General features: G+C 53.0%; 98 protein-coding genes, 3 tRNA genes and 1 riboswitch (2 of these 102 only partly in view). Of the genes, 66 read left to right on the forward strand and 35 right to left on the reverse strand.

Going from position 1 to position 115,343, the window contains the following annotated elements:
* Positions 1–317: the 5' portion of a hypothetical protein gene (locus NST26_RS09640; protein WP_036721608.1), read on the reverse strand. 187 nt of this gene lie to the left of the window's left edge; 317 of the gene's 504 nt are visible here — the first part of the coding sequence; its start codon is at positions 315–317; its stop codon lies beyond the left edge, outside the window.
* A 51-nt stretch (positions 318–368) separates the two neighbouring features.
* Positions 369–689 (reverse strand): YtrH family sporulation protein, encoded by a 321-nt coding sequence (locus tag NST26_RS09645; RefSeq protein ID WP_209993411.1) that lies wholly within the window; start codon positions 687–689, stop codon positions 369–371.
* A gap of 145 nt (positions 690–834) precedes the next feature.
* Between NST26_RS09645 and NST26_RS09650 the strand changes: the two genes are divergently transcribed.
* The 6 genes from NST26_RS09650 to pyk all read left to right on the forward strand — a co-directional run bounded on the left by NST26_RS09650 (position 835) and on the right by pyk (position 10,307).
* Positions 835–4,563: a DNA polymerase III subunit alpha gene (locus NST26_RS09650; protein ID WP_340979069.1), complete on the forward strand. Its 3,729-nt coding sequence runs from the start codon at positions 835–837 to the stop codon at positions 4,561–4,563.
* Between the two features lie 1,127 nt (positions 4,564–5,690).
* Positions 5,691–6,191 carry a phosphatidylglycerophosphatase A family protein gene (locus NST26_RS09655; RefSeq protein ID WP_209872538.1) on the forward strand — a complete coding sequence of 167 codons (501 nt, stop codon included), beginning with the start codon at positions 5,691–5,693 and terminating at the stop codon, positions 6,189–6,191.
* Between the two features lie 147 nt (positions 6,192–6,338).
* The gene (locus NST26_RS09660) at positions 6,339–6,527 is read left to right on the forward strand and encodes a hypothetical protein (protein ID WP_036725605.1); all 189 of its coding nucleotides are present in this window, start codon (positions 6,339–6,341) and stop codon (positions 6,525–6,527) included.
* Positions 6,528–6,611: 84 nt separating this feature from the next.
* Positions 6,612–7,505 (forward strand): acetyl-CoA carboxylase, carboxyltransferase subunit beta, encoded by an 894-nt coding sequence (accD, locus tag NST26_RS09665; protein ID WP_076082930.1) that lies wholly within the window; start codon positions 6,612–6,614, stop codon positions 7,503–7,505.
* Between the two features lies 1 nt (position 7,506).
* On the forward strand, positions 7,507–8,508 hold the full coding sequence (locus NST26_RS09670) for an acetyl-CoA carboxylase carboxyltransferase subunit alpha (protein ID WP_076082927.1): 1,002 nt from the start codon (positions 7,507–7,509) through the stop codon (positions 8,506–8,508).
* Between the two features lie 374 nt (positions 8,509–8,882).
* Positions 8,883–10,307 (forward strand): pyruvate kinase, encoded by a 1,425-nt coding sequence (pyk, locus tag NST26_RS09675; RefSeq protein ID WP_036725599.1) that lies wholly within the window; start codon positions 8,883–8,885, stop codon positions 10,305–10,307.
* Positions 10,308–10,448: 141 nt separating this feature from the next.
* Here the strand turns inward: pyk and NST26_RS09680 are convergent, their stop codons facing one another.
* Complete coding sequence (locus NST26_RS09680; protein WP_340979070.1) at positions 10,449–11,192, reverse strand: G1 family glutamic endopeptidase; 744 nt, start codon at positions 11,190–11,192, stop codon at positions 10,449–10,451.
* 102 nt (positions 11,193–11,294) lie between these two features.
* Between NST26_RS09680 and NST26_RS09685 the strand changes: the two genes are divergently transcribed.
* Genes NST26_RS09685 through NST26_RS09695 form a run of 3 tightly spaced genes read left to right on the forward strand, consistent with a single transcriptional unit; the run spans position 11,295 to position 13,432 of the window.
* Positions 11,295–12,476, forward strand: coding sequence for an MFS transporter (locus NST26_RS09685; RefSeq protein ID WP_340979071.1), 1,182 nt, complete (start codon positions 11,295–11,297; stop codon positions 12,474–12,476).
* A gap of 48 nt (positions 12,477–12,524) precedes the next feature.
* Positions 12,525–13,004, forward strand: coding sequence for an acyl-CoA thioesterase (locus NST26_RS09690; RefSeq protein WP_339255124.1), 480 nt, complete (start codon positions 12,525–12,527; stop codon positions 13,002–13,004).
* Positions 13,005–13,033: 29 nt separating this feature from the next.
* On the forward strand, positions 13,034–13,432 hold the full coding sequence (locus tag NST26_RS09695) for an FxsA family protein (RefSeq protein WP_036695825.1): 399 nt from the start codon (positions 13,034–13,036) through the stop codon (positions 13,430–13,432).
* A 114-nt stretch (positions 13,433–13,546) separates the two neighbouring features.
* Here the strand turns inward: NST26_RS09695 and ytvI are convergent, their stop codons facing one another.
* Positions 13,547–14,662, reverse strand: a complete 1,116-nt coding sequence (gene ytvI / locus NST26_RS09700; protein ID WP_340980829.1) for a sporulation integral membrane protein YtvI — start codon at positions 14,660–14,662, stop codon at positions 13,547–13,549.
* A gap of 391 nt (positions 14,663–15,053) precedes the next feature.
* On the opposite strand from ytvI, the gene citZ reads away from it, so the two are divergent.
* The 5 genes from citZ to NST26_RS09725 all read left to right on the forward strand — a co-directional run bounded on the left by citZ (position 15,054) and on the right by NST26_RS09725 (position 20,508).
* Positions 15,054–16,166 carry a citrate synthase gene (gene citZ, locus NST26_RS09705; protein ID WP_036725592.1) on the forward strand — a complete coding sequence of 371 codons (1,113 nt, stop codon included), beginning with the start codon at positions 15,054–15,056 and terminating at the stop codon, positions 16,164–16,166.
* 102 nt (positions 16,167–16,268) lie between these two features.
* Complete coding sequence (icd, locus tag NST26_RS09710) at positions 16,269–17,564, forward strand: NADP-dependent isocitrate dehydrogenase (protein WP_036725590.1); 1,296 nt, start codon at positions 16,269–16,271, stop codon at positions 17,562–17,564.
* A gap of 100 nt (positions 17,565–17,664) precedes the next feature.
* Positions 17,665–18,606 (forward strand): malate dehydrogenase, encoded by a 942-nt coding sequence (mdh, locus tag NST26_RS09715; protein WP_036725589.1) that lies wholly within the window; start codon positions 17,665–17,667, stop codon positions 18,604–18,606.
* Positions 18,607–18,655: 49 nt separating this feature from the next.
* A complete protein-coding gene (locus tag NST26_RS09720; RefSeq protein WP_076082918.1) occupies positions 18,656–19,081 on the forward strand; it encodes a hypothetical protein in 426 nt (141 codons plus the stop codon).
* 176 nt (positions 19,082–19,257) lie between these two features.
* Positions 19,258–20,508, forward strand: a complete 1,251-nt coding sequence (locus tag NST26_RS09725; RefSeq protein ID WP_340979072.1) for an S-layer homology domain-containing protein — start codon at positions 19,258–19,260, stop codon at positions 20,506–20,508.
* Between the two features lie 172 nt (positions 20,509–20,680).
* Here the strand turns inward: NST26_RS09725 and NST26_RS09730 are convergent, their stop codons facing one another.
* Complete coding sequence (locus NST26_RS09730) at positions 20,681–21,208, reverse strand: GNAT family N-acetyltransferase (protein ID WP_340954522.1); 528 nt, start codon at positions 21,206–21,208, stop codon at positions 20,681–20,683.
* Positions 21,209–21,224: 16 nt separating this feature from the next.
* Positions 21,225–22,388, reverse strand: coding sequence for an amidohydrolase family protein (locus tag NST26_RS09735; protein ID WP_340954520.1), 1,164 nt, complete (start codon positions 22,386–22,388; stop codon positions 21,225–21,227).
* A gap of 289 nt (positions 22,389–22,677) precedes the next feature.
* On the opposite strand from NST26_RS09735, the gene NST26_RS09740 reads away from it, so the two are divergent.
* The 6 genes from NST26_RS09740 to thiH all read left to right on the forward strand — a co-directional run bounded on the left by NST26_RS09740 (position 22,678) and on the right by thiH (position 27,349).
* Positions 22,678–23,550, forward strand: a complete 873-nt coding sequence (locus tag NST26_RS09740; RefSeq protein WP_209872520.1) for an SDR family oxidoreductase — start codon at positions 22,678–22,680, stop codon at positions 23,548–23,550.
* A 158-nt stretch (positions 23,551–23,708) separates the two neighbouring features.
* Complete coding sequence (locus tag NST26_RS09745) at positions 23,709–24,245, forward strand: hypothetical protein (protein WP_340954518.1); 537 nt, start codon at positions 23,709–23,711, stop codon at positions 24,243–24,245.
* Between the two features lie 55 nt (positions 24,246–24,300).
* Positions 24,301–24,403: riboswitch (TPP riboswitch) on the forward strand.
* A gap of 129 nt (positions 24,404–24,532) precedes the next feature.
* Complete coding sequence (locus NST26_RS09750; RefSeq protein ID WP_340954515.1) at positions 24,533–25,204, forward strand: thiamine phosphate synthase; 672 nt, start codon at positions 24,533–24,535, stop codon at positions 25,202–25,204.
* Positions 25,201–25,404 carry a sulfur carrier protein ThiS gene (thiS, locus tag NST26_RS09755; RefSeq protein ID WP_036725578.1) on the forward strand — a complete coding sequence of 68 codons (204 nt, stop codon included), beginning with the start codon at positions 25,201–25,203 and terminating at the stop codon, positions 25,402–25,404. The genes NST26_RS09750 and thiS overlap by 4 nt, the downstream gene beginning before the upstream one ends.
* 30 nt (positions 25,405–25,434) lie before the next feature.
* Positions 25,435–26,199: a thiazole synthase gene (locus NST26_RS09760; protein WP_209872516.1), complete on the forward strand. Its 765-nt coding sequence runs from the start codon at positions 25,435–25,437 to the stop codon at positions 26,197–26,199.
* 28 nt (positions 26,200–26,227) lie between these two features.
* Complete coding sequence (gene thiH / locus NST26_RS09765; protein WP_340954513.1) at positions 26,228–27,349, forward strand: 2-iminoacetate synthase ThiH; 1,122 nt, start codon at positions 26,228–26,230, stop codon at positions 27,347–27,349.
* 484 nt (positions 27,350–27,833) lie between these two features.
* Here thiH and yfbR read toward each other — a convergent pair whose 3' ends face one another.
* Complete coding sequence (gene yfbR, locus NST26_RS09770) at positions 27,834–28,478, reverse strand: 5'-deoxynucleotidase (protein ID WP_340954511.1); 645 nt, start codon at positions 28,476–28,478, stop codon at positions 27,834–27,836.
* Between the two features lie 104 nt (positions 28,479–28,582).
* Here yfbR and NST26_RS09775 point away from each other — a divergent pair, with 104 nt between their 5' ends.
* Positions 28,583–30,286, forward strand: a complete 1,704-nt coding sequence (locus NST26_RS09775) for a fumarate hydratase (RefSeq protein ID WP_340958106.1) — start codon at positions 28,583–28,585, stop codon at positions 30,284–30,286.
* A gap of 66 nt (positions 30,287–30,352) precedes the next feature.
* Here NST26_RS09775 and NST26_RS09780 read toward each other — a convergent pair whose 3' ends face one another.
* Positions 30,353–31,303, reverse strand: coding sequence for a hypothetical protein (locus NST26_RS09780; RefSeq protein WP_340958105.1), 951 nt, complete (start codon positions 31,301–31,303; stop codon positions 30,353–30,355).
* Between the two features lie 322 nt (positions 31,304–31,625).
* Here NST26_RS09780 and NST26_RS09785 point away from each other — a divergent pair, with 322 nt between their 5' ends.
* The 11 genes from NST26_RS09785 (at position 31,626) to NST26_RS09835 (ending at position 49,717) form a co-directional block, all read left to right on the forward strand.
* Positions 31,626–34,637: a carbohydrate binding domain-containing protein gene (locus NST26_RS09785; protein ID WP_340954508.1), complete on the forward strand. Its 3,012-nt coding sequence runs from the start codon at positions 31,626–31,628 to the stop codon at positions 34,635–34,637.
* A gap of 82 nt (positions 34,638–34,719) precedes the next feature.
* Positions 34,720–39,045 carry a carbohydrate binding domain-containing protein gene (locus tag NST26_RS09790; RefSeq protein ID WP_340954505.1) on the forward strand — a complete coding sequence of 1,442 codons (4,326 nt, stop codon included), beginning with the start codon at positions 34,720–34,722 and terminating at the stop codon, positions 39,043–39,045.
* A gap of 601 nt (positions 39,046–39,646) precedes the next feature.
* Positions 39,647–41,440 carry a two-component system histidine kinase PnpS gene (gene pnpS, locus NST26_RS09795; protein WP_340954502.1) on the forward strand — a complete coding sequence of 598 codons (1,794 nt, stop codon included), beginning with the start codon at positions 39,647–39,649 and terminating at the stop codon, positions 41,438–41,440.
* 128 nt (positions 41,441–41,568) lie between these two features.
* Positions 41,569–42,297, forward strand: a complete 729-nt coding sequence (locus NST26_RS09800; RefSeq protein WP_076082862.1) for a response regulator transcription factor — start codon at positions 41,569–41,571, stop codon at positions 42,295–42,297.
* 160 nt (positions 42,298–42,457) lie between these two features.
* Positions 42,458–43,213 carry a phosphate ABC transporter ATP-binding protein PstB gene (pstB, locus tag NST26_RS09805; RefSeq protein WP_036725565.1) on the forward strand — a complete coding sequence of 252 codons (756 nt, stop codon included), beginning with the start codon at positions 42,458–42,460 and terminating at the stop codon, positions 43,211–43,213.
* An 80-nt stretch (positions 43,214–43,293) separates the two neighbouring features.
* Entirely contained in the window at positions 43,294–43,953 is a 660-nt protein-coding gene (phoU, locus tag NST26_RS09810) for a phosphate signaling complex protein PhoU (RefSeq protein ID WP_340954500.1), read from the forward strand.
* Positions 43,954–44,102: 149 nt separating this feature from the next.
* Positions 44,103–46,775, forward strand: coding sequence for a DNA polymerase I (gene polA / locus NST26_RS09815; protein ID WP_340954496.1), 2,673 nt, complete (start codon positions 44,103–44,105; stop codon positions 46,773–46,775).
* Between the two features lie 51 nt (positions 46,776–46,826).
* Entirely contained in the window at positions 46,827–47,669 is an 843-nt protein-coding gene (gene mutM / locus NST26_RS09820) for a DNA-formamidopyrimidine glycosylase (protein ID WP_340958104.1), read from the forward strand.
* 178 nt (positions 47,670–47,847) lie between these two features.
* Positions 47,848–48,549, forward strand: coding sequence for a sporulation membrane protein YtaF (gene ytaF / locus NST26_RS09825; RefSeq protein ID WP_036725560.1), 702 nt, complete (start codon positions 47,848–47,850; stop codon positions 48,547–48,549).
* Positions 48,550–48,558: 9 nt separating this feature from the next.
* Positions 48,559–49,155 (forward strand): dephospho-CoA kinase, encoded by a 597-nt coding sequence (gene coaE / locus NST26_RS09830; protein ID WP_036725559.1) that lies wholly within the window; start codon positions 48,559–48,561, stop codon positions 49,153–49,155.
* 4 nt (positions 49,156–49,159) lie between these two features.
* A complete protein-coding gene (locus NST26_RS09835) occupies positions 49,160–49,717 on the forward strand; it encodes a lytic transglycosylase domain-containing protein (protein ID WP_340979073.1) in 558 nt (185 codons plus the stop codon).
* Positions 49,718–49,815: 98 nt separating this feature from the next.
* Here the strand turns inward: NST26_RS09835 and NST26_RS09840 are convergent, their stop codons facing one another.
* Positions 49,816–50,034, reverse strand: a complete 219-nt coding sequence (locus tag NST26_RS09840; protein WP_036695868.1) for an alpha/beta-type small acid-soluble spore protein — start codon at positions 50,032–50,034, stop codon at positions 49,816–49,818.
* Between the two features lie 165 nt (positions 50,035–50,199).
* Between NST26_RS09840 and nrdR the strand changes: the two genes are divergently transcribed.
* The 3 genes from nrdR to NST26_RS09855 all read left to right on the forward strand — a co-directional run bounded on the left by nrdR (position 50,200) and on the right by NST26_RS09855 (position 51,083).
* On the forward strand, positions 50,200–50,673 hold the full coding sequence (gene nrdR, locus NST26_RS09845; protein ID WP_036725557.1) for a transcriptional regulator NrdR: 474 nt from the start codon (positions 50,200–50,202) through the stop codon (positions 50,671–50,673).
* A gap of 252 nt (positions 50,674–50,925) precedes the next feature.
* Positions 50,926–51,001: transfer RNA gene (locus NST26_RS09850), tRNA-Ala, on the forward strand.
* 9 nt (positions 51,002–51,010) lie between these two features.
* Positions 51,011–51,083, forward strand: a tRNA-Lys gene (locus NST26_RS09855).
* Between the two features lie 355 nt (positions 51,084–51,438).
* Here the strand turns inward: NST26_RS09855 and NST26_RS09860 are convergent.
* The 3 genes from NST26_RS09860 to NST26_RS09870 form a co-directional block, all read right to left on the reverse strand.
* Positions 51,439–52,302, reverse strand: coding sequence for an IS3 family transposase (locus tag NST26_RS09860; protein ID WP_340979074.1), 864 nt, complete (start codon positions 52,300–52,302; stop codon positions 51,439–51,441).
* Between the two features lie 11 nt (positions 52,303–52,313).
* On the reverse strand, positions 52,314–52,631 hold the full coding sequence (locus NST26_RS09865) for a transposase (protein ID WP_036725045.1): 318 nt from the start codon (positions 52,629–52,631) through the stop codon (positions 52,314–52,316).
* 228 nt (positions 52,632–52,859) lie between these two features.
* Positions 52,860–53,507, reverse strand: coding sequence for a transcriptional regulator (locus tag NST26_RS09870; RefSeq protein WP_340954492.1), 648 nt, complete (start codon positions 53,505–53,507; stop codon positions 52,860–52,862).
* A 289-nt stretch (positions 53,508–53,796) separates the two neighbouring features.
* Between NST26_RS09870 and NST26_RS09875 the strand changes: the two genes are divergently transcribed.
* The 4 genes from NST26_RS09875 to NST26_RS09890 all read left to right on the forward strand — a co-directional run bounded on the left by NST26_RS09875 (position 53,797) and on the right by NST26_RS09890 (position 55,755).
* Complete coding sequence (locus NST26_RS09875) at positions 53,797–53,952, forward strand: hypothetical protein (RefSeq protein ID WP_209874683.1); 156 nt, start codon at positions 53,797–53,799, stop codon at positions 53,950–53,952.
* Positions 53,953–53,974: 22 nt separating this feature from the next.
* Positions 53,975–54,454 (forward strand): IS1096 element passenger TnpR family protein, encoded by a 480-nt coding sequence (locus NST26_RS09880; protein WP_340954488.1) that lies wholly within the window; start codon positions 53,975–53,977, stop codon positions 54,452–54,454.
* 215 nt (positions 54,455–54,669) lie between these two features.
* The gene (locus NST26_RS09885) at positions 54,670–55,263 is read left to right on the forward strand and encodes a TetR/AcrR family transcriptional regulator (RefSeq protein ID WP_340954486.1); all 594 of its coding nucleotides are present in this window, start codon (positions 54,670–54,672) and stop codon (positions 55,261–55,263) included.
* 39 nt (positions 55,264–55,302) lie between these two features.
* Positions 55,303–55,755, forward strand: a complete 453-nt coding sequence (locus tag NST26_RS09890) for a DoxX family protein (RefSeq protein WP_340954484.1) — start codon at positions 55,303–55,305, stop codon at positions 55,753–55,755.
* On the opposite strand, the gene NST26_RS09895 is transcribed toward NST26_RS09890, so the two are convergent.
* The gene (locus NST26_RS09895) at positions 55,752–56,633 is read right to left on the reverse strand and encodes a LysR family transcriptional regulator (protein WP_340954482.1); all 882 of its coding nucleotides are present in this window, start codon (positions 56,631–56,633) and stop codon (positions 55,752–55,754) included. The two genes, NST26_RS09890 and NST26_RS09895, sit on opposite strands and share 4 nt — an antisense overlap.
* Before the next feature lie 110 nt (positions 56,634–56,743).
* Between NST26_RS09895 and NST26_RS09900 the strand changes: the two genes are divergently transcribed.
* From NST26_RS09900 to NST26_RS09910, 3 genes are all read left to right on the forward strand, one after another.
* Positions 56,744–57,130 carry a tautomerase family protein gene (locus NST26_RS09900; protein ID WP_340954480.1) on the forward strand — a complete coding sequence of 129 codons (387 nt, stop codon included), beginning with the start codon at positions 56,744–56,746 and terminating at the stop codon, positions 57,128–57,130.
* A gap of 29 nt (positions 57,131–57,159) precedes the next feature.
* On the forward strand, positions 57,160–57,486 hold the full coding sequence (locus NST26_RS09905; RefSeq protein WP_036725472.1) for a carboxymuconolactone decarboxylase family protein: 327 nt from the start codon (positions 57,160–57,162) through the stop codon (positions 57,484–57,486).
* Between the two features lie 280 nt (positions 57,487–57,766).
* The gene (locus tag NST26_RS09910; RefSeq protein ID WP_340954478.1) at positions 57,767–62,530 is read left to right on the forward strand and encodes an Ig-like domain-containing protein; all 4,764 of its coding nucleotides are present in this window, start codon (positions 57,767–57,769) and stop codon (positions 62,528–62,530) included.
* A gap of 418 nt (positions 62,531–62,948) precedes the next feature.
* Here NST26_RS09910 and NST26_RS09915 read toward each other — a convergent pair whose 3' ends face one another.
* The 4 genes from NST26_RS09915 to NST26_RS09930 form a co-directional block, all read right to left on the reverse strand.
* On the reverse strand, positions 62,949–64,256 hold the full coding sequence (locus NST26_RS09915; RefSeq protein WP_340954475.1) for a TerD family protein: 1,308 nt from the start codon (positions 64,254–64,256) through the stop codon (positions 62,949–62,951).
* Between the two features lie 55 nt (positions 64,257–64,311).
* A complete protein-coding gene (locus tag NST26_RS09920) occupies positions 64,312–64,875 on the reverse strand; it encodes a hypothetical protein (RefSeq protein WP_209874654.1) in 564 nt (187 codons plus the stop codon).
* Between the two features lie 139 nt (positions 64,876–65,014).
* Complete coding sequence (locus tag NST26_RS09925) at positions 65,015–66,397, reverse strand: sensor histidine kinase (RefSeq protein ID WP_340954472.1); 1,383 nt, start codon at positions 66,395–66,397, stop codon at positions 65,015–65,017.
* A complete protein-coding gene (locus NST26_RS09930) occupies positions 66,397–67,110 on the reverse strand; it encodes a response regulator transcription factor (protein ID WP_340954470.1) in 714 nt (237 codons plus the stop codon). Before NST26_RS09930 ends, NST26_RS09925 begins: the two co-directional genes overlap by 1 nt.
* Positions 67,111–67,273: 163 nt before the next feature.
* Here NST26_RS09930 and NST26_RS09935 point away from each other — a divergent pair, with 163 nt between their 5' ends.
* The 3 genes from NST26_RS09935 to NST26_RS09945 are packed head-to-tail and all read left to right on the forward strand — an operon-like array spanning position 67,274 to position 69,678.
* The gene (locus tag NST26_RS09935) at positions 67,274–68,191 is read left to right on the forward strand and encodes an ABC transporter ATP-binding protein (protein WP_340979075.1); all 918 of its coding nucleotides are present in this window, start codon (positions 67,274–67,276) and stop codon (positions 68,189–68,191) included.
* A complete protein-coding gene (locus NST26_RS09940) occupies positions 68,188–68,940 on the forward strand; it encodes an ABC transporter permease (protein ID WP_340979076.1) in 753 nt (250 codons plus the stop codon). The genes NST26_RS09935 and NST26_RS09940 overlap by 4 nt, the downstream gene beginning before the upstream one ends.
* A 12-nt stretch (positions 68,941–68,952) precedes the next feature.
* Positions 68,953–69,678: an ABC transporter permease gene (locus tag NST26_RS09945; protein WP_340979077.1), complete on the forward strand. Its 726-nt coding sequence runs from the start codon at positions 68,953–68,955 to the stop codon at positions 69,676–69,678.
* A gap of 34 nt (positions 69,679–69,712) precedes the next feature.
* On the opposite strand, the gene NST26_RS09950 is transcribed toward NST26_RS09945, so the two are convergent.
* Positions 69,713–71,311, reverse strand: coding sequence for a response regulator (locus NST26_RS09950; RefSeq protein WP_036725458.1), 1,599 nt, complete (start codon positions 71,309–71,311; stop codon positions 69,713–69,715).
* Between the two features lie 14 nt (positions 71,312–71,325).
* Complete coding sequence (locus tag NST26_RS09955; protein WP_051478031.1) at positions 71,326–72,993, reverse strand: sensor histidine kinase; 1,668 nt, start codon at positions 72,991–72,993, stop codon at positions 71,326–71,328.
* 229 nt (positions 72,994–73,222) lie between these two features.
* Between NST26_RS09955 and NST26_RS09960 the strand changes: the two genes are divergently transcribed.
* Positions 73,223–74,122, forward strand: coding sequence for an ABC transporter permease (locus tag NST26_RS09960; protein ID WP_036725541.1), 900 nt, complete (start codon positions 73,223–73,225; stop codon positions 74,120–74,122).
* Between the two features lie 44 nt (positions 74,123–74,166).
* Here the strand turns inward: NST26_RS09960 and NST26_RS09965 are convergent, their stop codons facing one another.
* Positions 74,167–74,493 carry a hypothetical protein gene (locus NST26_RS09965; RefSeq protein ID WP_162174692.1) on the reverse strand — a complete coding sequence of 109 codons (327 nt, stop codon included), beginning with the start codon at positions 74,491–74,493 and terminating at the stop codon, positions 74,167–74,169.
* 22 nt (positions 74,494–74,515) lie between these two features.
* On the opposite strand from NST26_RS09965, the gene NST26_RS09970 reads away from it, so the two are divergent.
* The 5 genes from NST26_RS09970 (at position 74,516) to NST26_RS09990 (ending at position 84,442) form a co-directional block, all read left to right on the forward strand.
* On the forward strand, positions 74,516–75,010 hold the full coding sequence (locus NST26_RS09970; protein WP_162174691.1) for a carbohydrate ABC transporter permease: 495 nt from the start codon (positions 74,516–74,518) through the stop codon (positions 75,008–75,010).
* A gap of 34 nt (positions 75,011–75,044) precedes the next feature.
* The gene (locus tag NST26_RS09975; protein WP_051478038.1) at positions 75,045–77,555 is read left to right on the forward strand and encodes a glycoside hydrolase family 3 N-terminal domain-containing protein; all 2,511 of its coding nucleotides are present in this window, start codon (positions 75,045–75,047) and stop codon (positions 77,553–77,555) included.
* Between the two features lie 114 nt (positions 77,556–77,669).
* Positions 77,670–79,379 (forward strand): hypothetical protein, encoded by a 1,710-nt coding sequence (locus NST26_RS09980; RefSeq protein WP_340979078.1) that lies wholly within the window; start codon positions 77,670–77,672, stop codon positions 79,377–79,379.
* A gap of 120 nt (positions 79,380–79,499) precedes the next feature.
* On the forward strand, positions 79,500–82,121 hold the full coding sequence (locus NST26_RS09985) for a glycoside hydrolase family 3 protein (protein WP_340979079.1): 2,622 nt from the start codon (positions 79,500–79,502) through the stop codon (positions 82,119–82,121).
* Between the two features lie 38 nt (positions 82,122–82,159).
* On the forward strand, positions 82,160–84,442 hold the full coding sequence (locus NST26_RS09990) for a beta-glucosidase family protein (RefSeq protein WP_340979080.1): 2,283 nt from the start codon (positions 82,160–82,162) through the stop codon (positions 84,440–84,442).
* Between the two features lie 181 nt (positions 84,443–84,623).
* Here the strand turns inward: NST26_RS09990 and NST26_RS09995 are convergent, their stop codons facing one another.
* The 5 genes from NST26_RS09995 to NST26_RS10015 form a co-directional block, all read right to left on the reverse strand.
* Positions 84,624–85,766, reverse strand: coding sequence for an asparaginase (locus NST26_RS09995; protein ID WP_036725449.1), 1,143 nt, complete (start codon positions 85,764–85,766; stop codon positions 84,624–84,626).
* Between the two features lie 343 nt (positions 85,767–86,109).
* Positions 86,110–86,961, reverse strand: a complete 852-nt coding sequence (locus NST26_RS10000) for a hypothetical protein (protein WP_340979081.1) — start codon at positions 86,959–86,961, stop codon at positions 86,110–86,112.
* Positions 86,958–87,476 (reverse strand): sigma-70 family RNA polymerase sigma factor, encoded by a 519-nt coding sequence (locus NST26_RS10005; RefSeq protein ID WP_076085161.1) that lies wholly within the window; start codon positions 87,474–87,476, stop codon positions 86,958–86,960. The genes NST26_RS10000 and NST26_RS10005 overlap by 4 nt, the downstream gene beginning before the upstream one ends.
* Before the next feature lie 181 nt (positions 87,477–87,657).
* Positions 87,658–88,425, reverse strand: coding sequence for an ABC transporter ATP-binding protein (locus NST26_RS10010; protein ID WP_340954443.1), 768 nt, complete (start codon positions 88,423–88,425; stop codon positions 87,658–87,660).
* On the reverse strand, positions 88,425–89,531 hold the full coding sequence (locus NST26_RS10015) for a FecCD family ABC transporter permease (protein WP_340954441.1): 1,107 nt from the start codon (positions 89,529–89,531) through the stop codon (positions 88,425–88,427). Before NST26_RS10015 ends, NST26_RS10010 begins: the two co-directional genes overlap by 1 nt.
* 248 nt (positions 89,532–89,779) lie before the next feature.
* On the opposite strand from NST26_RS10015, the gene NST26_RS10020 reads away from it, so the two are divergent.
* Positions 89,780–90,847 (forward strand): ABC transporter substrate-binding protein, encoded by a 1,068-nt coding sequence (locus NST26_RS10020; protein ID WP_339313464.1) that lies wholly within the window; start codon positions 89,780–89,782, stop codon positions 90,845–90,847.
* A 109-nt stretch (positions 90,848–90,956) separates the two neighbouring features.
* Here the strand turns inward: NST26_RS10020 and NST26_RS10025 are convergent, their stop codons facing one another.
* The 4 genes from NST26_RS10025 to NST26_RS10040 are packed head-to-tail and all read right to left on the reverse strand — an operon-like array spanning position 90,957 to position 94,775.
* A complete protein-coding gene (locus NST26_RS10025) occupies positions 90,957–91,949 on the reverse strand; it encodes an ABC transporter ATP-binding protein (protein WP_036725441.1) in 993 nt (330 codons plus the stop codon).
* Positions 91,949–92,731 carry an ABC transporter permease gene (locus NST26_RS10030; protein WP_340954437.1) on the reverse strand — a complete coding sequence of 261 codons (783 nt, stop codon included), beginning with the start codon at positions 92,729–92,731 and terminating at the stop codon, positions 91,949–91,951. Before NST26_RS10030 ends, NST26_RS10025 begins: the two co-directional genes overlap by 1 nt.
* Before the next feature lie 32 nt (positions 92,732–92,763).
* The gene (locus tag NST26_RS10035) at positions 92,764–93,582 is read right to left on the reverse strand and encodes an ABC transporter permease (protein ID WP_340954434.1); all 819 of its coding nucleotides are present in this window, start codon (positions 93,580–93,582) and stop codon (positions 92,764–92,766) included.
* Positions 93,582–94,775, reverse strand: coding sequence for a serine hydrolase domain-containing protein (locus NST26_RS10040; RefSeq protein ID WP_340954431.1), 1,194 nt, complete (start codon positions 94,773–94,775; stop codon positions 93,582–93,584). The genes NST26_RS10035 and NST26_RS10040 overlap by 1 nt, the downstream gene beginning before the upstream one ends.
* A 219-nt stretch (positions 94,776–94,994) precedes the next feature.
* On the opposite strand from NST26_RS10040, the gene NST26_RS10045 reads away from it, so the two are divergent.
* Together NST26_RS10045 and NST26_RS10050 are read left to right on the forward strand one after the other, a co-directional pair.
* The gene (locus NST26_RS10045; protein ID WP_036725536.1) at positions 94,995–96,305 is read left to right on the forward strand and encodes an APC family permease; all 1,311 of its coding nucleotides are present in this window, start codon (positions 94,995–94,997) and stop codon (positions 96,303–96,305) included.
* A gap of 145 nt (positions 96,306–96,450) precedes the next feature.
* Positions 96,451–96,523 (forward strand) — tRNA-Lys (locus NST26_RS10050).
* Positions 96,524–96,926: 403 nt separating this feature from the next.
* Here the strand turns inward: NST26_RS10050 and NST26_RS10055 are convergent.
* Positions 96,927–97,316: a VOC family protein gene (locus NST26_RS10055; RefSeq protein WP_235191882.1), complete on the reverse strand. Its 390-nt coding sequence runs from the start codon at positions 97,314–97,316 to the stop codon at positions 96,927–96,929.
* A 63-nt stretch (positions 97,317–97,379) separates the two neighbouring features.
* Here NST26_RS10055 and NST26_RS10060 point away from each other — a divergent pair, with 63 nt between their 5' ends.
* From NST26_RS10060 to NST26_RS10070, 3 genes are all read left to right on the forward strand, one after another.
* Positions 97,380–97,745, forward strand: a complete 366-nt coding sequence (locus tag NST26_RS10060) for a DUF4180 domain-containing protein (RefSeq protein ID WP_340954425.1) — start codon at positions 97,380–97,382, stop codon at positions 97,743–97,745.
* Between the two features lie 132 nt (positions 97,746–97,877).
* Positions 97,878–100,808 carry an insulinase family protein gene (locus NST26_RS10065; protein ID WP_340954422.1) on the forward strand — a complete coding sequence of 977 codons (2,931 nt, stop codon included), beginning with the start codon at positions 97,878–97,880 and terminating at the stop codon, positions 100,806–100,808.
* A gap of 160 nt (positions 100,809–100,968) precedes the next feature.
* Positions 100,969–102,018: an Atu2307/SP_0267 family LLM class monooxygenase gene (locus NST26_RS10070; RefSeq protein WP_340954420.1), complete on the forward strand. Its 1,050-nt coding sequence runs from the start codon at positions 100,969–100,971 to the stop codon at positions 102,016–102,018.
* 373 nt (positions 102,019–102,391) lie between these two features.
* On the opposite strand, the gene NST26_RS10075 is transcribed toward NST26_RS10070, so the two are convergent.
* On the reverse strand, positions 102,392–103,279 hold the full coding sequence (locus NST26_RS10075; protein ID WP_339255160.1) for a fructose bisphosphate aldolase: 888 nt from the start codon (positions 103,277–103,279) through the stop codon (positions 102,392–102,394).
* A gap of 174 nt (positions 103,280–103,453) precedes the next feature.
* On the opposite strand from NST26_RS10075, the gene NST26_RS10080 reads away from it, so the two are divergent.
* Entirely contained in the window at positions 103,454–104,101 is a 648-nt protein-coding gene (locus NST26_RS10080) for a hypothetical protein (protein WP_339255161.1), read from the forward strand.
* A 306-nt stretch (positions 104,102–104,407) separates the two neighbouring features.
* Positions 104,408–105,649: an RICIN domain-containing protein gene (locus NST26_RS10085; RefSeq protein ID WP_340954418.1), complete on the forward strand. Its 1,242-nt coding sequence runs from the start codon at positions 104,408–104,410 to the stop codon at positions 105,647–105,649.
* A gap of 89 nt (positions 105,650–105,738) precedes the next feature.
* On the opposite strand, the gene NST26_RS10090 is transcribed toward NST26_RS10085, so the two are convergent.
* Complete coding sequence (locus NST26_RS10090; RefSeq protein WP_340954415.1) at positions 105,739–107,259, reverse strand: DUF4179 domain-containing protein; 1,521 nt, start codon at positions 107,257–107,259, stop codon at positions 105,739–105,741.
* A gap of 20 nt (positions 107,260–107,279) precedes the next feature.
* Positions 107,280–107,774 carry a sigma-70 family RNA polymerase sigma factor gene (locus NST26_RS10095; protein WP_340954412.1) on the reverse strand — a complete coding sequence of 165 codons (495 nt, stop codon included), beginning with the start codon at positions 107,772–107,774 and terminating at the stop codon, positions 107,280–107,282.
* A 259-nt stretch (positions 107,775–108,033) separates the two neighbouring features.
* On the opposite strand from NST26_RS10095, the gene NST26_RS10100 reads away from it, so the two are divergent.
* Genes NST26_RS10100 through NST26_RS10110 form a run of 3 tightly spaced genes read left to right on the forward strand, consistent with a single transcriptional unit; the run spans position 108,034 to position 109,662 of the window.
* Positions 108,034–108,966 carry an alpha/beta hydrolase gene (locus tag NST26_RS10100; protein ID WP_340979082.1) on the forward strand — a complete coding sequence of 311 codons (933 nt, stop codon included), beginning with the start codon at positions 108,034–108,036 and terminating at the stop codon, positions 108,964–108,966.
* Positions 108,963–109,268 (forward strand): hypothetical protein, encoded by a 306-nt coding sequence (locus tag NST26_RS10105; RefSeq protein ID WP_340979083.1) that lies wholly within the window; start codon positions 108,963–108,965, stop codon positions 109,266–109,268. Before NST26_RS10100 ends, NST26_RS10105 begins: the two co-directional genes overlap by 4 nt.
* A 7-nt stretch (positions 109,269–109,275) precedes the next feature.
* Entirely contained in the window at positions 109,276–109,662 is a 387-nt protein-coding gene (locus NST26_RS10110; protein ID WP_339257410.1) for an iron chaperone, read from the forward strand.
* Between the two features lie 143 nt (positions 109,663–109,805).
* Here the strand turns inward: NST26_RS10110 and NST26_RS10115 are convergent, their stop codons facing one another.
* Positions 109,806–111,497, reverse strand: a complete 1,692-nt coding sequence (locus tag NST26_RS10115; protein WP_076086342.1) for a M3 family oligoendopeptidase — start codon at positions 111,495–111,497, stop codon at positions 109,806–109,808.
* Positions 111,498–111,872: 375 nt separating this feature from the next.
* Here NST26_RS10115 and NST26_RS10120 point away from each other — a divergent pair, with 375 nt between their 5' ends.
* From NST26_RS10120 to NST26_RS10135, 4 genes are all read left to right on the forward strand, one after another.
* Positions 111,873–112,148: a CD3324 family protein gene (locus NST26_RS10120; RefSeq protein ID WP_076086345.1), complete on the forward strand. Its 276-nt coding sequence runs from the start codon at positions 111,873–111,875 to the stop codon at positions 112,146–112,148.
* Between the two features lie 223 nt (positions 112,149–112,371).
* The gene (locus NST26_RS10125) at positions 112,372–112,809 is read left to right on the forward strand and encodes a LytTR family DNA-binding domain-containing protein (protein ID WP_036725417.1); all 438 of its coding nucleotides are present in this window, start codon (positions 112,372–112,374) and stop codon (positions 112,807–112,809) included.
* A gap of 34 nt (positions 112,810–112,843) precedes the next feature.
* The gene (locus tag NST26_RS10130; protein WP_340954405.1) at positions 112,844–113,299 is read left to right on the forward strand and encodes a hypothetical protein; all 456 of its coding nucleotides are present in this window, start codon (positions 112,844–112,846) and stop codon (positions 113,297–113,299) included.
* Positions 113,300–113,456: 157 nt separating this feature from the next.
* On the forward strand, positions 113,457–114,782 hold the full coding sequence (locus NST26_RS10135; RefSeq protein WP_340954403.1) for an amidase: 1,326 nt from the start codon (positions 113,457–113,459) through the stop codon (positions 114,780–114,782).
* Between the two features lie 77 nt (positions 114,783–114,859).
* Here the strand turns inward: NST26_RS10135 and NST26_RS10140 are convergent, their stop codons facing one another.
* Positions 114,860–115,343, reverse strand: the 3' portion of a protein-coding gene (locus tag NST26_RS10140; protein ID WP_340954401.1) for a S8 family peptidase. 806 nt of this gene lie beyond the right edge of the window; the window shows 484 of its 1,290 coding nt (coding positions 807–1,290); its start codon lies beyond the right edge, outside the window; the stop codon is at positions 114,860–114,862.

A 115,343-nucleotide genomic window follows, 5' to 3' on the forward strand; every position in this document is an offset into this window, starting at 1 on the left:
TCGCCTGCCAGCTTGCTGAGGACCTCCTTGGCTATCACCGGGTCCAGTGCCGCCGTATTATCCTTGACCTTGCTGCCCTCGGTACGCACCTTAATCTCACGGATGACGGTGGAGGTGTTGTTGTATTTTTTGAGCGTCAGAATGTCTTTCCGGTTCTGTTCAATCTCCAGCCGTAGAGCCTGGTTATTGACCCAGAGTATGTTATAGCCCATATGATAAATGGCGTTGTACAGGGCGGCTCCCACAATCATCCCCAGCACAAACACAGCAGCAATCTGCGAGAAACGGCGGTAGCGGTCAAACGGCGGAAGTCGCATGTAACTTTTCACCCCTTGGTCTATAGGCATTTGGTTGGAGGCGTGATGGTTCTACTTGCCGCAGACCCACTTGACCAGCTCACTGCCCATATGAGCACCCAGGAAGGCGAACACCAGATAGAGAATCTGCTTGATCGCCGGGGAGAGATTGCCTCCCAGCATATTGCTCTCAATGACCCGCATCGGGTCGATCGTTCCGCCTACGGCGGCAGCCAGTGCCCATATCTTAATCCGGTCTGCGATTTCCAGCATGGTATCGGTTGGCGGCTGAAGAGAGACGACGGCGCCGATTCCGCCCAACATCGCTCCGCCCAGCACTATGCCGAACGCGATGAAGAAGTCGAGGACGGCCTTGCTTAAGAAAATATCCATGAAAAGCTCCCTCCTTAGATCAGGCGGCTGCCTGGCTTTTGCCTGTCCATATGCTCTTAATCCATTCTATGGGCGGCTCCCCCTCTAATATGATAAAATAGTTTCATCTTATGTTTTGATTTGGAGCTGAAGGGAAGTGGGGAATATGAGCCCATTCGTGCATTTGCATGTGCACAGCGAATACAGTTTACTGGACGGGGCGGCGCGCATTACAGATCTCGTGCGCCGGGCCGGCGAATACGGCATGACATCGCTGGCGCTGACGGATCATGGTGTGATGTACGGGGCCATCCCTTTTTATAAAGCCTGCCGGGCGCAGGGAATCAAGCCGATTATCGGCTGTGAGGCTTATCTGACCGCAGGCTCGCGCCGTGAGCGGGGGAGCCGTAAGGATCAGCCGATCTATCATCTGATTCTGCTGGCGAAGAATATGACCGGCTACCAGAATTTGATGAAGCTGATCTCCATCGGCCATCTGGAGGGCCAGCATTACAAGCCGCGCATTGATATGGAGGCGCTGGCAGCACATTCCGAAGGCATTATCTGCCTCAGTGCCTGCCTGGGCGGTGAAGTACCGCAGCATCTGCTGCACGGCCGGGAGGATGAGGCGCGTAAGGCGGCGCTGCGGTATAAGGAGATTTTTGGAAGCGACTTCTATCTGGAGCTGCAGGATCACGGGATTGCCGAGCAGAAGCGGGTGAATCCGCAGCTGATAGCACTTGCTGAAGAGCTCGACATTCCGCTGGTAGTGACCAATGATGTCCACTATATGGACAAGGAGGATGCCGAGGTCCAGGATGTGCTGATCTGCATCGGCACGGGCAAATCCGTAGACGATGAGGACCGGCTGAAGATCGGAACGGACCAGCTGTTCTTCAAAAGCGGGGAGCAGATGGCTGCGCTGTTTCCGCATGTGCCGCAGGCGATAGAGAACACGCAGCGGATCGCTGAAGCGTGCAATCTGGAGCTGACGTTCGGCAATCATATTCTTCCAGAATTCTCGCCTCTGCCGGAAGGGCTGGATGCCGCTGCTTATCTGCGCGAGCTGTGCCGCAGCGGACTTGCGCAGCGCTACGCGGATACTCCGCTCTGGGAGTCGCCGGAGCAGAAGGAGACGGCCGAGAAGCGGCTCGACTATGAGCTGGGAGTCATTGAGAGCATGGGGTTCAGCGATTACTTCCTGATCGTGTGGGATTTTATCGCTTTTTGTCACCGCAGCGGTATTGTTACAGGTCCGGGCCGCGGTTCCTCCGCAGGAAGTCTCACCGCATACACGCTGAAGATTACCGATGTGGACCCGCTGAAATATAATCTGCTGTTCGAGCGCTTCTTGAATCCTGAGCGGATCACGATGCCCGATATTGATATCGACTTCAGCGACGAACGCCGCGATGAGGTTATTGCCTATGTGGTGGACAAGTACGGTAAGGAGCATGTGGCGCAGATCATCACCTTCGGTACGATGGCGGCCAGGGCTGCTGTCCGTGATGTGGGCCGGGCGCTGAATCTGCCATATAACGAGGTGGACAAGGCGGCGAAGCTGATTCCGGGCCAGCTCGGCATCAGCATCACCCGGGCGCTGGAGAGTACACCTGAGCTGAAGGCGCTGTATGAGACGAATCCGAAGACCAGAGCGCTGCTGGATACGGCGATGAAGGTGGAGGGCATGCCGCGCCATGCTTCGACGCATGCGGCTGGCGTGGTCATCTCCAAGGGGCCGCTAACCGATGCTGTTCCGCTCCAGGCAGGCAATGAGAGCACGGCGCTCACCCAGTACTCCATGGAGCATCTGGAGAGCGTTGGGCTGCTCAAGATGGACTTCCTCGGGCTGCGGACCTTATCGATTATTGAACGCTGCATGAAATGGGTGAAGGAGATGACCGGGAGCGTGCCGGATTTCCGCATTATTCCGGATCATGATCCGCTAACCTATGAGATGCTTGGAGCAGGCGAGACTACCGGCGTATTCCAGCTGGAATCGGCAGGCGTACGGCGGGTGCTGAAGGACCTGAAGCCGAGCGGGTTCGAGGATATTGTCTCGGTGGTAGCGCTATACCGTCCGGGTCCGATGGAATTCATCCCGAAATTCATCGGGGGCAAGCACGGGGAGTTCGAGGTTGTCTATCCGCATGCGGATTTGCAGCCGATTCTGGCCGATACGTACGGCATTATCGTCTACCAGGAGCAGATCATGCAGATTGCCTCCCTGATGGCCGGCTTCTCGCTTGGCGAAGCAGATCTGCTGCGCCGTGCAGTATCCAAGAAGAAGCGGGAGACACTCGATCAGGAGCGCAGCCACTTCGTGGAGGGCAGTCTGAAGCAGGGCTACAGCGAAGCGGATGCCCATGCGGTCTATGATATGATCGTGCGGTTCGCCAACTACGGCTTCCCGCGCGCCCATGCGGCTGCTTACGGGGTGCTGGCCTTCCAGACCGCTTATCTTAAGGCGCATTATCCGGTGCAGTTCATGGCCGCGATGCTGACTGCTGTGATGGGGAGCCACCGCAAGGTGGCGGAATATGTCCTGGAATGCCGCCGGTCCGGGATTGGCGTACTGCCGCCGGATGTCAACGAGAGCGGGGTGCTGTTCACTCCGGTGCCCGGCGAAGGCCGCGGGCATATCCGCTTCGGGCTGGCTGCGGTGAAGAATGTCGGCACGCAGGCTGTAGAGAACATCATGGTAGTCCGCAAGGAGCGGCCGTTCGACAGCCTGCTCGATTTCTGCCGCCGGGTCGATCTGCGGGTCTGCAACAAGCGCGTGATCGAATCGCTGCTGCAGACCGGGGCGTTCGATGCGCTGCCCGGACACCGGGCGCAGCTGCTCGCGATGCTGGATGAGACAGTGGACGCGGCGGCCAAATGGCGCAAGGAGCGCGATGAGCTGCAGATCCAGCTGTTCGATGACCTGATCGAGACGCCGAACTGGGAGATCCGCTACCCGGATATTCCGAGGTTCAGCGGAACCCAGCAGCTGGAGCTGGAGCGTGAGCTGCTCGGGCTCTATCTCTCCGGCCATCCGCTGGATGATCATGCGGGGCTGCTGGAGGAGCCGGGGGTGCAGAAGCTGATGGATCTTGGCGAAGCAGCGGATGAGAGTATGACCGTGACGGCCGGTATGGTCGTGTCGCTGAAGGAGATCACGACCAAAGCCGGTAAGGCGATGGCTTTTGTGGAGTGGGAAGACCAGATCGAGCGCTGCGAGGTTGTACTCTTCCCTGAGGTGTGGAAACGCAGCCGCGCCCTGATTGAGAAGGGCGCACTGCTGGCCCTGCGCGCCAAGGTGCAGCAGGAGGACGAGGGCTTCAAGCTGCTGGCCGAGGAGGTAGCTCCGCTCACCTCGGACAGCGTGCGCGGCCTGCTGCAGCGCCGCAGCGCCGGGTCCCGGCCCGCCTACGGCGCGGGCCGCAGTGCCCCTGCAGGAGCGCCTGCGGCCGCTCCTGCAGCCCGCACGGGCGCCGGTGGCCCCGGCGCCCGGCCCGTCGGTGCAGCTGGCGCCGCCGCTGCACCGGGCACGCGCACACCGGCGGCACAGCCGCCCGGTGCGCGCGCTTCTGCGGCCGCTGCGCAGGCCACGCCTAAGGTCCCGGCCGCGTCAGACGCGCAGCCGGACGGCTCTGCCCCGCTGCGCACGGGGCAGGAGCCAGGCGCCCAGCGTGTCTTCATCAAGATCACGCCGGGCGCTGAGCTGAAGGGTCTGCTGCCGCGCCTCCAAGCGCTGCTGCAGACCCATCCGGGACCCGCAGCGACGCTGCTGTTCTATGAGCGCAACCAGAAGGTGCTTGCGCTGAGCGACAGCTACCGGATCGAGCCCTCGGAGGGGCTGTTCGCAGCCATTGAGGAGATGCTGGGTGCCGGAACCGTCCGCCTCAGATAGGAGCAGCCAAGCTATCCTTGTGTAGCGTCAGAATTAAATTTATGGATTGAATCAGTACAACGATACCACCTACAATTGTGTTCGGTTTTTCGATTACATTTGGCTTACGTAGCGCTCCCAGTCCGATTGTGTTCGGTTTTTCGATTACATTTGGCCTACGTAGCGCTCCCAGTCCAATTGTGTTCGGTTTTTCGATTACATTTGGCTTACGTAGCGCTCCCAGTCCGATTGTGTTCGGTTTTTCGGTTACATTCGGCCTACGCGGCGTACCCAGTCCAATTGTGTTCGGTTTTTCGATTACATTTGGCCTGCGCGGCGCTCCCAGTCCAATTGTGTTCGGTTTTTCGATTACATTTGTCCTACGTGGCGCTCCCAGTCCAATTGTGTTCGGTTTTTCGATTACATTTGGCTTACGTAGCGCTCCCAGTCCAATTGTGTTCGGTTTTTCGATTACATTTGGCTTACGTAGCGCTCCCAGTCCAATTGTATTTGGTTTTTCGGTTACATTTGGCCTACGCTAGTCACCCGGTCCAATTGTGTTCGGTTTTATGTTGAAATTTGTTAATTATATACAAACAGACGATGTTCTGGTTTTTAGCCACGCTGCTCATTTTCATGCTGGAGTTGTGCCTTGAAAGACATGATTGTTTTCGCATACATTTGTCCCAAACACTTTACTTTTTTAGTGGTTCAGGCCTCATCATGCAGACCCGCTTTTTTAATCTGATGCGCTACTAGGAGCATGTTCAAAGCGAACATTCACATAGGTGTATTATGTGCAATTAAAAACCGTAAAAAGGACGGCTTTCCTCTCCTAACTGTAGTCTGTACAACTAAATCTGCCCGAATAGGTGAGAACCCGCATATAGAGGCAGTTTTGTTGTATCGATTACAGCTAAATGGATAGCCGGCAGTAAATCAGACGATTTAGTTGTACAGAATGCACTTGAGCATACGCGCTGCACCATAACCCGGCCATAGATACACTGATCTTTTTAGCACATTTGTCCCCTCTTCCGCATACATTAGGGAACCAATAGAGTGAACTTATGAATCTGTCAGGCTTCACTCTCAAGTTCAGCTAAATCATAGCGGGGCATTGTCCCGTGCGGAAGGGGAATGACATCATGTCCTATCAAATGGCGGAGGATCTGCTGGGGCGCCGGGGAGTATCACTGGATTCGATCGCAGAGATCGTCTATATCCTGCAATCAGTCTATTATCCCAGCTTAACGCAGGAGGAGTGCCTGAGCAGCGTCAAGTCGGTCTTGAACAAAAGAGAGGTCCAGTATACGCTCATGACGGGGATTGCGCTGGATGAGCTGGCCGAGAAGAAGCTGCTGCCCCAGCCGTTTCAGGCGGTAATGGAAGCGGATGAGTCGCTCTATGGGGCGGACGAGACTCTGGCGCTGGGCATCACGAGCGTGTATGGAATGATCGGTCTGACCAGCTTCGGCTACCTCGATAAAATAAAGCTTGGAATTATCGGCAAATTGAATGATGATAAGGGGAGCATTCATGTATTTCTGGATGATCTTGTGGCCGGAATTGCGGCTGCAGCTTCAGCCCGGATCGCCCACGGGCATGAGGGTGCGAAGGTCTATCCCCATGTGACCGGGACCGAATAACGGCTGCTCCTGATGCGCTGCGACCGGCCTCCCGGGCCTAAGTCCTTCCTGCCGGGCTTGCTTGCGGGAAAAAAGAAAACTGTGTTATCATAATTTCATTATATTCAGGATACGGCTGGATTCGAGATTAGGGAGGCCTTGCAGGGCATGTGGACGGTAATCTATATAGCGCCGACCGCCAAAGTGGCGGAGATGATTGAGAGGAAGCTTACGGAAGAAGGATTTCTGATTAAATGCCGTCCCATCAATATGTCCAAGCAGCAGTTTGAGATTCTGGTTCCTTCGGGAGAGCTTGAAGAAGTGCAGGAGGTCCTCAATCTGATCCTGCATCCCTGAAGAGTATGGCGTAGAGATTCAAGAACATTCATGACAGCGGCAAGCTGCTATTTACGCAAATAAACGGCTGAAGAGGTGCGACCCTTGTTCAAAGATTTATTTCAGAAAAAACGGAAGTACGCGACTATTCCTTCAGAGCGTCTGGAGCGAAGCGGCGGACCGGCAGAAGGCGAGCGCCCTAAGCGGGAGATTCCCGAAGGTCTAATGAGCAAGTGTGCCAAATGCGGAACAATCCAGTACAGCAAGGAACTGGAGAAGAATTTGAAAGTATGCCCGTCCTGCGGCTATCATATGCGCCTGAATGCGACCGAACGGATTGCGATGATACTTGATCCGGAAGGGTTCATTGAGTTCGACAGCGAGATGGCGTCCATCGATCCGCTGAAGTTTCCCGGCTATGCCTCGAAGCTGGAGCAGCAACAGTCCAAAACCGGACAAGTTGAAGCTGTAATCACCGGCCAGGGCAGCATCGGCGGACATCCGGTTATTGTAGCCGTGATGAACTTTGAGTTCTTCACCGGCAGCATGGGGTCCGTGGTTGGCGAGAAAATTACAAGAGCGGTGGAAGAAGCGACAGAGCGGGGACTGCCGATGCTGATCTTCTCCACCTCCGGCGGAGCCAGGATGCAGGAGAGCATTCTCAGTCTTATGCAGATGGCGAAGACAAGTGCCGCGCTGGCCCGGTTCAGTGAAGCGGGCGGCCTGTATATCTCCGTCATTACTGATCCGACCACCGGCGGGGTATCGGCGAGCTTTGCCAGCCTGGGCGATATTATTATTGCCGAGCCCGGAGCGGTCTTCGGCTTTGCCGGACGGATTGTCATCGAGCAGACGATCCGCCAGAAGCTGCCGGAGGATTTCCAGACGGCCGAATTCAATCTGCAGCACGGACAGCTGGATCTGGTCGTGCACCGTAAGGAAATGCGCTCCACACTCACGAAGCTGCTGGAGCTGCATGATGTGAAAGGGGGATTTTAGGTTGGCAGGAGAGATGCCTTTTGAAATGCCTCTGGTAGAAATGCGCAAAAAAATCGCCGAGCTCAAGCAGTTCGGCGAAGAGAAGGGCATTGATTTCAGCGATGAGGTAGCCCGGCTTGAGGAGCGCTACAGCGAGCTGGAGAATGAGATCTATTCCAATATATCCCCGGCCCAGAAGATGCATCTGGCCCGGCATCACGTACGCCCGACCTCGCTGGATCTGATCGGGCTTATCTTCACGGACTTTATCGAGCTGCATGGTGACCGCCTGTACGGTGACGATCTTGCTGTAGTCGGCGGAATCGCCAAGCTGAACGGCCGGCCTGTAACTGTCATCGGTCAACAGCGCGGCAAGGATACGAAGGAGAATATTCTGCGCTTCTTCGGCAGCGCCCATCCGGAAGGCTTCCGCAAGTCACTGCGACTGATGAAGCAGGCGGAGAAGTTCGGCCGTCCGATCATCACCTTTGTGGACACCAAGGGGGCTTACCCGGGCAATACCGCAGAGGAACGCGGACAATCGGAAGCGATTGCCCGCAATTTGTTCGAGATGTCCCAGCTGGCCGTGCCGGTCATCTGCGTGATTATCGGCGAGGGCGGCAGCGGCGGAGCCTTAGCGATGGCTGTCGGCAACCGTGTGCTGATGCTGGAGAATGCGATCTATTCGGCGATCTCCCCTAACGGTGCAGCGTCGATTCTGTGGAAGGATGCCACCAAGGCGGAGCAGGCCGCAGAGGCCATGAAGATTACGGCCACCGATCTGCTGGAGATGGAAGTGATCGAGGAGATTATTCCGGAGCCCAGAGGCGGTGCACACAGGGATTACGAAGCTGCGGCGGAGGCGGTTAAGGACACAGTCTGGCGTCACCTGCAGGAGCTGTCCGGTATGGATGCGGCGGCGCTGAAGGAAGACCGTTACCTGAAATTCCGCAAAATCGGCGAGTTTTCCGAGGCGGTGCTGGAGCAGGATGCCGATCAGGATGAAGCGCAAATTGTAGAGTAAGCAGGAGCTTCTCTCCGGGGAATTAGCGGCAATGCCGGTACCGCCGGTTTGCACTTTTTAACACATTCCAGCTTATTCCAGGCCGCGGACGGGACAAGACCAGTTATACATTTATTCCCATTCTAATCATCCTGCGCTTCTTGCGGGATGGTTTTTCTTTTATCGGCCATCCTATATTATTCGACTTTAATTTACAGCAAAAACAGGCACTAACATTGATTTTGTGTTCAACATGCAGTAATATTCATAAGGGCGCAATAAAACGTGCATGTCTTTACATGTGATAAAGTTCCTATACAAAGAGCAAGCCTTATAGTAGATTTTGTAGTTGGAAAAGATGAGACAGAGAGAACGAAAAAACGGAGGAAAACCTAATGCGGAAAAGTAAAATTGTATGTACGATCGGACCTGCAAGTGAATCGTTGGAGAATATCAAAAAATTGATTTTGGCTGGTATGAATGTGGCCCGTCTGAACTTCTCCCACGGCGATTTTGATGAGCACGGAGCCCGGATCAACACGATCCGTCAAGCATCCAAGGAACTTGGCAAGACTGTTGCCATCCTGCTCGACACCAAAGGACCGGAGATTCGTACAGGCAAGCTGGAAGTAGAACCGATTGAACTGGTTCAGGATGAGTATCTGACATTGACTACGGAAGAGATCCTTGGCGACCACAACCGTATCTCCATCACTTACAACAACCTGCCTAACGATGTTCAAGTAGGATCGACGATCCTGATCGACGACGGCCTGATCGGCCTTACAGTTGTCGACATTCAAGGCACCGAAATCAAGACCCGTATTGTTAACGGCGGTACGATCAAGAGCAAGAAGGGTGTTAACGTACCAGGAGTATCCATCTCCCTGCCGGGTATTACGGAAAAAGATACCAATGATATCATTTTTGGGATCGGACAGGACATTGATTTTATTGCCGCTTCTTTCGTACGCAAAGCCAGCGACGTTCTGGAAATCCGTGAACTGCTTGCGAAGCATGATGCTTCCCACATCCAGATCATCTCCAAGATCGAGAACCAGGAAGGTGTCGATAACCTGGATGAAATCCTGGCAGTATCCGACGGCCTGATGGTTGCCCGTGGCGACCTTGGTGTAGAAATCCCTGCTGAAGATGTACCTTTGGCACAGAAGCTGATGATTCAAAAATGTAATATCGCCGGCAAACCGGTAATCACAGCTACCCAAATGCTGGATTCCATGCAGCGCAACCCGCGCCCAACCCGCGCTGAAGCAAGTGACGTAGCGAACGCAATTTTCGACGGAACTGATGCAATCATGCTGTCCGGTGAGACTGCTGCCGGGAAATATCCGGTTGAATCCGTACTGACTATGTCCCGTATTGCTGAGAAAGCAGAGTCTGCTCTGAACCACCGTGAGATCTTCATGAAGCAGCAGATTGCTCAAGAAACTACTGTAACTGAAGCGATCAGCCAATCCGTAGCGATCTCCGCTCTGGATCTGAATGCTAAAGCGATCATTTCTTCAACGGTAACTGGCCACACTGCACGCGTGGTTTCCAAATATCGTCCTAAATCACAGATCATTGCTGTTACCACCCAGGAAAGAACCATGCGTCAGCTGGCGCTGGTATGGGGCGTAACTCCTGTATTCGGTCCTGAAGCTCATTCTACTGACGAATTGCTGGAAACAGCTCTTAACGGCGGTAAAGCTTCCGGTCTGGTTAAAGCTGGCGATCTTGTAGTCATCACTGCAGGTATCCCGCTTGGACGTTCCGGTTCCACTAACCTGGTGAAGGTAGATACGATTCCAGCCGACTAGGATTTGGAAGAGCTTCTGCAGCACGAATAAGATATAATGATAAGAGCAGTGGCGCTTGATTGCCGCTGCTCTTTTTTGATATCGATCATGCAAATGGATATATTGGACCTGAGTGTCTGGAGCAGACGGCATGTCAGCCTGTTAGGGAGTCGTATAAATAGGGTTCCTGGAATACACAGCAGGAGGACTTTTATGATAGATTCGTCTGACCGAAAAGGCGCTTCCGCAAGAGCGCGGAGGAGTAGGCACGGCCAGCAGCTTCTTATTCTGGATCATAATGCCGCCGTCTGAGACCTTTAGTCTGGGGCTGCGGCCATTGACTTGGCAACAGGTGAAGCAGACTGTGGATAACTTGGACAGCGGAGCGATATCGAACCCCACCTGCGGCGCTTCGACAATCCATTCGGCCGAGCTTTGCGGTCCGTTGTAGCGCTGTACGGTACGGAAGACCCAGCATTTGCTGAGATTGCGCAGGGTGATGCACCATTTGCCGGGACTCAGCTTGACGATGGAAGCACGCATATGGTTGCCGGGAGAGACGGGAAGAGGAATGACGGTTTCGGAGGCGGGGAGAATCTCCCACCAGGCATAATACCGGACTTTTCCGTTCACCGACTCATGGCCGGTGCCCGTCTGAATCAAGCTGCTGTTCTTGAAGCCGTCGATGCCGATCCAGGCCGAGGAGAACGTAGGTTTTACCGTAGGCTTTACATAAGGGACGATCCAGTCGGCGGATATCTGCCGGTAGCTGCCTTTTTTGCCGGAAATGGCATAACCGCTCCAGTTGCTTGATGTCCAGCCGAAGCCTGAACTGGCGGCTCTGCCCGTATTAAGTTTATCCTTCAGACAGGGTTTGCTTCGTGTTAATCTATTGACTTGGCCCACTTGTCCACCGCCTCATAATAGGTTGTGCTCTATTTAATGCAGCAGGCGGCTATGAAGGTTGGGTATTCTGTTAAAAAGAATGAGAGAGGACTTGTAATCCCCATGGAAAAAATAACAAAGCTGCGCGGGTTCTATCTATTTTTGGGACTGGCCGGAGGCTCCTTCGGCTCCTACCTCTCGCTGCTGCTGAAATCGAACGGACTTGAAGTCAGCCAGATCGGCGTGCTGATGGCTATAGGTACGCTGATCGCCATCTGTGTCCAGCCCTTATGGGGAATGGTCTCCGACCGGTATAACCAGGCACGGCTGGTGCTGATTCTGAGCGTGGCGGTTCCGGCGGTGCTTGCGGTCCTGTACCGTTCGGAATATTTTATCGTGCTGATGCTGGTGTATACCGTGTCCACGATCTTCTCCTCTACACAGGCGCCTATAGCCGACTCATACGCCATAGCGGCAGCGAACAAGGCTGGGGCCACTTACGGCAGCATCCGCATGATGATGAGCATAGGCGCCGCCGTAGGGGCCATTGCGGGGGGGCAGTATGTATCCAAGTTCTCTGTATCGACCATCTGGCTGCCGTTTCTGCTGCTGAATAGCGTCGCTGTAGTGATTGCCTTCACTCTTCCCAAGCAGGCGGAGGAGAATCATATGATGAGCCAGTCCTTCTCCCAGGGGATCAAAAAGCTGCTCGGCAACCGCATATTCCTGGCCTTCCTGGGCGGGAGCTTTCTGGTCAACCAGACCATGACGGCCTTCGGGACCTATTTCGTGATTGCCTTCCAGTCGGTCGGCGGTTCGACCGGCACTGCCGGAATCGCCCTGTTCCTGGCATCGATTACCAATGTGCCTTCAATGTTCTTCGCCTCCAAAGTGATCCGCAGACTGGGGATGGAGCGGACGCTGCTGCTCGGCGCAACGATCTATGTGCTGCGCTGGGGCATCCAGGTGGCCTTCCCGTACCCTTCCGTCATGATCGGCGTACAGGTGCTCCACGGCCTCTCCTTCGGGTTCTTTTATATCGCGGCGGTTGAATATGTATCGAAGATTACCTCGGCGGAGATGCAGGCGACTGGTCAAAGTGTGTTTAACATCGTATTCTCCGGGTTAGCCGGCATTCTGGGCAATTTGCTGAACGGGATGCTGCTGAATCAGGGCGGGGTCGGGCTGATGAATCTCTCCTGTATGCTTAGTGCGGCTGCGGGCGCGGCCCTTCTGTTCTATGTCGCCCGAAGCTCTCGCCGCAAGCTGCCGCTGAAGTCTGCATCCGGCGGTGTCGGCGCGTAGCGGACTGCTGGCTGCCGGGTAGATTGTATTTTAGAAAGGAGCATGAATATGAATCCTCATCAACCGGGATGGGCCAGCCGCTGGCATAGTACCTCCATCCGTGTACGTTATCAGGAGACCGACCAGATGGGCGTCGTCTATCATGCCAACTATTTGATCTGGTTTGAGTGCGGCCGGACGGAGATGTTCCGTGAGCTGGGCTTCGACTACAAGAGGCTGGAGGGACTCGGTCTGCTGCTGCCGGTAACCTCTGCAGATTTGCAATTTAAAAGCCCCGCGCGATATGATGATCTTATTACCGTGTATGCGCGGTTAACGACCTTCTCGGCTCTGAGGGTTGTGTATGAATATGAAATCCGCCGGATGGCGGCGGGTCAGGAAGGGCAGGAGCGGACCGCAGGCGAGCTTCTGGTCAGCGGCTCGACGAGCCATGTCTGGCTGAACGGGGAATGGAGGCCGGTGCGGATCGACAGGGCACAGCCCGAGCTGTTCCATGCCATCCTGGCTGCGCTGAAGGAAGAAGAATAGCGTTAACGTAAAGAAGAAGGAGGAGCAGTATGATCAGGAACAAATGGCTGTGGGCCGCCCTATTTGCAGTCCCTGCCGTGGAATTATTCGGTTTCATCTATGTCTCAAGCTTTCTTGGAGCGCCCAAGACGCTGCTGATCATGCTGGCTACTTCAGTCATCGGATTGCTAATGATGCGGTTCGAGGGCAAGAAAGTGCTGCAGGACAGCAGAACACATATGCAGGAGGGCCGGGTGCCCGGACGGACCATGCTGGACGGCTTATGTATTTTCTTCGGCGGTCTGCTGCTGATTCTGCCGGGGTTTGTCACGGATCTGATCGGCTTTACTCTGGTATTTCCGCTGACCCGGCCGCTTTACCGGGTTTTTCTGCTGAAATGGATCGAGAAGAAGATGAAGAACGGCACGTTCACCTTCTACCGCAGGTAAGCGGGTAATAAGGAAGTAATCAGGCTTGCCAAAAGGTGTTCAGTTGCAGGTGCTGCGGCTGGATGCCTTTTTGGTGTCAGGGAGTGGTGTGGAGCAAAGTTGTTTCGGACGCCCCTAATGCAGCCTGCCGCTGAGGATATAAGTGCGCAGGGCGCGAAATACGCCGGCGCGGGCGAATGCGTCGAGAATAACGAGCAGCACCGGGCCGAGAATCAGGCCGAGCATGCCCATCAGCTGAAGGCCGGCGAACATGCCGATCAGCATGGCGAGCGGATCGACGCCGATGCTGCTGGCGAGTACCTTGGGCTCCAGGACCTGGCGGGTGATCAGGATGATGCCGTAGAGCACCAGCAGCCCGATGGCCAGCGCCATGTTCCCGGTCATGTATGAATACAAGGCCCAGGGCAGAATGACGATACCGACACCCAGATAAGGAATCAGATCGACGATGCCGATGGTCAGGCCGATGGCGAAGGCTGATTTGACCCCCAGCAGCAGCAGGCCAATGATCACAATTACCGCCGTTACGGAGATCAGCACCAGCTGGGCGCGGATGTAGCCGAACAGCGCTTTGCGCAGATCCTTCCAGATCTCCGACACCGGTCTTAGCAGCGGGGCTGGGAGCCACGCAGTCAGCTTGGCATTATGCCGTTCCCAGCCGGTGCTGAGGAAAAAGGCGGCCAATACGATGACAATCAGAATGGTGCCAAGGCTCGGCAGCGAGGAGATCAGCTTCAGGATGATATTGAAGAATCCGGTGATCATCTGCGTCACGGCTTGGCCGACCGTTTCAGTGGTCCGGTTGATATTGCTGTCAATGGTGGCATGATAACCCGGGTTGTCGTGGTAAAACTGGTTGATTTGGTTAATAATATTCTGAATGCTGGCATTACGGCTCAGGGACAGCAGCAGTTCCCGCCACTGATCGGTATGAAGATCGAAGGTCTGGAGCAGCCCGATCAGCTCTTTGACCAGCCTTGTGATGAGTGCGGTCAGGACAAGAGCAATGCCTCCGATGTAGAACAGCAGCGAGAGGGATACGGCGAGCCAGCTGGGGAGCTTCATCCCCTTCAGGATCAGGACCAGCGGATGCATTAGATAAGCCAGCAGCCAGGCGATCAGCAAGGGGTACAGGAGAGGCAGCAGTACATATACAGCCAGCAGAATCAGGGCGGCGGCAAGCACGACCCAGAGGCCGCGCAGCAATCTTTTAAGCACAAGTGTATCGATCTTAGGTCCCTCCTACTCTGGCGGATTCCAGAAACAACGGCTCGTCTTATATATATTCATAGGGGGTGTGAAAAGACTAGCAACGCTAGAAAAGGTCAGACAGCGGGCATATCCATAACCTGGAAGCGCGTTCATGAAACAGGTTTTGCCTTCGTTTTTTTCTATCCCTCCGATAAAATCATTTGATGTCCTGTAAAGCTTCCACGTTGTTCACATAACCGTCAAAATCCGGTATGATAATTAAAGGTTAAAGAGCAGAAATTTAGTTGCAATCTTCTGAGCCGGTCCTGAAGCTTTTTTTCTGAGAGAGTTGAAATACTTGGAAATGTAAATGTTTACATGAGATTTGAAGCGGCACTATACACTCTTGTTGGCAAAGGAGAGAGATACTATGACAGCTACTAAAGGACTTGAAGGCATTGTTGCAACGACCTCCTCAATCAGCTCTATCGTAGATGGAGTGCTCACTTACCGCGGCTATGATATTGACGATCTTGCGGACCATGCCACATTTGAGGAGACCGCTTATTTGCTGTGGTTCGGCAGTCTGCCGACAGTGCCGGAGCTTGAAGCTCTGCGGCGCGACCTCAGCGCTCACGCTCCGATCCCGGAGCAGGTGCTCACTCAAATGAAGCTGTATCCCAAGGAAGCCAACACCATGGCCGCTTTGCGCTCTGCCGTATCGAGTCTGGCGCTGTACGATGAAGCCGCCGATGATATGAGCAAGGAAGCGAACCAGACCAAGGCGCTGAAGCTGCAGGCGCAGATTCCGACCGTAGTTGCCGCATTGGCACGCATCCGCAAAGGCCTGGAGCCGGTAGCTCCCAAGGAAGGCTTGACCATCGCCGAGAACTTCCTCTACATGCTGTGGGGAAAAGAGCCGGATGCGGTATCCGTCAAGGCGCTGGATACGGCGCTTGTGCTGCATGCCGACCATGAGCTGAATGCTTCGACTTTTGCCGGACGGGTAACGGTAGCGACCTTGTCCGACATCTATTCCGGTGTGACCTCAGCAATCGGGGCGCTTAAGGGGCCGCTGCATGGCGGGGCGAATGAAGCTGTGATGAAGATGCTTGAGGAGATCGGCAGCCTGGATGCGGTAGAGCCGTATATCCAGGGCAAGCTGGAGCGCCGCGAGAAGATTATGGGCTTCGGACACCGTGTCTACAAGAACGGCGACCCGCGCGCCAAGCACCTGATGAAGATGTCCAGCGAGCTGGGCACGATGAAGAATGACACCAGTCTCTATGACATGTCGGTCAAGGTGGAAGAGCTGATTACCAGCCAAAAGGGGCTGAAACCAAACGTCGACTTCTATTCGGCATCGGTCTACACACAGCTGGGGATTGAACGGGAGCTGTTCACCCCTATCTTCGCGATCAGCCGTACTTCGGGCTGGACGGCGCACATTCTGGAGCAGTACGAAGACAACCGTATCATCCGTCCGCGTGCGGAATATACAGGCATGTCCGACATGAAGTACGTCCCTGTAGACGAGCGATAACAGGCCGTCAGGGAGGGCGGCCCTTGCGGGCTGCTCTACCCCTTTAGTACAATGAATGATATGAATGCTTATACATCATACTTTTAGGAGGAATATCTACCAATGTTGAAACTGGAACAATACGATCTGCCCACAGAAGGCGAACAAATTACAATCGAAGACGGCAAGCTGCTGGTTCCGGATCAGCCGATCATTCCATTCATCGAGGGTGACGGGACAGGCCGTGACATTTGGAAAGCCTCCAAGCGGGTGCTGGATGCAGCTGTAGAGAAAGCCTACGGCGGCAAGAAGAAAATTGCGTGGTACGAAGTGTTTGCCGGCGAGAAGGCCTTCAATACATATGGTGAATGGCTGCCGAACGACACGCTGGAAGCGATCCGTGAGTATATTGTGGCCATCAAGGGCCCGCTGACCACTCCAATTGGAGGAGGTATCCGCTCCCTGAACGTAGCGCTGCGCCAGGAGCTTGACCTGTACGTATGTCTGCGCCCGGTGCGCTACTTCGACGGCGTTCCTTCTCCGGTGAAGCATCCTGAGCTGGTGGATATGGTTATTTTCCGTGAGAATACAGAGGATATCTATGCTGGTATCGAATATCAGGAAGGCTCTGCCGAAGTGAAAAAAGTGATCGAATTCCTGCAGAAGGAAATGGGCGTGAACAAAATCCGCTTCCCGGAAACATCCGGTATCGGTATCAAGCCTGTATCCGAGGAAGGCTCGAAACGCCTTGTTCGTTCAGCAGTAGAGTATGCGATCAAGCACGGACGCAAGAGCGTAACCCTGGTACACAAAGGCAACATCATGAAGTTCACTGAAGGCGCCTTTAAGAACTGGGGCTATGAAGTGGCTGAACAAGAGTTCGGCGATAAGGTCTTCACCTGGAACCAGTACGATGTCATCAAGGAACGCGACGGTGAAGCGGCTGCGAATGCTGCCCAGAAGGAAGCCGAAGCAGCAGGCAAGATCATCGTGAAGGATGCCATTGCGGACATTGCGCTTCAGCAGGTATTGACACGCCCGACAGACTTCGATGTCATTGCAACGCTGAACCTGAACGGTGACTATCTCTCCGACGCACTGGCTGCCCAAATTGGCGGCATCGGTATCGCTCCGGGAGCGAATATTAACTATATTACGGGACATGCTATTTTCGAAGCTACACATGGTACGGCACCTAAGTATGCTGACAAGGATGTAGTGAATCCGGGCTCTGTTATTCTCTCCGGCGTTATGCTGCTTGAGCATCTGGGCTGGCAGGAAGCGGCTGACCTGATCTACCAGGGAATGAGTACGGCGATTAACAACAAGACGGTTACTTACGACTTTGCCCGCCAGATGGAAGGCGCGACTGAGCTGAAATGCTCTGCTTTTGCTGACGAGATCATCAACCATCTGTAAGAGGCCGGGCCGGTAAATACTACAGATATAAGCTGCACATCCGTGTAGCTTATATCTATGTAGGCCGCCTTCAGACTATCATCAGGTTAGGAGGGCTACCGTGGCGATCAAACGTTCAAAAATCACTGTCGTAGGTGCCGGATTCACCGGCGCGACCACGGCGCTTATGCTTGCCCAGAAGGAGCTTGGCAATGTAGTGCTGCTTGACATTCCTCAGCTTGAGAATCCTACCAAGGGCAAGGTGCTGGATATGCTCCAAGCGGGACCCGTGCAGAACTTCGATGCTCAAATTACCGGAACTTCGAGCTATGAGGACGCAGCGGATTCTGACATCGTTATTATTACCGCAGGGATTGCCCGGGGGCCCGGCATGAGCCGTGAGGATCTGGTCAATACCAATGCTAATATCGTCAGATCGGTCTGCGGGAATGTGAAGCGCGTGGCCCCAGAGTCCATTGTGATCATACTGACCAATCCGGTGGATGCGATGACATACGTGGCCTATCATGCGCTCGGCTTCCCCAAGAACCGTGTCATCGGGCAATCCGGGGTGCTGGATACGGCCCGCTACTGCACCTTCATCGCTCAGGAGCTTAATGTATCGGTAGAGGATGTACGCGGCTTCGTGCTGGGCGGCCATGGCGACGATATGGTGCCGTTAGTGCGCTATTCCAGCGTAGGCGGTATTCCCATCGAGACGCTTATCCCGGCAGATCGCATTGCAGAGATTGTGCAGCGTACCCGTGTGGGCGGCGGTGAAATTGTCAGCCTGCTTGGGAACGGCAGCGCGTACTATGCTCCGGCAGCATCCCTGGTTCAGATGGCGGAGGCTATTCTCAAGGACAAGAAACGGATCATACCGGTAATCGCTCTGCTTGAGGGTGAATACGGCTATGAGAACCTGTTCATGGGAGTTCCTGCGCTTTTGGGAGCGGAGGGCATTGAGCGGATTTTTGAACTGGAGCTTACGGCGGAGGAACAGGCGGCACTCGACCAGTCCGCTGATTCGGTCCGCGCGGTGACTTCCTCTGTAACCATGTAACCCCGGCAGTCTGCCGAAGGCCTCACATTCAAAATTGGAGGAGATTACAATGGGTCATATTTTCTTTTTTCTGCATATGATCGGGACACTGGCACTCGGTTTCTATCTGGTGCTGCCGTTTATCTTAAGCGGGACGGCTAAGCTGTCCTCCCCGGCGAAGGAAGGCACGCTCAGTGCAATCGGCGGATTCAACCGCTTTGCCCAATACGGGCTGGTGATTCAGCTGCTGACCGGCGGCTACATGATGACTAAGGGCGAGTATTCTGTACCTTGGATGATCATTGTTACGGTGCTTCTGCTGGCTATGTTCGCGTTCGGCGGGATTATGACCAAGCCTCTGCGCCTTGCTGCGGCTGGCATGAGAGAGAACCGCGATGTCTCTGCGGAGACTGCCAAGATCCGTACCATGAGCCTGCTGCTGATGGTCTCGCTGGTCGTCATGATCTTTTTCATGGTATACAACACAATTATCTAAATAACCTGCTGCCGGATGGGTAGTGTGATAACAGCTCTGGAAGTCTCGGCCTCCAGGGCTGTTTCGCATGTCTGGATCACATAGTTGGATATTGTTCCCAACGGCTGTGTATTCCGCTACACTGTGATTAGGTGCTTGGTTCATTTGGCATCACATACTTAGGAGTGAGCGCAGTAATGATAGGAAGAAAATTAGTAACGGTCGGGCTGAGTCTGAGCTTGCTGCTGGGTTCAGCCGGGCATATGTCTGCGGCAGCCGATTATGAAGGACACTGGGCGCAGAAGCAGATGAGCCGCTGGCTGGAAAAGGGATGGCTGAAGGGATTCGCGGACGGGTCAGTCCGGCCGGATCAGGCGATCACTAGAGCGGAATTTATCGCGTTAATCAACCAGTTGGCCGGGCTGACGGCTGAGAGCAAGGTGAAGGCCGATTTCAGCGATCTGCCTAAGACGAGCTGGGCATACGAAGAAATCTCGAAAGCGCTGGAAGTGGGCATCATCAAGGGTTACGGAGGCACGATTCGTCCGGGCGATCCCGTTATGCGCCAGGAGGCGGCGATTATGGTGAGCAGAATGATGTATTTTGAGACGGGAAGCACGGAGGTATTATCCATGTTCAGCGATAAGGATCAGATTGCAGGCTGGAGTGAAGCCGATGTCGCTGCACTGATCAATGACGGAGGAATGAAGGGGTACCCGGACGGGCGGTTTGCTCCAGAACAGGCGATGACCCGGGCCGAAGCGATTGCACTGCTGGATTATTACAATGTCACAAGCGGCGGCTTGCAGAGTGTAACTATCGGCCGTTCTGAGGGGCTCGGAAGTTTTGAACCGGGAGCCATCAAATACTATAACAATGTCACTGTATCCGGCCATGATGTGCTGCTGCAGAATCTGAAGATTTTTGGAGACCTGGTCCTGGAAGAAGGTATTGGCAACGGAGAGGTAACCTTGGATAGTGTTGAAGTGCTAGGAAAGGTCATCATACAGGGAAGCGGAGATCCCTCAGTGCAGCTCAAGAACACAACCATGAACCAAGTGATTGTGCAGAAGAATAGTGGAACTGCCCGCCTGGTCACCGAAGGTACAGCCTGGGTGAAGGCATTGTCGGTACAGTCCGGTGTAAATCTGGAAGAGGGGGAGGGTACCGGAGACGGGTTCACAGATATTGATCTGCCATCCGGCCTTGCAGCCGGGATCGTAGTGACGCTTAACGGCAATTTCGGAGATGTGAATATTGAAGCCAAAGGACCCGTCCTCCACCTGCAAAAAGGCTCCATACGCACGCTTAAGACCGCTGCCACTGCAACAGGGGTTAAGATAGAGCTGGATGAAGGGACAACAGTGACGCAGGCGATTCTGAATATGTCAACAAAGGTTAGGGGTGCGGGTAAGGTTCAGGATGCAATTGTGAAGGAAGATGAATAGAGTTCTGGAAATAAGGCCGCTATCCCAAGGAGTGAGGTCTTGTCATGAGGGGCGATGTACTGCTATGAAGAGACATCGACCCGATGTATGCGAAAACAAACATGTCTTTCAAGGCACAGCTCCAGCATGAAAATGAACAACGTGCCTAAAAACAGAATACAGCATCCTTCCTCTATATCCCGGTAATCGCCCGGTACTCCCGGTCCAGTATCGCATAAAAGTACTGGTTGACCCACTGGTGGTTCCAGTGTATTTCTTCCCGGAATACGCCCTCGCGGACCATGCCTAGCCTATCCAGCACCTTGATGGATGCGGTATTGTATTCATTGCACATAGCCACGACTCTGTGGGCCTTCCATTCTTCAAAAGCAAGCTTCAAGGCCAGCTGCGCCGCTTCGGTGCAGTAGCCTTGCCCCCGGTATTCAGGGAAAAGGCTGTAGCCCAGCTCCCAGCTCTCGCGCTCTTTTACATACCAGTGTATGCTCAGTTCCCCTACAGGGGTTGCTTCGGGAGTAGCTAGCCGGATCAGGAATTGTCTATGCCAGTCGCTAGCGATTCGTTCCGTCACCGTCTTCCGGACTGCCTCCTTGTCAGTTGGAATCATATCCTCGAAGGGCCAGAGGGCGGTATTGGTCTCCAGTTCTGTGATGAAATCGATATCGTCCGGGGTGACCGGAGATAGTGTGATTCTTGCATTCATTTTGCAAAACCTCCTGTTAGTATGATTTCGATACGATCTTGCCGTCTTTCATTACCCAGCTGACCTGCCGCAGGTTGTTAATATCCGCCAGCGGATCTCCCCCGACGACCAACAGATCGGCCCTCTTGCCTGTCTCAATGGTACCGAGCTCATGTTCCAGCTTACAGATCTTGGCACCGGTTGAAGTGGCAGCCACAATAATCTGCATCGGGGAGAGGCCGGCCTGGCCTAACAGCTGGATCTCCCTCCACGGCATACCGGCTCTGTACCACGGAGGAGTTTCTTCAATAAAATCATCCCCCAGCCCAATCTCCCCGCCTGCCTGAATAAATCTCCGGACATTATCCAGCCCTTGCTCCAGCAGCGGCGCACCGAATTTGTCCTGGAACATCTGGAGTACGGTGAGGGTGGGGACGATACGGATGCTCCCGCTCACCATTTGCCGGATCAGTTGATCGTCCAGCCGGTCGTAGACCATATGCGCAGCATCGCTGATCCCTGCATCCACCAGAATCTGAAGATTGCGTGCACTTGTAACATGAGCAGACACACAAGCACCCATACTCCTGGCCTCCTGGCAGATCGCTTCGAGAATCTCCTGATTCAGCTGCGGCAGTCCGGCGGTTGCGGGATCGTAGCCGTCTTCCAGCGCTGTTTTGATGAAATGTATTCCTTGTCCCAAGACTTCAAGGACCTTAAGCCGCGCCTCCTCTGCACTCCCTACTCCGATAGGCTCCTGACCACCGTACCCGCCTGGAGCGGTGAATACCTTGCCGGATGTAAGAATTCTGGGAGAATTAGCGTCCTCCAACTGCTGCGTATATGTGACCACATCATCAATCGATGCTGCCGTAGTCATCCCCTCATCCCGGATCGTAGTAATTCCTTCCGCAAGGCACGCGGCCAAATATTCCGTATGATATCCGTGCAGCGGCTCATTCTGTATGTACTTGAAGCTGGTATGGGCATGGGTGTGAATAAACCCCGGCAAAAGGAACAGACCCTCAAGGTCGATCACTGTTGTTGCGGAGTCATGCCCGATTCTCCCGTTAATGTCACTATACTGTGTTATGGTGCCGAAACGGCCATTAACAATCTCAATGCTTGCATGATGCAGCGGCTGCTGTCCGGTTCCATCGATTACAGTTCCGTTCGTCAGCAAGATGCGCTCATTTCCCATGATAGAAGCGTCCCCTCAGTTAAGGTAGTTGTCGTTCCCCACAAAGTATAGGACATTCCCCCTAGCGGATATAGATAATATTCTTTTTGGAAACGTTCGTTGCTTACCGTACTACCGTTCCGATATAGGCACCGTTGAATGAAGATTGGCTGTTTGGGCGGCTGCCAAGTGTGGTAAGTAACATAACGTACAGTCAAGCAGGCACACTGCCTGTGCATAAACACCAGACCTTAAGCCATGCTAACATGATTAATCAACAATACTGTGGACAGCGAAAGGAGAATGGATTATGCCAGACACTAACAAACAACCTGTCAAAACTCTGCCCCCGCAGGTACAGGATCAGCGCCCGGGAATTGAGAGTGAGATGAACCCGCTCCCGGAGTTTGAGACACCTGCGTACAAGGCAGCAGGCAAGCTGCTGGGCAAGGCCGCGCTCATTACCGGAGGCGACAGCGGGATCGGGCGTGCGGTTGCCGTGCATTTTGCCAAGGAGGGCGCGGATGTGGTGATCTCCTACTTGAACGAGCATGAGGATGCGGAAGAGACCAAGCGCCAGGTGGAGCAGGAGGGCAGAACGTGTATTCTGATCGCCGGGGATATCGGGGACGAATGCTTCTGTCAGAGCTTGATTCGCCAAACCGTTGAAGGACTCGGCAAGCTTGACATCCTGATTAACAATGCGGCGGAGCAGCATCCGCAGGACCATATTGAGGACATTACAGCGGAGCAGCTGGAGCGTACGTTCCGGACGAATATTTTCTCCATGTTCTACCTGACGAAGGCAGCTATGCCTCATCTTAAAAAAGGCGCTACGATCATTAACACGACCTCCATCACGGCGTATCGCGGCAGCCCGCAGCTGCTGGACTATTCGTCCACCAAAGGAGCCATTCTCAGCTTCACCCGTTCGCTGTCAATGAATCTGGCCGATAAGGGCATCCGCGTGAACGCGGTAGCGCCCGGACCGATCTGGACCCCGCTGATTCCGTCCACCTTTGACGCGAAGAAGGTCAGTGAGTTCGGCGGCACCCAGCCGATGAAGCGCCCGGGGCAGCCTGAAGAGCTGGCACCGGCGTATGTATACCTGGCCTCGGACGATTCCTCCTATGTGAGCGGACAGGTGATGCATGTGAACGGCGGCGAGGTTGTCAACGGATAATGGGTGCAGAATAAGATCTGGATGCAGATTTGTGTGCAACATATAAATTTTATTTTAAAAAAGCCTAACCGCTTGCCGGCAGGCTTTTTTTCTGCGCTTGTAACTATTACAATATATTTCCGTCTATTTAGATAATTTGATATGAAAAGGGGATAGGGATGCTTAGAAAAAAAGGATTCATTCTATCTGCAGCGGGGATTTTAATTTTTCTGGTAGTGTTCATTTATTGGACTCCTTTTGCAGGGAGAGTTGTGGAAAACACAAGATTGGAAGGATATGCAAAAAGCATTGGGATTAGAATTACACAGGAATCGCCGCCGCTACCCCTTGTTACTTCCGGGAAAACCCAAATTCCGGTTACCCAAGGCAGCTATTGCTGGGGAAAATTAGGATGTGCAGATTATACAGGAGGACAATCCTTGGTACAGGGGGTTACTCCCACTGTTATAGCCCCTGAGGGGGGGATCGATGTTGCTTTTACTTATAAACCGGCACCCGGCGGGTTAACCGTTCAGCAATTTGTCGATGATAAAGAAGTGCAAATTCCATTGAAGAACGGCTCTTTTAATGCTCCAAAAGAACAAGGCGTTTATTACTACGGCATATCAGCATTCTGGACATCCGAGGATGGTAAATTTTCAGAAGGGAGTTCATCCGTGGCTTTTGTAATTGAAGTAAAATCTACGAAAGAATAGCTCTAACAGGAATTATATGCTAATATACAAAAAGCAAGGCCAAACAACCGCATAGAACGATCACTAGGGGAGCCGCAAGGCTGAGACGGGCGTATCTGCTCGGACCCTTTGAACCTGATCTGGGTTATACCAGCGTAGGGAAGTGGAGAACGAATATTGCAGCGGGGGTATACGGCTAATACCGGTATTCCTGTTTCTATTCCAGACTGCTTCCTTTACGGGGGCGGTCTTTTTTGTGTTGTGGAGAGGTGTAGTGTGAGCTGGGACAGACGGGAGGGGGAAAGGCGTTGCACGAAATTCATGTCATCTCAGACGGTCGGCTCCACCCTGAGAAGCTTGCGGAGCTGGCTGCGGCGGTACATCCCATGGTGGATTATATCCATCTCCGGGAAAAAGCCATGTCCGCCCGCGAACTGCTGGCGGCGGCGCAGCAGATGCTTCAGGCCGGGGTTCCGCCTTCGAAGCTGGTCATTAATGACCGGATCGATATTGCCTTGGCCGCTGGGGCAGGCGGTGTACAGTTGGCCTGGCATAGCCTTCCGCCAGCCGCAGCACGCGGGCTTGCACCGGGCCTGCGGATCGGCAGGTCGGTACACTCGCGGGAAGAGGCGGCGGAGGCTGGAAGGCGGGGAGCAGACTTCTGCCTCTACGGGCATGTTTTCCCGACGGCCTGTAAGCCCGGACAGCAGGCACGGGGACTTGCGCAACTGGCCGAGGCTGTCCGCTGGAGCCGCATCCCGCTGATTGCGCTTGGAGGGATTACCCCGGGTAATGCCGGAGCGGTGCTGGCCCAAGGGGCGGCTGGCATTGCTGTCATGTCGGGGATCTGCGGAGCCCCGGACCCGGTGGCAGCGGCCATGGCGTACAGGGAAGCGGTCCACAGGGACAGGGCAGCGGAGCTGGCTGAAGCGCTGGATATGGCTCAAACACAGGGCACAGCAGGAGGTGAACAGGCATGAATGTGACCGTTAACGGAAAGAGGCAAAGAATCGAAGAGAGCTGCCGGACACTGGAGGATCTGCTCTCCCGGCCCGAGTGGGCCGGTAAGCTGGTGATTGTCGAGCTGAATGGTGAGCTTGCTGGCAGAGAGGTTTACGGAGAAACACTGCTCAGTGAGGGGGACCGGGTGGAGCTGGTTCATTTTGTAGGCGGAGGCTGAACACGAAGACTTATCCCAGGAGGCGTTAACATGCAAGATCCATTGATGATTGGCGGAGTGACTCTAACCAGCAGACTGTTCATTGGTACCGGAAAATACAGCCGCAACACCCTCATTCCCGAGGTGATTACGCGATCAGGCTCACAGGTCATTACCGTTGCTCTGCGCCGGGTGGACCCGGAGAGCAGTGACAATATTGTCAGCCATATTCCTTCCCATATGACCTTACTGCCTAATACCTCCGGTGCGCGCACCGCAGAGGAAGCAGTACGGATTGCCCGGCTGGCGAGATCGGCGGGGCTGGGGAACTGGGTGAAGATTGAGGTCATCAACGACCAGAAATATCTGCTGCCGGATAATACCGAGACCATCCGGGCGACCGAGATCCTTGCAGCAGAGGGCTTCGTGGTGCTTCCGTATATGAGTCCTGACCTGTCCGCCGCCCTGCGGTTGAAGGCAGCGGGGGCTGCGGCCGTGATGCCGCTGGGAGCGCCGATCGGGTCCAACCGCGGACTGCAGACCAAGGAACTGATCCGGATTCTGATCTCCGAGACGAATCTGCCGGTGATCGTGGATGCCGGAATCGGCAGACCGTCCGAGGCGGCTGAGGCGATGGAGATGGGGGCCGCAGCGGTGCTGCTTAATACAGCGATTGCCACCGCCTCGGATCCGCTGCTGATGGCAGAAGCCTTCCGTGACGCGGTAGCCGCAGGGCGCAAGGCTTATCTCGCCGGACTGGGGCCTGTGGAAGAGACGGCGGCAGCCTCTTCACCGTTGACCGGGTTCTTGGCCTGACAGATGGAATAGGGAGGAGAGAACGGTTATGAGCTTTTATGAGACGATGACCCGGCTGGAGCAGCTGCCTTACGAAGCGTTATGGAGCCGGTATACGGCAGAGGATGTGAAGCGCGCGCTTCGTGCAGAGCGGGTCGATGAAGAGGGGCTGATGGCACTGCTGTCACCGGCAGCGGAGCCTTATCTGGAGGAGATGGCGCAGAAGGCGCACCGCTTAACGCGTACGCATTTCGGCCATGTGATGCAGCTGTTTACACCGATGTACCTGGCTGATTTTTGCGTGAATCACTGCACGTATTGCAGCTTCAGTTCTATTTATGATTTTCCGCGCAAAAAACTGACGCTGGAGCAGGTCGCCCGGGAAGCGGAGACCATCGCAGCCACAGGCCTGCGCCACATTCTGATTCTGACCGGAGAATCCCGCAGGGACAGTCCGGCCGGTTATGTGAGGGACTGCGTGAATGTGCTGCGCCGCTATTTTGCCTCCGTCAGCATTGAAGTGAATCCGCTCTCGACAGCAGAATATGCTGAGCTCAGAGAAGCTGGCGTGGACGGTCTGACGCTCTATCAGGAGGTCTACCATCAGGAAACTTATCGTGCGCTGCATGTAAAAGGACCCAAACGCGTCTACCGCAACCGTCTGGACGCTCCCGAACGGGGCTGTCAAGCCGGGTTCCGTTCGGTGAATATCGGAGCCCTGCTTGGCATGTACGAATGGCGCCAGGAGGCGCTGGCCACTGCGCTGCATGCGAGATATCTGCAGGACAAGTACCCGGAATGCGAAATCGGGCTGTCGACTCCCCGGTTCCGGCCTTACTTAGGCGAATTCAATCCCGCAAGCGATGTAACCGACCGTGCGCTGGTGCAGATTATTCTGGCTTACCGCCTATTTCTGCCGCGCTCCGGCATCTCGCTGTCTACACGGGAGCCTGCGGCCCTGCGCGATCATCTGGTCCAGCTCGGCATCACGAAGATGTCCGCAGGGGTATCCACCGAAGTGGGCGGACATTCCCTGGAAGGGGGAACGCCGCAGTTTGAAATCTCGGACAACCGCAGCGTGAACGAGATGGCCGAGATGCTGCGTTCGCAAGGACTCCAGCCGGTATTCAAGGACTGGGATATCCTGTCCGAGCCGCTTGGGTTGAGGTAGGCAGGCTGAATCTGGTTGAGCCTGATGTGACCAAACCGGATGTAATTTAAACTGATCAGGAAAAACGAATGAACTTAACTTGACTAGACTAAGCGAATCAACTTAAACTGACCAGACTAACCGTGTCTAACTTAAGCTGACTAGACTAACCGTGTCTAACTTAACCTGACCATATGCAAATAACCCGCTTCATGGCGGGTTATTTGCATTGTATAAGGGTTATAAGTTGCATGTGGGCCCAATGTAGGCGAAAAACCGAACACAATCCCTAGCGAGAAGGCTGGTGGACCCAATGTAGGCGAAAAACCGAACACAATCGCTAACGAGAAGGCTGGGTGGGGCCCAATATGTGCGAAAAACCGAACACAATTGGTGCGGAAGGAGAAAATGCGGGCCGTTTAAGAGAGGCATTCGCATAGCATTGTTAACACGTAAGTATATCAGCCAACGCTAGGAGCCAACATATACAAATGCTGTACTCTATTTACTCTATAGATTCAGGCTCTACGGCAGACTGTCCCTGACTCGCACTGGAAGACAGCTCGTCCAGCGACATTTCGAAGCCCGGAGCCATGTGTTTAAGGAAATATTCCATCTCAGGCATCTCCAGCACATGCAGCTTCGCGGCGGTCTGCTCCCTGGCAGCGGCGAATTCGCGGTTGCCTGCGGCGACCTCCCAGACGCATTTCAGGTAAGCGTCCAGCACATCCGCTGCCTTGACGTAGCGGAGCAGTCCGGCATCCTCGGAGCCGGGCGGGCTGGTGTGCGGCTGCAGGAGCGGCGCATAGACTGCGCTCAGCTCCGGCGGGATCATGGCCGCCAGCCGGTCGGCGGCCACCTGCTCCATCTCGCGGAAGCTGGACAGCAGACGCGAGTTGTCATGCTTCACCGGCGTAGCGATGTCGCCGGTGAAGACCTCGGTGGCGTCGTGGAACAGCGCCATTGTGGATGCGCGGTCGGCGTTCAGCGAGCAGCCGAAATGGGCATTGCCGATGGTGCACAGCATGTGCGCCAGCAGGGCGACCTGGAATGAATGCTGCGCCACGTTCTCCGGGGCGGTGCTGCGCATGAGGCTCCAGCGCTGGATATATTGCAGCCGGTAGAGATAGGCGGAGAAATGGTAGTTCAATTTTGAAGTAACCCCTTTCATGAGCAGCTTAATGTGCTATTATAGTAACTAATTGTACCAGAGTTAGGGCCGCTTGAACCAGATGGAGAGGAGACTGAATGAAGATGCAGCATTTTGAAGAGAGCATTTATAATTTGATTGTAGAGACCTCCACGAACCTGCCGGGAGATGTGCGCCGGGCAGTGGCCAGAGGGCGGGCGCTGGAAGACCGGGCGACACGCTCCGGACTGGCACTAACCACGATAGCGCAGAATATCGGGATGGCGGAGCAGCAAATATCACCGATCTGCCAGGATACGGGGATGCCGACTTTTATAATCCATACGCCGGTGGGCGTGAATCAGATAGAGATGAAGAAGGATATTCACAGCGCAATTATCCGCGCTACGAAGAACGGGAAGCTGCGGCCCAATTCCGTGGATTCGCTAACCGGCGAGAACAGCGGGGATAATCTGGGAGCAGGCACTCCGGTGATTCACTTCGAGCAGTGGGAGGAAGAGAGCATTGACGTCCGGCTGATCCTGAAGGGCGGCGGCTGCGAGAATAAGAACATCCAGTACAGCCTTCCGGCAGAGCTGGAGGGACTCGGCAAAGCCGGACGCGACCTCGACGGTATCCGCAAGTGCATCCTGCATTCCGTGTATCAGGCGCAGGGCCAGGGCTGTAGCGCAGGATTCATTGGTGTAGGCATCGGCGGTGACCGTACCACGGGCTATGAGCTGGCGAAGAAGCAGCTGTTCCGCAAGGTTGAGGATGTGAATCCTAATGAAGATTTGGGCAAGCTGGAGAATTACATTATGGAGAATGCCAATAAGCTCGGAATCGGCACGATGGGCTTCGGCGGTGAAGTGACGCTGCTGGGCTGCAAAATCGGGGTAATGAACCGGCTGCCTGCCAGCTTCTTTGTCTCTGTAGCCTATAACTGCTGGGCCTTCCGCCGCCAGGGCATTCTGGTTCATCCGGCTACTGGTGACATTCAGGATTGGCTGTATGAGAGCGGCACCGGGATATCTGTTGAGGGGGAAGCTGCACCGCAGCCGGTTGCTGAACCTGTGGGTGTAGCTGCGGCAGAACGGACAGCTTCCGGCGTGGTGCCAGAGGATGCTACGATTCCTGCGGCACCGGCTATTGTATCCGGGACGGGTGAAGCAGCTTCGGATGCAGCCGTTTCAGGGAATGGGGCAGGATCTGAACCGGCTGCGGCAGCTTCCGCTGGCTCAGGCGGCTCGCGCGAGATCCGCCTGAGCACACCGATCAGCGAGGAGGATATCCGCAGCCTGCGCGTCGGCGATGTGGTGATCCTCTCTGGCGAGATGCACACCGGCCGCGATGCCCTGCACAAATACCTCATGGATCATGACACCCCTGTCGATCTGAACGGTGCCGTCATCTATCACTGTGGCCCGGTCATGCTGAAGGATGATGAAGGCTGGCATGTGAAGGCGGCTGGCCCGACGACCAGTATCCGCGAGGAGCCGTATCAGGGCGATATTATTAAGAAGTTCGGCATCCGCGCTGTAATCGGCAAAGGCGGTATGGGACCCAAGACCCTCAAAGCCTTAGGGGAGCACGGCGCCGTCTACCTCAATGCAATCGGCGGTGCGGCGCAGTATTACGCAGAATGTATCAAGAAGGTCAACGCCGTAGACTTCATGGAATTCGGTATTCCTGAGGCGATGTGGCATCTGCAGGTGGACGGCTTCGCAGCGATCGTGACCATGGATGCGCACGGCAACAGCCTCCATGCCGATGTCGAAAAGGATTCCGCCGCCAAGCTGGCCCAGTTCCGCGAGCCGGTGTTTAAGTAACAGGACCTCAAACAAAGAAACAGCGTCAGCCATGGACGAGAGTAATGTCCATAGACTGACGCTGTTTTATTGAATTAGCGTATACCGGAATTTTTCAATATACGACTCTTTCTTGTGCTCTACACGCTGCAAATGGTCATAGAAGCTATGGGTGAATTTAAACACGTGACCATAATCCCAATCCTGCCCGCTATAGTCCTTTTGCCAAAACTTAATGTCGGTCGGCAATACGTCCGCACGCTCAGCCGGCTTCAGGGGCAAATGATCGACAGGTGAAACCAGCTTGATGGGTTCTCCAGGTACAAGGTTACGGCTGTGGCGCAGAACTGTAATCAATTTCATTAAAGGCGGTAACCCTCTTTGGAAAAAGGAGACATGGCCAAGGTCATACAGGATGTTTAACGCGTGGGAGAAAGTCAGCATATGACCGATCAGATCATGATGTGCTTCTGCCCGGTAAATGACAGGGAAATGAGCTAATTCTTCCAGCACAAGCAAAGAAAGCTCGCCGGGCGTCGAGATGACCGGAAAGCCGTCCTCGTCTGTAACCTCCATCCTCTTCACCTCGGAAGCAGAGAAGCCAATCCATGACCGCCCCGGAATTGTCCGCTCAAACGAGCGGATAAGATCGGTTATTCCTGCAAGATCCTCCGTACTTCCCCAGCCTTTAAGTTCGTGGATGGAGAGCAGACACGATGCGCTGTAAATCACATTATGACCGACCCAGTGTAACTCATCAACCGTTGCATCGAGGGCCTCAAGTATGGCAGTTACAGCCAGCTGCTCGTCACAGCCGGTACGATGTTGTATACCGTTCTCCCCAATTATCCTTTGGATCATTGCTTCGGTCTGCAAAGCTACAAGTCGGGCAAGCTCTGGTGCCGGATTATTCGTTTTAATAAAAAAATAACTGCCAATAGCGGCAGCACCAAAGTGAGCCTGCCAGATATCCCCTGTGTCTTTTTTACATGAAGAGATGATTCTTAATCCGTCCCGCAGAATAGATGGGCTCATTATAATATCGCTCCCCTTATATTGCAGCATTTTTATTTATCAGTCTAACACTATATTTTCTGGAGGCAACCGGTTCCTGAAAAGCACCTGCAGCTATTCGGCTGTGCCGAATAATATTTTTTTCAAGTTTTGCAGAGTCGGCAGCCCCTATAGGATGCGGCTTGTGGAAGTTATAAATTATATGTCTTGACAGCGCATACATGGACATGTTAATTTTTAGTGGGGAAACCGGTTTCCCTATATTAGAAAGATTGAAATTATTGACGGCAGCTTATTCGTTACTGAAAGTGTATTGCATTCGGTTTACATGAGAGGGAGATGAGGAATGAAAAGAAAACGTAACCGCTTGCTTGTTCCCGTTCTAATCGCATCCATTGTACTGTCCATCACGATGAGTCTGTTTGTTGTACCGCCTTCTAAGGCGGAGGCTGCGAGTATTGGCACCGTAACCGAGAATGACACGATTTATCAGATTATGGTTGACCGCTTCCATGACGGTGATTCTTCCAATAATGCAACAGGCGCGGCTATCCGCTACGGGGAGAACTCCGAGGAGGACTTCCGTTATATGAAGGGCGGGGACTGGCAGGGGGTCATTGACAAGCTCCCGTATATTCACAATATGGGCTATACCGCAATCTGGATCTCACCGGTAGCCGAGCCGCAGATGACTAACCGTGAGAACAACGGTACCGGCAAGAACACGGCCTACCACGGCTACAATGTCAAAGATCCGAACAAGGCGAACCCTTACTTCGGCACCAAAGAAAAGCTGAAAGAACTTGTAGACTCCGCACATGCGCTCGGGATTAAGGTGATCATTGATGTCGTGCCTAATCACATCGGCGATTATATGCTGGGCACACAGGCGTATTATGATATCCCGACATTGCAGCCTGCGGCTCCGTTCAATAATCCGGCCTGGTACCATCACAATGGGGACATTAACTGGTCACTTGCCGATGGACGGTACGATCAGTGGGCCCAGGATTATCTGGAGAATCATGATCTGGGTGGTCTGGATGATATCGACTTTGATGTTCCTGCCGCCAAGCAGGCCATCTTCAGCTCGATCAAGGGCTGGTTTGACTATACGGGAGCAGACGGCGCCCGTGTCGATGCGGCCAAGCTGATGAAGCCGACCGATATCGGCGAGCTGCAAAATTTGCTGGGCGTGAACACTTTTGGGGAGAATTTCGACGGCAATGCCGAATTCGTCTCCCGCTGGGTCGGTACCAATAAGGAGTGGGGGATGCTCGACTTCCCGTTGTTCTTCTCCGTGCTGAACAGCTTCGCGTACGGGCAGTCTTTTGACGCAAATATTAAAGGCACCCTGGCTCAAGACTCCTACTACGGCGGCAACACCAACCATATGGTTACCTTCATCGACAATCATGACCGCAACCGCTTCTTGACCGAGGCCGGGGGCAGTGTTGAGAAGCTGCAGAATGCTTTGTCCTTTATCTTCACCGTGCGCGGAACGCCTGTGGTCTTCCAGGGAACGGAGCAGAACAAGGGCAATGGCAACGGGCAGATCATGACGGGCGGCATCGCGGATACGTGGAACCGCTGGTCGATGGTGAAGCGGGATGCAAGCGGCAATGTGCTGGAGAATTATTTCAATGAGAATGCCAGCACCTTCAAGCATGTAGCCAAGCTCAATGAGATCCGCAAAAACAACCCGGCCCTGCGCACCGGCACCCAGCGCGAAATGTGGTCGGCACAGAACCTGTACGCATTCTCCCGTCGGATTGACAGCGGAACGAATGTCGGCCAGGAGGTCATCTCCGCATTCAGTAATGCATCCGGCGGATCACAGACGGTAACGCTGCCGCTGCGCGCCGAGAGCACACTAACCGCAGGTACGGTTCTGGTGAACCAGTTGAACCCCTCCGATACTGTGACCGTGCAGGCGGGCGGTGTTACCGGTAAGCAAATTACAGTTACTCTAAGTGCCAATTCGGCCAAAATCTACTCCAAAACACAGCCGGTAACCGATACGCAAGCACCAAGTGTTCCGGGAAATGTAACAGCAACCGTACAGAATGCCTCCAGCGCGCTGGTGTCCTGGTCAGCTTCCACCGATAATGTCGGGGTGAGCGGGTACGAAATCTACCGCAATGGAGTGAAGATCGGGACTTCGGCTACGACCTCTTTTACCGATAACGGACTTGTAGGCAGCACTAATTATTCTTATACGGTAAAAGCGTATGATGCCGCCATGAATCTGTCGGCCTTCAGCGCAGCCGCTCTGATCGTTACCCCTGCCGGTAACAGTGTGACAATCTACTACAAGCAGGGTTACACCAATCCGTACATTCATTACCGCCCAGTGGGCGGGACTTGGACGACATCTCCGGGTGTGGCTATTCCAGCCGCTGAGGTAGCGGGCTATAACAAAATCACCATTAACATCGGCGCAGCCACCCAGCTCGAAGCCTGCTTCAATAACGGCAGCGGCACCTGGGACAGCAATGGTAGCAGTAATTATCTGTTCGGCACCGGTACCTGGACCTATACGCCTACAGGCAATATCCAGGCAGGCGGTCCGGTAACGCCAACGGCAACGCCGACGGCTACACCAACCGTAGCACCAACAGCGACACCAACCCTGACGCCTACGGTGGCACCAACCGTAGCACCGACTGCTACACCAACCGTAGCACCGAGTGCAACACCAACAGCATCACCGACCGTAGCGCCAACGGCGACACCTGTGCCAACCGCCACTCCGGCGGGCAACACTGCGACGATCTATTACAAGAATACAGCCTTCAGTAATTCGTATATCCATTACAAGCTGGATGGGGCGACAACCTGGACGACTTCACCGGGTGTGCAGATGCAGGCCTCTACTTTCAGTGGCTACAAAGCCATTACCATTCCGCTTGGCAGCGCCACAGGCCTAACCGCAGCCTTTAATAACGGCAGCGGGACCTGGGATAACAATGGCGGGAATAACTATCATTTTGGCACCGGCAGTTCCAGTCTGGTTGGGGGAAGCTTGACCTCCGGGGAACCGCAGGCAGACAGCATAACCTTCCGGGTTAGCGTACCGGGATCCACTCCGGCGAATGCTCCGGTCTATCTGACGGGTTCGTTCAACAGCTGGAATGCGGCAGATGCAGCCTATCTGCTGACCCGTGGCAGTGACGGCGTCTATTCCATCACCTTGAACCTTCCGGAAGGCAGCGCCGTGACGTATAAGCTGACGCGCGGAAGCTGGGGTACGGTAGAGACCGCGTCCAGCGGGGCGGACATTGCGAACCGGACGCTCACACCGGCAGGCGGAGCACAGACAGTGACACTAAGCGTGCAGCGCTGGAAGGATCAGTAAGCCGCTTGAGGGGGCGGGGGATGGATGTCCGCCGCCCCCGTTTTTTTGACGAAGAATGAACCCGATAAGAAGGAGTTGAACCATGACCAAGACCTCCAGGTCCCTGCGCAAGATTACAGCCCTGCTCCTGGGCGGGCTTCTGAGCGTTCCGGCATTAGTGTCCCCTGTCTCGGCAGAGATTGCCGCTACGCATGTCTACCATAATCATATGCCGAATTTCTGGGCTTACTATGACTTGAACACTTACAATTCCACTCCTGTAGGCAGTCCGATCCGCTATACCTACGATGGTGAAGTGATCCAACTGAAGCAGAATCCGCCCGCTGGATATCCCTATTATCTGCCGAATGGATCTCCCATGCCCCATGATGATCTGGTCTCTTACTATTCCCATCACGCCAAGACGGGCGCGTATTTAACCTGGCCCTGGAGTGTGGCGAACACGCTGCACAGCAATCATCCCCAGGCGCAGATGCATGTTACTATGTCGGGGTCCGTGGTGAACAATGTGAACAGTATTATTCAACAAGGAAATGTAAGCGGATACAATAATCCGGCCTGGGGAACCCCGTGGAAGAATGCCGTAAATCAGCTTCGGACCACAGGCGGCGACAACATGCTCGACCTGATCCATTTCTCCGGACACCATTCGATGGGACCGCTGGTCGGCAATGACTATTTGCTCAAGGATATGATTTATCATGGAGCCACGATGGCTCAGCCTTATTTCCTGGGCAGCAGCTACAAGTCGTCTAAGGGATTTTTTCCGACAGAGCTGGGGTTCTCAGAGCGGATGATCCCGGTGCTGAACAAGCTTGGCATCCAGTGGTCCGTGATCGGCAACAACCATTTCTCCCGCACCCTTAAGGATTATCCGCTGCTGGACAGTCCGGGCACAGATACGATGATCTCACCGCCCAACCGCAGCGATCTGCAGAATGTCAGTACAGCCGGAGCCTGGGTGAGTGAGCCGATGTTCAATGAGCAGCAGGTGGTCTATAATAAATATCCTTTTGCCTCAACGGCCCATTGGGTCCGTTATGTGGACCCGGCAACCGGGGCAGAATCGAGAGTGGTCGGCGTGCCTGTCGCCCAGGCGCAGTCCTGGGAAGAAGGGTATCTGGGCCAGGTAAAAGCAGATGCGCTTAAGCCGTATGAGAATCTGGTTGCGCAGAAGCAGATTTTTGTCGTGGCCCATGACGGGGATAATTCTTCAGGCCGGGCCGGCTCCGAGGAGACCTGGCGCAATGCCGGGAATGTTACCTATGCCAGCAGCGGCGTGACCGGTATGGGGATCGATGAGTATCTGCGCAGCAATACACCGGCCGCATCCGATGTGGTCCATGTGCAGGACGGCTCCTGGATCGATACCCGGGATTCGTCGTCTGATCCGACCTGGTACCATTGGCATTTGCCGTTTGGGATCTGGAAAGGCCAGTTCGCGGCCTTCAATCAGGTGAATGGGACTGCTTACGCCCCGAAGAAGAATCTGGCGGGTGTCGAGGAAGGCATGACGGTATCCTTCGAGAAGGGCTATCATTATCTGGAGCGTAATTTCGCACTGTTACAGGCTTCCCTGAACTATGCCAAGACCGCTGAGCAGATCTGGCTGGAGGAGCACCCGAATTATTGGAAGCCTGCGAACCCGCTGGACCGTGAGGTGACCTACGAAGGCAATCAATTGAATCCGTGGATGCTCTCCTATCCTGTGAAGGGCAACACGGCGAATGACTATGCTGGAGGTGCCAATCCTGCTGAGCTGGCCTGGTATTTCCTGCTGCCTGCGATGGATTCGGGATTCGGCTATTACGATGAGAATGTGGATGACAGCGTGAAGCCGGCATTGTCCTTCAATCAATCGTTATACTTCTCCAAGCCCTATGTATCGCAAAAGCTGGCCAAAGACAAAACCGGCCCCTCCGTCTGGTGGCCCCAGCGTTACCCGTACAATCCGGGCAGCGCCAATGTCAGCAAGGCAGAGGGCTGGACCCTGCAGCATTACAATAATGCTTTTGCCATCTATACGTATGCGTTCGACACCAGCGGAATCAGCGAGATCAAGGTGAAGGTCCGGGCACACCGTGATAAGACGGCAGACGCAGCGGATAATACCTTCAAAGTATATGATCCCGCAGGTCTGGCCGCAGCCGGAGTACCTGGTATTGACCCTGCCAAGGTTGGCGCGTGGACGGAATACCCGATGAATGTCCGCGACCTGAGCGCCGATATTAACGGTGTTGACTGGCAGCCAAGCAGCAAGACGATTATGCAGAAGGTTCCGGCCACGGATATCGGGAATCTGTATTTCTCCTACATCTCCGATTACCGCGATCAGCTATTGGACTACTACATTGAAGCCAAGGATGCTAAAGGCAATGTGACCAAAAGTGATATCCAGCAGGTCTATGTCGGTGCCGGCAAATATAAGCTGGCGAACGGCAAATATACGGAGAGCATGCAAGGTACTATTGAAGGGACGCATCCGTTCATCACAGATGTGCCCGCTGTCCCGGATACTGAAGCTCCGGCTGTTCCAGGCAATGTTCAGGCCACAGTGGTTAATGCTTCTTCTATCGGGCTGACCTGGAATGCCGCTTCAGATAATATTCGTGTTACCGGCTATGAGCTCTACCGCAATGGCATCAAAATCGGAACAACAGCTTCCACCTCATATACAGACAGTGGCTTGTCGGCCAGTACAACATATGAATACAGAGTTAAAGCCTATGATGCCTCCGGCAATCTCTCCGGCTTCAGTGCCGCAGCAACTGCTACCACACCGGCGGGCAATAATGTAACGATCTATTATAAGCAGGGTTACACCAATCCGTACATTCATTACCGTCCAGTGGGCGGGACTTGGACGACAGCCCCAGGCGTAGCGATTCCGGCCGCTGAGGTAGCAGGCTATCACAAAATCACCATTAACATCGGCGCAGCTACCCAGCTCGAAGCCTGCTTCAACAATGGCAGCGGCACCTGGGACAGTAACGGGGGCAGCAATTATCTGTTCGGCACCGGCACCTGGACCTACACCGGCTCTGGCAAAATCCAGCCGGGCGGTCCTGCTGCGCCAACTGCATCGCCGAGTGTAGCTCCGACGGTTACACCGACCGTGGCTCCTACGGTGGCACCAACCGTAGCACCGACTGCTACACCAACTGTAGCGCCGACCGCAACACCGACAACAGTACCAACTGCGACCCCGACGACCCAGCCGAGTGCTACGCCAACGGTGGCACCGACAGTTAAACCAAGTGCAACGCCTATTGCAACTCCAAAAGCTACACCAACTGTAGCGCCGACCGCAACACCGACGGTAGCTCCGAGTGCAACACCAACCATAGCGCCAACGGCGACACCTGTGCCAACCGCCACACCGGCGGGCAACACCGCGACCATCTATTACAAGAATACGGCATTCAGTAACTCATACATTCATTACAAGCTGGATGGGGCGACCACCTGGACGACTTCACCGGGTGTGCAGATGCAGGCCTCTACTTTCAGTGGCTACAAAGCCATTACCATCCCGCTTGGCAGCGCCACAGGTCTAACCGCAGCCTTTAATAACGGCAGCGGGACCTGGGATAACAATGGCGGGAATAACTATCATTTTGGCACCGGCAGTTCCAGTCTGGTCGGGGGAAGCTTGACCTCCGGGGAACCGCAGGCGGATAGCGTAACCTTCCGGGTTAACGTACCAGGTTCGACTCCGGCGAATGCTCCGGTCTATCTGACGGGTTCGTTCAACAGCTGGAATGCGGCAGATGTAGCCTATCTGCTGACCCGTGGCAGTGACGGCGTCTATTCCATCACCTTGAATCTTCCGGCAGGCAGCGCCGTGACGTATAAGCTGGGGCACAGTAGAGACCGCATCCAGCGGTGCAGATATTGCGAACCGGACGCTCACGACGTCAGGCGGGTCGCAGACGGTCACACTGACCGTGCAGCGCTGGAAGGATCAGTAGCGCATGTAAGTAACAAAACGGGGCCGCCCTTTCTAAGTGGTGTAGTATGCCAATTAGGAAGGGCGTTTTCTGGTTGGAGAGGTGTGCGTGCCAAATGTAATCGAAAAACCGATCACAATGCGAAGGTTGGGAGTGCACGTGCCAAATGTAATCGGAAAACCGATCACAATGCGCAGGTTGGGAGTGCACGTACCAAATGTAATCGGAAAACCGATCACAATGCGCAGGTTGGGAGTGCACGTGCCAAATGTAATCGAAAAACCGATCACAATGCGCAGGTGCGAGGTATGCGGGCCAAATATAGGCGAAAAACCGAACATAATGGGCAGTGGCGAGGTGTGCGGGCCGAATGTATGCGGAAAACCGAACACAATGTGCACGTGCTGGGTCTGCGGGCTAAATGTGTGCGGAAAACCGAATACAATGCGCATTGGTGAGGTGTGCGAGCCGAATGTATGCGGAAAACCGAACACAATGTTTAGCGGCGAGGTACGCGGGCCGATTGTATTCGGAAAACCGAATACATTGTATAGGAGCAAGGGTGAGCGTGCTGGATGTGTGCGAGGGTCTGAGGTTTACAGGGTTTTCCTGTATCTCCCACCACTTAAACAGCGCAGCGGGCGGACTGACCCGCGGAGAAGCGGTAGCGTTCGCCTTTGTGTCCGGATTTTCACCGATCAGGTAAAAATAATAAAAATCTGGACACAACAGCGATCGGAACAACAGTCCGTTTGCGGAGCGTCCATTATAGATCCCACAGCGCTCCATCCTCGGCCCAGGCTCTTGGATCTCAGACAGCGCTCCATCCTCGGCCCAGGCTCTTGGATCTCAGACAGCGCTCCATCCTCGGCCCAGGCTCTTGGATCTCAGACAGCGCTCCATCCTCGGCCCAGGCTCTTGGATCTTAGACAACGCTCCTCCCTCGCCCCCCGCACATTTTACACCCCGTTGATAATCGCCGCCGGAACTGGTATTTTGCCGAAAATGCAGGTAGAGTGTTCTCATGGACATAAACACGAGGGAAGAGGACCGCCGCAGATGAAACCATTCCGCATTCGACTTACCATCATACTTATGGCACTGATAGGAATATCAATGACCGGGGCCGGGATCACCATGGCTCAGCTGTTCAAGGATTCGCATATTTCCGTGCTGGAAGAGAACATGTCCCGGGAAATAAAGCTGCTCTCCGGCACCTTCTCATTCATGGATACCAGCAGCCCGGATGCCCTGAACTACTATACAGAACAGGCAGAGAGGATATCCATCTTGACCGGATCACGTGTCACCTTCATTACGAAGCAAGGCCGGGTCATTGGGGACTCGGAGAAGAATCCGCGTGATATGGACAACCACTCTACCCGCGAAGAGGAGCTGCTGGCCGCGAAGGAAGGGATTGGCCGGGCGATCCGTTACAGCGATACATTAGACCGTGAAATGATGTATGTGGCGGGTTCCGTGTCCTCCGATCAGGGCTTTGACGGGTATATCCGGCTGTCGATGGGGCTCGATACCGTATCCGAAGGACTGAACCGGGCGTGGATGATCATGGCAGGGGGGCTGGTGCTGCTGTTCATTGCCGCAACCTTGGTGAGCTACAAGGTGGCTTCCAGTATGACCTCACCGCTGGAGCAGATCACCAGAGTGGCGCGGCGGATTACCGATCTCGATTACGATGCCCGGGTGCCCATGAAGCGCAAGGATGAGATCGGCCAGCTGGCTACAGCCATCAACGCGATGGCCGACAGTCTCCAGGCCCAGCTGAAGACCATCCGCGACAATGAGGACCTGCTGCAGAGCGTACTCGACAATATGACCGGCGGGATCGTGATGATTAACGCTGAAGGGGAGATTGCCCTGCTTAACCGGGCCGCCGAACGGCTGCTCGATGTGAAGCACAGCGAGATGACCGGACATTCCTACAAGGAGATTAAGCATCATTATGAGCTTACCCGGCTAATTGATGATGGGGTGTCCGCAGGTGAACCTATTCACGAGGAGCGCAGCATCTATAATCCGGTGGAGCGGATTGTGCGTCTGGATGGGGTGCCGATGATTCAGGACGGCTGTTCTCGGGGCATGCTGTTCCTGCTTCAGGAGGTTACAGAGATCCGCAGGCTCGAGAAAATGCGCAGCGAATTCGTCGCCAATGTCTCCCACGAGCTGAAGACCCCTGTCGCTGCGGTAAAAGGCTTCGCCGAGACCCTCCTCGGCGGTGGCGTTACAGATGAGAAGACGGCGCGTTCGTTCCTGCAGATTATTTACGATGAGAATGAACGGCTGAACCGCCTGATCGGCGACATCCTGGAGCTGTCCAAAATCGAATCCAAACGCGTTCAGCTGGAATGCTCCCCGGTTCATCTGATCGAATTCTTCGACTCCGTACTGGAAACGCTCAGTAAGGTTGCGGAGAAGAAGAAGATTACACTTAGCTCGGATGTGCCTGCGGAGCTATTCATTGAGGGAGATGAAGACAAGCTGCGCCAGATCTTCATGAATCTGCTCTCCAATGCGATCAACTACACCCAGGACGGGGGGAATGTCAGAGTCACCGCAGTGAGCATCCAGAAGAAGGATGGCACCGAGAGCGTACGCTTTACAGTCAGTGATACGGGGATGGGGATTCCGCGCAAGGATCTGCCCCGGATCTTTGAACGCTTTTACCGGGTGGACAAAGCCCGCTCCAGAAGCTCCGGCGGAACCGGCCTCGGTCTATCCATCGTGAAGCATCTGGTTGAGCTGCACCGCGGGTCAATTAACGTTGAGAGCGATCTGGGCATCGGCAGCTCGTTCATCCTTGAACTGCCGCTGCTGCAGGAAGAGAATCTATAACCCTGCGGATCATAACGGATCAATAGAGAATAAATTTATGATTTTACACCAAGTTAACATTGTGGTGCTATGATGTGCATGTGTGCAGTTTTGTAAAATTAATAACCTATGAAAAGACGGGGGAACCTATGGCACAACGATTGCTTGTCATTGAAGACGAACCGACACTGGCCCGGCTGCTGTCTTATAACCTGACACAGGAAGGCTACGAGGTGACGGTGGAGGATCATGGAACGGCAGGATATGACCGTGCGACTAGAGAACCTTTTGACTTGATCGTACTGGATCTGATGCTGCCCGGCATGAACGGCATTGACATTCTGGATAAATTGCGTGGACAAGGCATCCGCACACCGGTTATAGTGCTGACGGCCAAGAATGCGGAAGAGGATGTCGTCCGCGGGCTGAAGTCCGGGGCGGATGACTATATTACGAAGCCCTTCGGCGTATCCGAGCTGCTGGCGCGGGTCAGCGCTGTACTGCGGCGGATCTCCGGTATTGCCGAAGAAGCTCCGCCCGAGACGGCGGTGTCTGCATCGACGATTATTCTCGGACAGCTGGAGATCTACCCTGAGCGTTATGAAGTCTCGCTGGGCGGACAGAGCATCAATCTGCGGCCGAAGGAATTTGAAGTCCTGCTGTATCTGGCCCGCAAGCCGGGCGTTGTCCTGACACGGGATGATCTGATGAATGCGGTCTGGGGCTTCGACTATATCGGAGGCCAGCGTACCGTCGATGTGCATGTCAGTTCCCTGCGCAAGAAGCTGGAGCTTGACCCTGAATCCGTGCATATTGATTCCATCCGCGGCGTGGGCTACAAGCTGGTTGTCAACAAGAAGAGAACACCAGTCATTTAACATGACGGTGTTCTTTTCTCACAAGATAAGCATCTTCTCCTCCGGCATTGTCTAACTGTACAAGGATTTTTACACTGCGTTAACAATTCTCTGGAGCTCTATTTACACTGAAAGCTTATCATGGGGAACGAAGATGATGAGAAGGAGACAACAGAAACTAATGAAATCCATCATTGACATAGAGAAGCTAGATCTCTACTATGAGTCATTCCATGCCCTGAAGAAGGTGGATTTGCAGATTCCGGAGAAGCAGGTGACTGCGTTTATCGGACCCTCCGGCTGCGGGAAATCCACATTGCTGCGTACCCTTAACCGTATGAACGACATGATTCCCGGAACACGTATTGAAGGTAAAGTGAATATCGGCGGCAAAAACATCTACAGCGACGAGATTGAAGTGGAGAGTCTGCGCAAGCAGGTGGGGATGGTGTTCCAGCAGCCCAATCCTTTTCCCAAGTCGATCTATGATAACGTGGCTTATGGCCCGCGTCTGCACGGTGTGAAGAGCAAAGCCGAGCTGGATGTCCTGGTAGAGCAAAGTCTGCGCCAGTCTGCACTCTGGGAGGAAGTGAAGGATTTCCTCAAAAAGTCGGCCTTAAGTCTGTCCGGAGGCCAGCAGCAGCGTCTCTGTATTGCCAGAGCCCTTGCCGTACAGCCGGATATTCTGCTGATGGATGAGGCGACTTCAGCGCTAGACCCGGTGTCCACACTCAAGATTGAGGAGCTGGTCCAGGAGCTGCGGGATAAGTATACGATTGTAATGGTCACGCATAATATGCATCAGGCCGCCCGGGTATCGGGACGCACTGTATTTTTCCTGAACGGTGTTATTGTGGAGGCTGCGGACACGGAGCTGCTGTTCTCGAACCCTAAGGATTCCCGCACAGAAGACTATATTTCTGGCCGCTTCGGCTAAGAATGGCTGCTTCGTAAGTCTTAGGTTCACTCTTGTTCACCCGATATGACCAAATGTTTGTGAGGAGGATCACTTTCGATATGATTCGCAGAAAAGAATTCGATAAAGATCTGGAAGAACTGCGCTCTCTGCTGCAGCAGATGGGCGAGCATGTAACGGATGCACTCGACGGTGCGGTACTGGCCCTACAGACCCTTGATACGGTACGGGCGCAGGAGATTGTCAAAGCGGACCTGCGGCTGAACGCCATGGAAGACCGGATTATGGAGATCGGCTCACGGCTGATCATCACCCAGCAGCCGGTGGCGAAGGACCTGCGCCGCATTATTGTAGCCTTCAAAATCTCCAGCGATCTGGAGCGTATGGGCGATCTGGCACTGGATGTAGCCAAGGTAACGATGCGCATCCAGGGACAGCAGCTGATTAAGCCGCTTGTGGATATTCCGCGCATGGCTGAGCTTGTTACGATCATGACCACGGAGGCTATTCAGTCTTATCTGGACGAGAATACGGATCTGGCCTACAAAATGGCGCAGGATGACGATCAGGTCGATGGTCTGTACAGCGCGATGATTAACGAACTGTACACTTATATGGTTCAGAGGCCTGAGACAGTGAATCAGGCGATGCTGCTCACACTGGTTGGCCGTTACATTGAGCGGATTGCCGATCATGCCACGAATATTGGCGAGAGTGTAGTGTATCTGGTTACAGGTAAACGTCCGGATTTGAACCAATAACAGTATAGACTGCCAGAGGCAAGCCTTCATTCCGGGGGCTTGTTTTTTATTTTGGCATAAAGCGGCGATTCGTGGCAGAGCCATTTCGTCTTGGTGCGGAGCATATGTTACTATGTAAGGAGAAAGCAAGAAAAAGGCGAGGTGCTAGTGTGGACAAGCTGATACTCATTGATGGAAATAATATCATTTACCGGGCGTTCTTCGCCATGCCGCCGCTGACGAATACAGCGGGACAGCAGACGAATGCGGTATACGGTTTCACGACGATGCTGCTGCGTCTGCTGGAGGAGCATAAACCGACACATATGATTGTAGCCTTCGACGCGGGGAAGATTACCTTCCGGCATGAAGGCTATGAGGATTATAAGGGCGGGCGTCAGAAGACCCCGCCGGAGCTGTCCGAGCAGTTCCCGCTGCTCAAGGAACTGCTGAAGGGTCTGGGAGTTCCGCAGTTCGAGATTGCAGGCTACGAGGCCGACGATATTATCGGCACCATCTCCAGGGAAGCGGATGCCGCCGGCCGTCAGGTGATGATTGTGTCCGGGGATAAGGATATGCTGCAGCTGGCTTCCGAGCATACCACCATAGCGCTGGTGCGCAAGGGAGTTACGGAAGTGGAACTTTACGGACCTAAGCAGATCCGTGACAAATATGATCTCACCCCAGAGCAGATCATTGATCTGAAGGGGCTGATGGGCGATGCCAGCGATAATATTCCCGGGGTGCCGGGAGTCGGGGAGAAGACAGCGCTTAAGCTGCTCCAGCAGTTCGGATCGGTGGAGGGCGTGCTGGCCGGAACCGGTGAGCTGAAGGGCAAGATGAAAGAGAAGCTGGAAGAGCATGCGGACAGCGCCATCATGAGCAAAAAGTTGGCGACGATCTACCGCGAGGTTCCGCTTGAGCATACGTGGGAGGATATGGTCTTCAGCGGGATTAACACGGACACGGCTGGGCCGGCGCTCGCCAAGCTGGAATTCCGCTCGCTGCTGGAGCGCCTGTCGCTGAGCGCCTATTCACATGCGGCGGACGGCAGCCTGACGGGTTCCCCCGTGGTGGAAGCCGCAGAGCTTAATATTACAATTGTTGACGAAGCCGGAATAGAGAAGCTGGTTCAGGCACTGCCGGGCATCTCCGCCCTGCATGTGGAATCTAACGGGGAGAACCCGCACCGTGCCGAAGTGATCGGTCTCGGGCTGTCTTCGCCGGAGCAGCATTACTTTGTGTCTTTTGCCTTGCTGAAGAGTAAGGCGGCAGCACCCCTGCGGGACTGGCTCGGTGACGAGCAGGCGCCGAAGAGCGGGTATGATCTGCACCGTGCCGATCTGGCGCTGCATTGGCAGGGGATTGCTTTTGCCGGAGCCGCTAACGATGTTCAGCTGGCCGCCTACCTGCTGGACCCGACCGAAGCCAGCCAGAATCTGAATGACCTGACCACGAAATACGGCCTACCCCGCTTGTCGCCGGATGAGGATGTCTTCGGCAAAGGGGCCAAATATAGAATTCCTGAGCTTAAGATTCTCGGTGAGCATGTCGCCCGTAAGAGTGCGACTGTGCTTGGCATTGTACAGAAGCAGCAGGAGGAGCTGGACAAGACGGACATGACCGGTCTGTTCCAGGACCTGGAGATGCCGCTGTCACGGATTCTCGCCGATATGGAGAAGCAGGGCATTGCTGTTAACAAGGATGATCTCGTCCAGCTCGGCAGGGAATTTGAAGCCCAGATCTCCCGGCTGGTCACTGAGATCTACTCCGCTTGCGGAACCGAATTCAATCTTAATTCTCCGAAGCAGCTGGGCGAGGTTCTGTTCGTGAAGCTCGGTCTGCCGGTCGTGAAGAAGACGAAGACCGGGTATTCGACGGATGCCGAGGTACTGGAAAAGCTTGCGCCTTATCATGACGCTGTGCGCCTGATTCTGCAATACCGTACCATTGCCAAGCTGCAATCCACGTATGTGGAAGGCCTGATGAAGGAAATCTCGCCGGAGACCGGCAAGGTACACACCTTTTACCGGCAGACGATTGCGGCCACGGGCCGGCTCAGCAGCCAGTTCCCGAACCTGCAGAACATTCCAATCCGGCTCGAAGAGGGCCGCAAGATCCGTAAGGTATTCGTGCCCTCCGAGCCGGGCTGGTCGATTCTGGCGGCGGATTACTCGCAGATCGAGCTGCGTGTGCTGGCGCATATCTCAGGTGATGAGCGGATGAAGGAAGCTTTTGTCGAGGATATGGATATTCATACTAAGACCGCCATGGACGTATTCGGCGTCCCTGCGGAGAGTGTGGACAGTAATATGCGCCGCTCCGCCAAAGCAGTTAACTTCGGGATTGTCTACGGCATCAGCGATTACGGCCTGTCGCAGAACCTGAACATCCCGCGCAAGGAAGCGGCCAGGTTCATTGAGCAGTATTTCGAGGTGTTCCAAGGTGTGCGCCGTTACATGGATGATATCGTAGTCGAGGCCCGTAAGCAGGGGTATGTTACTACTCTGCTGGAACGCCGCCGTTATCTGCCGGAGATCAATGCGAAGAACTTCAATCTGCGGTCCTTCGCAGAACGTACGGCGATGAATACGCCGATTCAGGGAACCGCTGCGGATATTATCAAGCTGGCCATGGTTCATATGGACAAGGCGCTGCATGAGCGCGGCCTGAAGAGCCGGATGCTGCTCCAGGTACACGATGAGTTAGTATTCGAGGTGCCGGAGGAGGAGCTGGAGCAAATGAAGCAGCTTCTGCCCGAGGTGATGGCCGGAGCGCTGCAGCTGTCTGTTCCGCTGAAGGCAGAGGTAAGTTATGGCAGCAACTGGTACGAAGCGAAATAGGCTCCCCGCACATGGCAGATATCCGGTATAATGGAGTGGAGGTGAGCCATGATGCCGGAATTGCCGGAAGTCGAAACAGTCAGAAGAACACTTAATGAGTTAATTACAGGCAAGCAGATAGAGCATGTCACCGTCCGGCTGCCGCGGATCATTCAGCGCCCGGATGATATTCAGGTCTTTGCCCATATGCTGGCAGGCCATACAGTGGTAACGGTTGAGCGCAGAGGCAAGTTCCTGCGTTTCGTATTTGACGGGCTGGTGATGGTCTCCCATCTGCGGATGGAGGGCCGTTACGGGGTGTACCGTGAGGGCGAGCTGCTGGACAAGCATACGCATGTTATTTTCCATTTCACAGATGGGACGGAGCTGCGTTATACGGATGTGCGCCAGTTCGGGACGATGCATCTATTCCAGCCGGGAGAGGATCTGCAGCTGAAGCCGCTGAACAAGCTGGGGCAGGAGCCGCTGGATGCCGATTTCACGCTGGAACGGTTCAAGGAGATTGTCGTTAAGCGGAGCACCAAGATCAAGCCGCTGCTGCTCAATCAGGAATATATAGTAGGTATCGGCAATATTTATGTAGATGAGTCCCTGCACCGTGCAGGCATCCACCCGGAGGAGACCGCGAAGTCCCTCTCGGAGGATCAGCTGGCCAGACTGCATCATGCTATTGTCGCAACACTGACGGAAGCAGTGAATGCCGGAGGCTCCTCCGTGAAGTCATATGTCAACGGCCAGGGAGAGAGCGGGAGCTACCAGGATCAGCACAAGATCTACGGACGCAAGGATCAGCCGTGTGCCACCTGCGGCACGCTGATTGAGAAGAGTGTGGTCGGCGGACGGGGAACGCATTATTGTCCCAGCTGCCAGCCGGTACCTGTACTGATTCTGTAATATTTATTTAGAGTCAGCGCCGCATTTACAGCCCGTTTCCAGGCAAGTTACATCTGAGTTATAACCGTTATGTATAAAGGCAGGCACTTCCTGCCCGTCCCGCCCATATAATGTGTGAAGATTGCTGATTATGGCGAAACGGAGCTCCGGCTCCGGTTCTTCACGGGAGGGATTGCGGGTGCTTAGCCCATTGTTGTCACTGCTGTTGCTTGCGTTTGCGCTTAGTCTGGATGGATTTGGTGTAGGCATTACATATGGACTGCGTAAAATGAAAATTCCCCTGCTCTCCATTATCATTATCTCGCTCTGTTCAGGGGTCGTCATTTATGGTTCTATGCAGGTCGGCGTGCTGCTGGCAAAGGTAGTCTCCCCGAATGCCGCTTCCAGTGTCGGAGCGGTTATTCTCGTCTTAATGGGCTGTTGGTCCCTGTTCCAGATGCTGACACAGAAGGAGAAGGAGCAGGAAGAGGCTGCGCCCGGGCAGGAGATCAGGAGGGAGACGGCTGCTGCCGCACAGAGTGCTGAGGCAGAGCTGAAGCCGGCTGTATTCTCGCTGGAGCTTCGCCATCTGGGCGTGGTTATACAGATTCTCCGCACGCCGTCTTCCGCTGATATGGATGCCTCGGGAAGCATCTCCTCCATGGAAGCCATGATCCTGGGGATCGCGTTGTCGCTGGATGCCTTCGGTGCCGGCCTCGGTGCGGCACTACTCGGATTCAGCCCGTGGTCCACCTCGCTGATGATCGCTGTATTCAGCGGGACCTTTTTGCTGATGGGAATGAAGACAGGACTGAGATTATCAGGCAGCTACTGGATGAAGCATGCCGCTGCGCTGCCCGCGATATTATTAATTGTAATGGGTATAATGAAGTTATTATGAGGTGAGTACATGATTATAGGCTTAACCGGAGGCATCGCTTCGGGAAAAAGCACCGTGTCTGCACTGTTTGTCCGCAAGGGAGCTGCACTGGTGGATGCCGATGTCATCGCCAGAGAGGTGATGCTCCCCGGGCACCCGGTGCTGGCGGCGGCGGTGGAGGCTTTTGGAGACCGCATTCTGCTGCCTGACGGTTCGCTGGACCGGGCAGGTCTTGGCGAGATTGTCTTCCGGGACCCGGAGGCGCTCAAGACACTGAATAACCTGACCCATCCGGCAATCCGCAGGGAGATTAAGGACAGAATGTATGCGCTTGAACAAGAGAATCCGCAGCGGCTCGTCATTGTGGACATTCCGCTGCTCTACGAATCAGAGCTGGATTCCTTGTTCGATCAGATTATTGTGGTCTATGTTCCGAGGAGGGTGCAGCTAGCCCGCCTCATGGAGCGCAGCGGAATGAAGCTGGAACAGGCTGAGGACCGGCTGAGGTCGCAGATGGATATTGAACTGAAGCGCAGGAAAGCGACATTTGTGATCGACAATAGCGGTGATCCTGAGTCTGCCGAGCTTCAGGTTGCCCGTCTGTGGGACAGGCTGGGTCTGATATGATGAAGTGGCTGCGCAAAAAAGAGTCCTGCTGCTGCTGTTCATCGGCTTCACCGCGATCCTGTTTCTTGGCTCCAACTGGATGTCATGGTTTTATCCCATTTATTTTAAAGCAGAGATCCGCCAGCACAGCCAGACGTATGAGATGGACCCATTCCTGGTGGCGTCCATCATCCGTGTGGAGACCAATTATAAGACTGGCCGCGAATCCAAAAAAGGCGCACTGGGGCTCATGCAGCTCATGCCGGATACCGCCAAGTGGGCGCTCGAAAAGGCCAAGCTCCCCGACGTGTCGCTGGAGCGGCTGAAGGAAGAGCCCTCCTCCAATATTGAACTGGGCACCTGGTATTTGTCTACGCTGTCCAAGCAGTTCGACGGCAACCGTATAGCGGTCATAGCCGCCTATAATGCCGGACCTGGTAAGGTGCAGAGCTGGTTGGATGAAGGGCAATGGGACGGAACAGAAGCCTCTGTGAAGGACATTCCGTTCGGTGAGACCCGTCACTACGTACAGCGTGTAATTTATTATTATGATCAATACACCGAGCTCTATAGTGAGTTCTAGGGTGCTTGTTACTTCTGCTGCTGTTATGTAAAAGAAGCATCAAACGGCCGGAGGCCGTTCGATACTTCTTAGGCAAGCTTATGTCGTGTGGGCAGGTATTATTTGTACTGACCTGCCAGTTGCTGTTCAGCCAGGGTTACAAGACGTTTAGTGATGTAACCACCGATCGAACCGTTTTCGTAAGAAGTTTTATTGCCTTGGTATCCGTCTGGGGAGAGGGTGATACCTAGTTCCTGGGCAACTTCATATTTCAGTTGTTCCAAGGCACCGCGTGAGTTTGGAGCTACCAGGTTATTGGAGTTGTTATTTTGGCTCATTGCTGTTCACCTCCTATCGGTTGGTAACTGTATTATGTGCCGGACATGTCAGATTCATAACAACAAATAAACGGTGTTTTCTGGAAATTAAATGATGCCCGCATAGCCCTTGTGTATCAAGGGACGGGGCCTGACCATTCTAATGATGAGGAAGTGAAGAAGCTTATGAAATGTCCTTACTGCGACCACACCAATACCAAAGTCCTGGACTCGCGCCCTGCCAACGAGAATAAGTCCATTCGCCGCAGGCGGGAATGCGAACTGTGCAGCCGCCGTTTCACCACCTTCGAGATGATTGAAGAGACCCCCCTGATTGTGATCAAAAAAGGCGGCAGCCGTGAAGAGTTCAGCCGTGACAAAATCCTCCGCGGCCTGATCCGTGCCTGCGAGAAGCGTCCGGTCCCTGTAGAGCGCCTGGAGGTCATCGTATCTGAGGTGGAGAAAAGCCTGCGCGGCATCGCTCTCGCCGAGATCGAGAGCCGCCAGATCGGCGAGCTGGTCATGGAGCAGCTCTACCCTGTCGACGAGGTAGCCTACGTCCGCTTCGCGTCCGTGTACCGCCAGTTCAAGGACATCAACATGTTCATGAAGGAACTGAAGGGACTGCTGTCCAAGACTGAGGAGCTGGACGGGCTGTAAGCTTCGCCGTTTAGAAGTGAAGGATTCGATTGGGGTAGTGGGGCTGGCCTTGAGGTTGAGAGGTCAGTTCCCGGGTGGAGCGTCTTGTATCAAAATTAATTTCGGAAAAGTGTTGACACTGAAAGCAGATTTCTGTATTATATAGAAGTCGCCTACGAAACACATTGATGAATAAGCGACTTGAGCTTCTCGCTCAGATCAGATTGTAGAATACATAATGTAATTCTAAATTGGCAAAATTGTAAAAAATATGGGGCCATAGCTCAGCTGGGAGAGCGCATCGCTGGCAGCGATGAGGTCAGGGGTTCGATCCCCCTTGGCTCCACCAATTTCATACGGACTCTTAGCTCAGTTGGTAGAGCAGTAGACTCTTAATCTATTTGTCCAGGGTTCGAGCCCCTGAGAGTCCATCACATGAAGAACGGCAGAGATGCCGTTCTTTTGCTGTTTCATGGAATATGGGTGATTAAGTAGGGGAACAGCAAGGGCTTGAGGTCCATTCCCGAACCTTGAACCCCGAACCCGACCCCGCCCCCGAACCCGAACCCCCGAACCCAAACTGCGAAATATGGTTTCCATCGAGTTCCTTCGGTTCTAGATGTGTCTAAAGGATTGCTACGGACCCCACAGCCCTTATTTTCTCTATTCAGTATAATTGAAAGGGCTAACGGACCGTATCGCGCTTAAGGCCTCTTCACCATCCAAATATGAGATGAAATCTAATAAATAGCGCCATCTGTGGACTTCTGTCAAGAAAGTAGACTGTTACGCAACGGATTTTTTAGTGAATTGCTTAGCAAAGCGGGCGGGGGAAAGATACCCCAGTGAGCTGTGCATTCGCTTGCGATTGTAATAGAACTCAATGTATTGGAAAATAGCATCATATGCCTGTTCCGGGTTTTTGAAGCGCGGATTACAGTAGATGAGCTCTTTCTTTAAAATACTGTGCCAAGACTCAATGCAGGCGTTATCGTAACAGTTTCCTTTACGGCTCATGCTGGATTTCATGTGGTATGTCTTTAGTTGGTCGACATATTCTTTTGAGGTATATTGAGACCCTCGGTCAGAGTGGTGCAGTAGGCCCTCGCCGGGTCGCTTCGCCGTGTACGCCGCCTGCAGCGCGTCTAAGACCAGGCTCGTCTCCATATGGTTATACAGCCGCCACCCTACAATTTCTCGCGTGCATAGATCCATGACGCTAGCTAGGTATAAGCGACCTCCACGACAAGGGATATACGTGATGTCGGTGACCCATACGGTGTTGGGCTTAAGCACCTTAAACTCTTGGTTCAGTGTGTTTGGTGCAATGGGATTATTATGCTTGGAATCGGTCGTCTGCACACGGTATGGCTTAGATACAATAGAGCGGAGCTTCATTTCTCGCATGTACACACTCACTGTGCGTTCCGTGACCGTATAGCCTTCCTGATGCAGCAGGCGGGTGATCTTCGGACTTCCATACCGTTTTTGATGGTCGTCAAAATGGTACCGGATTCGCTCCATAACGGCAGCCTTGCGGAGGGCTTGCACACTGACTTTGGCGTTCAGCCACTTGTAATATCCGCTCCTGGATACCTGTAGGGTACTGCACATCTTCTCCAAGCGAAACGCGGAGCGATGGTCCTTCATGAACTGGAATCTTAGTTCCTTGGTTTGCTGAAGATGTGCACTGCTTTTTTTACGATTGCTAATTCTTCCTCTGTATCGGCAAGTCGACTGTCTTTCTCTTGGAGCTGACGGCGCATCTCTTGGAGCTCGGCTTCGAGTTCCCGTACCCGATCCATACTGGCTACCGGTTCATTCTTTAGCTCCCGGTATTGCCCCATCCACTGGTGCAGCGTACTTTTCGGAATGTCCAGCTCTTGCGCGATGTCCCCTATGCTCTTCGTCTGCTCTTGAATGAACTTTACCGTTTGCTTCTTATATTCTTCGTTATACCGTTGTCGTTTTTCTCCCATAGGGATGCACCTCCGTTGCCCTTATTATCCCTCCGTCCGTTAACTGTCGTCTACTTTCAATTCTAATCCCACTGAGTCCGTAAGCTTGGTAAAATTGTGCTTTTTGTAGAAATAGGTGCGTCTCGGTCCGTTACAGCTGATTGATACCTCTACTTCTTCACGCTCACAGCCACGGAATTCAAGTGTTTTTACCATATCAGCTTTATAATTCATGCTCCTAAACATACGTTAAACTCTAAGCTGATATGTCCGATAACGCTGCTGTCCTCCGGCCACATCCAGTAACTGTTGTTCGACCAAATGATGCAGAATTCGTCTGGAGTGCCTATCCGTTACCCTGAGATGCTTAGCAAGCTCGAAAGGTGTGAATGCCCTGAGCAGACGTCTTGCGTAACGAAGGGTCTCCGCTTCCAGCCAAGTTAATGTGGAAGAAACATCCGTCGCAATGAATTTGCCGATAAAAGACAACACCAACTGCTGACATTGCTTGGGTTCTTCGATAATTGAAGGATAAGCGATAGGAAGAAAAGTCCAACTATCAAGGGCCAGTAAGCAATGCCGGCGGCATAGATCCTTGAAGCGTCTGACATCCAGATCTCTGGCGTGAGGTCCATAGCCTTGAATCTCAATCCCGCCTTTTGCACCTCCAGGCATATAAGCCAAGTCCAGATAGCGGTACCCGTTATTGAAATCACGCACTTCCCATTCTGGAAACAAATGATCGAAATTGCCGATTGCCGGAAACCATACCTTGCGGAGAAATTCAACTGTTCCGTGGCCTAATCCTTTGCCAAGTAACTCCTTGCGCCTGTGGTTGCTCTCATTCTTAAGATTGCTAACTAACCATTCCTCGTACTGCTGCTCAAATCGCGGCATCCGTACTCCTCCTCGAACGCTCAACTTAGTATTTATTTTTCCCGCAAAAAAGCCGCCTCAATACTCAACCCTCTCCAAGAATCTAACTCGGAAGGGGCAGAGCATTAAAAGCGGCGTGTGCTTCACAACCTATGTTTCTTATTATAGCGCTACAAATCCAGGAATCAATAAGTAGTTACAGAGGTTCTAATCGTGCAGTATACTATAGAGGATTTATATTTTTGTTTTCTTTTATTTATTGTTTGCATGTATATTATCCTTAAATCCTCATAGGAGGCTGAAATCAAACATGCTTGTGCCAAAAAGAATGGATAAACAAACAACTAGTGAGCTAGCTGAAGATGACTATTCAATTGACGATATTCTTGAATCTGAAGGTATACTGACGCCTAATGAAGCAAAAAAACTGTACAATGAGGTTCGGAGAATGCGTGAGGAAGAATGAATTGATAAAAGGGGAGAGTCCGATGACTAACAACGAACAAGCCAGATTATTCAAAGTAACCTTAAGCGATTGGAACGGTGCGGTGCGTGGTCGGCCTACCCGGAAGATTGCAATTTCTGCAAAGGCGTCGCTGTACGATCTTGCGGCAGTTACGATTGAATCTTTTGATTTTGATCTGGATCATGCCTTTGGATTCTATGATAATCTCAAAAACTGGACACGCTCTGAGGAAGGCTATGAATTATTTGCTGATGTGGGGGCGGGGGATAGGTTTCCTGGAGTGCAAAAAGCAACAATCAGTAAAGTTTTTCATACCCCCAAACAAAAGATGCTGCTCCTATTCGATTATGGCGATGAGTGGAGAATGATTGTTCAATATCTGGGAGAGACTGAAGTGAAGCCGGGACAAAAACTGCCTATGGTCACGGAGATCGAGGGAGAGGCACCGGATCAATATGGCGGCTTTGATGAAGATGAAGACGAAGAGGATGAAGAGGCATAGATGGAAATAATATACATATCGGATAGATATTAAAATCATGGGCTCGGGAGCCGGAGAAATGATGGAGGAATTAATCCACGTTATCCGGAACATTCCGAACCTTTTTTTTATTTACGCACTAATTTACAAACCAACGGTCGGTATGTATAATCAACAGTAATCATATTTTAATTTAATCTAATCTTACCTATGTAAGGCAGAAGAGGAGAATAGCAATGAAGAATGCAGACCGGCGGAAGCAGACGATCCGGCAGCTGCTGGAGGGGACCAAGGAGCTGCTGCGGGACAAGAGCTGTCATGCCATTACCTTGAAGGATATTATGGAGCAGTCGCAATTATCTAAGGGGGCGATATTTCATTATGTGAAGAGCAAGGATGAGATTTTTGCCTGGGTGCTGGAGGAGCGGCTTGACGCTGTGAATGATCGTTTTGAGGAGGAAGTAAGAGGCAGTATTGATAAAAGCTTCGACGGGCCGATGCATGCCATCGCCAGAAGTCTTGCCGGATTGGAAGACAGCCATGAAGCGACTAACAAGGTGCTTCTATACCTGCTGGGCAAGGAGAATGAACCGGCGGTAGCGGAGGTGCTTGAGCATTTTCATGAGCGGTCGGTGTCGGTCTCCAGGCAGTGGATTATCACGGGGCAAAAGTACGGGGTGATTAAAGAAACGGTGAACCCTGATGAGATGGCGGAGCTGTTCGTTCTGCTGTCATTAGGTCTGCGTGTGCGGGCGTCCCTGCGCGCCTCTTCCGGGACCCTTTCTGCGAAAGAAATATCCGGTATTATGGCTGGTATTCTGAAGAATTGAGATGAAGCAATATGAAGTAACAAGAAGGGGAGAGGTTAAATGGTTCCTTTTATAGCGCTCATCGTATCCTTTTTACTGTTCCGGGGAATAGGTCTACTAGGCTTGACGTATTGGAATGACTGGCAAACCGCCCTTCAGTGGGCTGTAGCTGTGATGCTGCTTTTCGGAGCTTCGGCTCACTGGGGACGGCGGCGGCCGGATTTGGTCAGAATGGTGCCGCCTGCTTTTCCGCAGAAAGAATGGATCGTGACGATTACCGGGATGCTGGAAATGGCCGGAGCTATAGGTATCCTGCTGCCCGCTTTCTCAGCAACTGCTTCTGTATGCCTGATCTTGCTTCTTATTGCCATGCTCCCCGCCAATATCTATGCAGCACGCATGAATATGACAATCGGGGGCAAGCCTGTGCCAAAATTACCGGTCCGCATAGGAATTCAGCTCGTTTTTATCACTGCAGTGCTGCTCGCATCCCCGTTACTCCACCTGCCTTAATCGTGAATAGACTCCAGCTCCTCCTTTACAAATTGCATCAAAAGCTTCTTGGATGAGGAGAGATACTCATCGTTACGTAATTGCAGCAGGCCTACGGGAATGGAGGCTTCCTTCAGCGTGACCTGGAGTCTCACCACATTCGGTGGTAACGGCGTAGATTCGAGGACGGCTCCTATAAAATCGATTTGCTGGACGAAGCCCGCAATGGCAGAGATTTGACTTACGGTATGCAGAAAGGGAGTTCCGGTGTACCGGGAGAACTGCTTCGATAATTGGGAATGATATAGACAGGTAGCTCCCCCGGCAATGATTGGATAACCAAGCAATTCCTCGAAAGCGATCTCATCTTTTGCGGCCAAAGGGTGGTTGTTCCCTGCGATAAAAGATATCCGCTCCTGATACAAGGGTTCGAAGTGATACGAAGATAGGTCAACAGGCTCTCCACAGATGGCAAAATCCAATTGATTCTGAAGCAGGGCATGCGAGAGCGAAGCGGTGTTACCGATCACAAAATGGCAGGATACATTAGGCTTATGCTCCATGAACCGCAGCAGTGACTTTGGTAGTATCTGCTCTGTCAATGATTCCAGCCCTCCGATCCTGAGCGTTCCGATCTCCTCTTTTTGCAGAGCTTTTGCCTGGTCCGCAACATAGTTCCAATGTCGGATCAGACTGTCGATCTCAGCGGCAAATATCCGCCCCGAAGCTGTAAGCTCAGAATCCCAGCCCCGTTTGAACAGCTTGATGCCCAGTTCCTTCTCCAGACGTTGAACCTGATTGGTGATTGTGGATTGTGCGTAGTTCAGTTTGGCGGCTGCTTTAGAGAAGTTTCCTTCTTGCAGGATGGTTTGAAATGTAGTTAGTTCTTTTAGGTCCATTAGCAGATATCTCCATCGGATAATTTGAATTTACGTATCATTTAATTCAATTATACAGAATAAAAGGCGGGGAGTACAATGAAGTTACACCAGTAAAGGAGTGAAGTGACATGCCTTTTGTCAGAGTCAGTTACTTGGAGAACAAATACGATGACCAACAGCTGCCTATCATTAGCCGCGAAATTATGAGTGCTCTAAGGGAATATTTTAGCGTGCCGCAAGATGATTTCTTTCAAGTCTACCATGCCCATAAAGCAAGCGAATTTTATTACAGTCCGAATTATTTAAACATAGAGCGAACGGATGGGCTGCTCTATATTCAGATTACGCTCAAATCCGGGAGAAGCAAGGAGCAGAAAAGGGGCTTTTACAGCAAGCTGGCCGAGACGTTGTCGAGCACACTGGGCATCAGGAAAGAAGACGTCTTCGTCGTGCTGGTCGATACAGAATTCGAGGACTGGACGTTTGGCAATGGCATCGCACAGATGATTGAATGAATGTTCATATAAGGAAGAGAGGTATTGGAATGAAGCATCGGAGAATTGCATCGAATGCTCTTGAAGCATTTGGAGACATTGCTCCTTCGTTCGCGCGTTATTCGGAGGAGGTGCTCTTTGGGGAGGTATGGAGAAGGGAGCAGTTATCGCTTCGGGAACGCAGTCTCCTGACGATATCGGCCCTGGTTGCCGGTGGACTTACCGAGCAGTTACCCTTTCATATCCGTCTGGCCCTGGAGAACGGTCTATCCGAAGAAGAATTGATCGAGGCAATGACTCACCTCGCCTTTTATGGAGGTTGGCCGCGTGCCGCATCGGCGATACAGGTTGCCAAGGGAATTTTTGAGGAAATATAACCAAAAAAAGCGCATGTGAGCGAAAGCTCCGTGCGCTTTTTTTGGTTTAGACAATTTTTATGATAAGAGGTTAGAAAATCGCTGTTTTTTCATTTTTTTTAGAGCTATACCCCAATTAGGTCCTGATGAATCGGTTTTTGTCGAGAATTGTTAAGAGTTTGTTTAGAGCTGTCTGATAGAATGGGCGCAGAAATGAAATTTTCTAAGGGGGCAGATGCTAGACTCCAGCAGAACTTGCAATATAGCGCACAGGATGAATGAACAAGGGGGAACGATACATTTGTTTAAGGGTAAGGGATTGAAAAAATATTTCTCGTTGTTACTCGTGATCAGCTTGGTTTGGACCGGAGCCTTTCCGGTATATGCGGGTTCAACGGACAATGGTGCGGCAAGCTGGGACAATGTTGGTCCGCTGCCAGACGACATCAACGTAAACGGAGTTGCTATTGGCTCAGATACTTTAGTTGCAGTGGGGGAAGCAGGGAAAATTGTTACCGCAGGCGGAACTTCGACATGGGCTGTTCGTGATTCTGGGGTAGCCGAGGATTTGAATAGTATTATTCATAAGGGCGCAGGCGGCGAATTCGTTGCAGTCGGTGACAATGGGATAGTCCTGACGTCAACAGATGGCGTGTCCTGGACACCCTCCGATGGCTCCGCCGGTTTTAACTGGAATGGAGTCAGTTACGGCGATGGAACATTAGTTCTAGTCGGCGATTCAGGAATGATTATGATCAAAAATGACAATCGCCCTGACTGGGAGATCGTATTCTCAGCCACTAATGAGAATCTGAACGCTGTGGCTTACGGTAACGGTAAGTTTGTAGCGGTGGGTGATAACGGTACAGTGGTAATGTCCAAAGATGGATCTGATTGGACCAAGGTGACAAGTAAAACAACCAACAAATTGAACGGAATCACCTTTGGCGGCGGAATGTTCGTAGCGGTTGGTGCGTCTGGAACTATTATTACTTCTCCGGAAAGTTCGAAAGGCGCAGCAAAGGTCCTTGAGTCGAAAGTGAACCTGAATGGAATAACTTTCGGAAACAGCGTATTTATGGCCGCAGGAGATGGAGGGAAAGTGTTTTCCAGCACCGATCTGGGGCAAACGTGGAAGCCAGAGACTACAAACGCAACGGCTAATCTTAACGGTATCGTATTTTTCCAAGGTCTTAATCAATTTATCGCAGCGGGTGATTCCGGAGAAATCATTATGTCTTATGTCGTTCCCAACATCCCGAGGGTGCTCAGTCTGACTCCAGGGAATGATGAGACCGATGTAGATATAGATAGAAATCTGGAGATCATGTTTAATCAGCCGGTGACGGCAGCCACTGGAGACGACAATAATATTAAAATTTTCAAGGCTGCGGATCTGTCCACTCCGGTTGAAACCATCCCGGCGGATGACGCCAGCAGAGTAACAGTAAATCCAGCTACCAATACGGTAACGATTAATCCGGGTAAGGATTTTGATGCAGGGGCTAAATATGCCGTTACAGTTGAAGCGAATGCTTTCACTAACGGTGCAAGCGGCAATGCAGCAATCGCAGCGGCTGAGTGGAGTTTCACGACAGTTGCCGGACCAGGAGATACGGAAGCTCCGACTGTAAGTGATTATTTTCCTGTGCCAGGGGCGGTAGGAGTAGCCATTGACACAAATCTGACGCTCACTTTCAGTGAGGATGTAACGACAGATAGCGGCAACATTGTGATTTATGACAGTATGGACGAAGGAAACCTAATGGTAATTCCGGTTAACTCAGAGAATGTCACGGTTAAGGATAACGTGGTAACCATTGTTCCGTATAAAGTTTTTAAAAACAGTACTACGTACTTTGTAAACATCGATGAAGGAGCTTTCAAAGATCTATCAGACAATGCTAACTATTATGAAGGTATCTCGGACAAGGACACCTGGAAGTTCACAACAGAAGAAGCGCCTGATACTACACCGCCGTTAACAATCGGCTTTACTCCTGAGAATGGAGCAACGAATGAAGAAATTGGCACCAATCTGGCTCTTACCTTTAATGAGGATGTACAGAAGGGTGAAGGCCAAATTAAGATAATCAACAGCACGAACAGCGAAGTTCCTCCTGTGACGATCCCTGTTGGTTCTGATGAAGTAATCGTTGACGGCAAAGTTGTAACGATTAACCCCGAGGCTGATCTGGATTATGGTGCAAGCTATTATGTCCAGATTGATAATGGTACATTTACGGATATGTCGGGCAACAGCTATGCCGGTATCACTAACAATACAACCTGGCGCTTTAGTACCACCAGCGAACCGGATACGACCGCGCCAATCGTAAGCACATACTCGCCTATGAATGGGGCAACAGAGGTAGCTATCGGAACTAACCTGGAGCTTGCTTTTAGCGAGAATGTACAAGCAGGGGAAGGCAGTATTGTTATCTACAACAACTCGTCTGACCAAATAGCGGCTACCATTGCTGCGAAGGACGTAAGCATTCTGAACAATGTAGTCACGATTAACCCGGCTGACAATCTGGAATATGGTACAAGCTACCATGTACAGATTAGCGGAGATGCTTTCGCAGATCTATCCGGCAACTTGTACTCCGGTATCGCAGACGACACCACGTGGCACTTCACCACAACGGCTGCGCCGGATACGACAGCTCCTGCATTAGAGCATTTTACGCCTGTAAATGGGGCAGCGGATGTAGCAACAGATGCTAATCTGACCCTTACCTTCAGCGAGAATGTAAAGGCTGGAGCAGGCAATATCGTCATTTACAATAGTGCGAATCATACACCGGCAGCGACGATTCCTGCGGCTTCAGGGAATGTAACTATCCATAGTAATGTAGTGACGATTAATCCTACGGATGATCTGAAGTATGGTGCGAGCTACTATGTACAGATTGGAGCCGGGGCATTTACTGATCTCGCAGGCAACAGCTATGCCGGCAATGCAGAGAGCGCAGTCTGGCAGTTCACAACTACAGATGCACCCGATCGGATCTCGCCAACGGTGATTACCTATTCGCCGGAGCCATGGGCCACAGAAATAGCAGTTAACGCGAATCTGACCCTTACCTTCAGCGAAAATGTACGGGCAGCGGCGGGTACTATTGAGATTTTCCGCAGCACCGATGATATTCATCCGGTCTTGACGATTCAAGCACTTTCGGACATGGTAACCATTCTAAATAATGTGGTCACCATTAATCCGGCTGCCAATCTGGAGCATGGTACCAGCTACTTTGTGCGGGTCTCTGAAGGAGCATTCACCGATAATGCTGGCAACAGCTATGCCGGTATTGCAGGCATTAACGCCTGGCGGTTTGTGACCACCAGTGCGCCAGATACAGCAGCGCCTGTAGTGACCTCTTACAGTCCGGCAGGCAATGCAACGCATGTGCCTGTATCGGCTGCACTCACATTGACTTTTAACGAGAATGTGCTTGCTGGAAAAGGCAATATTGAGATTGTAAATGCAGAGAATGGTGAAGTCGTTAAGTCGATTAAAGCGGACGACAAGACGCTAGTTTCGATTGCGAACTCAACCGTCAGCATCAACACGAACGGCCTGCTGAAGCAGGGCGGCAGCTATTACGTGCTTATACAACCGGGTGCTTTTACAGATGAAGCAGGTAACAGTTATGCAGGACTTGCGGATAGTAAGCTCTGGAGCTTCGCAACAGTTCCTGTTCCAGTCACGCCAACTGAATCTCCTACACCGGCACCGGGCGGCGGTTCAGGATCAGGGGGAGGAGCACCGGCTCCGGTTCCAACACCAAGTCCTCAGACAGAAAGTATTAACGCAAACGTTGAAAACGGGGCTGCTCAAGGCTCCATGGTATCCTCCGTTGTCATTACCCGCACCAAGGATGCGAACGGCGTGAAGAGTGATACTCTTACGTTCACATTGGAGCAGGCGATCCGGGCAGTCAATGAGCTTAAGGCGGCCGGGTCCAATATTGCCAGAATCATCGTGCCTGATAAGAATGATGAGGTTGCCGGAACCAGACTGACCATTCCAGCAGCTTCCAGTAAGCAATTTGCTGATAATCAGATCATGCTGGATCTATTCACAGTGAATGCTGAGGTGAAGGTGCCGGGCAGCTCAATGGCTGGATTCGGTACAGATATTTATTTCAACCTCGTTCCACTGAAGACATCACAGCAGAGCGCAGAGGTTGAAGCACTTGCCAAAGCACAGGTGCAGAGTGTATCCCGCGGTGCGACAGTTACGTTAGTAAGCCGTCCTGTAACGATTGAGACCAATCTGCAGAGCCGTCCGGTTACACTGGTATTGCCGCTTGGCAACTCTTCGTTAACGGCGGAGCAACTGAAGGCACTGGCGGTCTTCATCGAGCACAGCGACGGCACCAAAGAATTGGTCAAGGGAGAGATCGTACCTTTCGGCCAGACCGGAAAGTCGGGCATTCAATTTAGCATCAGCAAATTTAGTACCTTTACCGTTGTACTTGCACAAGATCCTGCGGTACAGGTGAAGGCGTATATGACGGGTTATGCCGATGGTACCTTCAAGCCAGGCAACAGCATTACCCGGGCAGAAGCGGCCAGCATCATTGCCCGCACTTTCAGCCAGTCCGCAGTCACTGCTGGTGTAGCGTATTCCGATGTTCCTGCCGGACACTGGGCGGCAGAAGCAATCGGTCAAGTGACGCGAAGCGGCATGATGAAAGGTTACACGGACGGCAGCTTCAAGCCGAACCAGACGATTACCAGAGCTGAGATGGCGACCCTTCTATCGCGCCTGATTACAAGCAGCGAAGGCCAATCGGCCGGCTTCAGCGATATTGCCGGACACTGGGCACAGGCCGCGATTGAGCGGATGTCCCAGGCAGGCATGATTACCGGCTATCAGGACGGAACATTCCGTCCAGACCAGACTTTAACACGTGCGGAAGCCGTAACCATCATCAACCGTGCTCTGAAGATCGCTCCTCTGACCAGCGCAGCCCAGAAATGGGCAGATGTCCCGGCAAGCTACTGGGCATTCGGCAGCATCCAGGCAGCATCTGTAGATCATACTGCGGAATAAAAAATCACGTAACAAACAGCCCTTCCAACCGTCTTAGACGGGGAAGGGCTGTTTTGTGTGCGGCTGAAGCTATAGGCTGCCACGAGAGCACGTGGGCCAATGTAATCGAAAAACCGACCACATTGGTCCGGCGTGGAGCGAGTGGGCCCAATGTAATCGAAAAACCGACCACATTGGTCCGGCGTGGAGCGAGTGGGCCCAATGTAATCGAAAAACCGACCACATTGGGCCGGCGTGGAGCGAGTGGGCCTAATGTAATCGAAAAACCGACCACATTTGTCCGGCGTGGAGCGAGTGAGCCCAATGTGGTCGAAAAACCGACCACATTGGTCCGGCAGAAGGTGGCTCAGCGCTATCGGCGGTATCACCCGCCCGCCAGGGGACGTTGTTCCTGATCATGCTGGCCGCTACTTACTCCCTACTTACTGCCCAACTCCCACCGCAGATTCCAGTGGTAACGCTGGTCCAGCTCCTCGTGCCCGCTGAAATACTCTACAAGCCGTTCCACGCTGAAGCTTCCATCTGGCTGGCTCCGAAGCATGGCGATGGCGCACATCCCCTTATCGTTGTTATGCTCGTCCAGCTGTACCTTAATCTCCGGCCCGCCCTGCTGGCTGATGGTTATAACCGCGCCGGCTTGCGACCAGTTCGTAACGCCTTCATAGATAAAAGCAAAGATGACGATCCGGCTGATCTCGGACAGGTGATGTCCGTTAATCCGCAGATTCTCGCCTGTGACGATGGAGCCGGTGCGGTCATCCCCGTCCAGCGAGATGTAGGGCGGCCGGTTCAAGCTGCCGAACGATTCGCCGAGCGCCTGGACCGTACCCTTAAGGCCGTTCTTCAGCTCGAACAGACAGCCGAGGTCCAGGTCAATGCCTCTGCTTCCGAACCACCCGGAGGATGGAGTCTGAAGCCAGTTAAGATTGATAAGAATCTCTCCTGCGGCTCCTGCTCCCTGCTGGAGACGGAGGGTCTCCCCGTGCCGCCTGAGTACGATGGTGTCCGGGTTCAAGGGCGAAGCGGAAGGAGCGGCTGGTGCTGCGGGAGGCAATGAATCGACCGGCTTAGGCCGTGACCGCAGCTCCGGAAGAACAAAGGGGGAGTTGCGGGCAGGTTCGGCTGTTCTGGAAGCTTGAACAACGGGCAGGATGTCCTTGACCTGTATTCCGAAGCTGTGGCAGAGCGCGGCTAAGCCTCCCGCATAACCGGAGCCGACCGCGCTGAATTTCCATTCGTTCTGATATCTGTAGATCTCCCCTGCCACAATGGCAGTCTCCACGGAATAACCGCCGCCCAGGCGGTACTGGAGGAGCTCCGTTCCATCCGCAGCGTTCATAATGCGCAGATAGGGATCGGAGAGCAGCGAGAAGCTCTGCTGTCTTGATTCCGCCTCATAGATCGTCAGGGCAAAGGCAATCCGCTCAACCTCCGCAGGAATTAGACTAAGCTCTACAGCAATTTGTGTATCGTCAGCGGGTCCGCTATGGACTCGTTGCGCGGGCGGCAATATCACTACAGACTGGTCCGGAGCCGCAGGATTGCCATAGAAAATAAGATCCTTCTCTGTTGCAACCTTCTGCGACGCGGTAAGTAAAAAAACGGAGAAATCAATCTCGACCCCAGCCCTTGCCTCATTCCAGCCCATGCCTACGATGATGCGGCCGAGGAGAGGATTGTCTTTGGTTAAGCTGCATTTTTGCCCCTTGATAAGCTCAAGTGTCATGAGAACCAGCCTTTCCTATGAGTAGTTCAAGCTTGTATAAGTGCGGGTGGCAGACTCAGAATCTGCCCCGGCTTCCGGCATCCAGATTGGGACCATTCAGATCCGTCAGGCGCTCCAAGGATTGCTCGTAGATCCGTACAATATCCTGTATCTTCTGGAACTCGGGGTCCGAGGGGCCCAGGTTGTCCATGAACATGCGCTGTAGAATTTCTTGGTAAAAGGAGATACGGCTCCCCACCAGCTTGCATTCGTAGTCAATGACCTCTTCAATCGAGTGCTGCTGAACGAATTCCATCAGGTCGTCTGCAGGATTACCGCGTGACTCGCGTTCATTGCGTGCGGCAACCGGCGCGCTGACATTATCCAGATTGACCGTGGAGCGTATGTCGGTGAACAGAATCCCCTCCTTGGCCAGCATCACCTGAAAAGGCTTGTGCTTGAACAGCTCCTGCGCAACCAGCGTACACATTGCCTGATTCCTCAGCAGCATCCCGTCAAACGGATGTAGCACCCACCCGCTGTCATCCCGGAACAGGTTGAATGTAAAATATTCACCCCCATACTCATATCTCAAGTTGATAGCTGTCTCAGATGTAAGCTCGTATTGAAATGCATCCATTCTATTGCGCGCCTCCTGCTTCTACTTTGGATTTCTATTAGCATAGCAGAAAATGGGGAATCTTGGAGAGAGGATTTTAGCCTAAATGGAAGAACCTCTTGCGCCGCAAGAGGTTCTTCCATTCGCTGTCCATCCGTCTTCACGCCAAAGGGGGAAACTGCAGGGTGGCCCGCAGTCCATGGTCGGTGTTGCTCTCCAGAACAAGCTTGCCCTTATGGGCTTCGGCAATGCGGGCGACCATCGGGAGGCCAAGCCCGTGGCCCTGGCGGACGGGATGGGTCCGCTTCCCGGAATAAGGCAGGAGGACCAGCTCAGGCAAAAGCTCTGCTGGAACCCCTGGCCCGTCATCGGATACGGATAGACAACATTCCGGCTCCTCCGGGCTGCGGGAAACCGTTACCGTAATCCCGCACCCATCCGGGTTATGCCGGATGCTGTTCTGGACCAGATTGCTTACTGCACGGTAGAGCAGCTTCTCATCTCCCATCACCTGCAGGCGCTCGTCCATAATGCACAGGTCCAGTGAATAACGCTCCTCCAGGCCGTTATTAATGAAGTCGGATACCACGGTCCGGGCCAGAGCGGATAAGCGTACCGGCTTAAGCTGCAACGGTTGCATGTCATACTCCAGCATCGAGACGAGATTCAAATCGCTGACCAGCGACCTTAGCTGCTCGCCTTGGCGGCGGATAATGGCAGCCTGCTGGCGTTGCTCTCCGGTCAGGTTGTCTTGTTCCTCCAGATTGCTCGCGTAGCCAAGGATCATCGAGAGCGGGGTGCGGATGTCATGGGAGATCCCGGCGATCCAGTTGGATCGGGCTTCATCCCGTGATTTCAGCTGCGAGCTCCTGGTCTGCAGGGTAGCGGAAGCCGAATTAATGCTCTCGGACAAATCACTGAAGAGTCCGGCAGTCTCCAGGTTAACCGGCTTGTCTTTGGCCAGGGCATGAATGCTGTTGATCAGGGGCCGGATATTGCGGATCAGCCGGGTGCCGATGAACAAGGAGAGGGCCACGGCCAGTACCACATTGCAGATCAGGAGCAGCAGCACTCTTAAGGGAAGGGAGCGCAGCCAGTCCGTCATGTATCCGAGCTGATATTTTTCATATGAATATTTAGGATAGCCTACGACAATAAGTCCTTCTGGATGCTCCCAGATATACACAGGATATTCCAGCAAGTAGTAGCGTGAGAACTTCGCCACCTCTACGATGTTGTAAGCGTGCGGAATCTCCGGAGGCAGCTGCTCACTCCATGTCACCTTGCCTTCCGCGTTCAGCAGCATAGCCCAGGCCCGGTTCTGCTGAAGCAGGGCACCCCCCTTGGGATTGAGGGAATACTTGCCGTCAGACCCTTGCAGAGCTGAGGATATCTCCCGCACAACCTTTTCCGGTGAAGCCTCCTGATGCGTTTCCTTGAAGATCAGGGAACCCAGCAGAATCAGATTGAACAGGAGCAGAAGCGTAGAGACCAGCAGGGTAGAACCTACGAATTTGCGTAAAATACGGACCGCGCTGTCCATTAGAGCGCCTCCTGCACCAAGAGCTTATACCCAAGCCCTCTGACCGTCAGCAATTGTACCGGCTTCGAGGGATCGGCTTCGATCTTCTCGCGGATACGCCGCATATGCACCATTAAGGTATTCTCATACCCGTAGCTGTCATCTCCCCATACCGCCAGGCAGAGAGCATCGCTGGTCACAATCCGGCCGCGGTTCTCATAGAGCTTGACCAGAATGGCGTGCTCTTTAGCCGTCAGAGGCAGCTCCTGGCCGTCTCTTCGTACCACAGCGCTGTTCAGATCCACCACCTGCTCACCTGACCTGAAGACAGGCAGCCGTTCTGGAATCGGCGAGGCATATACCCGCTTCAGCACAGCGCTCAGACGCAGCATTAACTCCCTCGGCAGAAAAGGCTTGACGATATAATCGTCGGCTCCCAGGCCCAGCCCCAGCAAGCGGTCCTCATCTTCGCCCCGTGCCGACAGGAAGAGTACCGGCATATCGGAGAAGGTTCGTATGGCGGAGAGGAGCGAGAACCCGTCCCCATCCGGCAGCATCACATCGAGAATGGCGATATCCGGTTTTTCCTGGCGGCATATGGCGAGGGCACTGCTATAATCTCCAGCTGCATAGATGCGGTAATACCCTTCTTTTCGTAAAAAAAGCTCGATCATCTCGCGTATCTTCGGTTCGTCCTCAACGATCATTATTTTGCGGTTCTTCATGTTATTCAATCGTCATCACCCATGAATTAGTATACACGATCAGGCGGTGAAGAATGGGAGGTGCCGGTGTATTTAAGGTAGACGTAAGGTTATCTTCAGTCTGGAGCAAGGGAAGGCCTCTATGCTTGGAAGCAAGAGCCAACTTGATAGAAATGGAGATGAACTGAACCCTATGAACACTCATCCAATTATTGAGACACAGCAATTGACCAAGACCTATGGGGGAACGCCCCGGGTGGATCAAGTAAATCTGAAGGTGCAGCAGGGAGAGATTTTTGGTTTCCTTGGTCCGAACGGAGCAGGGAAGACGACTACGCTCAAGATGCTGCTGGGACTGGTGCAACCCACCCAAGGAACCGTTAAGCTGTTCGGCCAAGAGCTGCGGAACCACCGGCTGGAGATTCTGAACCGGACGGGTTCCCTGATTGAGTCGCCTTCCTATTACGGACATCTGACGGGCCTTGAGAATCTGAGAGTCATGCAGCGGCTGCGCAGCCTGCCTGCCAAAAATATTGATAAGGTATTGCAGATTGTCCGGCTGGATAATCACCGGCACAAGCCTGCCGGGCAGTATTCACTCGGAATGAAGCAGCGCCTGGGTCTGGCTATGGCCTTGCTGGCTTTCCCGAGTCTGCTGATTCTGGACGAGCCTACGAATGGGCTCGATCCTGCGGGGATCGGAGAGATCCGGGAGCTGATTAAATCCTTGCCTGCCCAGTATGACATGACGATTGTGGTATCCAGCCACCTGTTGTCGGAGATTGAGCAGACTGCTACATCGGTTGGCATCATCAGTGACGGCAAGCTGCTGTTCCAGGGGGCGATGGCTGCGCTTCAGGCGCAGAACCGGGCGGCGGTTCACTTTCGGATCGATGATCCCGCCCGGGCAGTCCGGATACTGTCGGAGCACGGGTATAGGCCCATAATGCAGGAGCGGCAGCTGGTGTTCAGCGCCATGCCGGACTCTGAGGTGGCCCGGGTCAATGAGATTCTGGTGTCCGGCCAGATTGCTGTGAGCCGGATCGTGGAGTCGAGGAAGAGTCTGGAGGATATCTTCCTGGATCTCACCGGAAAGGAGCGGAGCCTGTGATGAAAGCCTTGTTCCTGGAATATTACAAAATCCGGCGGAGAAAGGTATGGGCGATGCTGACGCTCTTTCTGGCCGCCGAGCTGGGCTGGGCGGCCATGTCCATGAGCATCTCGATCTCGCGGAGTGCGGACAATGCCACCTGGGAAGCGCTGATTTTCAGCCTCTCGTCGATGAACGGGCTGTTCCTGCCGATTCTGTCGGCGATTGTAGTGTCAAGGATTTGCGACATGGAGCATAAAGGGGATACCTGGAAAATGCTGATGACTACTTCTGTCGGACGCCAGACGGTGTATGCCGCCAAATTCGTCTGTGCCGGAAGTCTGATCCTCTACGGCATTCTGGCCCAGGCTGTTTTTATTGCCGGCTTCGGTATGTTCCATAGACTCGCAGAACCGCTTCCGGCAGGCCTGCTGCTGCAGTTCACTGCGGGTACTCTGATCGCCAGTCTGCTGATTATTGCGATGCAGCAATGGATATCGCTGGCGGTGAAGAATCAGGCATTTGCCCTGTGTCTTGGCATGCTGGGCGGGTTCCTGGGGACGACCGCAAGCTTGTTCCCTGCCGCTGTCCGGCAGTTGGTCGTCTGGTCTTATTATTTGGATCTCAGTCCGGTGACTTATGTGTATAAGGCTTCATCAGGAACCTATGTTACCGGAAGCATGCCTCTGATTCAGTTAAGTGCAGCTCTGATACTGACACTGGTTCTGTATGTTGCCGGGAATACCCATGTCTCCAAACAATCGGTCTAAGGAGGAGAATTTATGCTTAGAAGTGTTGCTGCCGAATGGCCCAAGCTGCGCCGCTCGCGGATGGGACTGGTGCTGGTCAGTCTGCCTGTGGTCAGCCTGATGATCGGCTGTGCTAATTTTGTGATGAACCGTGAGGCCTTGCAGGGAGAGTGGTATAGCTTATGGACTCAGGTAAGCTTATTTTATGGAGAGTTCTTCCTGCCGATTCTGATTGCCATCTGCTGCGCCTTTGTCTGCAGGCTGGAGCATGTGAACCGGAACTGGAACATGATCCTGGCTGCTCCAGTATCCATAACCAGTCTCTTTATAGCCAAGCTTATTATTGTGGGCGTGCTGATTGCCGGAGCGCAGGCGCTATTCCTTCTAATGTATTGGGCGGCAGGACAGATGCTGTCTATGACGGGGGATTTTCCAAAGGACATCATCCTGTGGACCCTGCGCGGCTGGGTGGCTTCGCTGAGTATTGCTGCCCTCCAGCTCGGCTTGTCCATCCGTATCCGCAGCTTTGCCACGCCGATCGGCATCAGCTTGTGTGCCGTTTTTGTGGGACTGGGCCTGTATGTGCTGAAGCTGGGGCTGCTGTTCCCATACTCGCTGCTGACCATTGGCATGGGCGTGCTTACCCAGCGCGGACTGACGGCTATGGAGAATCTGCTATTCTTTCTGATGAATGGAGTGTACCTTGTAGTTCTGTCAGTCTGGTCGATCCGCAGGCTGAGGTATAATGATGCGGGTTGAGCCCTGCCTGAACGATGGGAAACGGACAATGCATTCACTTGTTCCGGTATTCCTGCGGCGTACAGCCATAATGCTTCTTAAAGATTTTAATGAAGTGGGGAGGAGCCAGGAAACCAAGCTGCCCGCTGACTTCCGTAATTTTGAGGTCGGTGCTGCGCAGCAGGTGAACGGCCCGCTCCATTCGGGTATGGTACAAATAATCGCCGATTGTTTCGCCGGACACGGTCTTATACACTTTGGATAAATATACAGGATGCAGCTTCACATGGTCTGCAACCGTCTGAAGGGAGATCCCTTCGGCAAGATGCTCCTGGATGAATGTCCGAACCTTGGAGGCGATCTTCTGGTGGGAATCCTCAACCTGACGGGAGGCCTTTGCGCGCAAGGCAGCGATCTGCTTCTCGGCCCACTGGAAAATTCGCTGTCTTGAAAGCTGCGATTTCTTCCGCAGGAGCAGGTAGAACTCTTCACCGAGCTGGGTTTCCACATCTCCTTCCCCGGAGGAGAACGTCACGGCGAAGGAGGATGATAGATATAGAAGCGTTGTAAATAACTGGTCATGTGTCGGTTCGTTGTCAAGCTCGCTCACGGACAGAATCCGGCCGATCTTGGCAAGGGCCTCATCCCAGTTTTCCGATTCCAGTAAGGAAGGAAGAAGAGGGGGGAGGTGCAAATGGTTGAGGTTTTGCCCTTGCGATTGTGACTCGGATTCGTCAATTGTAATGAAGTAGCTTTTATTTTTGCCGACATTTCTTATAAGTGAGGATACAGAGGCTAGGTATGTTTCTGATATGTTCTCAGGGAATGTCTGGATGTTGCTTAGACAAATCGAAAGGGAGCCTGACAGGAATTTTTGCACGTTGTTTTGTACCTTGACCGCATAAGAATCGATTAGCGAAAGGTCTGGCGCTTCGTTGCTTTTGATCAGAAAAACAAGATAGCCTTGCTCGGTATTGCAATGCCATAGCTCGAAGAGCTCCTGAAACACCTCTTCGGTGATGTTGCCGACAGCGAACTCCAGAAGGGACAGCGATTGAAGATTGTATCTGGAGAAATCCTCCTCCAACCGGATGAGCATCAGCATATAGGAGTCGCCCGGGAGGAACGAGATATCAAGCATGGCCAGGCGTTCCTCCAATATGTCGGCCTGCATCGGTTTGTTCTGGAGCAGGTCTGTGAGCAGCTGGCTGCGCAGCAGCGGCTTGTTGGCGTGCAGCGTATGTTTAATCCGTTGGAAGGAGCTGATTTCGGCCCATTCCAGCTCAATATCGGTTATCGCCTGCCCAACGGCATGCGTCAAGGCAGCGATGTCAACCGGTTTTAACAAGTAACGGATTGTTCCATACTGAATCGCCTTCTGGGCATATTCGAATTCGTCATGTCCGGATAAGATGATGCACCTGATCTTGCGGGAGAAATGCCGGATGCGTTCGATGAGCTCAAGACCGTCCATCTCCGGCATCCGAATATCGGTAATGATGATATCAATGGCATGTCTCGTCGCGGTCTGGAGTGCTTCTTGGGCCGAGTAAGCCCGGTGCACCTCTTCAATGCCGTATTCTTCCCATGGAATGGTAAGTGCTAAGCTATCGACAACTGATGTTTCATCATCGACAATAAGTAATTGATACATACGGGGCCATCCTCCTAATCTTTCCTCTTGGGCCAATGCAGAATAACACATAAGCCGCCTAAAGTGCTGGGTTCGATCTCCATGCGGGAGGGCGCATCGAAATAAATCTGCATGCGCTGCCCGATATTCCACAACGCGCAGCCCATTTCCTCCCCGGGTGGCTGCTTGATACGTGTCATCAATTGTTGGATGCTTTCGCCCGACATTCCAATGCCGTCGTCCTCAACGATGAGCTGGTAATGGCCGGTGTCTTCGATTCCGGTAATCCGGATCAGCCCCTCGCCTTGCTTCTTCTCAATCCCGTGAATGACACTGTTCTCCACCAGAGGCTGCACCAGCAGCTTCGGTACGGACAGCAGCTTCATCGAATCGGGCACCCTGATTTCGTAATTCAAACGTTCCATGCGCAGACACAGAATGTTTAAGTAGTTCCCGACGACTCCCAATTCCTTCTCCAGTGTCGTCGTCGGCTTGTCCAGCCGGGTGGTGTACCTGAAATATTGAGCGAGATTCTGCGTCATCGCGGTGACAGCCTCGTCATTGCCGAGGCGCGTCATATTGTCGATGAAGAACAAACAATTATACAGAAAATGCGGATTGATTTGCGCTTGCAGCTGTTTAACCAAGGCTTCCCGCGACATGATTTTCTCCTTATATACCTTCTCGATCAAGTCCTCGATCTGCGCGGCCATCTCGTTAAAGTTAATATAGAGATAATCGAATTCGTTGTGGCTGCGTCTTACAATCCGGTGCGAAAAATCTCCGTGCTTCAGCAGTCTCACGCCCTTAAGCAGCTCGAGAATCGGAATTTGTACCTTCCTGTACAGGAACAGTGCTGTTACCACGCCGCCCATAAAGAGCATAGCGCAAGCGGCGTAGAAGTAATTCCGGGTTCTCTCAATAGGCCGCAGTGCTTCGTCCAATGGCAGATAATCTACCAAGTACCACCCCAGCTTGTCGGATTGCAGGAAATTGACCATATATCCGATCCCGCCTACCGTTATGATTTCAGAGCCTTCCATTCGATTGTTCAGGAGAGGCAGCAGCTGCGGCAAGAGCTCGTTCACTTGGTCGTCGCCCGAGTAGCCGCTTAGAATAACGGAGTCACCCTTGCGGTAGAAGAACGAATTATTACTGCTGCTGTCGGACCTGCTCAGCATTGCACGCAGATTATCCTGGGGGAAAGTAACCCGAATGGAGTACGACGGATGAATCCTATAAGCAACGAACTGCCCGGATTGTGTCTCCAATGTCCATTGATTATCCGGCGTAGCCTGCGGAGGGCTGCTGTCGGAGGATGGGGAGCCGATCCATTGATGCAGCAGGGAAGAATAGATGGAAATCTGATTGTTCCATCCTTCAGAGAAGCTTTGCAGCTTCATTTTGTCCGTCAGATCCTGAATCAATTTAATTTGATCATATTTGTCCATTAGATCGATGGAGGGCAGCAGGCCGACCTTAGAATCCGTCTCCAGCGCGGTAGCTACCATCGAGAGTTGTCCTACGTTATGATCCAGGTTCTGTATTAGAAAACGCATCCTGTTCAAATTGTTAGTTTTGATATCCTCTTTCACGGTGGTAAGACTGGTATTAATGGTGACTGTGTACATAACCATCACAATGACTGTGGATAGCAGGATGAGCGAAAGGATCGTATAGAATGTCCGGTACTGCTTGAACATGAGGCATCTTTCCTTCATTAGATAGACTGGTGTACACCCATTGTAGGATTCCTTATGTCTTTTTACAATGTCCCCCGGAGCGGATATTAAGATCGCGTTATTCACCTTTGGATCGCGCTATATCTGTATGGAGTTTAGGGGTCTTACAATAAAGGAGACATAGAAATTCATTTCACAGGGGGAGCTTATGGAAACCTATATTAACACATCATCCAAGAAAGCGGTGCGCCTGAAAAAAGTGCACAGAAATGACAGCTGGCATCTCTACCTAATGCTGCTTCCTGCTGTTGTGCTGACCGCTATATTTGTTTATGCACCCATGGGAGGCCTTGTCATGGCGTTCCAGGACTACAAACCTTATCTGGGCATCACAGGCTCCAAATGGGTCGGACTCGATCAATTTAAGTTCCTGTTCGAGTATCCGGACAGTGTTCAGGTGATCTGGAATACACTTCGGATCTCAGTGCTCAAGCTGATTTTCGGATTGATCTCAACGTTAACCTTCGCCTTGCTTATCAATGAGGTGCGCGTAAAATTTGTACGCAGTGCGGTTCAAACTCTGGTATTTCTTCCCCACTTCCTGTCGTGGGTCGTGCTTGGAGGTGTCTTCATTGAATTGTTGAACCCGGATTACGGGCTGGTCAACCGGCTGCTTCAAGCATTAGGTATGCAACCGATCTTCTTCCTTGGCGATAATAACTGGTTTTTGTTTACTCTGGTATCGAGTGAGGTATGGAAGGAATTCGGGTATGGATCGATTATCTTCATTGCGGCTTTGGCAGGGATTAACCCGGCCCTTTACGAAGCGGCGCAGCTGGACGGGGCAGGGAAGTGGCGGCAAATGCGGAGTATTACGCTCCCGTCACTTCTGCCCACGATTTGTGTAGTCTTTACGCTGTCGCTGAGCCAGGTGCTCAATGCCGGATTCGATCAGGTATTTAACCTGTATAACTCTCTGGTGTATGAAAAAGGAGACATTATCGACACGTTCGTTTACCGAATCGGTTTGATTGGCGGCAACTTCAGCTTTGGTACGGCAATTGGGTTATTCAAGTCTGTTGTGGGCTTGTTCTTGATCATCGGAGGCTACAGGCTGGCCTATAAAGTGGCAGGCTACAAAATATTCTAAGGAGCGTATCATATGCATGCAACTAGAACGAAAGAACGATGGTTTTATTCCATAAATAATCTATTCATGCTGTTTCTGGCAGCGATTTGTATTTTACCTCTCATCCATGTCGTATCCATTTCATTGAGTTCAAGCCCTGCTGTCCTGTCGAACCAGGTGACATTTTGGCCCATTGGTCTCAATTTTAACGCTTTTGAGAAAACGCTGGGGGACCCCCGTTTACTCAACTCCCTCTGGGTATCCATGCAGCGGGTCTTTCTAAGCTTGTCCCTGGGCTTGCTGATCAATTGTTTGGCGGCATATGTTTTATCGAAAGAAGGGGGACGGGGCGGAATTGCCGGGTATAAAGCGTTTGTAGCTTTTTTCGTCATCGCTATGCTCTTTAATGGAGGGATGATCCCCACTTACCTGGTTGTGACCAAGGTGGGGCTCTACAATTCCATTTGGGCGCTTGTGCTTCCAAGCTTGGTGAATGTCTTTTATTTAATCCTGATTATGAACTTCTTCAAGGCATTACCGAAGGAGCTGGAAGAAGCGGTCTTCATGGATGGTGCCAATCATTGGCAGGCTTTTTCGAAATTGTTCTTGCCGCTCTCGCTTCCGGTACTTGCGACGGTTGGATTGTTCACGGTTGTTCATGACTGGAATGAATGGCTTGCCGGTTCGATCTATATGAAGGCGGATAATCTTCCGCTTAGCTCGTTCCTGAAGACGATTATCGCCGTTCCGATGGTGAACGGGAATAATGCCGCAGACATTGCCAAATTAAACAGCCGTTCGATCAGTTCTGCACAAATTCTGGTTGGAGCGCTGCCCATCCTGCTCATTTATCCGGTGCTGCAGAAGTTCTTTACGAAGGGCTTGGTGATTGGGGCGGTCAAGGAGTAAGCACAAAATCATGGATATTGTGGAGGTCACGAGAATGATAGGAACATGGCATGCGATAGTGGAAACGAAGATTGCCAAGCTGAAAATTACTTTCAGCATAAAGGATACAAATGGAGAGTATTCCATATCGGCAGTAGTGGAATCCTTCCCGGTAGCATTGGATTTCGATCACGTTACAGTGGAAGGCAGCGGTCTGCGGGCATCCGGGAGAGCGAAGTCCCTGCAGGAGGGGGAGGCTTACCTTGAACTGATATTCTCACAAAATAAGTTCACAGGAACTCTTAATATTCCAACTTTTGGAACCCTTTCCTTGGCGGGAGAGCGTGGCCCAGGGACATCTTTGACTGATTTGTTAGAACAAGAACTGGACCAGTATCGTATGACTGGAGTCGTGGAACGAACAGAGGAGAGTATTGCGGCAGCTGTGGAGCAACTGCTCGGCCAGTTGTCCTTGCAAGAGAAAGTGGGGCAAATGAGCCAGTGCCTGGCGTCGGACTTCTCGTTTGGGGAGGAGGTTGCTTCTGAACCGCCGGAGAAGCTCGTTGCAGAGGGGAAGGCCGGTTCCATTCTCGGGGCTTTCGATATCAACCGTGTGCTTGAGCTGCAGCGTATTGCTGTTGAGCAATCACCGCATAACATCCCGTTATTCTTCAATGCCGATGTCATTCACGGCCATCAGACCATCTTTCCGGTGCCACTCGCCTGGTCTTGCAGTTGGGATACAGAAGGAATTCAGCGGGCATGCGCGATTGCGGCAAAAGAAGCTTCCTCCGCAGGCATTACCTATAATCATGGCCCGATGGTAGACATTACGCGTGATCCGAGATGGGGCCGTGTCGTTGAAGGTGCAGGAGAAGATCCTTATTTGGGCGCCCGGATTGCAGAAGCACAAGTAAGAGGCTTTCAGGGCAATTCCCTATTTGATCAGGACACGATTATTGCCTGCTTAAAGCATTTTATCGCCTATGGTGCGGCGGAGGGCGGCCGTGATTATAATACAGTCGATATCTCGGAAGGCACGCTAAGGAATGTTCATTTGCCTCCGTTCCAAGCGGGAATTCAGGCCGGTGCCGGCTCGGTCATGAATGCATTCAATATTTATCAAGGCGTTCCGGCGGCTGGAAGCAAGTTCCTGATGAAGGATTTGCTCAGGAACGAGCTCGGCTTCGATGGCATCCTGCTTTCCGACTATGGGGCTATCGAAGAAATCTCGATTCATGGCTGCGCCGAGGATGAGGCCGAAGCTGCCCGAATGGCGCTTGATGCTACGATGGATATCGAGATGGTAACCCGCGCATTTGCGAACCAATTACCGAAATTGATCGGGGAAGGCATCGTGAAGGAAGAGCAGCTGGATGAGGCAGTCCGGCGTATTCTCACCTACAAATATAGAATCGGCATTATGGATGATCCATTCCGGTATATCCGGCCGAAGAAAGCACTGGAGTGTCAGTTCTCTGAGGAACATCTGCAGGAGAGCAGGGCGCTTGCGCGTAAATCGATCGTGCTGCTCAAGAACGACGGAGTTCTTCCATTGAATGCAAGTTCCGGTACGGTTGCGTTGATCGGTCCGTTCGCAAGAAGCAAGGATTTGCTGGGTACATGGCAATTCTCGAGACATGGGAATGCGACGGTTACCCTGGAACAAGGTGTAACGGAAGCTGTTAGCGGAAGACGGGTGTTCATTGCCGACGGCTGCGCAGTTGACCAGCCCATTGACGGTGGATATGAGGCTGCACTGCAGGTTGCTGAAGAAGCGGATGTAATCGTATTGGCGTTGGGAGAATCCAGCCGGATGAGCGGAGAAGCCGCTTCCCGTATGAATATTACACTCCCTGAGGTTCAATTGAAGCTGGCCGAAGAGATAGCGAAGCTCGGCAAGCCGACGGTGCTGGTCTTAACGAATGGGCGTCCTTTGATACTGGATTGGTTCGATCGTCATGTCAATGCTATCGTGGAGACCTGGTTTCTGGGGTCCCAAGCTGGACATGCTATCGCCGACGTGTTATTCGGCCAGTATAATCCTTCGGGAAAACTGACGATGAGCTTCCCTAGGCATGCAGGTCAAATTCCAGTCTATTATAATCATTTCAATACGGGAAGACCGGCATCACAGGAGAAGCACTTCAGTTCCAAATATTTGGATGGTTCCAATGATCCGCTGTATCCGTTCGGATTCGGGTTAAGCTATACTACCTTTGACTATTCGGAGATTAAGCTGGATAAGCATGTACTGAAGCGGGCAGACAGTCTGACAGTTCAAGTTACAGTTGCGAATACGGGGCAGGCTCAGGGTGAAGAAATCGTTCAGCTGTACATTCAGGATATCTGCGGCAGCGTCGTCCGACCGGTCAAGGAGCTGAAGGGCTTCGAAAAGGTATGCTTATCCCCAGGTGAAAGCAGGGAAATCCATTTTATAATTACGGAAGAGGATCTGAAATATTATGCCGCGGATCTTACCTTCAAAGCGGAAGCCGGTGATTTCAAGATTTATGTGGGTCCGAATTCGCGGGATGTTCAAGAGGTGAGCTTTCGGCTGGAATAAGTGACACCTATGTTTGGATTAGGTTATCTGAAGTTAAGAATGCGTTATATCTGTGGAGTGACAGCGATTTTATAATCAAAGGGTAAGATAGAAAACAAATACGGGGGGTTCAGTATGAATCACACAAGAAAGAAGTTGTCAGCATTACTCGCAGCAGTCCTCATGTTAGGAACACTGGCGGCTTGCTCCACGCAAGACAAAAACTCGGATGCAGCAAGTCCGGAGAGCACGGCCGGAGCGGAGTTAAACATCGTAAACGGCAAGATTGAGCCTGCGGTCACCATAAAAACCATCAGAGCTGAGGATCCGACCGGGAGCTTCAGAGAAGGAGAGAGCTGGTCTGATAATGTACACACGCGCTGGGCTAGAGATACACTTGGAGTCAATATTGAAACCTTGTGGGGATCGGCCATGGCGGATGGGTCATACAATACGAAATTAAAGCTGATGCTTTCTGCCAATGATACATTACCGGATGTATTCGTCGTCTACGATAAAGATGTTGCGAACATGTTTATCGAATCTGGCAAAGTGCTGGATGCAGGGGCTGCTTTTGAGAAGTACGCCTCTCCGGTCTGGAAGGAAGCGATGGCTGAGAATGAAAGGGCATGGCTTCCGTTTACCAGAGACGGACAAAAATTCGGCATTCCGATTATCAGTAATTCGATGGGAAGCCAATCCGCGATGTGGATTCGCCAAGATTGGCTGGATAAACTGAATTTGAAGGCTCCCACGACCGTTGAGGAATTGGAGCAGGTCATGGATGCCTTCGCGAACCAAGATCCTGACGGCAATGGACAGAAGGATTCGGTTGCGCTGGCGTTCGGCATGAAGGATAAAGTTAGCGGCTATGTCATTGGAGATGGATCGTGGATTTATGGGTTGTTTGGAGCAATTCCTGAAAGATGGTATCCGGGAGAAGACGGCAAACTTCAGTACGGATCTGTTCAACCCGGTGTGAAGACAGCGCTCTCGAAGCTTAAGGAATGGAAAGACAAAGGTTATATTGCAACCGATGTCGCGCTTCATGATATCAATAAAATGGTGGAATTGGTTGCTGGGGGGAAGGTGGGTATCATTGGCGGCCAAAGCTGGTTTATGACCTATCCGGGAGCGCTGGCGCTTGGCTCGAATCCGAATGCAATGTTTACCCCGTTCCCGCTTCCTAAAGGGGCCGATGGTACGAATATGAGAACTGTCAATGATCCTTATAACGGTGTTATCCTGATCAGCAAGGATATATCGGAAGAAGCGCTTCAAGCCTTATTTCACTACCAGAATAAGATGTTTTCCGCTTATGAAAGTGACGATCCGTTTATCTTCAAAGGTTACCAAGAGGGCTACGACTATGTAATCAAAGATGGTAAGGCTACCGCTGATACCAAGGATATTCCCGGCGGCAAAATAGGGACGGACAAGTATACGCTGACGGGTGTATATGCCATGTATCCATCTAAAATGTTGGCAGTTGATCTCAAACTGGCAAGAGGTGAGGAACTGACCAATAATGATCTGGCAGTCTTGGCGAATGTCGGGATCGTATCGGGTGATATTACTCCATTGGACATGACGACAAGAAAAGGATTACTGGTTATTTCTGAACAAACATCCGCGGATGTACCGGATTATTTCCAGGGTCCAACTACAGACACGATGTTATCCAGAAGCGAGCTGCTTAAGAAGCTTCAAATGGACACTTATACAGAAATTCTATATGGGAAGAAGCCGGTGGAAGCTTTCGATGAGTTCGTCAGTAAGTGGAAATCCTCCGGTGGTGACGAAATCACGAAGGAAGTCAACGAATGGTATGATTCTGTAAAATAATACGGTGTAACGGCCTTGGTTAAGAAATTCCAGGGCCGTTTTAAATGAGATTGAACTCATATATTGGATTGTAACTCTTCCCCGCTACGACCCCAAAAATCTGTGAAGGAGAGAATTAGGATGGAGAAAGAAATTCCTGCTGCCATAACACAAGGTGATGTTTTGTTTGATATAGATGAGGTTGATGGACAAATTTCCATGTTCGACCGGAGCTTTGCGGGAAGCATTGTTCTTCCGCTGTTCAGGAAAATGGATGAGACTATTAAGGGGAAAGTCACGGTGAACGATATCGAGCTGGACAGGGTCTGGTTGCGCACGTTCACGCAAATAAAAAATACACAGGTGCTTGGATTGCCTGTACGTCACATCATACGGGAGTATGGAAGGACATATAAGGTTCGAATCGAGGGATTCGTAGACATGACAGGGGTTATGATGGAGCCGCAAGAGATCACCGTTACGACTCTGCCCCGTAAAGAACCCGTATCCGGATATGAAGAGCATGACCGTGTGGCGTTAGAGGCCGCCAGAGAGGGCATTGTGCTGCTTAAGAACGAAGGCAATATACTTCCACTAAGCAAGGGTGAGCTGCTGAATGTGTTTGGCACCGGCTTGTTCGATTTTCGCGCGGGTACTGTAGGTGCGGGTAAAATTAACCCCCGATACCTGATCAGTATGATTCGGGCCATTGAGGAGCACAGCGAGTTCACTTTGAATTCTGAAGTCCAGGCCTTATATGGAAACGGAACAGAAACACTACCAGACAAGGGGATTTTGGAATCCGCATATCGGCAGTCTAAGGTTGCCCTGATCGTGATCTCCAGGAGATCCGGAGAATATCTGGACAACAGTGCCGTCCCGGGCGAGTATTACTTGTCTTCCGACGAGGAGGCAATGATTAGCGCTGTCTCCGGAACCTTTGAACAGACGATTGCTATTGTGAACTCGGGGTATCCGATGGATATGGCCTGGGTGGAGAAGTATAACATCAAGACGCTGATCAATTGCGGATTTGCCGGGATGTTCGGCGGGCTGGCTTTGGTTGAAATTCTTGACGGAAGAGTTAATCCTTCAGCCAAGCTGCCCGATACATGGAGCTATGACTATTACGATCATCCGGCAAGCCGCAACTTCTATGATGCTGTGGACGGGAAGCCGGTTCTGAACAGCAGCTTGCCGCAATTTGTAGACACTTATTATGAAGAGGATATCTATGTGGGATACCGTTATTTCGAGACATTCCGGAAAGCGGTAGCCTACCCCTTCGGATTCGGGCTTAGCTATACGACCTTTGGCCTGAATATCAGCAGCTTGGAGCATGGCGATGAGGGAACGACATTGAAGGTGCAGGTTAAGAATACAGGAAATACCTCAGGGAAAGAGGTCGTCCAGGTATACGCAGAAGAGCCGGACGGAAAGCTGGAGAAGCCGTCCCGTAAGCTGATTGCTTTTGCCAAGACGGAAGCCTTGAAGCCTGGTGAAACGCAGGAGATTATTTGCCATATTCCTATTGTACGTTATGCTTCCTTCGACTCAGATACGGCTTGCTGGCTGATGGAAGAAGGCCGCTATATCATCTGGGCGGGTACATCAGTGATGCATGTGCAAAAAGCCGGAGAATTCGAGCTCACAGAGAATCGTACGCTGAAGAAAGTCGTTAACCGAATGGTCCCTCCTGTTCCTATTCAGACGCTGTCCAAGCTTGATCCCGAAGCGACCTATCCCCAAGGGGCCTTCTCCGGGTTAAAGCCGGATGCTACTGAGCTTACACCGAAGGCGAATCGTCCGAAATATCAAGATAAGTTGCCGGTTGCCACAGAAGTACCGGACACCATTATTAAATTTACGGATGTGATAAAGCAGCCGGAGCGGCTGGACAGCTTTGTGAAGCAGCTTTCCGACGAAGAGCTGGCACGATTGTCTGTGTGCGGATCCAGCGGCTGGGGCATGCATGAGAAGGGCGAGGCCGGAAGGGTATTCCTGCTGGACCGCTATGATATGAAGCCTTTTGTGGTCGCCGATGGCAACAGCGGGGTTAATCTGAAACAACCGAATATAGGGATGCCGACCAGTACTGTCGTATGCTCTTCATGGAATACGAAATTATCCTATGAAGTAGCCAGAGTCATAGCCGAGGAAGCATCGGAAAATAACATTCATATGATCCTCGCTCCAGGGATGAATATTCACCGGAATCCGCTTAACGGCCGTCACCCGGAGTACTTCTCCGAAGATCCTTACCTTACAGGCATGATGGCAGGTTATTTCAGCAAAGGTCTGGAAGAGCACGGGGTATCCAGCTGCTTGAAGCATGTTGTTGCGAACAACTGCGAGACAGTCCGCAACCGCAATCACAGCTTGATCACGGAGCGCGCACTGAGAGAGATCTATCTGAAAGCCTTCGAGGTGGCGCTTGAAGTCCATCAGCCGGATTCCATCATGACGGGGTATAACGCAGTGAACGGCGTGTTTGCAGCCGCCGATGAAGAGATGATTCAAGGCATCTTCCGGGAAGAACTCGGATTTGGCGGGTATGTCATGACGGATTGGGGATCTTATGAAACCGCAGATATAGTTGAAGCTGTACAGGCGGGGAATTGCTGGATGACGCCGGGTACGAACGACGACACGTATGTTCTCCCCATTGTGAATGGCGTGAATGAAGGAAGAATTGAGCGGGTTCGTCTGGAGAAGAACGTGTGGTATCTTCTCAAAGTCGTTCTTAAGAGGGCACAGGGCTAAGGAACAGCATACCATTTATCAGAAATGAGGAGAAGTTTATGGGGAGAAATATCCGTGAAATCGTGGAACAGCTGACGCTTGAGGAGAAGGCGGGACTATGCTCCGGAGATACATTCTGGACGACGAAGGCGGTTCTGCGTCTCGGCATTCCTTCAATTATGATGACGGACGGTCCGCATGGTATTCGGAAGCAGGCTGGAGCGGCAGATCATCTCGGACTGAACCAAAGCGTGCCGGCGACCTGCTACCCTTCGGCGGCCGGATTAGCAAGCTCATGGAACCGGGATTTGATTCGCAGCGTCGGGGAAGCGCTGGGGAAGGAGGCTCAGGCAGAAGGGGTTTCGATTCTGCTGGGCCCGGGTGCGAACATCAAGCGTTCGCCGCTGTGCGGCCGGAATTTCGAGTACTTCTCTGAAGATCCATATCTGACCGGCGAACTGGCGTCTGCACATATTGAGGGCGTACAGAGTCAGGGGATCGGCTCGTCGATCAAGCATTTCGCCGTGAACAACCAAGAGCATCGCCGTATGACGGCAGATGCAATCGTAGACGAACGGACGCTTCGGGAAATCTATTTGCCCGGCTTCGAGATCGCTGTGAAGAAAGCTCAACCCTGGACTGTCATGTCTGCTTACAATCGTGTAAACGGAACCTATTGCTCAGAGAATGAGGCATTATTAACTTCTATCTTGAAGGAAGAATGGGGCCATGAGGGAATCGTGGTGTCGGATTGGGGGGCTGTGAACGAAGCTGCTGCAAGCGTTGCTGCAGGTATGGAGCTGGAGATGCCGTCGAGCCATGGAATCGGGCAGAAGAAGATCATAGCGGCAGTGGAAAGCGGGGAGCTCGGTGAAGAGGTCCTGAACCGTTCGGTGGAAAGGCTGTTGACGGTTATTTTCAAGGCTGCAGACCAGAAGCAATCGGGTGCTGCATACGATCAAGAGGCTCACCACCAATTGGCGCGTGAAGTCGCGCGGGAAACGATGGTGCTGCTGAAGAATGAGGATCAGCTGCTGCCTCTGGTGAAGACGGGCAAGATTGCGATCATCGGCGCGTTGTCGGAGCGGGTACGTTATCAAGGCGGCGGGAGCTCTCACGTGAATCCTACCAGGCTTGATTCGATTCAAGAGGAGATCAGGAAAGCGGCAGGCGAAGGTGCAGAGATAATTGTCGCACAAGGCTATGATCTGGATAGTGATGACAGTGATGAGGTGTTGCTGGACGAAGCAAAGCGAATCGCGGGCGAAGCGCAAACCGCTGTTCTGTTCATCGGCTTGCCTGACCGGTATGAATCGGAGGGCTACGACCGGAAGCATCTGGACTTGCCGGCGAATCAATGCCGCCTGATCGAACAAGTCGCGTCCGTCCAGCCGAATATCGTAGTGGTGCTGAGCAACGGAGCCCCGGTGGTTATGCCTTGGCTCGGGCGGGTAAAGGCAGTGCTGGAAGCATATTTGGGCGGACAGGCGCTGGGCGGAGCTATCGCCGACCTGCTGTTCGGCGACGCGAATCCAAGCGGAAAGCTGGCCGAGACATTCCCTAAGCATGTGAAGCAGAATCCGTCACATCCATATTTTCCAGGGGAAAGGGATCGGGTTGAGTACCGGGAAGGATTGTTCGTCGGATACCGGTATTATGAAGCGAAGGATATCAAGCCGCTATTCCCTTTCGGTTACGGCTTGAGCTATACAACATTCGAATACAGCAATCTGAAGCTGGCCTCGAAGGAGATTACAGACCGGGATACGCTGCAAGTCAGCGTAGATGTGAAGAATACGGGCAGCCGGTCCGGCAAGGAGACGGTTCAGCTGTACGTCCGCGACGTGGAATCCGGCGTTATTCGTCCGGAGAAAGAATTGAAGGGCTTCACGAAGGTAGAATTAGCGCCCTCTGAGACGAAGACGGTAACGTTTACGCTAAATAAACGCAGCTTTGCCTATTACAACGTTGACCTGAGCGACTGGCACGTGGAATCGGGTGAGTTCGAACTGTTGATCGGAAGTTCCTCCCGGGATATTGCAAGCCGGACTTCTGTTACAGTTCAATCGACGCAAGAATTCATCGCACCGATCCACCGGAATACAACGATTGGCGAGCTGATGGGCAATCCGAAGACCGCACCGATTCTTGAGCAGCTGAGAAACAGGAACAAGCAGACGGGATTTGCACCCTCCGACGCCGTTTCATCTGAGATGATGGCTGCCATGCTCCGGGATCTGCCGCTGCGCACGTTCTTGTCCCTTGTTGGAGGGGAGATGAACGAGGAACTGCTGCCCGAGCTGCTAGACCAGTTGAATCAGGTAGCAGGTTCGGTTCAATGAGTGTGTGAAGATAAGAAATGAAGGAAGAGTATTTGCCGGATCTGATCTGACTTGATCCACTCATATGTTATAACAGTAAAAGCTAAACAGAGCAGCGATTCTCCTGTGATTGGAGGCTCGCTGCTCTGTATTTTCGCTCAAAATGTTTCTAGTTGAATGTCAGTTGTAGAGCTGCCGGTTATTATTTGCTCATATCGTAATCCGGCATTCCAATGGTAGAGAACCACTGACGGATCTGCTCCTGGTCCTTGGAGAAGGTAAGGCCCAGCTGAAGCAGGATTCTTGCCTTTTGCGGGAGTAGATCGCCTGCACCGATGATGCCTTTGGCTCCGGTGTCGTATACTGCCCCTGAGCCTGCTCGCGTAGCGCTTACGAATAGAACACCCTTCTCGATAGCCGCCGTACGGGCTGCTTGCTGCGCGGTAGAGATCCCGCCGGCACCATGGCCCGCCGTTACAATCCCTCTAACTCCTTCATTAGCCAAGGCTGTAATGGGCGCAGCGGAGGCTTCTGTATAGCTGTATACAACATCAACCTTAGCCAAATCCTCTGGCTGGATCGTACTGAGATCAAAAGGAGTTTTCCACTTCTCTGTTCCGGCATCCCTGACGCGGGCTGGCGCACGAACCGCACGAATCCGGTTCTCGTCTACCGTTCCCAGAGCGCCGTACCGGCCCCCGTCAAAGGTATCCAGGCGCAGCGCATCCGTCTTGGTAACTTCCCTGGCTGCAAAGAATTCATCGTTCATCATCAAAACTGTACCATAGTAAGTGGTTTTCTGACTTGCAGCCAGCCGGATTGCATTCAGCAGATTAGCTTCTCCGTCGAAGGAGATCGTATTGGATTGTCGCATGGACCCGGTGAAGATAACAGGCTTGGGACTGCGGACAGTGAGATCAGTCCAGTAAGCCAACTCTTCCATGATGTTGGTGCCGGTAGTAACAACTACAGCATGAACAGCCGGGTTGGCCAGTTCCTTGTCGATAGCGATGGTAAGGTTGTATAAGTCCTTGGAGGTGGTTTGCGCCGAGCTGATATTGCTTAGCTCTGTACTGGTGACATTGGCTATTTTGGATAGCTCGGGCTGTAGTCTTTGGATAATATCATTAATGGGTACCTTTGGCGTTCCGTACGTCTGAAACAGCTCTCTGGAAGGAGAAGTGGAGGTGATGGTTCCTCCGACACCGACTACTACGACATTCGGTATGATTCTCCCGGGAGTGGTGACTTCGGCGGCCTTCGTGATAGAAGGGAAGGATAACATGGTGAAGAGAACCAACAGAGCGGTAAAGAGACTTAGACTTCTTTTGTGCATAAGATTCATAAGTGACCTCCTCTTAATTTGATTTATGTGTAAGTATATATGACATTATTCATAATTGTCAAAATGATAATTTTACTTATATGTAAAATAAATTCATAAATATGCATAAAAATTTAATAAAAATTAATTTTATGTGATTATACAAAACATATAAATGACACATACTTTACATTTAAGTCCGTAACGATGAGCGATCGCCCATCAGGTGTATAGAGGGAAATTCATCTGGAGCTGCAATTGCCGCACAAAAAGGCCGCCTTCATGCCTGGCCCCTCCTTAAAAAGTGGATGGGGTAAAGCATGAAAAGCGGCCGCTGCTTCACAACCTGCCTGTGGGAATGCGGTTAATCCTCCGGATGCCCATTGCTCATCCAGCTGTCCACACGCAGATCCCCAGTATAATCCTCGCGCGCAGAGATTTCAGCAAGCTTCTGCTCAGCTTCTTCACGAGTGGTGAAGCCGCCGATGACAGCAGCGAAATCACCAGAGGCTGTCTTCAGGAAGGTAACATCGTCATCCAGATAGATCTCTTCCAGGATAGCCAGTGATTCTCCCGGAGGCATTCCTTCACTGCGTACATAGTAGACTTCCTTAGATGCAGGGGCCTTGCCCTCTGCTGTCAGCTTCAGCTCAAGCGTACCCGGATTGCTGTACTCGGTAAGGGTATGGCGGGTGCCTTCCTTCAGTTCAACCACGAACCGCATGGCGGAATCATCCAGGATGATATTTCTGTACACATCACTGACCAGCGGAGAGGCCAGGATTTCCTGCTCCAGCGCATCATAATCGAAGCTGCGGACACCGTTAAAGGTGAAGATCAGACGGTCCGGAGCCTCCCTCTGGTCGACTGTATAGGAAGGTACACTTGCGGCTGTATCGCCTTCCTGATCGAATACAATGCGGACGGTATCCTCTGCAGTAACGGTGCTCACGGCGGCTCCGTCGGTCCGCTCGCCTCCAGTCCCGAATTGCAGCACCTTCACGATGCTTCCGACTACGGGAACCTTAGACAGGGCGTTTGCTACATCGGGAATATTAACGACAAGCAGGCAGGCAATGATGGCTGCGGCCAGCGAGCTGTATCGTTTCAGCCGGACTGTTCTTCTCCGGGCCACTGCCTTTCTCTGCGCTGCCTCCAGAATGTCTCCAAGCTGTGCGGGAATTTCGATCTGTGCATAGCGGTCTTTTCCTGTCATATTCCCTCGACCTCCCCATCCTTTAAGTGAGCCTTCAGTTTGCCGATAATCTTGTAGAACCTGGTCTTGACGGTGTTCTCCGGCAGCTCCAGAATGTCCGCCATGTCCCTGAAGCGCAGATCCTCAAAAAATTTCAGGATAATATAAGCCTTCTCTTCCGGCAGTAGTCTGTCAAGAGCCTGGTACAGATCCAGCTTCTCTTCCAGTGGAACTGCATGCTCATCCCCGGTATAGCTCTGCGGGTGATCCTCCATGTAAGTCACCCGTTTGTTTCGGTTAAGATGGTCAATAGCGGTGTTGATGACAATCCGGGTCATCCAGGTCTCGAAATACTGCGGTGTCTTCATCCGTCCGAACGCAAGATACCCCTTATAGGTAGCCTCCGAGACAATTTCTAGCGCTTCATGCTCGTTTTTAACATAACAGTAGGCCTTGCGGAACAGGTTGTTCCGGCAGTCTTGAAGCTGTTCAGCGAATGGTTGGTATACTTGCGGCTGGGCTTTCAGTTCTTTCACTCCTTTATTGGCTTCTTGAAGCATTTGATTGACCATTAGACCGTCAAGGGGTGAAAATAGTTTCAACATCCTGCAAAAAGAATAAACCTGCGGGCACAGAGCCGCAGGCTGTAGAAGCTTCTCGCTGAAACGGTACCGTCCTTTAAAAGGACGGCAAAGCCGTTTCCATTTGTCCGAAGGATTACCTTGTCTCCAGATAGGCGATGCCCAGCGCTCCGGTGACCGGATTGCGGTAGGTCTCGCACTCCACATCGAAGACCTCGCGGATTAATTCCTTCGTTAGAATATCCTCAGGGACTCCGCTGGCTGCGACCCGGCCTTCCTTCATAACATACAGATAGTCGCAGTATTCAGCGGCCAGGGTGAGATCATGGAGGGCGGCGAGAATGCCGATATCCAGCTTTCGGACGATATTCAGAATCTGCAGCTGGTATTTGATATCCAGATGGTTGGTCGGTTCGTCCAGAATCATGAATTCCGGCTGCTGGGCCAGCACACGCGCCAGAATGACACGCTGCTTCTCGCCGCCGGATAAGGAGTTATAGCTGCGGCCTGTGTGCCCCTCCAGATTGACCTTGCGGAGTGCGGCCGAGACAATGTCGGCATCCTGCTGGCTGTCCGTTTCCAGCATGCCTTTGTGGGGCGTCCGGCCCATCGCCACCATCTCACGAACGGTAAAGTCGAAGCTCAGCTCGTTGAACTGGCCGACTACGCCCAGCTTCCGGGCAACAAGCTTTGGGCTGGCCTTGATCACATTAAGCTCAGAGAGGAAGACCTCTCCATGACGGGGCTTGATGACTTTGTAGATGCTTTTGAGCAGCGTCGATTTGCCGCAGCCGTTCGGGCCGATCAGACCGACGAATTGCTTATTTTGAACCCTCAGCGAGACCTCCTGCACAATCTTCGCCTCACCGAAAGAGACGCTTAGCCGTTCAACATTCAGATTCATCAGCTTTTCCCTCCGAAGGCGTAGCCTTTTCTAATCAGCATGTACATGAACATCGGCGCTCCAATCAGGGCGGTAATGATCCCGATCGGCAGCTCCACATTCGGGACGATGGTCCGGGCAATGACGTCCGTCCAGATCAGGAAGATCGCTCCGAACAGAATCGACGCCGGCAGCAGTCTGCGGTGGTCCGAGCCCACCAGTCCCCGCACCAGATGGGGGATAATCAGTCCCACGAAGCCGATCATTCCGCAGCTTGCTACCATAACTCCGGTAATCAGCGCCGTGAGAATCATGTAGACTCTGCGGTAGGCACCCAGATGAATGCCCAGCGTAACCGCCGCCTCATCCCCAAGCAGCATAGCATTCAGCACGCGGAACTGCGAGAGGAACAGGATAACGGCGAGCAGAACGGTGACCGAGATCAGCGGCAGCTTGTCCCAGCTGGAGGCGGCCAGGCTGCCCATCGTCCAGAAGGTAACTGTCTTAATGCCTTCGGCATTGTTTGCGAAATAGACGATAAAGTTGGCAAAAGCGGTACATAACGCGTTAATGACCATCCCGGCCAGCACCAGCTTGACGGAGGTCATTTTGCCGCCCGCACTGGCAAGTGTGAGGACTAGCAGAGAAGCGCCAACCGCCCCTGCAAAAGCCCAAAAGGCGACTCCCGACTGGCCGAGCAGCCCCATCGAGCCGAAGCCGATCAGGATGGCGAAGGTTGCGCCCAGCGAAGCGCCGGAGGAAATACCGAGTATGTATGGATCAGCCAGGGGATTCTGTACCGCCGCCTGCATGATCGTCCCGCACAGCGTAAGTCCGGCGCCGATGAACATCGCCAACAGGACACGCGGGAAGCGGATTTTCCAGATAATATCCACGAACGAGCCGTTCGTCAGCTCCTGCATATCTCCAATCTGGATGCCTGTGATGTGATGCAGCAGAATCCGGTACGATTGCGAGACAGGAATGTCCACCTGGCCGAAGGAGACCGCAGCCCCGGCAGACAGCAGGGTGATAATGAACAGGACGCCTATAACAGCCATGAAGCCGTAACGGGAATGAATGAGAGATTGCTTAGGCTGTGAAGGTACGGCTAGATCAGTATGCATGACAATGGGAAGGCTCCTTTACATTAAAAGATTAGTATGGACTGACTCATCAGAAGACACTGTGAGCAGAATATCGTAACATGTTTTTAAATATAAAGGATATTGAGAACGATTGTCAATGATAATAATTCTCATTGACATGTGATCCAACTTTCTATATTCTACGGAGGTATCCCCTGCAAGGCTATGGGCTTAATGCCCTACCCGCAGGATAACTAACGTACATACAGAAAAGGGGACCTAAGAGAATGAAGAAAATATTCAAAAGATATGTACCGCTGCTGGCGGTTCTGGTGATGGCGGTCATGCTGGCAGCTTGTTCTTCCAATGCAGGTAATGAGAAGGAAGCGGCGGCAACGGCTGCACCTGCATCGGCCAGTCCCGCACCGGCGGAGACTGCACCTGCGGCGGCCAAGACGGTATATCCGCTTACTGTTGAGAACCATACGAATAACGGGGAAGGCACCGAATGGACGACTAAATCGCAGACCTTCGATAAGGCTCCTGAGAAGGTAGTAGCGAATACCCAAGGTGCGGCTGAACTGCTGATTAAGCTGGGGCTTACCGACAAAATGGTCGGAGTTGCGGCTCTCTACGGTGCAGGCGATCCGGCGGTTCAAGAGGAATTCAAGAAGATTCCTGTGATTTCCCAGGACTATGCCAGCAAAGAACTCGTTGTAGGCGCAAGTCCGGATCTGGTGATGGGGCGCGGCGGCCTGTTCGCGGATGCGGATTGGGGAGTCGGGACGGTAGGCGGACTCAATGAGCTGGGCATCAAGACCTTCGTGCAGAGCACCAGTCTGCAAGGGGCAACGCTCGACAGCCTGTACAAGGATATTGAACAGCTCGGCCAGATCTTTGATGTGCAGGAGAAGGCTACTGCATATATTGCAGAGCTGAAGGAGCGTGCAGCGAAGCTGAAGGAAGGGGCAGCAGCAGGAGGGAAGACCTTTGCTTACGTCTCTGACGGGGGCAACGGCGCGATCGCCGTCTATAGCGGGAATGTGGATACTTTTGCGGGAGATGTGCTGGGACTGCTTGGACTGACCAACAGCTACGCGGATGTGACCGGTGAGATCAGCAAGGAGCAATTGATCGCGACCAACCCTGATGTCCTGCTGATTTCGGTGTACACAGGCGGTATTGATGCTGACCAGTCGATAAAAGCGTTCTATGCCGATCCGTCACTGCAGAGTCTGAAGGCGATCCAGAACAAAGCGATCTATAAGATTGACTTCAACCAGTTCTGGGGATATAGCTATTCCATCTTTGACGGGGCGGAGAAGCTTGCGTCTGAGCTGGCTGCCGGGAAGTAAGACGAAGCTGCCTAAGCGGGAGTTACTCCGTCCATAAGAGCTAATAAATGCCTGGAAAAAAGCAGCCTGAGCTGTCACGGTAAAGTGACGGTTCAGGCTGTTTGTTGGTTTATGCTTGTGCACTCTCATAAATATTCATGACCACCTGCTGAATCGGCAGCTCCTTGACCGAAATATCCGAGAAGCCGTGCTTGCGGGAGATATTCTCGATGAACTCGCTGATCGAGATGCGGGCGGTGTCCACCTCCAGCGTAACCTGGAAGTCTGACGGCCGCTCTACCACCTTGGTGTAATCGTTGTCGAAGGGGGTGTTCTGCACAGACTCTACAAAGGTAAAGCTGACCTGCTTCTTCTCTCCCAGAAAGACTTTAAGCCGCTGCAGCGAATCATCGAACACCTTCTCGCCATGGTTAATGACGATGACCCGGTGCGCCAGCTCCTCCACATCCTCCAGATCATGGGTAGTCAGGATACAGGTCATATTCAGCTTCTTGTTCATCTGGCGGATGAATTCGCGGATCTTGACCTTGGCGATCACATCCAGCCCGATCGTCGGCTCATCCAGGAACAGGATGTCCGGCTGGTGCAGCATGGCCATGACGAATTCGCATTTCATGCGTTCGCCCAGCGACAGCACCCGGGTAGGCTTCTCAATGACCTGGGAGATTTCCAGCAGCGCCGCGAGCTCCTCCAGCCGATGATTGAAATCCGGGGTGGAGATTCCGTAGATGGCCTTGTTCATATTGAAGCTGTCGATGGGCGGAATATCCCAAATGAGCTGGGATTTCTGGCCGAAGACAGCTCCGATTTTGCCGACATACCGCTTCCGGTCACGGGCCGGGGAATAGCCGAGGACCGAAATCTCCCCGCTTGTCGGGTAGAGTGCGCCGCAGAGCATTTTGATCGTCGTCGATTTGCCGGCCCCGTTAGGCCCCAGCATGCCGCAGATTTCGCCCTGCTCAATGGCAAAGCTGATATCGTTCACAGCCTGGACCGAGACTTCTTCACGCTTGAAGAAGCTCCTGAAAGTCTGTCCCATACCTGCGCCCCGCTTATAAGTGGTGTATGTCTTCGTTAAATGCTTCACATCTATAACCGGCATCAGCCGCCAACCCCCTCATATAATCTGATCATGTGCCGGTAGACCCAAATGCCTGCCCAGAGAAAGACAAAGCAGGGCAGTATCGCTGCAAAATCACTGGCTCCTACCCGGCCAAGCAGCGCCGAGGCCGGGAGGAAGCCGACCATGCCCACAGGAATGATCATCGTCGCTGCCGCCTGCACCGCCTTCGGGAAGATCGGCAGCGGATACTTGCCGACACTCAGTACACTGTCGGCCAGCTCGGAAATCCGCGAATTACCGACCCATTTGAAAGACATCGCCGCCATCATCAGTGATAACCCGGCCAGGACTGCCGTTCCGGCGAAGAACATGCCTGCGAATTGCAGCCAGGCTAAGGCCGGAATCGCGCCTACATGCCAGGCGGAGAACACGAATAACGCCGCTCCGCCCAGGAACAGCCCGGCACTTTCGGTGGAGAAGGTCGTAGCCACAAGGTAGAACAGCGGATTCAGCGGCTTAAGCAGCACTACCTCGAAGCTGCCCTCCCGGACATGCGACATGGTGGTCCACATGACCCCTCCGAAGACAAGGCTGGAGAGGCCGCTGGACATCGTGAATACGGACTGGATCAACAAGACCTCGTATAAGCTCCAGCCGGGGAAGCTGGTGCCTGCCCGGTAGATCAGCAGGGTCACCAGCGGAAACAGTATATTACCGATGAGGGTAATCAGACTGCTGACGATTAAGTTCATTCTATAGGCCGAAGCCGTCTGCACGGCGGAGTACATGCACTGCTTGTATACATCTACATACCTTTTCATGTCAAGAATGTTCCTTTCTTCAGGGCATTCATTCACGCGCCGACCGCAGTAAACTGCTTCATGGCCCGGCGGCGGACCAGCTCATTGCACCCGAACATTACCAGTACAGCCGCTCCCTGCATGCCGACAGCCTCCGGGATGGATAACTCCAGGCCGCCGAGTGAATAATGGCCGGTGAACACCATGGCAGGCATATAAGCAATGTATTGAAATGGCAGGAACAACTGGGTCACCTGAAGCCAGTGCGGGAAGAAATCCAGCGGAATGAGCGCACCTGAGAAAATCCCCGACACCAGCATGAACGCGCTACGTATGCCCCCTGACTGCACCAGCCAGAAGGAGGTGAGGCCAATCGTATAGTTGACATAGAAATTCATCAGAAAAGCGAGCAGCACGGACACTATGGTCCACGGCAGGCTTGCCGGCCGCATATCGATGCCGAAGATAAAGATGAAAATCAGCAGGCACGGCAGAAATTCAAACACGAAGCCGAGGAAGCGGTGTCCGAGCTTCTGGAACAGCGCGAAGGAACGGTGATCGACCGGACGCAGATGGAAGGTCAGAAACTTGCCGGTGCGGACAAGCATCGACAGATTCCAGTCGGCGAAATCCATGATCAGGTAGCCAATCAGCGCCGTTGCCCCGAAGTAGCGGATCATTTGCTGGAGATCAAGCCCGCCCAGTGTAGACTGCCCTCCATAGACTGCGGTCCAGATGAAATATTGCACCATGAAATAGACAGGACCGACGATTACGGACACCAGGGAGTGGGTGCGGTAGGCACTCCACTCCTTATAGGTTACCGCCGCCACGGAGCGGCAGATCCTCCAATTATGCTTAAGGCGGTTCATCAGATCACGCCTGACCAGATAATATTGGTGACATTGAACAGCGCCTCCGCATACCAGTTATCGTCCTTGAACGGCACGAACCATACCGCAGCAAGCTGCTCGGCAGGGTCCATCACCATACAGCAGGCTCCGGCTCCTTCATGGAAATAACTGCCCTCGGAGTAAAAGAAGGCGGGACCCTTCCGCATATCCAGTCCAATGCCGTAGCTCCGGTCTTTGACATCATTGCCCCAACAGTAGTCGGGAACCCCGTAGAGTGTACGGGTGGTGAGCTTCTCGACGGCTTTGCGGCCGAGAATGCGGGTCTCGCCCAGTCGGCCCATGCCCAGCAGCATGTTGGCGAAGCGGATCAGGTCAGCCGGTGTGGAGGACAGCCCTCCGCCGGTGCTGGATACCGTCTCCCACAGCTTTTCTGCCGCAGAGACCTCGGGCTGGATGCCTTGGGCCAGCTCATTCAACTGCTTCTCCCGCATTTCGTTGCGGATAATGAAGCGCCCCGCCAGCTCCGGCGTCGGCTCCCACATCGTATCCCTCATGCCGAGCGGCTTCAGGATGTTCTCCTCTATGTACTGCTCGGCGGTAACGCCAGTCACCTTCTTGATAATCTCGCCAAGAATACAGAAGCCGAAGGAGCAGTATTGCCATTCCTCGCCTACCTTCTTATTCACGCCGCAGCTCAGCGCGGCGGTGATCCAGTCCGGCTCCCCGTCCTCCGGCCTGTAGCTGTCGAAGTATTCGCCGATAAGCTGCCAATAGCTTTTGTGATAGGGAATCATGCTGCCCGCGCAGTCGGGAAACAGGCCGGAGGTATGGGTAAGCAGGCTGTAGATATCGATTTTGGCAAAGGGCTCCACGTTAAACGGTTTCAGAAAAGTGCCGACGGGAAGGTCCAACCGGAGCACGCCATCCTCCACAAGCTTGGCTATGGCCACGGAGGTAATGGCTTTGGTGATTGAAGCAATTCTATGAACGGTAGTCGGCAACAACGGCTCCGTCCGCTCTTCGCGGTAGGAGAGGGGGCCGATGGCGCCGTGCATGAACGTCTTGCCGTATCTGGATATACAATATGAGGCGGCTTGAATCTTTTTGTCATCGATCAGTTGCTGGAAGTGGGTATGCAATACCCCGATTCTTGTTGCGTCATAATTCACCTCTGCCGGTGAGCAGTCGGTAATGCCTGGAGTGTACAGCATAAAGGTATATGCCTCCTCGAAGGTTGTGGCGCTGAGCGAACCAGCTATGCCCAGGGAAATACGCCCAGGCTTCAGTATATCTTCCATATAGTTTTAGTTACAATGGGAAGTTTGGTTTATAACCAATTTCTCCGTCTCAAAAAGAGGGGTGAACAGGACAAATAGAGAAATAAAAGCATGATAAATATTTCACAGAACGGAAGGACAATGAATCACATCATGACAACAAAGCCGTTAACCAAAAGTATTACGTTCATGCAAGCCCTGGCCCTGGTGGTCGGGATGATTATCGGATCGGGGATTTTTTTGAAGCCCGGAATTGTATTGAATAATGCGGGTAGCCCATGGATGAGTATTCTGGCCTGGGGTGTTGGAGGGATCATTACGCTGGCTTCGGCGCTTAGTGTGGCGGAGATCGCTGCGGCCATTCCAAAGTCGGGAGGCCTATATACTTATTTAAGTGAATTGTACGGAGGGGTATTCGGCTATCTGCTTGGCTGGGTGCAGGCGGTGATCTCCTATCCGGCTTCTGTGGCGGCGCTGGCTATTGCCTTCGCGACCTATTCGGGTTACTTCCTGCCGCTGAATGCATGGCAGCAGAAGCTGCTTGCCGTGGGCATTCTGGCCTTTATTCTGCTGATGAATGTTATAGCGACGAAGTTCGGCGGGATCATTCAGACGGTGGCTACGGTTGGGAAGCTGATTCCGGTGGTGGGCATTGTGGGCGTCGGACTGTTCTCGGATCTGGCTCCAGGCTTCGGCGGCATCGGTACAGCGGCTGCGGGTGCAGGCTTCGGGGCTGCAGTGCTCGGCACACTCTGGGCTTATGACGGCTGGATCAGCGTAACCAATATGGCGGGAGAGATCAAAGACCCGGCCAGGACGCTGCCGAAGGTCATTTCGATCGGTGTTATTTTTGTCATTGCCGTATATGTGTTGTTCAATATTGCGGTGTTCCAGGCGCTGCCCTATGACCAGATTGTGTCGTCCCCGACTCCGGGTGCCGATGCAGCAGAGGCGCTGTTCGGTAGCGGCGGCGGAGCCTTTATTACGGCAGGCATTATTGTCTCTGTGCTGGGTGCGCTGAACGGTTATCTCATGACCGCAGCACGGGTGCCGCATGTGATGGGGGAGCGGGGACAGCTTCCGTTCTCACGGGTGCTGAGCAGCATTCATCCGAAGTTCCAGACACCGGCGAATGCGCTTGTTTTTCAGAGTATACTGGCCGTGATCTATATCTTCTCCGGGACCTTCAATACGCTGACGGATCTGCTGGTGTTCGTGCTCTGGATCTTCTTCACCATGGGCGTGTTCGGCGTGTTCCTCCTGCGCAGGAAGTTGCCGCCCGTACAAGGCCGCTATCGCGTGCCGCTCTATCCGTTCACCCCGATCCTTGGCGTAGCAGGGGGGCTCTATATTCTGGCCAGCACGATCATCAGTGATCCGCTGCGCTCGCTTATTGGGATTGGCATCACGCTTGCCGGACTCCCCGTGTATGTGGTGATGATGATGCGGAAGAATCGCGTGTAGACAGCTGTTCATAGCCGGGGGTGAGAAACTTTTAATAAAACAGTTGACAGCGCCCGTTCAAAAAAGTATACTATGAAAGTACTTTTGAGCGGACGCAGTCAGCTTAGAGATCATCGTCTAGAAGAATCATACATAGACACCATACGGACTCTTAGCTCAGTTGGTAGAGCAGTAGACTCTTAATCTATTTGTCCAGGGTTCGAGCCCCTGAGAGTCCATACCTTAAAAAACGGCAGAAATGCCGTTTTTTTGCTGTGCAGGAAATTATAATTCCTCCTGTTGTGGACAAGGTCAGTCTACATTTGTGGAAAAGAGCTCTTTGAATGATTCGTAGAGTGACTTGGTTGCTTAATGGGACTGAAGGGTCGCCGGGAGAGCAGGAGTGTATCTAATTTCATCGGTAAAAGGCTGAATGTATGCGAAAAACCGAGTACAAACGGCTGGTACAGCGGTATATAGGCCAAATGTATGCGGGAAACAGCATACATTGTGCTGGCATGCAGGCGCGTGGGTCAAATGAGGAGCACTAATGCATCTCATTAGGCCCAATCGCAGGTTAAATCAGCAAATCAGGTACACTACTAGTGCTAGTCCGTGGATAGCAAGCCCATCCGAACGCCGTTACATATGCTCCGCAAGCTGCACCTCGAACCCGTCTGGGTCCAGAATATAGAAGAAGCGCAGGCTGGGATTCGGCGCGATGGGGCCGCGGGCTACCGGGATTCCTTCCTTAGCAAGTTCGGCCATAGCCTTGTCGAGCGATGCGACCTCGAAGCCTACAGACACTCCGCACTCCGGCTTCACCGGCGGGTCATTACCCTCTATCAGCTCAAGCTTCGGCTGCCCCTCTATCCCCAGCATGACGATCTGCTTCCCTCTGCTCTCAAATCTGCGCTCCACAGGAAGCCCTAGAATCCGGTGATAGAAATCAAGGGAAGCCTCCAGATTGCGTACCCTGAGTGTAATCCAATTCATCGTGAGCTCCATCATGATCCATCCTTTGCTGTACATTTCAATTGCTGCTAAGATAAGCTATCCGCATATTTTAACATATTTGATCAGGAGGTTATAACAATGAACATAACAACTATAGAAGCTGGCGGCACGATCATCGCTGTAGTGAGCGGCAACGAAGCCGTGGTAAGTGATGTCCAGAGTGCGCTGGATCTTATGGCAACGGTACGCTATGAGACCGACTGTGACCGGATTGTGATCCATAAGGCGCTGCTGAGCGAGGAGTTCTTCGACCTCAAGACTCGGCTGGCCGGTGAGATTCTGCAGAAGTTCATAAACTATCAGGTGAAGGCAGCCGTGGTGGGTGATTTCAGCAGCTATACCAGCCGCAGCCTGCGTGATTTCATCTATGAATGCAACAAAGGGAAGGATGTATTTTTCGTAGCGGATGAGCAGCAGGCAGTTGAGCGGTTGAGCCGGGTCTAGATTCTCGCAGCTTAAGAGCTGAGGGCTGCATCCGTTAGCCTGGTCCTCTATGCAGCTCATAGTGGAACCGGAAACCCCGGATATGATAAGCTCATGGAATCAGGGCAGCCCTGAACTAAGGAGGGGAAAGATATGAGCAGCTTAATAGCAGGTGAGGTCTATTCCGGGTTTCAAGTGATACGCAAGGAGTACATACGGGAAATCGAATCCTCCGTATACACGCTGGAGCATCAGCAGAGCGGCGCACGGCTGCTCTATGTACAGAATCAGGATGACAATAAGGTGTTCAGTGTTACGTTCCGGACTCCGCCTGCGGACAGCACGGGAGTGTTTCACATTCTGGAGCATTCGGTCCTCTGCGGCTCCGGCAAATTCCCGGTAAAGGAACCGTTCGTGGAGCTGCTGAAGGGCTCGATGAAGACGTTCCTGAACGCTTTTACCTTTGGCGACAAAACGATGTATCCGGTAGCCAGCCAGAATGACCAGGATTTCGCCAATCTGATGGAGGTCTATCTGGACAGCGTCTTTCAGCCGAACATTTACAGTCAGCCGGAGATTTTCGAGCAGGAGGGCTGGCACTATGAGTTGCCCAATTCCGGGGATGAGCTGATCTATAAGGGTGTCGTCTACAATGAGATGAAGGGCTCGTATTCCTCGCCGGTGACGGTGCTGATTGACCGGATCAAAAAATCGCTCTACCCGGGTACGATCTACCGTCACTCCTCCGGCGGCGATCCGCAGCATATCCCTGCATTGACCTATGAACAGTTTCTGGAGGCGCACCGGAATTATTATCACCCCTCGAACAGTTATTTCTATCTCTATGGTGACCTGAATATCGAAGCACGGCTGCAGTTTATCCATGAAGAATATCTCAGCCGCTATACCCGCAAGGCTATGGATACTTCGATTGCACTACAGGCACCGACCGGCATGACCCAGCTTACGGGGGAGTATCCCATTCTGGAGACGGAAACGGCTGCCGACAAGACATACCTGAGCTTGAATTATGTAATTGGGACCTCTCTGGACCGGGAGCTGAATCTGGCCTTTGCCATTCTGAAAAGCATGCTGATGGACAGCAATGCGGCCCCGCTGAAGCAAGCGCTGCTGGAGAGCGGCCTGGGCAAGGATGTGGTTGCTTTTTATTCAGATAGTATGGTTCAACCTATGCTGGGTATTGCCTTGACACATTCTAATCCTGAAGCCATGGAGGAGTTCGTGAATCTGGTCAGAGCAACTCTGAGCCGCCTTGCTGCGGACGGTCTGGATGAGAAGCTGGTGCTCGCTGCGGTGAACAGCAAGGAATTTGAACTGCGTGAAGCCGATTTCAGCCAATATCCGAAGGGTCTCACCTACAACATGGAAGTGATGAAGGCCTGGCTGTATGACGGCTTGCCGTCCACGTATCTGGAATATGAAGCGGCGCTTGCGGCGATCCGTGAACAAAGTGCCAACCGTTATTTCGAGCGCCTGATTGAGACCTACCTGCTGAACAGTAACCACTGTAGTGTCGTTGTCCTCCATCCCTCTCAGACCCTGGCGGGGGAAAAGGATGCGGCGGTCCGCAGCCGTCTGGCGTCATACAAAGCGTCTTTGGCCCCGGCCCAGCTGGATGAACTGGTGCTTAGCACGCAGAAGCTGCTGGCTCGGCAGAACACACCGGACCCCGCAGAGGAGCTGGAGAAGCTGCCGAAGCTGACCCTCCAGGATGTTAACCCTATTGCCCCGGCCGGGGTACCCACAGTGGAGGTTGCGCTGGACGGGATTAAGGTGCTGCATCATGAAGTGGCTGCCGGTGCAATTGCCTATATCAAGCTGTACTGGGACACCAGCGTGCTTGCAGCGCAGCAGATTCCTTATCTGGAGCTGCTGGCGAGAGTGCTCGGACAGCTGGAGACGGAAGCCTACAGTATTGAGGAGCTGACCAGTGAGATCGGGATTACTACGGGCGGCATTCGTTTCCAGAATGAGGTGTTCGGAGCCGGGAAGTCTGCGGAAGGAAGCTATCAGGCCAAATTCAGCGCGCGCATCAAGGTCATGCAGGGCAACATCGGCGGTTCCCTGAAGCTGCTGCATGAGCTGCTCTACGGCAGCAATCTGGATAACCTGTCCAAGCTGCAGGAGATTGTCCGCCGGGAAGCCTCCGGCATGGAAGCGATGCTGACCCAGAAAGGCAATGAGATTGCAGCCAGCCGGGTGCTGTCCTACTTCTCGGACCGGGGGATGTACGAGGAGCAGCTTGGCGGCGTGGCGTATTACCGCTTTATCAAGGAGCTTGCCCGCAGCATTGACCAGCAGGCTGAGGGGCTTGCAGATACCTTGAAGGAAATCTGCGGGTTGTTGTTCAATACGCAGAATCTGACGCTCTCCCTCACCGGTACGGCGGATTCGTATGCGGAATTCGCCGCACATGTGCAGGAGCTGGACCTGAGCAGACGGGTAGTAGAGTCCCAGTCGCTCTTATCTGCACAGGGGCAGGCGGTCAACGAAGGCTTCATGTCCGCGAGCCAGGTGCAATATGTAGTCAAAGGTTATGATTACAAGAAGCTGGGCTTCGCCTATTCCGGCAAGCTGCAGGTGCTTAAGAAGATCCTCAGCCTGACCTACCTGTGGAATACGGTCCGGGTCAAGGGCGGAGCGTATGGCGGCAATCTGCTCCTGCGCCGCGACGGGGTAATCCTGTTCACTTCCTACCGCGATCCGAACCTGCTGGAGACGCTGGAGGTCTATGACCGGGCCTCTCAGTTTGCCGGAGAATATTCGTCAGATGAAGCGGAGATGGAGAGGGCAATTATCGGGACCCTGGCCATGTTGGACCAGCCGCTGAGTCCCGGCGCTACAGGCCGTCAGGCGGACCGGCATTATTTCGAGCAGGTTACGGCGGAAGACCTTCAGCAGGAGCGTAATGAAATCCTGTCGGCCACCGCCGGGGATATCAGGAGCTATGCCAGTCTGCTTGAGGCGGTAACGCAGCAGAATTACTTCTGTGTGGTCGGAGGCGAATCCAAGCTGAAATCGGCTTCAGGTGCCTTTGGCAGCCTGGAGGAACTGGTGAAATAAGCGGGAGCGGCTACGATTAACCAGCTAACACACAATAGGGTGCCTCAAGAGCTGTTGACACAGCCGGGGCGCCCTGTTTGCTGCGGGTTAAAGTTTTCTTTGAATATTTGACTATTTAGTTTTAGAATATAAAGATTACTGACTTTTAGGAGGAACACAAGTGGAACTTGGAATAAGCACCTTTGTCGAGACAACGCCTGATGTGAATACCGGAGTGACTCTAAGCCATGCGGAGCGGCTGCGCGAAGTGGTGGAGGAGATCGTGCTTGCGGATCAGGTCGGACTGGATGTATACGGCGTGGGTGAGCATCACCGGCCTGATTTTGCAGCTTCATCGCCTGCTGTGCTAATGGCGGCGGCTGTACCGCTGACGACCCGAATCCGCCTGACCAGTGCGGTCATGATTCTGTCCTCAGCCGATCCGGTGCGGGTATTTCAGGATTTCGCAACACTGGACGGGATATCGGGGGGCCGTGCCGAGATTATGGTGGGCCGGGGCTCGTTCACCGAGTCGTTTCCTCTGTTCGGCTATGATCTGAAGGACTACGAAGAGCTGTTTGACGAGAAGCTGGACCTGCTGCTCAAGCTGCGGGAGCCCGGCAAGGTGAGCTGGAGCGGTAAGCACCGCCCGGCTATAACGAATCTGGAGATCTATCCGCGCCCGGAGCAGAATCCGCTGCCGGTATGGATTGCGAGTGCGGGAACTCCGGAGTCTGCGGTCCGTGCGGGTAACCTGGGCCTGCCCTTTGCTCTGGCGATTATCGGCAATGTGAACCCTTCTGATTATGCCATGCATGTACGGCTCTACAAGGAGGCAGCGGCCAAGGCCGGTCATGATGTGTCCAAGCTTCCTATTGCCTCACACTCTCATGGTTATGTTGCGGAGACGGACGAGCTTGCGGTAGAGGGCTTCTTCCCGTCTACACATGCGCGGACGAATATCCGGGCGGTGGAGAAAGGGCTGCCTTCGTATCACCGTGCGGATTACGATGCTGCCCGCAGCTTTGACGGTGCTCTATATGTGGGCGACCCGGACACAGTTGCCCGTAAAATCCTCCACCTCTACGAGCACGTAGGGATCACCCGCTTCCTGCTGCATGTCCCGCACGGCTCTATGCCGCATGCCGAGGTGATGCAGGCCATCCGCCTCTTCGGGACAGAGGTAGCGCCTAGGGTGCGGGAGGGAATTAAGCGGTTGAAGCAAGCATAGCTCCTGCTAGAGCAAGAGCGCTACTGCTATGAAATCCTGCCTGAAATACAACATTCTCTCCACTAAACAGGTCTTGATCGAAGATTGTTGCAGGAAAGGCAGCATTTCCCCCTCTTTTGTGCGGATTAGCTCGAGAAATCCTGTATATCATGCAACATCTCTCCCGCATACCCAGGTATACAGGGCTGGAAGTTGCAGATCCTGCAACACTTTAGATTTGTTGCGGTACCAGCAGCGATCAGCCGGTGATTTATCAGGCGTAGTTTTGAGTTCGGAACTTATATTCGGAATATACAGAAGAGGACCCCGCGGCACTAGGCCTGGGGTCCTCTTCTGTATATGGAGCTGTGAGCTTAAATGAGCATGGATCTGATCAAGTAATCGAAGCCTCATAGATGGCCTGGATCGACGCAGCGAGGGTGCGGCCAAATTCCTCTTCCGTCTGCTGATCGCTAAGCCCCTGGGATAAGGCGCGGGAGAAGCTGGCAATCACTCCATGCTGGCGGGCCAGCTTCTCGTTGGCTTCAGCCTGGGTATACCCTCCTGAGAGTGCTACGATCCGAACCACATGGGGATCTGCGGCGAGCTCACTGTATAAATTATCCTCTGTCGGGATCGACAGCTTGAGCATGACCTTCACGCCATCTGGCAGCTCAGACAAGCGTGCGGCCAGTTCCCGTTTCAGCAATTGCTCTGACTCCTGCTTGTCCTTGCTGAGGATATCTACTTCCGGTTCAATAATCGGAACGAGTCCGAAGGCGGCGATCTGCCGGGCCAGCTCGAACTGCTGCTCCACGACTTGCCGGACACCCTCCGGGTTCGCCTCATGGATTACGGAGCGCATTTTGGTGCCGAAGATATGCTTGCTGACTGCCCGCTTCAGCAGATCATCGAGGGCGGGGATAGGCTTCATGAGCTGGACTCCGTGCTGAGGAGCGGCCAGTCCTTGGTCTATTTTGAGAAAAGGCACGACGCCCTTCTGCTCCCACAGGTAATCGGCGGTATATTGCCCGTCTATGAGGCGGTCCATCGTGTTCTCGAACAGAATTGCACCTAGAATATGCTCCCGGTTAAAGGCGGGACTCTGAATAATGCGTGTTCTCATGCTGTGAACCATGGTGTACATCTCTTCGTCCCCTGAATAACGGTCTTCCTTAATACCGTATTGCAGCAGTGCTTTGGGGGTGCTTCCTCCGCTCTGATCCAGAGCAGCTATAAAGCCTTGGCCAGTGTGAATCCGGTCCAATTGTTCAGTATTCATGGTTAGGTTCATTCCCTTCTGCAAAATGAGATGGTTACTGTACCCTGTCTAGTATAGCACTTGCGCATAAGGACATACATCCGGGTCCGGCAGAGCTTTCCATTTGAGTTGAGAGATATGGTATGTTACCTTGTTCAATAGGATGGTATGATAGAAAGTGGGGTGAATTTAATTATGACAAACGAAACTACCAATGAGACCACGAATGAGCCGGTGAACGGTGAAGCGGAAGCTGCCGGGCAGGCCATGACCGAAGAGAATTGGAATGAGCTGCTCAAGGCTGTTTTTCATAACGGCATTGTAGCGCTCAAAATGAGCTTCAGCGATGTGGAAGGACAGGTGCTGAACCTGGACAACTACGGGCCGGTATTTGTATTCCGTGTGAAGGATAAAGATAACGCTGATTATTACTGCGGCTTCTTCCTTCGTGAGCTGGCTGCCCGGTTCCAGTCCGGCAACAGTCCGGAGATCTGGATGGCCTCCTTCTTCCACGAGCTGATGAAGACCAAGGGAGGCAACTCCATGCCTAAGCCGCTCGCCAGTGAAGAGGAAGCCAAGGCCGCTGTCGATAATGTGCTGGTTCCGATGTGTATCGCCGCTGTAACGGAGGAGTTCGCACCGGAGCAGGTGCATGCCGGACTGGCCTGGAACGAGGAGCATGGACCGGTCTTTGAAGCAGGCTTCCCTGCAATCACGGACGGAAATAACGTATGCGCTATCCCGCTCCATCTGTTACTGACGCATCTGCAGCTTAACCGTGATCCTTCGGAGCTGCTCGTGCAAGGGATGTATAAGATCCGCGAAGAGCACGGACTCGAGTAGTACGACAATCAAGGTATCATCTTTGCAAAAGCATGAACCGCCTCCGTTGGAGAGCGGTTTTTTGCTGTGCTTGGGGCTGACAAGGCAGTGTCTTACGAAAGGCCGGCCCCCCTTTTCCTCCAGGTTCGCTGAATTGTCAAATTTCAGGTTCTTCCAGGAAGCAAAAACGATATATATGGGATGTAGCAGAAGAAGGCGCTGCCATTATCCATGTCCGAAACCGGTTGGGTAAGGTTTCAACTGCACGAACGTACGCGTGCATTGAAATAAGGCTGGCCATTTTGAAATCAATAGAGGAGGGCAATAATGCTTAAAAGAGGTAAATTCTTAAGTCTGTTCATGCTGTTCACGTTATTCATCGCACTGCTCCCTGCGGGGAGCGCAAGCGCAGCAACCTGGAATCTGGCCTGGAGCGATGAGTTCGACGGCTCCTCCCTGAACACCGCTAACTGGACGGCTGAGATTGGCACAGGTACCGGCGGTTGGGGCAACAATGAATTGCAATACTATACGAACCGTTCACAGAACCTGAAGGTTACCGGCGGCAACCTGGTCATCACGGCGCAGAAAGAATCCTATGAAGGCATGAATTATACCTCGGCGCGGATTAAGACACAGGGACTCAAGAATTTCACCTATGGCAAAATTGAAGCCAGAATCAAGCTGCCTTCCGGGCAAGGATTATGGCCTGCGTTCTGGATGCTCGGCTCCAATATCAACACCCCGCCCGGCTGGCCGGCCTGCGGAGAGATCGATATTATGGAGCGGGTAAATAATAACGCTGCCGTCAACGGTACGGTGCACTGGGATGCAGGCGGCCATGCTGAATTCGGAAGGGTATCCGGTAATCTGGACTTCTCCCAATACCATGTATACAGTGTGGAATGGGATTCGAAGTACATCAGATGGTTCGTCGACGGCAACCAGTTCAATGAATTCTATATTGAGAACGGAACCGGCAATACGGAGGAATTCCAGAAACCGTTCTTCCTGCTGCTGAACCTCGCGGTGGGCGGCAACTGGCCGGGCGCTCCGAACAGCTCCACCCCCTTCCCGGCGCAGATGCTCGTGGATTTTGTGCGGGTGTATCAAGCGGGCGCTCCTTCGAGCGGAATTGTCAGCGGCGGAGTCTACACCTTGATGAACAAGGCGAGCGGCAAAGTACTGGATGTGACGGATGTCTCTACGGCAGACGGGGCCAAAATGCATCAGTGGACTAATTACACCGCCGCCAATCAGCAATTCAGAGTGGAGAGCACGGGGGACGGCTTTTACAAGCTTACAGCGATGCATAGCGGCAAACTGCTGGATGTGCCGAATGCCTCCACGGCAAGCGGAGTCCAGCTTCAGCAGGCGAATGACAACGGCAGCAACGCCCAGCGGTGGAGCATCATCGATGTGGGCGGCGGATATTACAAGCTGATCTCCAAAGCCAGCGGGCTGGCCATGGATGTCTCTAACTCCTCTACCGCAGACGGAGCGGTCGTGCAGCAATGGACGGACAACGGAACCGACGCCCAGAAATGGCAGCTTACCAAAATTAATTAGGAGTGGAAGTTCCAAAGTCCAGATAAATAAGCAAGAAGCCCCGCAAGCCTGTCGGCTGGGCGGGGCTTCTTGCTGTTTGCGGCAAGCTTCTATTTCTTCGCGAACAACTCGATACTATGCGTCTCCATAATTGGATTCCAAATGCGCCAGACCGATTGGGTAAGCGGCTGCGGGTAATCTGCAGCTTGACTGCCAAAAGATAAACTCATCTCGACAATTCCCGTACCATCTCTAGAGACCGTGGTTCCGCCGAATTCGATTAGTGGCGTTTCCCGATTGGTTCTATCATGCACCTGGCCGCTGGCATCGGTGAATTTGTCGTCCAGTCCTACGCCGATGGACTCTGCCTGTACCGCCCCTTGCGAATCGGTATAATAAAACATGTCGGTCACCTTGCGCCGGAGCAGAATCTCTTCAGCCGCTGCATTATGTTCTTGTTTGGAGGTGATCATTTCCCAATCGTTTGCCGGTGCTTCAATCACTTGCTGCTTATTCAGATCGACCACAAATTTCATACGGTCCGGCTCCAGCGCCGAGATCCCGGCAATCTTCAGCGTGGTGGAGTCTGGCTGGTTAAGCTGGGTATACCTGAACACCAGCGTTGCCTGAGAGTGGTCTTTGTACACCTCGGAATTATCGGCCGTGATTCTGCCCGGATAAACCAATTTCTCGGTTTGACTCCCGGTCGTTGCGATCAGAACAGGATTCAGCAGGCTGAAAATCTGTTTGGTGTTCGCCTCGTCATACTCCAGATCGACATAAGTATTGAACGGAGTATACTGCACTTGGCGCACTTTGATCTGTTGACCGTCCACTGTAAGCGTGCGATTCACAGAGAGAGTGTGCACCTGGTCTTTGAATTCGTCCTGGTCAAGCTGAAACGATACCTCCAGGCTGGTCCGATACTTGTTGCTGCTGGAAACGAGCGCCTGATCGGACGTTCCGGTTAGAATTACAGTGAACTTCACCTCCTTGGATGCAGTGATGGCAGCCGGATAGTTAGTGGAATAAATAAATTTCTTGTCTTCGCCGGGCTGAATTCTGGATTCGCCACTGTACACTAATTCCAGGGCTGCGCCCCGATGCGGATCCGGAACCTCATAATCACCGAATTGAATTTTTGTATGCCCAGGATTGACTACTTTATCCGTACCATTGTGCACATTGAATAGGATATACACTTTACGGCCATCTGTGACGGCGCCATCCACATCCATACGATATCCTTTGTTTGATGCGCTTTGACGCACCGGTTGGACCAGATTTCGTTCCAGGATGCCGCCAACCAGCTGGTTTTTTAATGGCTGTTTGCGATAGTCCGCAAAATCATTCCAGCTTGTGGTACTGGCCGCCTGCACTGAACCGCCGAGGACCGAATCGTCTGTACCTTCGGCCGGCAAGCCGATGGATGAGACAAGCACAAAAATGGCTGCGGCCGCGGCTAATACGGCTCCGGCCCCATAGGAATAGAAACGCCGTTTGCTGCGTTTTTTCCCTTGCGCCATTCCGCTGCGCATGGCATTATAAATTTTCATTTCCTGAATCTCCTTTGTATGAAGATGGACCTCCTGGGCATCCTGGTTCAGGACACGCTCTTCTTTTTCCAACATTTCTGTCACCTCCGATTTGCTCACAGATATTTCCGCAACAGCCTAAGTCCTTCACGCAGCCAGGTTTTGATCGTGCCTTCGGGCTTATTCAGTACCTTGGCAATTTCAGTGGTCGTCATATCCTGGTAATACTTAAGCATCACGGTATGCCGGTATTTCGGCTTCATCCGATTCAATGCCCGCTCCAGATCGAGGCGGTCGCTGCTCCTCATCTCCTGGGCTTCCTTCTCCTCCAGCTTCTCCGCCAGCACGACGCGTTTTTTACGCCTTAGCTCATCCATGCAGCAGTTGATGGTAATCCGGAGCAGCCACGGTGTGAAGGCCTGCTCGTTCTTAAGCTGTTTACGCTTCATCCAGGCCCGGCACGAGGCTTCCTGCACCGCTTCCAGGGCATCTGCTTCTGAGCGCAGATAGCTGTACGCGAGTGCATACAGTTTACGGTGCTCCTTTGCAAGCCGCTCATAGAACACCTCTTCATCCATAAGCGCCAGATCTGCTGTATTGGCTTTGTTCATTGTCTTCCCCCCATTCACCATCCCCTCTTCCTTGTTCTGTTGGTCTATGGAAGAAGTCGTCCTCGAAATATGTTTTCATAAGTAAGACGGAGCTGACCGGAAAAACGATTGATTTTTATTAAAACACATATCAGATAGGCCGACCAGTGACAAACAGGCCGCAGCCAAGCGGTATAATTGTACTACTATAAATATCCAGATTTGTGGTACTGTTAATTGTAAGCGCTGCGATTGTGGCGGAGAACGGGAGGCGGTCGATATGAAAGGTTCTCCAAGCTCCAGGCTGTATCTGCTTCTGATCATACTGTGTATAGTGCTGGGAGGTTGTTCACGGAACTCAGGCGAAGACTCTCAAGGGGCAGCAGACAAGGTTGAGACGGCACCGCTGCATAGCCCGGGCGTACAGAATCTGGTTTTTCACAGTGAGGCCCTCGACCGGGATATGCAGCTCAGTGTCTATCTTCCTACAGGGTATAATGCCTCTCAGCGTTATCCGGTGCTCTATTTCATCCATGGCTACGGCAGCCGGGAGACGGATATTTTTGACGGACTGAACCTTCAGCAGAATGCAGACCGGCTGATTGAGGCCGATCAAATCGAACCGATCATTATCGTTGCTCCACAGATGGACAACAGCTATGGACTGAATGCTGTAGTTAATCCAGGTGATCCCGCAGCGCTGGGCGGTGAACGGTATGAGGATTATCTGGTTAAGGATGTTGTGGAGTATACAGATTCGCATTTCAATACTCTGGCTGAGCGCGGTTCCCGTTATATTGGCGGTATATCGATGGGTGGTTTTATCAGCCTGCATTCGGCGTTTTTGCATAGCGATGTCTATAGCAGGGTTGGCGGGCATAGCCCGGCGCTGTTCTTGGATGACTGGTCTCTTGCCGGAGGCGAGAACGGCCTGGTCCAGTTTCTCTATCCGACGGAAGCGCTGCGGCAGGAGCGTGACCCGCTTCTTTTGGCGCAGAACAGGGACTTATCGAAGTTGAGTATCTACCTGGACTGCGGGGCGGAGGATAGCTACCGGTTCTATGAAGGCACGGAGCAACTGTATACCCTGCTTAAGGAGAAGGGCGTGCCGGTAGAATATCACCTCAGAGCAGGCCAGCATGACGGGGACTATTGGAAGAGCCACATGGACGAATATTTGAAGTTCTATGCCGGGAGGACAGATGGATCATGACGCTTAGGAATTACACATTGAATTTTGAAAAGCTGTGTGCTACATATAAGTTGGGCTTACTGAGTGGTGTGCCGGAGCAAATCTTCGGCGGTTTCCTCCACCGGATGTATCGTGTGACCACGAATCAGGCAGAGTATGCAGTGAAGGCGCTTAACCCGCAGCTGATGCGGAAGGAAGCTGTGATGAACAATATGATAGCAGCCGAAAAGGTAGCCATGCTGGCCCGCAGCCAGGGAGTGAACGCACTTTCTGCACTGCTGAATGAGGGAAGCTGTATCTTTGAACCAACCCAAGGGAGATGAAGCCGAAGTGGAAAAGAATAAAGTTACCTATGAATCGGTGGACCAGTATATTGCCGCCTTTGCGCCGGAGATCCAGGAGCTTCTGCAGAGCTTGCGTAAGGTCATTTCGGAAGCTGCGCCGGAGGCAGTGGAGAAGATCAGCTATCAGATGCCGACCTGGTTCCTGCATAAGAATCTGGTGCATTTTGCCGCCTACAAGACGCATATTGGGTTCTACCCGGCACCTAGTGGAATCGAAGCCTTCAAGGAGGAACTGGCGCAGTACAAAGGAGCCAAGGGTTCGGTGCAGTTTCCCATCAAGGAGCCGCTCCCTTATGAGCTCATTACCAGAATCGTCAATTACAGAGTGGAAGAGAATCAGCAGCAGGCCGCAGAGAAGCGGAAGAAGAAGTAAGAGGACGGGCTCATGTCGATCCAATTTAAAATAAGGGGCTGTCCCGAAGCCGTGAACTGGCTACTTGGGACAGCCCCTAATAGTTGACGCTACGCTTGATGGTGAATATAACTTAATTGTATTCGGTGTATGAATCCCAGTCCCTACAGCGCCTTATCGTCTATGCTGTTCAGCCAGCTCTCAATCTCACCGATGACGGAGCCGATGCAGCCATCCTCGAACGGGGAGGTTAATCCGGCAAGCTTCACCAGCTCCGTGAAGGAGCGGCTGCCTCCGGCCTGGCAGAGCTTCAGATAATCCGGCCAGGCCGAGGCGAAGTCCTCATTCGAGCGTTTCCAGAACTGGAAGGCGCAGAGCTGGGCCAGGGTATAGTCGATATAGTAGAACGGAAGACGGAAGATATGGGCTTGCTTGTGCCAGAACCCGCCCTGCTCCAGGTATGCGTTGCCGTCATAATCGCGGTGCGGCAGGTATTTCCGTTCAATATCCCGCCAAGCCTGTTTGCGTTCCTGCGGCGTAGCTTCCGGATGCTCGTACACAAAATGCTGGAATTCATCGACAGATACGCCATAAGGAATGAACTCCAAACTGTCCGCCAGGTGGTTGAAACGGTACTTGTCCGCCTCCTCCTTGAAGAACAGGTCCATCCATGGCCAGGCGAAGAACTCCATACTCATCGAATGAATCTCAGCGGCTTCGGAGGTCGGGAACGTATATTCAGGAACCTCCATATTCCGGCTGGAATACGCTTGGAACGCGTGCCCTACCTCATGGGTCAGCACGTCGATATCGCCGGAGGTTCCATTGAAGTTGGAGAAAATAAACGGAGCACGGTAGTCGCTGAAGAAGGTGCAGTAGCCACCGAATTCCTTGCCTTTTTTGCTGACCAGATCCATCAGCCCGTTCTCCTGCATGAAGCTGAAGAATTCACCGGTCTCCGGGGACATCTCCTGGTACATCTTCGCACCATTCGCCACGATCCAGTCCGGGTCTCCCTTAGGGGTAGCGTTACCGGAATTGAACTTAATACCCTCATCGTAAAATTTCAGTCCGTCCAGCTGAAGGCGTTCGCGCTGGCGCTGCTTCAGCTTCCCCGCAACCGGTACGATATGCTCATGCACCTGCTTGCGGAAGCCTGCTACCATCTCAGCATTATAATCGGTACGTCCCATCCGGTCATACCCGAGCTCCACGAAGCTCTTGTATCCCAGCTTGGCAGCGATTCCCGCCCGGACCTTCACCAGCTCGTCATAGATCCGGTCGAATTCGGGTTCATGCTCTGCCATGAAGGCATTACGGGCTTCGAATACGCCTTTGCGAACTTCACGGTCCGTGGAAGAATCGAACGGAATCAGCTGTGCCAAGGTGCGTTCTTCGCCCTGGAACATGATTTTGGCGGACGCGATCAATTGGGAGTATTCGGAGGACAGCTTATTCTCCAGCTGCAGATCTTCAATCACTTCAGGGCTGAAGGTACGCAGTGAGATTTCGGCCAGGCTTAACAGCTGTGTTCCCCATTCCTGCTCGAACTCGGCTCTGTACTTGGAGTTGACGAGGGCTCTGTAATAATCCGTGATGTACTCCTGGATCACCGGTCCGGTCTCGTCCATATAATCCTGCTCTGCCTTGTAGAATGCATCCTCCGTATCAATGGAGTGGCGGACACTCACGAGCGTCTCCATCGTATCGAAGCGGCTGCGCAGCTTATTGATTGCTGCCACGGCAGCTTTTTGCTCCTCCAGATTGCCTGTCTCCAGGTCCTTCAGCAGCGTGGTGAACTCCTGCTTGAATTGCTCCACATCCGGGCGTTCGTATACATATTCTGAGAATTTCATTTGCTGTATCGCATCCTTTCTTTACCATATAGATTCTATTATATAATCGGCGCCCGCAAAAAACTAATGTTCAGGCCGTAAAGTTTGATTATAGCTAATTGTGGGTGCAGCAGCGTCTAGTGGTTGAATGGACATGGGAATTATTCTAGAATAGAGGTAATCTGCACCAATTCCAGAATCCCGGGAGGTGATGACCCATGTTTCGGATGAGTCAGTATGTGAACGGCACGCTCCATGCAAAGCCTGTGAAATAACTAAGGCGAAAGCTTGGCATGGAGCGGATTTATTCGCCTGTAGTATGTTTTAAGAAATACAGTTATTTATACACAGGCTTTGCCCTTAAAAGATTAATATATTTTAAGGAGCGAGCCAGAGATGCAATGTATAAATGCAGCAAAGCTATTGCCAGAACACCTGCTGAAGGAGATTCAGCAATATATTCAAGGGGAAGCCCTGTATATTCCAACCTGCCCGAGCAAACGCCGAAAATGGGGTGAAAGCTCAGGAGCAGCCGATTACTATAAAGTCCGCAATGCTGAGATCCGTAGCCGCTTCCAAGAAGGTGCAGAGTTGTACCAATTGTGCGAGCAATACGGGTTATCCATCGACAGCATCCGCAAAATTGTATATTCCAAGAACCCGCAGAGCTGATCTGCGGGTTTTTTGCTGCTCAGATGATACGCCATTATCGACTGAATCCTGTAAATTAGGCGGACCCATTAGAAGTGTAGCCAATTGCAGACGAGGTTGCGGACTGAGATTCCGTTTTTGCAGCTTGAAGCCGCTAGAGTGCAGCTTGCGCAAAGGCCATTGTATAAGTCATTTTACAAAAATATACTGTAGCTGTAGGGAGAGAAGGCAGGAGGCGGTGGCGGTGAAAATCACAATTGAACAGGTGCCGGAGGGCGGTGAGCCTGAAATTATTCTCAGGTGCAATGACCCGGATGAAGCCTTGCTGGGGCTGATCTACTCGGTGAACGCAGGCGCAAGGAAGCTGATTGGTATGAACGGGCTGCAGATGCATATCATCCATCCGCATGAGGTCTATTATTTCGAGGCGGTGGATCATAAGGTGTTCATCTACTGCCAGGAGAAGGTGTATGAGTCAAGGCTGAAGCTGTATGAGCTGGAGACGGAGTATGAGTCTGGCGATTTTTTCAGGGCATCCAAATCCAGTATTCTGAATGTGGCCAAGATCGAGTCGCTCCGCCCGGTGCTCTACGGAAGATACGAGGCGCTGTTGCACAACGGTGAGAAGGTCTACATCTCCAGACAATACGTCCCGGTGCTCAAACGGAAGTTAGGGTTATAGCTGTGCTGTCCAAACTTGACTAGGAGGAAAACTCATGATTACAACCAGAAAGTATGTGTCTTTGTTCGTGAAGGATCTGCTGGTGGCTTGCGGGGGTCTGATGGTGCTCGCGGCGGTTGTGCTGGCTCTGAACTCAACGGAGATGATCCGGGGCTCGCTGCTGGTGCAATTGTTCCTGGGGGCTGCGGCATTTACCTGCTTCCGCTATGCGCTGGTGAATACGTATGAGGTTGATCCCAAAGTGCAGACGATCAGCTTCTACCTCTGCTTCATCCTTGCTGATGTATTGGTGATTCTCTGGCTATGGCTGTTCGCTGACGGTCCGCTGATGGATAAGGGAGTGCTGGTGCCATTCGTTATTGTTATTCTGGTGGTCAAAAGTATGGTGTACGCGATGATGCACATCGACGGGAAACGGGAAGCCAGGCAGCTTAATCAGAAGCTGAATGAGTATAAGCAGGACGGGGAGCAAAAAGAAGAAGAGCTTTAGGAATCTCTGGTGATAGGGGTTATGAAAGCCATCTTGGAGGGGAAGCGGCCCGGGTGGCTTTTTTGGTGCTAAGTAAGGTTGGGGATTTCTGTTACCTTTTGCAGACTGAACCGTAATAAGCCAAATGCTATACATAATCTTCCATGGAGATGATCTTATGCTGCTTCACAAGGTATCCCTGACAGAAATGATGAGCCGGATTCACGAACCCGGATATTCACCCGAAACTGTGCTTGACCCGTACTTGGAGCGTTACAGACAGGTTGAGCCGCATATCCATGCATTTGTCCCTGAGGATGAGGCTGAAGGGCGTCTGGATTCGGAAAAAGCTCTGCTGCAACGTACCTACAGCGGAGATGAGCGTAAACCGGCCCTCTTCGGCATTCCTGTGGGCATTAAGGATCTGCTGCATGTAGACGGCCTGCCGACCCGGGCGGGATCACAGCTATCCGCTGAGCTGTTAGCCGGTGCCCAGGGATCTCTGGTCGCTAAGCTGCGTGCCCTAGGGGCCGTGATTGCAGGCAAGACGGTGACCGAGGAATTCGCCTATAACGGGTCGATTGCTACGCTTAATCCGCATAATACCGGGCATACTCCTGGAGGTTCCAGTGCAGGCTCCGCCGCAGCGGTGGCTGCGGGGCTCTGTCCGCTGGCAGTGGGCACACAGACGCTGCGTTCGGTGATCGCCCCGGCGTCCTTTTGCGGAGTGGTCGGCTTCAAGCCCAGCTACGGGAGGGTTCCGCTGGATGGGGTGCTGCTGTTCTCACCGTCTTTTGACACAGTAGGGTTCTTCACACAAAACTTGCCTGATATGGAGGCTGCGGCGGCCTTGCTTGTCCCAGACTGGGAGGCTCCTGCTGCCCCAATGCCCCGCAAGCCGGTTCTGGGTATTCCCAAGGGAGTCTATATGGAGCTGATGAGCGCGGAAGTCAAAGGGCTGTTCGGGGCTCAGATCACAGGGCTTGAACAGCTTGGATATGAAGTCCGTTACGTCCAAATGCCTTGGGAGGATGAACTCATCTACGGAAATGCGATGCTGCGTTTCATTGAGGGTGAGCTGGCACGGGAGCATGAGCATAGATTCGCGGAGCATAGAGCGGAATACGGTCTTCCCGTGCAGGAAGCGATCCTTAGAGGGCAGCAGATTCCGGAGGAGGAGCTGGAGCAGTACCGAACCCGGCAAAGGGAGCTGCGGCAGGACCTAATGGAGCTTATGGAACAAGAAGGAATCGATCTGTGGGTCTCTCCGGCCCAGGGGGGGACTGCGCCGAAGATTGAGGAGCGGAATACGGGCTGGGCAGGGATGCCTGCGGTCTGGGGCTTCGCGGGAGTGCCCACGGTCAGTCTGCCTGCGGCAACGCTTGAAGGCATGCCGCTAGGCTTCCAGTGTATAGGAAGATATGGAGAAGACGAGGAGTTGTTAGCTTGGGCACGGCAGCTATGGCCGTGTCTGGCGGGTGAGCAACCGCTCCCCGTGGAATAAGGAGCGGTTACCGGTTGGTTACGGTGCCGGTTATTTTGTTTTGGGGTCCCCGCAAAGTACCTGAATATCCATCGAAGCTAAAGTCTCGCTTTGTAGGGTTTCTTGGGGGAGCAGCGCCGCTTCAGGAAACGTACGTCGATCTCTCCGCTGCCGCCGGTATTCGGCTTCAGGCGGAGGGGGAAGGCATTACGCTTCAGCAAGAGCTTCACCTGCCGCGGCGTGAGGCATGGGCGGAGCTGGAGCAGCTGGGCGGCGGCACCGGACACGATGGGCGTGGAGATGCTCGTGCCGGACAGCTTGAAATACCGCTTGCCGACCTTATTGCGCGGCAGTTCACGGACCAGCTGGGAGCCGGGGGCACGCAGCGAGATCACTGAATCGCCGGGTGCGACCAGATCCGGCTTCACCTTGCCGCCGGGAGCGGGCCCGCGGCTGGAATAGACAGCGATCCGGTCATCCTTCTGCGTCAGCGTCCGGCGGTCATTGACGGCTCCGACGGTGATCGCGGAGGGGCTGATTCCGGGGGACTCAATAGTCCGGCGCCTGGGGCCGGCATTACCG

This window comes from Paenibacillus sp. FSL R7-0128 (genome assembly GCF_038002245.1).
Taxonomy (GTDB): Bacteria; Bacillota; Bacilli; order Paenibacillales; family Paenibacillaceae; genus Paenibacillus_AQ; species Paenibacillus_AQ silagei.

Excerpts from the sequence above, each read along its gene's own strand:
- NST26_RS09990 (WP_340979080.1), top strand. The coding sequence starts at position 82,160 with ATGGGGAGAAATATCCGTGAAATCGTGGAACAGCTGACGCTTGAGGAG.
- NST26_RS09790 (WP_340954505.1), top strand. The coding sequence starts at position 34,720 with ATGACCAAGACCTCCAGGTCCCTGCGCAAGATTACAGCCCTGCTCCTG.
- NST26_RS09660 (WP_036725605.1), top strand. The coding sequence starts at position 6,339 with ATGTGGACGGTAATCTATATAGCGCCGACCGCCAAAGTGGCGGAGATG.
- NST26_RS09925 (WP_340954472.1), bottom strand. The coding sequence starts at position 66,397 with ATGGACAGCGCGGTCCGTATTTTACGCAAATTCGTAGGTTCTACCCTG.
- NST26_RS09870 (WP_340954492.1), bottom strand. The coding sequence starts at position 53,507 with ATGCCGCGATTTGAGCAGCAGTACGAGGAATGGTTAGTTAGCAATCTT.
- pstB (WP_036725565.1), top strand. The coding sequence starts at position 42,458 with ATGAAATCCATCATTGACATAGAGAAGCTAGATCTCTACTATGAGTCA.
- NST26_RS10060 (WP_340954425.1), top strand. The coding sequence starts at position 97,380 with ATGAACATAACAACTATAGAAGCTGGCGGCACGATCATCGCTGTAGTG.
- NST26_RS10085 (WP_340954418.1), top strand. The coding sequence starts at position 104,408 with ATGCTTAAAAGAGGTAAATTCTTAAGTCTGTTCATGCTGTTCACGTTA.
- NST26_RS09740 (WP_209872520.1), top strand. The coding sequence starts at position 22,678 with ATGCCAGACACTAACAAACAACCTGTCAAAACTCTGCCCCCGCAGGTA.
- NST26_RS10065 (WP_340954422.1), top strand. The coding sequence starts at position 97,878 with ATGAGCAGCTTAATAGCAGGTGAGGTCTATTCCGGGTTTCAAGTGATA.
- NST26_RS09900 (WP_340954480.1), top strand. The coding sequence starts at position 56,744 with ATGCCTTTTGTCAGAGTCAGTTACTTGGAGAACAAATACGATGACCAA.
- NST26_RS09980 (WP_340979078.1), top strand. The coding sequence starts at position 77,670 with ATGAATCACACAAGAAAGAAGTTGTCAGCATTACTCGCAGCAGTCCTC.
- mutM (WP_340958104.1), top strand. The coding sequence starts at position 46,827 with ATGCCGGAATTGCCGGAAGTCGAAACAGTCAGAAGAACACTTAATGAG.
- NST26_RS09995 (WP_036725449.1), bottom strand. The coding sequence starts at position 85,766 with ATGAATCTTATGCACAAAAGAAGTCTAAGTCTCTTTACCGCTCTGTTG.
- NST26_RS09945 (WP_340979077.1), top strand. The coding sequence starts at position 68,953 with ATGCTTAGAAGTGTTGCTGCCGAATGGCCCAAGCTGCGCCGCTCGCGG.
- coaE (WP_036725559.1), top strand. The coding sequence starts at position 48,559 with ATGATTATAGGCTTAACCGGAGGCATCGCTTCGGGAAAAAGCACCGTG.
- nrdR (WP_036725557.1), top strand. The coding sequence starts at position 50,200 with ATGAAATGTCCTTACTGCGACCACACCAATACCAAAGTCCTGGACTCG.
- NST26_RS10025 (WP_036725441.1), bottom strand. The coding sequence starts at position 91,949 with ATGCCGGTTATAGATGTGAAGCATTTAACGAAGACATACACCACTTAT.
- NST26_RS09735 (WP_340954520.1), bottom strand. The coding sequence starts at position 22,388 with ATGGGAAATGAGCGCATCTTGCTGACGAACGGAACTGTAATCGATGGA.
- icd (WP_036725590.1), top strand. The coding sequence starts at position 16,269 with ATGTTGAAACTGGAACAATACGATCTGCCCACAGAAGGCGAACAAATT.
- NST26_RS09935 (WP_340979075.1), top strand. The coding sequence starts at position 67,274 with ATGAACACTCATCCAATTATTGAGACACAGCAATTGACCAAGACCTAT.
- NST26_RS10045 (WP_036725536.1), top strand. The coding sequence starts at position 94,995 with ATGACAACAAAGCCGTTAACCAAAAGTATTACGTTCATGCAAGCCCTG.
- NST26_RS10010 (WP_340954443.1), bottom strand. The coding sequence starts at position 88,425 with ATGAATCTGAATGTTGAACGGCTAAGCGTCTCTTTCGGTGAGGCGAAG.
- NST26_RS09860 (WP_340979074.1), bottom strand. The coding sequence starts at position 52,302 with ATGAAGGACCATCGCTCCGCGTTTCGCTTGGAGAAGATGTGCAGTACC.
- NST26_RS09915 (WP_340954475.1), bottom strand. The coding sequence starts at position 64,256 with ATGACACTTGAGCTTATCAAGGGGCAAAAATGCAGCTTAACCAAAGAC.
- NST26_RS09785 (WP_340954508.1), top strand. The coding sequence starts at position 31,626 with ATGAAAAGAAAACGTAACCGCTTGCTTGTTCCCGTTCTAATCGCATCC.
- NST26_RS10130 (WP_340954405.1), top strand. The coding sequence starts at position 112,844 with ATGATTACAACCAGAAAGTATGTGTCTTTGTTCGTGAAGGATCTGCTG.
- NST26_RS09800 (WP_076082862.1), top strand. The coding sequence starts at position 41,569 with ATGGCACAACGATTGCTTGTCATTGAAGACGAACCGACACTGGCCCGG.
- NST26_RS09730 (WP_340954522.1), bottom strand. The coding sequence starts at position 21,208 with ATGAATGCAAGAATCACACTATCTCCGGTCACCCCGGACGATATCGAT.
- NST26_RS09955 (WP_051478031.1), bottom strand. The coding sequence starts at position 72,993 with ATGTTCAAGCAGTACCGGACATTCTATACGATCCTTTCGCTCATCCTG.
- NST26_RS09875 (WP_209874683.1), top strand. The coding sequence starts at position 53,797 with ATGCTTGTGCCAAAAAGAATGGATAAACAAACAACTAGTGAGCTAGCT.
- thiS (WP_036725578.1), top strand. The coding sequence starts at position 25,201 with ATGAATGTGACCGTTAACGGAAAGAGGCAAAGAATCGAAGAGAGCTGC.
- NST26_RS09685 (WP_340979071.1), top strand. The coding sequence starts at position 11,295 with ATGGAAAAAATAACAAAGCTGCGCGGGTTCTATCTATTTTTGGGACTG.
- NST26_RS09950 (WP_036725458.1), bottom strand. The coding sequence starts at position 71,311 with ATGTATCAATTACTTATTGTCGATGATGAAACATCAGTTGTCGATAGC.
- NST26_RS09880 (WP_340954488.1), top strand. The coding sequence starts at position 53,975 with ATGACTAACAACGAACAAGCCAGATTATTCAAAGTAACCTTAAGCGAT.
- NST26_RS10090 (WP_340954415.1), bottom strand. The coding sequence starts at position 107,259 with ATGTTGGAAAAAGAAGAGCGTGTCCTGAACCAGGATGCCCAGGAGGTC.
- NST26_RS10135 (WP_340954403.1), top strand. The coding sequence starts at position 113,457 with ATGCTGCTTCACAAGGTATCCCTGACAGAAATGATGAGCCGGATTCAC.
- pnpS (WP_340954502.1), top strand. The coding sequence starts at position 39,647 with ATGAAACCATTCCGCATTCGACTTACCATCATACTTATGGCACTGATA.
- NST26_RS09655 (WP_209872538.1), top strand. The coding sequence starts at position 5,691 with ATGTCCTATCAAATGGCGGAGGATCTGCTGGGGCGCCGGGGAGTATCA.
- NST26_RS09725 (WP_340979072.1), top strand. The coding sequence starts at position 19,258 with ATGATAGGAAGAAAATTAGTAACGGTCGGGCTGAGTCTGAGCTTGCTG.
- NST26_RS09645 (WP_209993411.1), bottom strand. The coding sequence starts at position 689 with ATGGATATTTTCTTAAGCAAGGCCGTCCTCGACTTCTTCATCGCGTTC.
- NST26_RS10115 (WP_076086342.1), bottom strand. The coding sequence starts at position 111,497 with ATGAAATTCTCAGAATATGTATACGAACGCCCGGATGTGGAGCAATTC.
- NST26_RS09865 (WP_036725045.1), bottom strand. The coding sequence starts at position 52,631 with ATGGGAGAAAAACGACAACGGTATAACGAAGAATATAAGAAGCAAACG.
- phoU (WP_340954500.1), top strand. The coding sequence starts at position 43,294 with ATGATTCGCAGAAAAGAATTCGATAAAGATCTGGAAGAACTGCGCTCT.
- NST26_RS10020 (WP_339313464.1), top strand. The coding sequence starts at position 89,780 with ATGAAGAAAATATTCAAAAGATATGTACCGCTGCTGGCGGTTCTGGTG.
- NST26_RS09720 (WP_076082918.1), top strand. The coding sequence starts at position 18,656 with ATGGGTCATATTTTCTTTTTTCTGCATATGATCGGGACACTGGCACTC.
- NST26_RS09840 (WP_036695868.1), bottom strand. The coding sequence starts at position 50,034 with ATGAGCCAAAATAACAACTCCAATAACCTGGTAGCTCCAAACTCACGC.
- NST26_RS09920 (WP_209874654.1), bottom strand. The coding sequence starts at position 64,875 with ATGGATGCATTTCAATACGAGCTTACATCTGAGACAGCTATCAACTTG.
- pyk (WP_036725599.1), top strand. The coding sequence starts at position 8,883 with ATGCGGAAAAGTAAAATTGTATGTACGATCGGACCTGCAAGTGAATCG.
- NST26_RS10055 (WP_235191882.1), bottom strand. The coding sequence starts at position 97,316 with ATGTACAGCAAAGGATGGATCATGATGGAGCTCACGATGAATTGGATT.
- NST26_RS10100 (WP_340979082.1), top strand. The coding sequence starts at position 108,034 with ATGAAAGGTTCTCCAAGCTCCAGGCTGTATCTGCTTCTGATCATACTG.
- NST26_RS10000 (WP_340979081.1), bottom strand. The coding sequence starts at position 86,961 with ATGACAGGAAAAGACCGCTATGCACAGATCGAAATTCCCGCACAGCTT.
- NST26_RS09965 (WP_162174692.1), bottom strand. The coding sequence starts at position 74,493 with ATGACGAAAAAAGCTACAAACGCTTTATACCCGGCAATTCCGCCCCGT.
- NST26_RS10105 (WP_340979083.1), top strand. The coding sequence starts at position 108,963 with ATGACGCTTAGGAATTACACATTGAATTTTGAAAAGCTGTGTGCTACA.
- NST26_RS10015 (WP_340954441.1), bottom strand. The coding sequence starts at position 89,531 with ATGCATACTGATCTAGCCGTACCTTCACAGCCTAAGCAATCTCTCATT.
- NST26_RS09890 (WP_340954484.1), top strand. The coding sequence starts at position 55,303 with ATGGTTCCTTTTATAGCGCTCATCGTATCCTTTTTACTGTTCCGGGGA.
- NST26_RS09970 (WP_162174691.1), top strand. The coding sequence starts at position 74,516 with ATGATCCCCACTTACCTGGTTGTGACCAAGGTGGGGCTCTACAATTCC.
- NST26_RS10040 (WP_340954431.1), bottom strand. The coding sequence starts at position 94,775 with ATGCTGTACACTCCAGGCATTACCGACTGCTCACCGGCAGAGGTGAAT.
- NST26_RS09650 (WP_340979069.1), top strand. The coding sequence starts at position 835 with ATGAGCCCATTCGTGCATTTGCATGTGCACAGCGAATACAGTTTACTG.
- NST26_RS09690 (WP_339255124.1), top strand. The coding sequence starts at position 12,525 with ATGAATCCTCATCAACCGGGATGGGCCAGCCGCTGGCATAGTACCTCC.
- NST26_RS09885 (WP_340954486.1), top strand. The coding sequence starts at position 54,670 with ATGAAGAATGCAGACCGGCGGAAGCAGACGATCCGGCAGCTGCTGGAG.
- NST26_RS10075 (WP_339255160.1), bottom strand. The coding sequence starts at position 103,279 with ATGAATACTGAACAATTGGACCGGATTCACACTGGCCAAGGCTTTATA.
- NST26_RS09975 (WP_051478038.1), top strand. The coding sequence starts at position 75,045 with ATGATAGGAACATGGCATGCGATAGTGGAAACGAAGATTGCCAAGCTG.
- NST26_RS09895 (WP_340954482.1), bottom strand. The coding sequence starts at position 56,633 with ATGGACCTAAAAGAACTAACTACATTTCAAACCATCCTGCAAGAAGGA.
- thiH (WP_340954513.1), top strand. The coding sequence starts at position 26,228 with ATGAGCTTTTATGAGACGATGACCCGGCTGGAGCAGCTGCCTTACGAA.
- NST26_RS09760 (WP_209872516.1), top strand. The coding sequence starts at position 25,435 with ATGCAAGATCCATTGATGATTGGCGGAGTGACTCTAACCAGCAGACTG.
- NST26_RS09695 (WP_036695825.1), top strand. The coding sequence starts at position 13,034 with ATGATCAGGAACAAATGGCTGTGGGCCGCCCTATTTGCAGTCCCTGCC.
- NST26_RS09905 (WP_036725472.1), top strand. The coding sequence starts at position 57,160 with ATGAAGCATCGGAGAATTGCATCGAATGCTCTTGAAGCATTTGGAGAC.
- citZ (WP_036725592.1), top strand. The coding sequence starts at position 15,054 with ATGACAGCTACTAAAGGACTTGAAGGCATTGTTGCAACGACCTCCTCA.
- NST26_RS10120 (WP_076086345.1), top strand. The coding sequence starts at position 111,873 with ATGCAATGTATAAATGCAGCAAAGCTATTGCCAGAACACCTGCTGAAG.
- NST26_RS10080 (WP_339255161.1), top strand. The coding sequence starts at position 103,454 with ATGACAAACGAAACTACCAATGAGACCACGAATGAGCCGGTGAACGGT.
- NST26_RS09985 (WP_340979079.1), top strand. The coding sequence starts at position 79,500 with ATGGAGAAAGAAATTCCTGCTGCCATAACACAAGGTGATGTTTTGTTT.
- NST26_RS10030 (WP_340954437.1), bottom strand. The coding sequence starts at position 92,731 with ATGAAAAGGTATGTAGATGTATACAAGCAGTGCATGTACTCCGCCGTG.
- NST26_RS09745 (WP_340954518.1), top strand. The coding sequence starts at position 23,709 with ATGCTTAGAAAAAAAGGATTCATTCTATCTGCAGCGGGGATTTTAATT.
- NST26_RS10095 (WP_340954412.1), bottom strand. The coding sequence starts at position 107,774 with ATGAACAAAGCCAATACAGCAGATCTGGCGCTTATGGATGAAGAGGTG.
- NST26_RS10035 (WP_340954434.1), bottom strand. The coding sequence starts at position 93,582 with ATGAACCGCCTTAAGCATAATTGGAGGATCTGCCGCTCCGTGGCGGCG.
- NST26_RS09775 (WP_340958106.1), top strand. The coding sequence starts at position 28,583 with ATGCAGCATTTTGAAGAGAGCATTTATAATTTGATTGTAGAGACCTCC.